Here is a 115,343-nt window from a genome sequence, read left to right as displayed (position 1 = left end):
ACCATTTGCTTACCAGAATCTAAAAACAAAAAAACCACTTACGATTAGTACACGTAAGTGGTTGTTTTATATGGTGGGCCCAGACAGACTTGAACTGTCGACCAACGGATTATGAGTCCGCTGCTCTAACCAACTGAGCTATAGGCCCTATAGGCTGAATTTGTTATATATCAACAAGTTCAGTCGCAGAGAATAGTAGCGGAGATTATTTTAAAATACAAGCCTTTTTCATACCGCTTGCACATTAACGCAACAATTCAAATCAGCAAATTTCTCTAATGGATGAAAATTGTTGAAATGAAATGATTACTTATCGTTTTTAAATATTACTTAAAACATATAACTAAAGGATTAATGATAAAAAACTTTTATTTATAGGAATTTTAACACTTCACATGATTGAAATATGAAAGTTTTAAAATTAATCAAATTGCTTAATCCTCTTAGATTCCGTATAAAATTCAATCAAAGACCATACAATAACGAGTGCAAAAATGACAGATGCAAATAGAACAGCAGTAATATACGTCATTTTTTCTAGTCTCCCAGGGGCAATTTGTTTGAATAAAACTCAAAGCTCAACTTTTGAACCTACGACAAAAGTCTAATAAGATTCACGCTTTCTGAACAGCCCCTAAAAGACCTTTTTAATATATTTTTTATATCAACTCATATTTGTTTTATATTTAATCAATTATATTTATTACATCTACGTCTAAGTAAGATTCGCTTTTGGCGACTTCTGCCTTTTCCATACCTCTGCATTTTATTTGCATATTAACTCCACTTTTCTATTGACTGCACACCAAAACAGGCAGAAATTAGCACTCACTATTTCATAGATATACTTTGACTTTCTCTTATGCTGAACAAATTTCTTGGTGAATCTGCATTTAAACTTGCCGGTTGGCAATACCATGTGGAACCGAATGTATTGGAAGACAAACAGGTCATCGTTGGCTTTGAACATACTTCAATGCTAGACGCTGTACTTTCACTGGCACTATTTCAGATTTATGACCTGAAGATTCATACGCTAATCAAAAAAGAGTTATTTAAAGGACCATTGAAACCACTTTTAAAAGCCATAGGGGGTATCCCTGTTGATCGTCAAGCGAATAAAGATATTGTGAGCTTGATGGTGGAGCATTTCCAGCAGCATGAAAAATTTAATCTGGTCATTGCGCCAGAAGCAACCCGTGCCAAAAGTGCTGAAGTACGCAAACCGATCCGCACAGGTTTCTGGCATATTGCCAAAGCAGCCAATGTTCCCATTGTCTTGATGTATGCCAACTCAAAAACCAAACAAGGTGGTATTTTTGGAAAAATCTATCCGACTGAACTGTCTCATGATCTAGCTTTAATCAAGCAGCTTTATAAAGACCAGGTAGGGCTGGAGATTATTATTCCAGAATAAATACTGAGGCAGAGCTCATAAGCAACGACTTTCCCCCCTTACTGGGTTTGCCTCTCTATTTATATTATTTTCTGCCTTGTTTTTCGTTTCTGTTGCTATAGTTTTCCTTTTTAAGGATTTTTTCGACATTATGCTGAAATCTCAAATCTAGCCTCTATTTTCAAAAAAATACCTTATGGTAGAATCTGCCCAATTCGATAGGCATACAGCCGATCTACAAGGAGCATATTTCGCATGGCGGGTCATTCCAAGTGGGCCAATATTAAGCATCGCAAAGCAAAACAAGATGCTAGTCGTGGTAAGTTGTTTACCAAATATATTCGTGAATTGACAACTGCTGCTAAACTCGGCGGTCCAGATGTCGGCAGCAACCCTCGTCTACGTGCTGTAGTGGAAAAGGCATTATCTGTGAATATGACACGTGATGTCATCAACCGTGCAATTCAGCGCGGTGCAGGCGGTGAAGATAATGACGATCTAAAAGAAGTCACTTATGAAGGTTATGGCGTAGGCGGCGTTGCCGTGATTGTAGAGACCATGACTGATAACCTGAACCGTACCGTTCCGGATGTCCGCCACTGTTTTTCTAAAACAGACGGTAATCTCGGTACAAATGGCTCGGTTGCGTTCCTGTTCACCAAACGTGGTGAAATTTCTTTTGAAGATGTGTCTTTAGAAGACCAGATTATGGAAGTTGCACTTGAAGCAGGTGCAGATGACATTGAAGTGGATGAAGATCAGATTCTGGTCATCACCACGCCAGAAGCCTTTGGTACGGTACAGGATGCTTTATCCGCTGCTGGCTTAAAGTCTGACAATGCAGAAGTGGTGATGAGTCCTTCAACCAAGGCTGAAATCACGGACATTGAACAAGCGAAAAAAATCATGAAAATGATTGATATGCTTGAAGATCTGGATGATGTTCAAAACGTGTATACCAACGTAGAATTCTCTGATGAAGTATTAGCGCAGCTAGATACTTAATAGGCTTTAGAATAAAAAACGCACCTTCAGGTGCGTTTTTTATTGAAACTTGTTAGAAATAATTGGATATTTTAAACTTTGTTTAATAGCCCACTACAATTAAAGACATTGTATTCCTTGATCACAAAACTGGAATGCAGAGCCACCACATGCTCGATCTTGCCAATTTTATTTAACAAGATTTCACTGTAGTTTTCCATATCACGCGCAACCACTTCTACAATAAAATCGGCTGATTGTCCCGTCACGAGAAAAGCATGAATGACCTCAGGAATATCTTCCAACTCTTCCAGAAATTTGGCAAAAGTATCACTATCATGTTTGCTTAAAGAAACTTGCAACAGCACATGCAGGCTAAAGCCAAGCTTTTGATAATTAATCTCCCGCTTCAAACCACTCATAATATTCTGATCAATCAGATGCTTGATACGGCGGTGTACGGAACTAACTGACAGATTTACTCGCTCCGACAGCTCATTCAGGTTAATGTCTTCATGGGTTAAAATTTCCAGAATATGTTTATCGAAACGATCCAGCTCCATATTTATACTCTTATCTATCTCTTTAGAAATGCAGGATTAACTTTAAAAAATCCTACACAACATTTCGGTAATTTTCACAAGATTTGCTTATTTTGAAAATATTTTTGGAATAACCAGTAGCTTTCAAGATTTTTTATATCTTACGATTTGAATCTTAAAACTTTGCTGTCATTTAATATACACAGAATATAACTCAGGCTATACTCCACGCCAGTCGACCCGCGCACAACGTTCAGTCCGGTAGATCCGGCAGATATATTGTCCAAGGGGTAAGTCTTCCAGATACTGCTGATATTCACGGTATTCTTCGGAGAGATTTTCAAAGTTTTCTTTTTCCCAAGGCGTACCGGGAATGGCCAATAAAGGGGCCAGCATCGAACACACGGCAATATCCGCCAGCCCCAAACGTGAACCCACAAAATATTGTCCACCCGCTTGCACCAGCAAGGCATTGAGCCGCTGTACCGCAACATCAATCTGCTGTCTAGACTCCGCCACTGTTTCTTCATTCAGCGCATAGCCTCTGGCCACCACCGCTTTTAAAAGAGGCCGGGAGTATTTTTCAAACTGACGTAAATAACCTTGCTCACCAATTAAAATATCCATGGATTCATCATCATATGCCAAAGCCTGAGCCAACATCCAGCGTCTGACATGCCGCCCTAGCTCCAAGGTCATTTCATTAATATTTAAACTTTGCTGGCGCCATGGGCCTTCTGGGTACAGCAGGCCATGTTCCGGATAGGCATCATCTAGATATAGTGTAATCTGGGTGGAATCGGCAATCCACCGGTCCTGATCACGCAGAATTGGCAGGCGGTTTTGTCCGGTTTTCAGTCGGGCAAATGCCCGATGTACCCCGGGAATCAGGTTCTGTGCAACATAGTCCAGCTCTTTATGGTCCAACATCCAGCGCGCTTTTTCACAAAAGTGAGATAAAGGAAACTGGTATAGAGTTCGCATGCATGCTCCGTATATATGCCAAGATGAGGACTATTTTCGTCTAATGGTTATTCCAGCTACTTTAGACATTCGCCTGTTTAAAAACAATGTGATTTTTATTTAAAATTAACATCATGAGGGTCAAGCCGCTCTTGTTAGGCCAGCATCTGCTTATTTTCCTCTGGTTTTTTCGATTTATCCAGACTCTATCAAAAATGGTCCGATTGCAATAAAGCTAATACACATCACCTGACTTTGGTGCGGCTTTCATGTAAAATCACAGGCAATTTTTATATAACGCTTTGTGAGTTATTTCATGGGTTTTAATTGTGGTATTGTAGGCCTGCCGAACGTTGGTAAATCTACGCTTTTCAATGCATTAACTAAAGCTGCTATTGCTGCAGAGAACTTCCCATTCTGTACCATTGAGCCCAATACAGGTATCGTGCCTGTACCGGACATGCGTTTAGACAAGCTTGCTGAAATTGTAAAACCACAACGCGTTATTCCAACCACGATGGAATTTGTGGACATCGCAGGTCTGGTGGCAGGCGCATCGAAAGGTGAAGGTCTGGGTAACCAGTTCTTGGCCAATATCCGTGAAACGGATGCAATTGCACATGTAGTTCGCTGTTTCGAAGATGAAAATGTCATTCATGTGAATGGTAAAATTGATCCTTTAGATGATATTGCGACCATTAATACCGAACTGGCCCTAGCTGACCTTGAAACAGTGACCAAAGCTGTCACCCGTCTGGCCAAGTCTGCAAAAGGCGGCGATAAAGAAGCCGTTGCGACCAAAACCGTACTTGAAAAAATCCTGCCTTTGCTAGATGAAGGCAAGCCTGCCCGTGCTGCCGATCTGGATGATGATGAACGTAAACTGGTTCGTGGTTTTGGTTTATTGACATTAAAACCTACCATGTATATTGCCAACGTGGCTGAGGATGGTTTTGAAAACAACCCGCACCTGGATGCAGTACGTGAACTGGCAAGTACGGAAAATGCAATTGTAGTGCCTTTGTGCAACCAGATTGAAGCTGAAATATCACTGCTTGAAGATGAAGACCGCAATGAGTTCCTTGAAGCACTTGGTATGGAAGAACCTGGATTAAACGTGGTTATTCGCGCAGGTTATGCTTTGCTTGGCTTGCAGACTTATTTCACGGCAGGCGTACAGGAAGTTCGTGCCTGGACTGTAAAAGTAGGTGCAACTGCTCCTCAGGCCGCAGGAGTGATCCATACAGACTTTGAAAAAGGTTTCATCCGTGCTGAATGTATTGCTTATGATGATTTCGTACAGTACAACGGCGAAGCAGGTGCCAAAGAAGCAGGTAAATGGCGTTTGGAAGGTAAAACCTATATCGTTCAGGATGGTGATGTTCTACATTTCCGTTTTAACGTGTAATTGATTTTTAAGCTTAAGTTTTTCATTGTTTTTAATTAAAACCCCTTTCGAGGGGTTTTTTTATGGTGTGAAGAAAATATCTTGCACAGCAGGTTAGCATCTGAACAAAGACTTAACGCACCGCAACACTAGTGATAATAATTCTCATTGTACTTTATCAACTTCAGGCGTATTTTATTTCTTAGTCCAATCCGCAACCTGGTGACACTGAGGAACAATAAAATGAGCTATGTACTTCCGCCACTGCCCTATGCTTATGATGTACTTGAACCTCATCTTGATGCCAAAACTATAGAGATCCATCACAACAAGCATCATCAGACTTATATCAATAATATTAACGCGGGTATTGCAGGTACAGAATGGGAAGATTTGTCTGTTGAAACACTGGTAACAAAATTCAATCAAGTACCAGAACCTTTAAAAAACAATGTCATTAATAATGCGGGCGGTCATGCCAACCACTCTTTTTTTTGGAGCATCATGAGTCCTGAAGGCGGTGGTCATCCCCAAGGGGAAGTTGCACAAGCTATTGATACAGAACTAGGCGGTTTTGAAGCTTTTAAAAAGGCTTTGACCAAAGCTGCACTGACACGTTTCAGCAGTGGCTGGGCATGGCTAAGTGTGGCACCGGATAAAACAATCATTATTGAAAGCAGTGCCAATCAGGATTCTCCACTGATGCATGGCAATATCCCTATTCTTGGACTGGATGTCTGGGAACATGCTTATTACTTGAAATACCAAAACCGCCGCCCTGAATATATTGCTGCTTTTATGAATGTCATAAACTGGAAAGAAGTGAATTGCCGCTATCTTGAAGCCCTAAACACGCCTTAATCTGGAAGGAAGATAAAGAATGACTACTCGCCGCACCCGAATCAAACGGATTATTGGCAGCTCTCTGCTGCTTTGCGGCGTGTGGGTAATTTTGTTTGAATATCTTCCCGGATCATTGTTTTAAAAACCAAACGATCTGTCGCTTAAATGATATATCTCCAGCACAGTTAACAACACTACAATAGCAGCATATTGAATAATCAAGCTAAGGATAAATATCATGAAGGCTTTTTTACATCCGAGTGAAAACCGTGGTCATGTGAAAATGGATTGGCTGGAGTCTAAACACAGCTTCTCCTTTGGTAACTGGTATAATCCGAAATATATGGGCGTTAGTGTATTACGTGTTATCAATGATGACCTGATTAATGCTCATCAGGGTTTTGGTCAGCATCCACATGACAATATGGAAATTCTGACCTGTGTTTTAAAAGGTACCATTACCCACAAAGACAGTATGGGCAATCATGGCGGAATTTCTGCTGGTGAGTGGCAGCTGATGAGTGCCGGCACAGGTGTACGTCATAGTGAGATGAACCAGGGTGGTGAGCAGGTGCATTTATTGCAGATCTGGATTGTGCCTAATGAACGGAATGCCGAACCCAGCTATCAACAAATTAAATGTGATCCGCACGAGCAGCCCAACCAATGGCATTTGATTTGTGGACCAAATGACAATGCGCCTATGCATATCCGCCAGAATACTGAAGTCAAAACTGCAGTGATTCACAAAGGGCAAAGTCTGGAGATTGAAGCAACACAGCAGGTGAATTATGTACATGTGATTTCCGGTTCAGTCCAGATTGCAGAACATACTGTAGCGGCTGGTGGTGCAATTGCTTTCATTGAAGCAAGTCAGATTAAAGCGCTGGAGGATGCTCAAGTGATCTGGTTTGATTTACCAGAAGCCAACCACTAGCCCCTACTCAGCTCAAAGCATATGGTGAGTGATTCAGGTGATCAGTCACCATTTTTAAAAATGGTAAGCAGGTTTAAGATTTAAACTGCCTATATGGCAGTGAACCACGAGTTTTGCGAACAATAAACAAGTAGCAATTTCTAAGCTGCCTATATGGCAGTGAACTATCGCCAGATTGGTGAAAACCTGTGGGCAACTTTCTAAGCTGCCTATATGGCAGTGAACTAATCACTGTATTGATACTTTCCTTTCCGACTTTTCTAAGCTGCCTATATGGCAGTGAACACTCCTAAAGAGGCTGCTTTTGATTTTATCAATTTCTAAGCTGCCTATATGGCAGTGAACTCAAATCGAATGCGCAATTTATTTCCGTATCGTTTCTAAGCTGCCTATATGGCAGTGAACATTCGTCAACAGATAAAACACTAATTTTCACTTTTCTAAGCTGCCTATATGGCAGTGAACGCTTCTGAAAGAGCAGACTCGCCCGAATAAAATTTCTAAGCTGCCTATATGGCAGTGAACCGAGCCTAAAAGCATTTGAAGCAATGCTGACTTTTCTAAGCTGCCTATATGGCAGTGAACTTTGGATAGGTGTTTGCAGCAATGCCATACTTGTTTCTAAGCTGCCTATATGGCAGTGAACTAGCGCGTCAAAATGCTTTTGCTATGATGAATTTTCTAAGCTGCCTATATGGCAGTGAACTTTTTCCAAGTCTGGATCAATGCCGATAATCATTTCTAAGCTGCCTATATGGCAGTGAACGTTACATCTTGTCCAATGAACTCAGGGGCGTTTTTCTAAGCTGCCTATATGGCAGTGAACATTCAAGCGCAGATAAAACACTGACGATTAGCTTTCTAAGCTGCCTATATGGCAGTGAACAGCTATCTATCCCGCCTGAGTTGCAGCCAGAGTTTTCTAAGCTGCCTATATGGCAGTGAACCGTTCCTTTTGCCTGGTACACATGCTTAACCTTTTCTAAGCTGCCTATATGGCAGTGAACAACGATCAGGAACAGACGGGCGTTTAGATACATTTCTAAGCTGCCTATATGGCAGTGAACCGAACATCTTTAAAGTAAGGTTGGCTTGAGTATTTCTAAGCTGCCTATATGGCAGTGAACTCACTCATGAAAGAGAAAGTCACAAGACTTGATTTCTAAGCTGCCTATATGGCAGTGAACAGGCTCAGTCTATTTTGGCTGACATTGCCAATTTTCTAAGCTGCCTATATGGCAGTGAACGTATGACGGCTCTAAATTGTCAGTTCCAGCTCATTTCTAAGCTGCCTATATGGCAGTGAACATGAGAATAATAAAGTCGTATCTCATGATGATTTTCTAAGCTGCCTATATGGCAGTGAACAATGTTCATACCATTCGCATCAGCAGTTACAATTTCTAAGCTGCCTATATGGCAGTGAACAACGGTGTTTCTAGCCCCACCAATCCTTTACATTTCTAAGCTGCCTATATGGCAGTGAACTGGAACTGTCCAGTCGAACTCATAACCAAGCATTTCTAAGCTGCCTATATGGCAGTGAACTTTTGTCGGAAGCGATTTGGATACCGTATGACTTTCTAAGCTGCCTATATGGCAGTGAACAGAGTTGTTTTTAACTCCGTAAAAATCTCGCATTTCTAAGCTGCCTATATGGCAGTGAACGTTTGGTTATTGAGTGCGAGTCTACTGTGCATTTTCTAAGCTGCCTATATGGCAGTGAACGGGGTGTCTGTCACTTTGGAGAATGGTCAGCCTTTCTAAGCTGCCTATATGGCAGTGAACTATCTAAACGACCATCTGTGCTGACACGTTTTTTTCTAAGCTGCCTATATGGCAGTGAACATGGGCCTGCAACTGCATAGTCCTCTTCATTCTTTCTAAGCTGCCTATATGGCAGTGAACTCGGTTCCATAAAAATCAGCCATCTGCTCAGTTTTCTAAGCTGCCTATATGGCAGTGAACAAGTATCAACACTTTTCATATCAGCCCTCTCATTTCTAAGCTGCCTATATGGCAGTGAACTTGGGTTTTGTAGAAATAGCCGTTTTTGTCTTTTTTCTAAGCTGCCTATATGGCAGTGAACGTCAATCAGCATGGCGTTCGCTTCTTTTGTGATTTCTAAGCTGCCTATATGGCAGTGAACTTGAATAGCCTTTGGTATTTTCATAATGTCGTTTTCTAAGCTGCCTATATGGCAGTGAACAACTACCATTTTCCTTTATTGCAAATGACAAATTTCTAAGCTGCCTATATGGCAGTGAACTCGGGTGCTTTGTTATTGACTTTGCCATTGTTTTTCTAAGCTGCCTATATGGCAGTGAACCGAAACGCTATGAATGCAATCTTTGCCGAACTTTTCTAAGCTGCCTATATGGCAGTGAACCAGGTTCAGCTATTGTCAATTCTGCAACAACATTTCTAAGCTGCCTATATGGCAGTGAACAAGCGCTGGGACTATTAAGCGATTTGAAGGCCTTTCTAAGCTGCCTATATGGCAGTGAACAGGCTGCCCTGATTGATTAAAGTTTTTGAGTTTTTCTAAGCTGCCTATATGGCAGTGAACACTGTGTCAGTTTTGGCAGTTTGATTGTTCCATTTCTAAGCTGCCTATATGGCAGTGAACACTGTGTCAGTTTTGGCAGTTTGATTGTTCCATTTCTAAGCTGCCTATATGGCAGTGAACGAAATGCAGTGACCCACTATTTACGCGAAGCATTTCTAAGCTGCCTATATGGCAGTGAACAGCAAGACAGACACGGTAAACACTCAGACAATTTTCTAAGCTGCCTATATGGCAGTGAACTTTGTGGGGATTGACTCGTATTACTACCACGATTTCTAAGCTGCCTATATGGCAGTGAACATATCGACTTCAAAATCTGGCTTGGTCTGATCTTTCTAAGCTGCCTATATGGCAGTGAACACGACGTCTATTTCACCGAGTCTCGCCTGATTTTTCTAAGCTGCCTATATGGCAGTGAACAGCCAAGCTGATATTATCCGCGCCACTGGTGCTTTCTAAGCTGCCTATATGGCAGTGAACACACCAGTGATGCCGCTGTTGATTTGGCAAGCTTTCTAAGCTGCCTATATGGCAGTGAACATGTTAATGTTGATGGAAATAGACATGTTCTCTTTCTAAGCTGCCTATATGGCAGTGAACAGAGCGAGCTATCCGAGTTAGACGATCAGTAGTTTCTAAGCTGCCTATATGGCAGTGAACCCCCAACAGTTAATGGTGTTACTGTTACGGTTTTTCTAAGCTGCCTATATGGCAGTGAACCTGACCCTGCTGTGCCTGCTGGCGCTAGGGATTTTCTAAGCTGCCTATATGGCAGTGAACGAAGTCATCAACAAGATTTACGCGCTGCATGATTTTCTAAGCTGCCTATATGGCAGTGAACCGCAATCCGAGCCAAAGAGACCGCATTCAAGATTTCTAAGCTGCCTATATGGCAGTGAACGATTAAATCCTGCCGACCATTAATGTACTGATTTTCTAAGCTGCCTATATGGCAGTGAACTGTATATTGGAGAATGTTTTAACTGTTCAGTTTTTCTAAGCTGCCTATATGGCAGTGAACTTGCTAAATTGGGAAATGATTGATCTTGATTGTTTCTAAGCTGCCTATATGGCAGTGAACGATAAGAACATGAAGGATTTTGATGTTCAAAATTTCTAAGCTGCCTATATGGCAGTGAACTGATGATTCTTATATTGATGAATATCAGAATGTTTTCTAAGCTGCCTATATGGCAGTGAACGTGGTCAAGATAGCTTTATGCCTGGTGGTGGTTTTCTAAGCTGCCTATATGGCAGTGAACACACTGGTCAACCTGTCATTCGACTTGAAGAGTTTCTAAGCTGCCTATATGGCAGTGAACCCAAAGCCACAGCAGAGATAGACCTAACAACTTTTCTAAGCTGCCTATATGGCAGTGAACTTACTGTTCCGACATACAAAACTGTTTCTGATTTTCTAAGCTGCCTATATGGCAGTGAACAATGATGGCACGTTTTATGTAAAGTCAATCAATTTCTAAGCTGCCTATATGGCAGTGAACATGACGAAACCCTGTGGAAAAAAATGTGGTCCTTTCTAAGCTGCCTATATGGCAGTGAACTGTATATTGGAGAATGTTTTAACTGTTCAGTTTTTCTAAGCTGCCTATATGGCAGTGAACTTGCTAAATTGGGAAATGATTGATCTTGATTGTTTCTAAGCTGCCTATATGGCAGTGAACGATAAGAACATGAAGGATTTTGATGTTCAAAATTTCTAAGCTGCCTATATGGCAGTGAACTGATGATTCTTATATTGATGAATATCAGAATGTTTTCTAAGCTGCCTATATGGCAGTGAACGTGGTCAAGATAGCTTTATGCCTGGTGGTGGTTTTCTAAGCTGCCTATATGGCAGTGAACACACTGGTCAACCTGTCATTCGACTTGAAGAGTTTCTAAGCTGCCTATATGGCAGTGAACCCAAAGCCACAGCAGAGATAGACCTAACAACTTTTCTAAGCTGCCTATATGGCAGTGAACTTACTGTTCCGACATACAAAACTGTTTCTGATTTTCTAAGCTGCCTATATGGCAGTGAACAATGATGGCACGTTTTATGTAAAGTCAATCAATTTCTAAGCTGCCTATATGGCAGTGAACATGACGAAACCCTGTGGAAAAAAATGTGGTCCTTTCTAAGCTGCCTATATGGCAGTGAACTTAATCATGTGTACCAGGCAAAAGGAACGGCTTTTCTAAGCTGCCTATATGGCAGTGAACGGCAATGGTTTATGGTGTTGGCATTAATGATGTTTCTAAGCTGCCTATATGGCAGTGAACGGGAACGGATTGCTAGCAAACTTGGCGAACAATTTCTAAGCTGCCTATATGGCAGTGAACGCATCATCACCAGTTAAGTCCCGCAAAGCATCTTTCTAAGCTGCCTATATGGCAGTGAACTGGGTTTGTTCAACCGTGCATGGGCGCGCTCATTTCTAAGCTGCCTATATGGCAGTGAACAGGCAACTCGCGTATTCGGTGCAGCAGGTCATTTTCTAAGCTGCCTATATGGCAGTGAACTCATGTTCATCTCCATTTTAGCTTGTTTGCTTTTTCTAAGCTGCCTATATGGCAGTGAACTTGCCTGGTACACATGCTTAACCTGGGCCATATTTCTAAGCTGCCTATATGGCAGTGAACTGTGATTCTAACTTTGACTGCTGAGCGGTTAATTTCTAAGCTGCCTATATGGCAGTGAACTTCTTGTGGAAATGCTACGAATTATATTTTTTTTTCTAAGCTGCCTATATGGCAGTGAACGAGTTGATTCTCTCGAAACTTTTTCTATTAGGTTTCTAAGCTGCCTATATGGCAGTGAACAATTCAGAACCAAGCCATTATAATTGGGCTGATTTCTAAGCTGCCTATATGGCAGTGAACCGACCATACTTCTATTGACGTTGATATTGGGTTTTCTAAGCTGCCTATATGGCAGTGAACTTCATATAGGCCTGCTAAATCAATACCAAATTTTTCTAAGCTGCCTATATGGCAGTGAACTCACTGAGGATCTGAAGAGGATCTATGGCCCATTTCTAAGCTGCCTATATGGCAGTGAACAAAAGGAACGGCTGGCTAACGCCACTATACAATTTCTAAGCTGCCTATATGGCAGTGAACATCTGTAATAACCCCATCAGACGTTACTTTATTTTCTAAGCTGCCTATATGGCAGTGAACAAAGAATGAGTTTAAGCGTTGCTCCTATTACTTTTCTAAGCTGCCTATATGGCAGTGAACGAAGAGGTCACAAAATTCATGGATGTGGTGCATTTCTAAGCTGCCTATATGGCAGTGAACGAGGATGCTGTGTTCAACAATTTGAACATTTCTTTCTAAGCTGCCTATATGGCAGTGAACTCAGATTTGTTGATTTGCATACAAGCCATAAATTTCTAAGCTGCCTATATGGCAGTGAACTTGATGAAAATGGACAACCTCAAAAAAATGTATTTCTAAGCTGCCTATATGGCAGTGAACAATTTATAGGCTTTTTGATAGTTTAGCTGTAGTTTCTAAGCTGCCTATATGGCAGTGAACAATAAAACAACTCAACAACCTCTTGGCACTATTTTCTAAGCTGCCTATATGGCAGTGAACCCAAATAACCAATCCTCAACTACCAATGTTGATTTCTAAGCTGCCTATATGGCAGTGAACTATTTCGCTATATGGTGAATCATGTAAGAGTTTTTCTAAGCTGCCTATATGGCAGTGAACTTGTTAATCTCCGAAATTATCTTTTTGTAAAATTTCTAAGCTGCCTATATGGCAGTGAACATTGGCTTGTATTGTCCCATGCTGATGAAAAATTTCTAAGCTGCCTATATGGCAGTGAACTGCTCAAAGCCATCTTTTTTTGCTTCTTCTAATTTCTAAGCTGCCTATATGGCAGTGAACGAAAAGTATCCGCAATTCTTTCCGACAGGGAATTTCTAAGCTGCCTATATGGCAGTGAACCGGATGTTGATGTGATGGTGAGTATCACCAAGTTTCTAAGCTGCCTATATGGCAGTGAACAATATCAGCAATCGTGTCATCGATCTGCTCAATTTCTAAGCTGCCTATATGGCAGTGAACTTATAGGAAATCTAGGAGTTATTTTATTAGGGTTTCTAAGCTGCCTATATGGCAGTGAACGCCTGCCTGCGTATAACAGTGCATTCTTGACATTTCTAAGCTGCCTATATGGCAGTGAACGTTCCATTATTAATGATATTAACCACTTTGGTTTTCTAAGCTGCCTATATGGCAGTGAACGAAATGTATGCAAGCAACTCCGACTATGCGTCTTTCTAAGCTGCCTATATGGCAGTGAACCGACACGATTGTTTTTTGTATTTTCTGATTAATTTCTAAGCTGCCTATATGGCAGTGAACGCCATCACTGTCACAGCTCGACTGGGATGTTTTTTCTAAGCTGCCTATATGGCAGTGAACGTGTACAACTCTAGGCTCACAACGAATATATTTTTCTAAGCTGCCTATATGGCAGTGAACCGTATCGAGTTAGAGTTGGCGGCTATAATATTTTTCTAAGCTGCCTATATGGCAGTGAACCAATAGAATACAAAGTCCACTTTTTTTCGCTTTTTCTAAGCTGCCTATATGGCAGTGAACAACCTAAGTGGTTTAAGGATCTTGAACTTAAATTTCTAAGCTGCCTATATGGCAGTGAACCGCTAAAAATATCCTCATGAATTTCTCCATTTTTTCTAAGCTGCCTATATGGCAGTGAACCAGGATACAGGATATATGCCACGTTCGCGCGTTTTCTAAGCTGCCTATATGGCAGTGAACCCAGCAGTGGGCGCGGCGGCAGCAGCTTTGCAGTTTCTAAGCTGCCTATATGGCAGTGAACTCCGATGTGACATTACCGCGTGTGATTTCAAATTTCTAAGCTGCCTATATGGCAGTGAACCATCCAGAGTGCGAATACCTGCAATCGCTTTTTTTCTAAGCTGCCTATATGGCAGTGAACCTAGTCAAAACTTAAACGCACCGCGCCGGAGATTTCTAAGCTGCCTATATGGCAGTGAACGATATAGCTCAATGCAATCAATCTTTGCAATGTTTCTAAGCTGCCTATATGGCAGTGAACCGGCATACTCTAAGGCTTATGACGCTGTGGTTTTTCTAAGCTGCCTATATGGCAGTGAACCACAAAAATACCAACGTGCGAATCCTTGCGATTTTCTAAGCTGCCTATATGGCAGTGAACTGATTCTATCCCTATTCAGATGGATACAAGTTTTTCTAAGCTGCCTATATGGCAGTGAACTAGCTTCTACTGTTGGTAGATTTACTCCTACGTTTCTAAGCTGCCTATATGGCAGTGAACTTGCTGTTCTTCATACTTAGCTACAAGTTCAGTTTCTAAGCTGCCTATATGGCAGTGAACATGGGCCAACAAGGCTGTGGCTTGGAATATTTTTTCTAAGCTGCCTATATGGCAGTGAACTCTAAAAGGGGCTATCTATGAGCAAGATTTTATTTCTAAGCTGCCTATATGGCAGTGAACGTGCCGCTAAATCAAAACCAGTTTAATGCTTTTTTCTAAGCTGCCTATATGGCAGTGAACGAGATATTGAAAGCCTTCTTCCTAGAGGGACATTTCTAAGCTGCCTATATGGCAGTGAACACAATATTATCGCTGACATGGCGAAGCATACATTTCTAAGCTGCCTATATGGCAGTGAACGTTCGATGACCCAAATGGTCAAAGATGCGAAATTTCTAAGCTGCCTATATGGCAGTGAACCTAAAGAGTATCTATTAAACATTGGTGTACAATTTCTAAGCTGCCTATATGGCAGTGAACACTCCCTGCGTCCTTGTTCACTAGAATGCATATTTCTAAGCTGCCTATATGGCAGTGAACGATGGCAGATCTCTATACCATTACAACGGTGCATTTCTAAGCTGCCTATATGGCAGTGAACAGCATCTTCAACCGTACCACTGAACATCTGGCTTTTCTAAGCTGCCTATATGGCAGTGAACATGGTACGACAACATCGTTTCAGCTTTATAAATTTCTAAGCTGCCTATATGGCAGTGAACAGTAATTTTACAGCAAAAAATAAAGTTATAACAGTAAGTTAAACCTTTAAATCCACAAAAGACCCAAGTTTCAACCTACCGCTATAACTTATTGATTTTATTAAACTGTTAAAGAGTGAAAAAATATTGGGTTAAAATTCGGGTACAGATGACACCGAACTTAAACCATAAGTACTAAAAACCTGAGTTTCAGATTTTTCAGCAGGTCGCTTTTCAATAAATAATTTAAAACGCTTCTTATCCTGTTCATTAGAAGTGCTTAGGCTGAGCATTTGAATATAAGGTAAATCCGTAGTTGTGATAAATTTTTGATAATGTGCTAAAGCATTTTCATAACTATAACGTCCCTTATTTGCCTCATGACGTGCCAAGCGTTCAGCATTGGTTTTAACCTGTTTACGACTATATATTGCATAGCCCCTCACTTTAGTTTCAGGTACTTCGCGAATCGAAGTAATATGCAAATAATCAGTTAAACGGTCTAGCCATTTCTTTATATCTAACCTTTCCAAATCAGCTTCTGATTGAGCAAAAACACGTAATTTATCACCTAAATGAGCTTTAGCTTTTTGACTTCCAATCTTTTCTTCAAAAACATACTTTGGAAAAGCCACTCCTATATTGACCTTATTATCAATATTTTTATTTCCAGCCAGAGCAATATGCAGCTGTGTAAATAGCTTTGACCAAATAAAATAAGGAGAAATCTCAGCCTGATCAATCAGTGTGATTTCCTGAAAATATTTCATGATCAATCCTTTCCACTTTGCCCAAATACACCACCACGCACTAAAACTGCCATGACATAGTGTTCTTGGTCAGTATTTTCCAAAGTTTCACCCAACGCATATTTATCAAATAGCGTGAAGAAATCTTTTTTATCTTTTGGAGTACGATAAGCTTTACCTAAATTTGTCACTGCACCATAAGGCTCAATTGCAATAGCAGTTTTCTTCTCATCAAAGTCAGGATACCAAGTATCAATGGTTCGCAAAGCGTTCCCGACTTTTTGAGAATGCATGGCAGCAACATCATTGACATGGTAAAGAATTTTACTTTTTGTACCCTTCCCTTTATCCAAGACTAGCTCTTCACTTGGATAAACCTCCTGTGCTTTTCCAACCAGAGCGTAAGCTTCTATTTTGATTAATAAATACGGCAATTCACCTTTAAGTGCTTGCGCAATTTGATCAGCAAGTACTTGTACTTTTGCATCGACATGTTCAAAATCATGCAATGAGTACTCAAGCGCATTAAAAGTGATTGCATCCTGATTATTCACCTGGACCACTACTTCGACTTTTTCAGCGCCAACACGGTTACGCCATAAAAAACGTGCATTGGCAATATTTAAAGCATAGCGCTTTGCAAGTTCAGTAAAGCCATATTTTTCAATATAGTTTTTGGCAACTGTCTGATAAGAATTTAAAAAAGTTTCGTTATTACATGCCGATGGATTTTCAATTCCACCTAAAACCTTCAAAGTAAAAGCAACTTTCAACGTATCCTGATTTTCACCCAATGCACATGCATCTACGGTTTGTAAGTTTGCTTTTTCAACTTCTGCATTTAATTTCATTGGGTCACCTGCCACTGCAGGTTTTAAACGATTTGAAATTGTACCGCGTACAGATTTTTCAATTAGTTTTAAAGCTGTTTGTTCTGTACGATTTTCCCAAGTTGTTCCATAAAAATATCCATCAGATGGAACAAGTTTCTTTTCAAATGCCAGTACACTCGCTACTGCTTTTTCATTTTTAGCCATGAGTTTGATCCCCTTTTTAATACCCAGTTAGTTTGTTGTAAAGTTTTGGCAAAGATATAAATTATTTTCAAGATCAACATGATATTGCCATAATAGTTGATCAATACTTTCGATACGGTAAGGCATTTTAAATTCCCCAAGCGTGATGACACTTTCAGCAAAACGATGTGGTGTATTGGCATCTCGTTGATTTTTTGCTTGCCCCAATTCAGAAATACCCTGAAAACCGACTGCAATGGGTACGAGCCAGCCCTGTGCTTTTCGCTTTGAAGTCCAAGTCACTTTGTCATGATCATCGATAGTTGAACTATGGGTCACTTTTAGATAATCCAATACTGCATCTAAGGCATCTTTCCCTTCATTCATGCTTTCAATGACAAGATCACGGCGTTCAATCAGCACATGTCCAAGCATTAATTTATTCAGAATTAGACGCAGTTCTTTATCTATAGAAGCTTCATCATCAAAATTTAGAATTTCACATTTTTTGACAGCCAGAACATCTCCACTTGCAAACTTCATACTGATCACAAGCTGATTGACCAAATTCAAAAACTCATCTTTTTCATCAGGATCAATATTTTCACATTCAATCAAAAGAGAGACTTCCAAATGACAGCGTGCTTCTTCAATAAATGCAGGACGGCTACCATCTTTATCTAAAGGATTTGCAGTACCAATAATCGAATGAACAAAGTCCCCATGCCCTTTATAAGTTTGTAAATTAAATTCATGACAGGTAATTGCGAGTTTAGTTAACTCAACATCATGATTTTTTACTTTTAATTTACGCTGAAGCGCATGAACTGCTCCCAACCATGCCGTCATCGCAGGAAATCCGATGGTATAAGGACTACTCATTGCATTGGCATTATGAATTTTAAGATGCGGAATCAACAAAAATTGGCGCATTAGAAAAACTCCTGCACTTTATTTAATGCTTTTTCAACACGTTGCTTTACCTCTACCAGCTCACCTGTACCTAATTTATAGGCATCATTAATGACTTTTTCATAACTGCGTAAAATCCAGCGCGCAATTTCTTCACCTACCTTTTTTCGCCACTCACCCTCTTCCTGACGCTGTTCTGCATAGATGTTATCTAGCCAGATACGCTGTAATTTCGGTAAGCTTGTGTAGTAATCCTGATTTGACCAGCCCGCATCATAAGATTCACGTATCTTGAATGCCTGTAAAAGAACTTGATCAATGGCGTACTGAATAATGTTTCTAATTGCGGTACGAATATCGATATTATTCAAATCAAGCTGCATGAATTGATGCAATTGAATAAAGCCTTCCTGAAAATTTCTCCGATATAAGCACTGTGCAAAAAAATCAGTTTTAGGTAATCTCACAGTTCTTTTTTCCAACATAGGCGGATAACTTGGCAGTAAATAAGCTCTTCCCGCATTTTGACTATTTAATACACTCACGTTTTGCGGTTGCGTACCACCATATGCCGTCACCGTAAGCTCATAAATATCGGCATAACCTTGTTCATCATGCTCATTCTTTTTCCTATTTTCTTTTGCATTTTTTGTAGCATCAGAAAAGCGCGCTGCATCAATCGCTTGCTTCAGTTTCGTAATCAAACCTGATGGTGTTAATACTGATAGCAGATGATAGTCGGCATCTTCTATTGGAAAATAAACTTGCTTAATCAAATGGTCGGTTTTATTGGAATGATCACCATTTTTAATGACTAAAAAAGCTTGTCGTAAGGTCTCGAAGTCCAAAGAAGCTTGTTCAAGCTTCTTCCTGAGTTGCGTATCTTTCTGCTCAAAACCATCTAAAACCGTATGCTGTTCAGTTAAATCAAGTGATAAGAATTTAAATACATCCATTGCAGCAGCATTGCCGAATACATCCAATGGGTAATCCACATTCCCGCTACGCCAATAGCCATCTGCTTTGTATTTCGCCTGAGCAATGACACTTGAAGTCTTCGCACTTGGATGGCTGAATTTACTTGGATGGCTGACCATAGAAAGTTGCGCCACTCGTTTGGCAGCATCAGGCAACCATTCCTGCAAACTGAATTTATCATGTGCCTGTTGCTGTAATTCAGCGATTACTGCTTCATTCTCCGCTTTCTTTACACGGTCTTTTAACCAGAGCTCTTTGCGCTCATTTAAAAAGGCATCAATATTTGCCGTCATACTTCCCCCTCTCGCATTTTATATCCCCTTTTATTGATCCAAAACAACCAGACCGAACTGTTCCGAATATATGAGGTTTTTATTTTCATCATATTCAGGCAACATAATTTCCCCATAACGCTTTGATAATACTTCTATCTTTGTATCAATATCGTCATTTTCTGAAAGATGATCAAGAGCCAAACGACGTAGAATGTCGTAATAATGACGGTCTAACCAAAGACGTTGTTTTTCAGGTGCACTTAACTCAATAAAGTTAATGTTATAAAATCCGCTGCGATCAATATATTCACCAAAGTCATCTTTTTCACAAAATATAAGCTTGCCATTTTGCCAAGTCGCAAATAATTGAATATTCGGAGAACTTTGTCTGAATGGATTAAAACGCTGCGGTAAAGCCGTCAAAAACCAATGTTGTGTTAACCAGGCATTCAAAGGCTTTGCACCCTTTTTACTATATGCAGTCAGTGCATCTGCCATGACGGCATGTTCTAAATCTGCAAGCTTCAAAGCCGGCTGTAAAGGTGAAGGAACCTGAATTCTCGGAATTGCATTGATGCCGTTGTCAAAAATATTTGGATCAAGTAGTTGTTTTAAATCTTTAGTTTCTAAGCGGAAATTACCCTTATCAGAATTAACCTCAAAACCGGGTTTTTCAAACGCAATTTTGGCATTTTTTAAACCCCTTAAATTATATTGCAGCAAAGCGATGTTTGGTTTTTCAATATCTTGAGTACATTTACGATGCCTTAAAACACGACCTGCCAATTGAATAATTGAGCGATAAGATGATGGCTCTACAATCGCCCAATCAAAATCATGGTCACGTCCCACCTCTTCTACAGGTGTTGCAATTAAAATAAAAAGGACATGCTCATCATTTGTATTATCAAGATGTTTTCGGATGACTTCATTGGAAAATGCTTTGGGTTGCTCACCTGATTTCTCTTTACGCTTTAACACCTCATCCAAATGATGCTCCTGCTCACTACGCAATAACAACACTTGACGACTATGATAGGCCATCACTCTTGGTGAAATACTTTCAGACCACTCTGCATTTAATAAATAACGAGTCAGTGCCACACAGGGTGGAATATTGGCAACACGAATCACCCCAAAGGAAACTTTTTTACCCGTTTTTTGATCAATACTATGATGCTGCTGATGCAACTGCTCTGCATGCTGCTTAACCCGCTCAAAATACTGATTTTGTAAGCTTTCATCCAAACGATCTACTGGTTTCTCTGCAACTAAGTCAGCACATTCGATAATATAAGCCTTATGTTTAATGACTTGTTTTGCCAATGCATCGGCTCTAATTTTGACAAATTTACTGTGCGCTTGCTGATACTCAGCAATAGTTTCCGTCTGCCCCTTTATTTCGATAGATTGAATCTGAGTTTTAAACTCATCTACCCACATCGAAATGACATGATTATGTTTGGATTTTTTAAATGCGGTATAAAGTGTCCAACCCTGTTGATAAGCATTGAAGAAACCTTCAGCCAAAGCTGGTGGAATGGTCGCAGAAGAAATCATCACTTTTCTGCCAAGCATACCTGCCAAATGCACCAAGCGCGCAATAGCAATCAAGTCTTGACCATTAAAATCATCCACTTCATCTATGACTAAATCTGAGGATGAAAGTCTTAGGCTTGGTAAAATATATTTCCCACCACGTTTGGTTTCAGTCGCAGACATGATGTGATCAATGGTGCATGCCAAAACAGGTTTATAAAGAAATGCCTTATTACGTTCCGCCTGATTTTGTGGAAAAAGAGCATCCATAAAGTCAGCCTGTGGCATAGCGGAATAATCTAATTCATTGTCCAATAATTCTTCCAAGGATTCTGAACCAATTTCCTCTATATCCACTTCATTATTCTGCTGTTGAGCAGTATTTTTATGATGCAATTCTTGTACCGCTTTGGAGCCAATCAATACCGCTAACTCATCATTCCCTAAACCAATATCATTTCGGTAGGAATCACCTGTTTGCAAAGTTAAAGTTCTCAGCCCCAAGGCTAAAATATAACGTAATGACTGTGCATCTCTGGACAAAGCCTGCATGATTTTTGCATTGGCAATGGTTTTACCTTTACCTGTACTCGCCATATTGACAATAAACCAGCCTTGTTCAGCAGCCTTTTCATTTTTTTGAATAAAATTTTGAATCCCCTTTACAGCCTGATCTTGCCATTCAAATCCCTCTGGACTTTTCTTTTTCAGTTTTTGAATATCATAAGCAGGCTCCATCTCATCCGCCAAACGGCTTAAAGACTGCGCCACACGCATTGCTGTATCACTGACGTGAACCAAATGTTCATCTAAATATTGTTTGGCTTGCTTGGTTTTAGGGTCAGTATTGGCAATTAAAGTTAAATCGGTTTTCCAGTCTTTATCAGCCTTGCAGGATGAATAATAGTGATCCCCCAACATGAGGCATAGTCGAGCATGATGCAAAATAACGCGCCAACTGCCATCTGCAAAAATCTGCGGAAGATGTTCAGATTGCTGCTGTAAACGTGCTGACCATTTTTTTATTGCTTTTGTCCATTTGACTGACTTAGTCAATAATCCCTGCTCAAACTCAAAACACAGTTTTAAACGCTGTTGATATTCCTGCTCTTCAAACTTGTTTTGATAACCCCAATCAACTTTAATGCTTTTCAATAAACTCGATAAGGTGTCTTTATTTACACCTGCATAGTCTTTACGGCGTTCTTCTTCTTTTAAATCAGGCAGACGATGATGCGAAACAATTAACCAGGCAAGCAATTGCGCCAATGGAGGAAGTTGATCCAAAGCCTTAGTCTGGTCAAGATTTTTACTGATGGTTTGCTTTAAAGTATTTTCATCCCAGTTTTGTTCTATTAGTAAATTTAACCACGCATCATCTGTTTCAATATTTCCAGACGATTGCACCAAAGCATTCAGCAATAAACAGGAAATCCATTCATGCCGAATCGGATCACCTTTAAATCGGTTATTTTTATTCAATAATTTTTGTTGAAATAAAATGGTTGCTTTACCCCAGTCATGCAATAAAGCAGAAACTGCTACCAATGCCTTGATCAACGGTAAATAGTGCCAATCATTTTCCCATTTATTTTGATCTAATTTTTTTCTGGTACTATTCACAGGGACGATCCCCTCTGAATTAAACTTATTCCGATTACCTACGATCCACAACAGCTCACTTCTACGTCGCCCACGTATCCAATGACAACTCACCGCAGTGCTTTTGGTTACTGTTTTACGCAGCAACTTTTTTACCGCAATCAAACCATCTTCTGTAATGACCGTTTGCCAAGTGTTATCTCCAATTCGGTCGGCAAAAGCGTCCAATACACGGCGTGTACGTGGAATGGCTTTCTTTTCACATTGACTAATAAAAGTGACGATCATAAAAATCCCTTATAATTATGAGTATATTGAACCATCCTAGAATGATTCAATATGAACTTTATTTAAGCTGCCTATATGGCAGTAGACACGTTATTACATAGTTTCTAAGCTGCTATATGAGCAGTATTAATATCTTGTATAGCTAAGATATTGAGAGATATTGTATTTTGTGTAAACGTATGTCCTCCACTATAAATCACAATAACTATCAGAAAGCCCAAAATATTTTCCCTCTTCATATTCACTCCATTGATATTGGAGAATTGAATATAATTCAATCAAAAATAAAAGTAAACACCCTATGAAATAAAGTAATTTAATTCCTATTAAATTGACTTTTTTGCTTCACCTGATCAAACATCCAATCTAAGCAGCGATGCTCTGTAAATTTCTGCAATAACTGCTGTCTAAACTCTTGCTCAGTCATCTTCTCTTTGGCACAGATAAAGGCATAAGGCAGAACGACTGCATCCTTAACCAAATCCGCCACATCAAACACCAAAGCACCACGGCGGGTTTTTCCATGCATTACGGCAAAACCATGCGGAATACCTAAAACCCAAAGTGTTGTTGCTGCGAGTCCATAGGCCAGATAGTTGCCATGATTGAGAAAATCATTGGCTAAATCTCCCTGTTCCGGATTGCGGCTAAAATCTTTTAAGCCTGTGCGGGTTGCCGCAATTTTATAAAGCTGCTTGGTCATAGCCGCTTCGGTTAACAAGAGGTCGCCGACTTTATTTAAATGCGGTATTTTCTTCTCAAAACCTGTCAGTGCCTGCTGAATATCCAGATCATCCAGATAAAAACCTTCGGCTTTTAAGTCACGGTCTTTGTCCCAAACTTTTCTGATAAATTCAATTCGAGCCTGCTGAAACTGCTTGGCAACTTCTAAACGTTTTGCATCATCAAACCAGAATTGCATCCAGCCTTGCATATACTCCGTGGGACGATATTCACTTTGCGGTGTCATCCATTCAATTTCACAACCCATAAATAAAGGTGTGCCGCCTCCGCCACAAAACCCAACCAGAACACCTGCGCTGGCCAGCATACGCATCGCGGCCTGGGTAATTGATGTTCCCGTTCCCAGCATAATGACCGTAGTATTGGCGATCGGAATATTCCAGTACTGGTTTTCATTTTTGGCTTCTGTCAAATACAGGACCCGACCATCTTTTTGCATGACCCGGGCATGCTCCAGGTAGTACACATTCGCGCGTTTGGAATGCAAGATGGCTTTAAGATCTGAAGGATTAAGTTGTTGCATTTTCTATTATTCTTGGTATCAAGTTAAGATCAATATAATGAGATTTATCAACAAATTCGAGCCTGATTTCAAGTTAGGCGACATTTTATGTCTCTTATTCATCTCTATAGAAATACAGTTTTAGGCCGTCTCTTGGAATGACTAGCTGTGTTATTCAGAAAGATTGAGCTTAATTTCATGCGAATCGCTCTATCCCCATCCTCTGCTGGATGAACTCTGTTGATTAAGTTATTGGTCTTCTGCTTTATTTTTATATTAGAGTTGTTTCACAAATCATTCTTTAATTAACGTAAAGGAAATTCCCTTTCCTTGTACGAATGGGTCAGGGAGAGGCTCTTATAACCCCCCCTCATCTTCTTGCGGAATATGCTCTTCATTCTAAAGAGAGAGGGAGCTTTTAATCTCTGTTTAAACATGTAATTAGCATTATTATTTTTCGATTGAAGAAAGAGATCTACTGATCAGACATTTATATAGAATCAGAACGCCTCAGTATGCCCCAACACCTCATATAGACTGGTGCTTCAAAACACCTCACTCTGCCATCATGACCATTAAAAAAGTGATCCTTTTTTGATAGATATCATCAACCTTTGAATAAATGTTTTTAAAATTAGCTGGCTTTTTCCTTTTGATATGTCACTTCATAATCATTTAAATCTAAATGTTTTAACCGCTGCTTCAATGTTTTCAATGACCATGGCCAAGCCGCAAAATTACGCCCATTGGCGTCCAGATAATAACTCTTACAACCACCTGCATTAAAAACTGTTGTTTTTAAATGTTTTTGTACCAGCTCATTATGTTTTCTGATCACCTCTGGCTTAATGTTCAGTTGACTAATTCCCTGTTGCCTAATTTTAAGCAGACCATCCACAATATAATCCAGTTGTGCTTCTGCCAAACCAATAAATGAATCATAAACCAATACATTCGGCCCCAAGATCAAAAAAGCATTCGGTACATTTTCAATGCTGGTGCCTAAATAAGCTTCTGGTGAATTATGCTTCCACAAATCATGCAAACATTCACCCTTCTCATTGCTAATCCGCTTACCAATCGGTGGATGAGAAACCTCAAAACCTGTTCCCCAAATAATGACATTAACTTCATGGCGTTCACCATTTGCAGATACCACGTGATTGCCTTCTACTTTCACCAAGCCATGTGGAATCAACCGGGTATTTGCCTGCTGTAAAGCTGGATAATAATTATTGGCAAATAACAAACGTTTACAGCCAATAGTAAAGTTTGGAGTTACATTTTTGCGTAGTTCGGCATCTTCAATCTGAAAACGCAGTATCAGTTTGGCCAGTTCACCTACCGGTTTTAATACCGCTGGGTTACGTAGTCCAAAATTAATTGCATTCAGTGACTGGGCCACTGTTTTCCGCCACGCTGTCTGAATGAAAGGAAATTTGGCAATCATTCCCTTGCTGAAGTCACCCAGCTCCATATCCGGTTTTGGAACCACCCACGGAGCTGTGCGCTGGAAAACATACAGTGCTTTGGCTTTGGGCTGAATCTGGGGCACAAACTGAATGGCCGATGCACCCGTGCCAATTACTGCAATACGCTTATCTGTCAAATCATATTCATGATTCCATTGCGCTGAATGGAACATCTCACCTTGAAAAGTGTCAAGGCCTTCAAGCTGTGGAGTTTGAGCTTCGGTAATAGGACCTGTGGCAAAAACCACGGTTCTGGACAGGTATTGGCCTTTATTGGTCTTGATCACCCACAGATGACACTGTTTATCCCATGCCGCATTTAACAGTTCAGTTCCAAATTCAATCTTGGCGCGGATCTTAAACTTTTCACTGACCTCTTCCAGATAATTCAGGATTTCAGGTTGACGTGCAAACAGATGACTCCAGTTTGCACTGGGCGAAAATGAATAAGAATATAAAGCCGAGGGCACATCACAGCCACAACCTGGATAAGTGTTTTCACGCCAGGTTCCACCGACCCGGGTCGCCTTTTCAATCATCTTGTAATTGTGATAACCCGCCTGATCAAGGCGAATGGCGGTGGCAATGCCTGAAATACCTGCACCCACAATAAATGTATCGTAAATGTGTGGGGTTAATGCTTTTCTTTTAGCGGTGTCTAATTTTTCTGCTTGAGCTGTCATTTTAAATGTCCCTTAACTCTGATATTGACTTGGCTGTCTTGCCAAGCTTTTTATCCTGATCTCCGCACTGACTTTAGGCGTGAACTATTTATATGTCAGACACGCTACTATGTTTATTGCTTTAACTTTCAAGTGAAGAGATTTCTTATTCCGCCTCATAGCCCAGATCGCGGAAGGTATTTCCTGTCTCCTACGAAAAAGGCTGGAGATTTTTATATTTCACTTTATTAACCGGTACAAATTACCCAAAAATTTCGCATATAAATTTGGAGCTATCCGTTTCATCAACCAGAATAATTTGGCATCAAGCTGAGGAATAGTATAAAGCTGGCCTTGATCCAGACGATCCAAAGTCAGTTCCGCGACTTTATTGCTAGTGGTCAATGCCAGATTAGTCAGGGCATAATCCATAATTCCTTTATGCGGGAGCTTGCCATTTTTAATAATATTGGTCGGCACCAGCGTCGGACAGACGACATTGACTTGGATATTAAACTTTCTCAGCTCGGCAGCCAGTGTTTCCGATAAAGCTCGTACACCGGCTTTAGTGACGTTATAGGCGGTCATCTCCGGAGCAGCGGTATAGGAGGCCGCTGAAGCGACATTAATAATGGCCCCATGTCCTAACTTTTTAAACTTGGGCACAAAATAATGACAACCATGCACCACGCCCCACAAATTTACATCAGTGACCCATTTCCAGTCGTCCAGCGTCACTTCATCAAACTTGCCACCCAAGCCGACCCCTGCATTATTAATCAGCAAGGTGGTGGGGTGCTGCATTAATTGCTCGGCCTGATGCGCCAGCTGCTCGACTTGTCTGGCATTACCCACATCACATTTCACGGCAAACGCTTGGGCACCCGAGGCTGTAATCAGCGCAACAGTTTCTTCAGCAGCCTCCAGATTAATATCAGCACACACCACCCTACCGCCCCGTTTGGCCAGCTCAAGGGCGAAATTACGGCCAATTCCGCTTCCAGCACCTGTCACCACAGCAAAGGCATTCTGGCTGGGCTTGGTTTTTTTTCTAAATAATTTCATTTTTATTATCCAGCAAATATAGTCTTGAGCAGAATTAGCTTAGGCAGAAGCTGCAGGTACAGGCGGTACAAATTCTTTCAAAAAATAAGGTGTCAACAATCCGGTTTCAGGATGCAATAATCGCTCTTTGTAATAGGCCAGATAGGCTGTCGTATCATGGTCATTGGGATGAAAGCTCGGACGCAGATATTCCAGAATATGCACAAAGCTGCTACCAAACACGCCACGCTCACTGCCAAATAACAAGGCTGTGCTTTCTAGCACATCTTTCATATAACGCAGATTTATCAAATTGCTGGGTTTACGCACAAATGGCATGAGATAACCGCCAAGCGACACCCCGCCCAGAATGGTTAAGCTTGCCAGTAAAAAACCGGTAATTCGTAGCCAGTAATTACCTGATAATTCCAGAAACACATCATAAGCAATATCTTTATGTTCGGATTCTTCCAGCATATGCCACATCCACATGGCACGCTGTCTTTCATCTTGTGAACCCAGCAGATATGCCTCGTGCTGCATCATAAACTCGGCTAGAACCGCCGTATAATGTTCAATGCCGGCCATTAAGGAAAGCTGTAAAGAATGGGGCAGTTTGTAAATGCCATAATCAAACACTTTTGCAGCGATAGAGCGCAGCAACTCGACAGGATAGCCATTTTCTTTTAAAACTTCATCATTAAACTGATTATGAATTTTGGAATGAATGGCCTCTTGTCCAATCAGGGAGGTGAGCCTCTGTTTCAACACCGGATCATCAATAAAATCCCGATGATGACGTGCAGTTGCAATCACCACATCTTCACCAAAAGTCAAAAAAATTGACAAGGCATGAAAATAAGAAGAGGCTAATTCTTTATTGAGGAAAAACCGCTTATCTAGCTCTGCCGGGTTAAATTTAAAATCAAAGTGACGAATCGGAATGGGGGATTTATCGACAATATTTTGAACAATTCCCTGATATTTCGTACTTAATTTTTCTGTAAAAACGTTTCTAATAATTTGAGTGACCATAGTTTAATCCCTATAGAGAGAATAAAAAAATCCAAAACCAGCACCTGAGTTGAAGCGTAAAATTGTTTATAAGGTTGTTTCTGCAATTTTACTGAATACCATCCTTCAAACCTCAAGCCAGATCGTGCCGCATCCTTCCTGAAAAAGTTTAAAGGGGTGCCTGAATTCCTAACAGCATAGTGCACTGATAAAATATGACCAGAACCAAACTGCCCATATCACTATGAACTTTTTTGCCAATTCTGTGGATTAACATCTGCCTTACAGATGTGGCTTAGAAACCAGCCTCTGGATTTATTTTCCATGGCACAGCAAGTGCATATTGGATGGCAATGCAGACTCTAATTCAGAGGATGGATTTACTTACTTCCAGGAATAAAATTAAAAAGTTATTTTCAAACAAATCCTTGATTGAAAATATTAAAAAATAAATAGCTCTGCCCTGATGTACCAGTGACAGTTAAAACGATGGGGTCAATACCTCAGCATACCTAAGAATGGTGCTACAAAATATTAGCTCGGAGATTAAAGGATTCTGAAAGACGGTTAGCTCAAGTCGAAACCTTAACAAAAATTTAGATGGTAAAATATAAATTCACCTTGATCTTCGCCTAAAACAAAAAATGGATATTAAAACAATATCCATTTTTTTAATGCCTGACTTAACTGATCAAGGCTTTTCACCTTGAGCCAATCGTTGCTCAATCTCATTTAGCACAGCAGGCAAGTCTGCAATACTGTCAATGACATAATGCGCTCCTGAAGCATGCATTTTTGCATAAGCTTTTTCTTTTAGACTGACCTGTTCAGACTCAGGCAGTGCCTTCCATTCTTCATAGCTCAGACCAACCTCATTGCCACTCACGGCCAAGCCTACTGTCCAGCACCCTCCATTTAAGCCCTCATGAATACCCACTACGGTATCATCCACTTTCACCACTGTTTTAATATCCAGAACATCCAGTTCAATCAAGTTTTTCCATAACATTTCTGGATACGGACGACCATGTTTCACGTCACTCGCAGTAATAATGCAATCAGGCACATAACCTTGTTGCGCTGCATCTTTTACCAACTCAGCAATCATCATACTGGCATAACCGGTATTGCTGCCGATTTTTGCCCCACGTGCGCGAATATCTGCAAATGTTTCCAGTGCGCCCGGAATCAGCTGTGAACATTGCGGAATGGCTTTTAACTGATAAGGAATAAAGTCCTGATATAAACGGTCAATATCGGCAATGGTTACTTCTGCCCCATGTGCCTGCTTCCATGCAGCTGCCACACGCGGCATGGCTAACACAGCTGCAATATGATCGCGTTTCTCCAAACCCATCGGCGCACGTGCTTCTTCAATGGTGATTGCAACCTGATTATCTGCAAACAATGCCATGAAAGCTAAAATTGGGGCACGTGAACCAAAATCGACTGTGGTTCCAGCCCAGTCGAAAATAACCGCTTGCAAGGTATTAGATGAAATTGTCATGAGTCTTTCCTTAAAAAATTAAATATAAATCAATAAAAATAAGCTAAATTATTTCTGGCAGTAGACTGAAATTGCAGCCAGTAAACGTTGAATGTCTTCCAGATAAACTTCGCCAATATTGCCAATCCGGAAACAGTTCAAATCGGTGACTTTGCCGGGATAGATGACAAAACCTGCCTGTTTTAAATTCTCATAGAGCTCCTGAAAGCTAAAGTCGGCCGTATTTGGATACATAAATGTAGTAATGATCGGCGATTGTGGAATATCAGTATCAAGTACCAGTTTAAAACCAAGTTTTTGCATGCCATCCGCAAGACATTTTTGATTATTCACATAACGCTGATAACGGGCTTCAACCCCGCCTTCCTGCTCCAGTTCCAGCAAAGCCTGATAAAATGCACGTACCACATGTGTAGGTGAAGTAAAACGCCATTTACCATCATGCTGTTCCATGGTGTTCCATTGATCGTAAAGATCCAGACTTACTGAACGCGCCTGACCTTTGCAGGCTTGTAATTGTTCACGTTTTGCCAGAATAAAACCAAAACCGGGCACCCCCTGAATACATTTATTGGCACTTGAAATTAAAAAGTCGATTTCAAGCTTTGCAATGTCCATCGGCACCCCTCCAAATGAACTCATCGCATCCACGATCCAGACTTTGCCGGCAGCTTTCACAAGACGGCCAATCTCTTCAATAGGATTGAGCAAGCCCGTCGTAGTCTCACAATGCACACAAGACACATGAGTAATACTTGAATCGCTTAATGCCTTTTCAATATCACTTAAATCGGGAATTTGAGTCTCCGGATAAGCCAGCTCAACCACTTCGATATTTAAGCAACGTGCCATCTGCACCATGCGGGCACCATAGGCCCCATTATTAATAATTAAAATTTTGCCATTTTTAGGCAGGGCTGAACCTAATACAGTTTCTACAGAAAAACTGCCACTTCCCTGCATCAGCACGGCGCTGTAAAGTTCTGTTTCTGAGGTCGCCAAAGCCACTAAACGCTGGCGAATATCTTGCACCAGACCATTATATTCTTTGTCCCAGGTACACCAGTCACGCTGCATTACCCGGCGCACGGCTGGAGAAGTCGACAATGGTCCAGGGGTAAGCAGTAAATATTTGTTTTCTAGTTCAACATGCGCGTTCATTCATCAATTCCTTACTGAGACTTTCACTTTAATTACAATCAATATAGCGCAATCTGGTTTAAACCAGATTACAGAATATGGTTTTTTAATACTTCTTGCATAAAACCTGCACCTGTAGTCATCCCCTTGCCTGCAATAGCACTTATCAAGTAAATATTCGGTTCCGCTTCGGTTACACAGGCCAGCTCTTGAGGATGTGTGAGGTAATAACCATTCCAGCGAGACTCAATGGCTGGAAGTTTCAAACCTATTTTTTCTTTACAATATTTAAGAATAAATTGATTGATTTCTTCACGTTGATTAAATTGAGGTGTATCTTGAATGGCATGATATTCATGACTGTCGCCTAAAATAATCTGTCCAAATTCATTTTGTTTGATCAAAATATGAATTCCGTAGTCTTTGACCAGACCTTGCTGTGATTCTTCTTTTAATGCTTGATGACTGGGGCAAATTTCAAAAGCAGGATAACGGGAGATAGATAAGCCCGAATAAATCGATGCTTTCAGATCATGCGCCAAAGGCTGAGTCAGGGCCATTTGTAAAGCACAGCGCTGCAGACCCAAGTGCTGCAAGAGTTCTGGATATAGAATTTGTGTCGTTTCACCATGACAGATCAAGACTTTTTCTGCGCGATAATGCTGTCCTGAAGCCAGCTGGATTTCAGCATATCCACGGTGATAACGGGTGCGTACTACACAGGCATTACAATAGATTTCAATACCCAGTTGCTTGGCATATTGCAATAAACGATGTCCTGCCAGATGTGGTTCGACCGAATAATCTTCCTGAAATATTAAGGCACCGCTGATGTTGGCGCTGTGGTCCAGGTAACCATAACGTTCAAACACTTGTGTGCGGCTCAATAGTTCGACCGGAATCTGGTAATCCGGTGCAGCTTGAGCAAACTCATTCAGCACTTGCCATTCCAAAGCGGTATTGGCCAGATATAAACCATCGCGCTGCTGAAATGAAATATCATGCTGCGCTTGAATGCGCTGATAAAACTTGCGGGTTTCGAGCGCGTATTGGCGCCATTTTGCATCTGGACGGCTTAAGGTTGACGTGCCGACCATGCCAAAGTTCCGCCGGGTTGCGCCCACGGGTTGGGCATCTTTTTCAAAAAGCTGGACTTTCAGCCCCTGTTCAGCCGCCTGAATGGCCGCTGACAGTCCTAAAATACCGGCGCCGACAATAATTAAATCTGTTTTTGCTGTGTTCATCGAAGGTTTCCATGCCTTTTCAAGTTTTTCAGGATGCAAAATCCTAAGCCTTGTTAAAAAGCGTTCAAAAAATGAGTATTCATTAAGGTTTAAAACAAATTAAAAGGATAAAAAATAGAACTCTTTTCTCACCTAATGCTGATGCTCGCGCCAGCGCTGACTCGACTTCATCATTTTCCGGGTCAACAGCCAGTGCAACAGCTTGACTACACAGGACGTCACTAAAATCAAAATGCTCATGGCAACCGCTGCCACGGTATCCCCGGCATCATCCATATTCAGCACGGCCACCGAAGCCAAATTGGTATCCGGTGAGTAAAGGAAAATGGCCGCTGAAACCGTCGTCATGGCATTGACAAAGATATAGACCGACACATCACACAACGCAGGAAAGGTTAAAGGCAAATAGACTTTGTAAAACATTTTCCAATTTGAGGCTCCCAGACTTTGCGCAGCATGATCCAGTTGGGTCGGAATCTGTTTAATAGCATTGCTCAAGGTTAAATGCGGCACGGTGTAGTAATGGATAATGGTCGAAATCACTAATAAGGTTAATGAACCATATAGCACCGACATGGGATTTTCAGGCTGATTAAAAAACAGGATATAGGCTATTCCGAGTACCAGCCCGGGTACGGCCAATGGTAATAAAACCAGCATCTGCACATAATTTTTAATCACAGGATGGGCTTTAAAACGCTCGGTAAATAAAGCAATGATGAAAATCAGTACCGTACCGGCCAGCGTGCTCCAAAGTGCCAGCTGAATAGAGTTGAAATAACTGGACCAGCCACCGCCATCCACGTAGTCGAAGCGGTAATGGTTCAGCGTCAGCGAAAGATCGTAGGGCCAATAGCGGATAAAAGAAGCCAAGATTGCAGTGATCACAATTAATAAAATACTGCCTGCAATCACGCTGCAAAATATGATCAGCAGCTTTTCCAGACGTGGATTGTTCTTGATACGATAAGGCTGGATCTGGAAGCTCTGAAAGCGGGCCTGACGACGGCTTTGATAGCGGTCAAAAATAAAGGCCATCACAGCAGGACAAAGCAGCAGAATAGAAATTACTGCCCCCATATTCATATTTTGCTGGCCAATAATTTGCTTATAAACATCCAAAGCCATCATATTGAACGAGCCACCAATTACCTTGGGAATACCAAAATCGGTAATCACATAAGTAAATGCCACCAGACAGGCACTGACCAGTCCGTAACGGATGGCAGGTAAAGTGACCGCCCAATGCGTCTGCCAACTGTTTTTACCTAAAACGTGAGAAGCTTCAATTAAACGCTGGTCAATATTGCGAAAGGAGGCCATCATCAGCATAACCATGGCAGGAAACAGCCAGAAACAGTAACTGATAAGAATACCCAAAGGCCCATAAATTTGCATATCTCCCAGCAGACCTTTGAACACCCCCTGCTGTCCGAACAGATAGACCAGAGCCAATGAAGGTAAGAGCGAGGGAGCTAAAATCGGCAAAAATGCCACGGTTTTAAAAAATGCCTTGCCTCGCATATGTGTGTTGGTCAAGGCAAATGCATAAATACTGGCCAAACTCACGGTCACCAGCATCGCGGTACAGGCAATCCAGACGGAGTTGAAGATAGAGGACAACAGAGCTGGATTGGAAAAATAGGCTATAAAATTTTGCAGGCCGACAAACTTCTGATTTTCATCCAAAAATGCGCTTTGCAATAATAATAACAGCGGTACAATGAGGCTTAGGGTCAGTACTATTGCAGCAACGAACAGCACTGCACTAGAACGTAATGAATACAATGAAGGTTTGGATTTTTTACTGTTTAAAATGGCTTCTGCGGTCGACTGATTTAACATCTGGCTATTCCTTGCAAGTCAAACACATGTAAAGCCTGAGTCGGGATTTGTAGCCACATGTCATCTGCTAAGTTCATGAGTTGCTGATTTTCAATATCAATTTGCAATTGGACTGGCGCAGCCTGTGGGTCATTTTGTTTCAATTCACAAAACAGGCGACGCTTCGCGCCAAGAAACTCCATATTTAAAATACGGACAGCTAAACTAAATTGTCCTTTACGCTCTTCTGGTTTTAAAGCCAATTCAATATTTTCTGGTCTAAATGCAATCTCGAGTTGCTCGCCTGCCCTAAAATTGATGCTTGGATGATCCAACTCATATTGCCCGGCAATCTTTAAACTATGGGTTGAAATTGCTGTGGCCTGAATAAAGTTCATGGTGCCGATAAATTGCGCGACAAAACGGGTTTGTGGCTTATAGTAAATATTGTGCGGAGTATCCAGCTGTTCAATCAGGCCTTTATTCATCACCGCAACACGATCGGAAATACTTAAAGCTTCTTCCTGATCATGAGTGACCATAATTGCAGGTAAATTCAGTTGCTGTTGAATGGCACGGATTTTCTGGCGCAGATTTAAACGCACCAAGGCATCCAAGGCAGACAACGGTTCATCCAGCAACAAAATATCGGGTTTCGGGGCAATGGCCCGTGCTAGTGCAACACGCTGCTGCTGCCCACCCGACAATTGGTTTGGATATTTATCAGTAATCTCCGGCAGTTCAATCAGCTGTAATAACTCAGTAATGCGTGTTTGGATTTGTGCCGCTGTCCATTGTTTTTTATGCAGGCCAAAAGCAATGTTTTCTGCAACAGTCAAGTTTGGAAACAAAGCATAGTTTTGAAACACAATCCCGCATTTGCGTCTGGCGGTATTCAGGTGAGTAATATCAACATGCTGTTTAGTAATCCGGCCATAATCGGGCTGTTCCAGACCTGCAATAATACGCAGCAATGTGGTTTTTCCGCAGCCTGAGGGGCCTAAAAAGCTGACAAACTCCCCCGCTTTTAAATCTAAATTGATATGTTCCAATACTTTTGTGTGGGCAAAAGATTTTTGAATATCTACAGCTTCGAGTACCACTTTCGCATTGGCAGTTGGATAGTTTTTTAAAGTTGACAGTAAATGTCCCGCTGACAACTTTTCCCCTGTTGGAGGCAGAGAGTTTTGTAAATAAGTTGGAATTTGCATACTGTACCTAATTCTAATTTCATTTATTTAAATGACATTTCTTCAATTTCAGTAGAAGCACTATTGTCTTTTTCCTATCTCACCCGGAATCCTGATGCAGGAATTGCCGGGAAGAATCGCTACCGGAGAAATGGATAATTCATCTAATTTCTAATTTACTTCTCGAACTGTGCTGACCATTTTTTTAAAATTGTGTCGCGCTGCGCTGCCGCCCAGTAAAAGTCATTTTTCACCAGTTTTTCTGGCAGATCTTTGGGGAAATCGGTATTGCTACTTTGGACATGTTGATGGGCAACCATGGAAAAATTTTGCGCATACGCCTGATTCGCGGCCTGACTGACAGTCCAATCAATAAATTTCTGTGCGCTGCTCAATTTCTTGGTGCCTTTTACAATTGCAGAGGCTTCCATGTCCCAACCCAAACCTTCTTTGGGATAAATCACCTCTAACGGCGCACCACGGGATTTGAGTTTAAAGCCCGGATAACCAAATGAAATGCCAATTACGGTTTCACCTTGTGCCGCCATTTTGCAAGGCTTGGAACCAGAGTGAACATATTGAGAAATATTTTTGTCCAATGCCTGCATATAAGACCAGGCTTGCTTTTCACCAAAAATCTGCATCCATGCCGTGACATCCAAATAACCTGTACCACTCGAAGCCGGGTTTGGCATCACGATCATATTCTTATAAATCGGTTTACTGAGATCTTGCCAGGTTTGCGGCATCGGGAGATTTTTCTTCTTTAACTCGACTCGATTAACACATACCGCCGATTCCCAGGCCGTCATGCCTGTCCAGGTCGGAATTTCTTTTTGACTATAAAACTCAGGCTTTAACTGTTCAACATTTTGCGGCCGATAAGGCTGTAGCATCTGCTGTTTTTCCATCACCAATAAACTGGTCAAGGCCAGGCCCATCACTACATCTGCTTGCGGATTTTTTTGTTCTGCCAGCAGTTTTGCAGTAATGACACCGGTAGAATCACGGACCCATTTTACTTTTAATTCAGGATGCGCTTTGCGTAGTTCCCATTGATAACGTTTGAGCTGATCGGCTTCTACGGCGGTATAAACCGTAATTTGTTCAGCATCTGGTGAAACTGAACTGGTGGTACATCCTGATATCAAATAAGCCGTACCAAGGCTCAGGACACATAAACCAATCTTTTTTTTACACTGTTTTAAATACTGACTCATCTGCCATTCCTAGTGAATGCGGCTTCTTGATAATCAGTATTTCAGCAAATATTTATGACAGTTTAATTAATCTGGTTTAAACCAGATTGGTTTTTTGTTTTAATTAAGGCCAGGTTATCAATGAAGCTAGATCATTGTTGAAATAAGTTCGCTTTTCAACCCGCTCTAAGTTGAAGCTTCAAAATGTAAATCCAGTACATCATGGAGCCAATATTCCTGATCGACATCAGTAATGATGCCGTTTTGATCACGATTGGTTCGACAAATATATAATCCCATGCTTCCTACATTGACATGTAGGGCCTTAGCCTGTTGTTCAGCAAAAGCAGTTGGATAAAGATGGATATGTGCTCGCGTAAGCTGTCGCTGATATTTTTCAGCCATTAGCACAGTGATTGAATTTTCCAAGTTCTGTGCTAAAAACTCTGGAAAGAGTGTTGCGTTTACTCGGATATGTTCAACCACAGCAGGACGGCCATTAATTGTGCGTCGACGCCAAATTGAATAGATTTGATCTCCAACATTCAGATTTAAATGTTTTGCATCCCATTGAGTTGCCGATACCAGCTCTGCTGAAATAAGCTCTGTGGCGGGAATACTTCCTTGCTCTTGTACATATTGATTAAAACTTTTGATAGATTGCGGCCGATAGGCAATGCGGGGGGCACGCACAAACCAGCCGCGACGGTCTAAACGATAAATTAAACCATCCATTTCAAGCGCTAAAAGTGCTTCTCTGACCGCAACACGTGTTGTTGAAAACTGCTCCGATAATAAGCGCTCAGAGGCTAATTTTGTATTACTGCTTAATTGGCCCGACTCAATTTCATGGGCAATTGCATCTCTTATCGCTATATATTTAGGAATACGCTGGGAAGTTGTAGCCAAATCAGACATAAAGGTAAATTTTAAAAAAACTTAAACTACTATACTAAATTTTTAATTTCAAAGTGATGAAAATCAATAATAACTCGTATTCTGCTTAGGCCACTCATTCCATTAATTAAAGAGTTGACTTTGATTTAGCATGCATAAAAAAACAGGCTTCTGAATAGAAAATTCTCTTTTATATAGATGGTTATACTTATTAAAATTGCTATTGAGCAGGTCGTATTCTCAAATGCAAATTGCGGTGTTTTAAAAATTCCCCATACTTATAGAGGCCTTCGAATTTCTAAAAGTCATCAATTATGCAAAAAAACATAGGAAATCAAACAAGCTGGCTGAAGGGATAAACTACCCGGTAAGCTCTTAATAAGTATCAGCCACTTTTTCAGGCTCATTTCTTTTCCACAATTCAGGTAAATAAAGAGATTGAGATGATGACCTTTATTTCAGACCTCCAAGACAGCCTTCAAATATCCAGGTTCCACAGTCATTTTTTAGCTTTCACACGAGCAATACAAATCATCATATTTTATCGTGATGCTTTTTCATCCCTATCAGGCTAGTAGTCAAAGTGTTCAGCTTGCAAAATGTAGTTTCACAAGTATCACAGATTGGTGCTGTCATTGATACGTGTCATTAGCTTCATTATTACCGTAATGAATATATGCATTGGGCACAGTTTGCCTCAAGCTCACCTAAATAAGCAGCCGCCAATCTTCCATTTATGTATCCAACAAAGTATGCAACTAAAAACACGCCCAAAAAAAGACCCTTGATGATCAAGGGTCTTTTTAGATGTTTGGCGGAAGCGGTGAGATTCGAACTCACGGAGGACTCACACCCTCGTCGGTTTTCAAGACCGGTGCATTAAACCGCTCTGCCACGCTTCCATGGCCGCCATCATACGAATCTTTCAGCCAGCTGACAAGTGAAAAGTGCAATGAATGCAATCAACTGCATATAGTTTCATCAACTCTTACAATTTAGCTGCCAATTCAGCACCCTCACGGATTGCACGCTTAGCATCCAGCTCAGCCGCAAGCTTGGCCCCACCAATAATATGATAATTGGCCAGCGTATGTTGACCTTCGGCTGGCATTAATGCTTTGACCGATTCCTGACCTGCACAGACCACTACACTATCTACACGCAGTAACTGGTCATGACCATCAACTTCAATCCATAAGCCTTCATCCGTAACTGCTTTATACTGCACTCCCCGCAGCATGCGTACACCGTGTTTCTTTAATTGTGCACGGTGTACCCAGCCGGAAGTTTTCCCCAGACCTGCGCCAAGAGCAGTGGTTTTACGTTGTAGCAAATAAATTTCCCGGACTGGCGGTTCTACTTTAGCAGGCTGCATTCCGCCTTCGCTGATATAGTTTGGATTCGGATCAACTCCCCATTCACGCTTCCAGTCTTCCAGCGGTTGTGGCTGAGGCTGATGCGGGGGTTTTAACAAAAATTCTGAAACATCAAAGCCGATCCCACCTGCCCCAATCACTGCAACCCGATCACCTACCGGTGCACCCCGTAGAACTTCTGCATAAGACAGCACTTGTGGCGCCTCACTACCCGGAATTTTCAACTCACGCGGAATCACCCCTGTGGCAATAATGACTTCATCAAAGCCTTCGCGTTCCAGCTGTTCTTGATTGACCCGGGTATTCAGACGAACATCCACCCCATTTTTTTCCAGCTGCACCTTGAAATAGCGAATCGTTTCATGGAACTCTTCTTTGCCCGGTATGACTTTGGCCAGGTTAAACTGCCCGCCCACTTCATCACTTGCTTCAAATAAAGTCACCTCATGGCCGCGACTGGCAGCAACGCTCGCTGCCGACATGCCGGCCACACCTCCACCAACGACGGCGATACTTTTCGGCTTTTTGGTTTTTACATATACCAGTTCAGTTTCGTAGGCGGCGCGCGGATTGACCAGACAGGTTGCCCGTTTATTTTTAAAAGTATGATCCAGACAGGCCTGGTTGCAGGCAATGCACGTGTTGATTTCATCGACCCGATTGGTTGCCGTTTTATTGACCCAGAAAGCATCTGCCAATAATGGTCGTGCCATTTGAATCATATCAGCCTGACCAGAGGCCAAAATCGCTTCTGCTGTATCCGGCATGTTAATCCGGTTCGATGCAATTACCGGGACGGTGACATGCTTTTTAACTTCTGCGGTGTAATCTATAAAAGCGGCACGAGGCACAGAAGTTACAATGGTGGGAATACGTGCCTCATGCCAGCCAATCCCGGTATTTAGCAAGGTAATACCGGTTTTTTCCAGGGCCTGAGCCACCGTAATCACCTCCTGCATGGTGTTACCGTCATGCACCAGGTCCAGCAAGGACAAGCGGAAGCAGATAATAAATTTCTCACCCACTTCTGCACGGATAGCTTTAACAATTTCTAATGCAAAACGCATCCGGTTTTCAATTGACCCGCCCCAGCGGTCAGTACGCTGGTTCACATGCCGGCTAAGAAACTGGTTTAGTAAATAGCCTTCAGAGCCCATAATTTCGACCCCGTCATAGCCTGCTTTTTTGGCCAGACTGGCAGTTTTGGCATAGTCCTGAATAGTTTCCAGAATCTGTTTTTCAGACATCTGGCGAGGTTTAAAAGGTGAAATCGGTGACTTGATCGGGCTGGCTGAAACCACAAAAGGCTGATAGCCATAACGGCCCGCATGCAGAATCTGTAAAAGAATTTTGGCGCCATGTTTATGGACAGCATGCGTGACCAGACGGTGTGGAGCAATATCTCCCAGCGTATTCATAGTTCCGCCGGCAGGCAGTAACCAGCCCTGACGGTTAGGTGAAATCCCGCCAGTAATTAATAGCCCCACGCCACCTTTGGCGCGCTCACCAAAATAGGCAGCCAGTTTCGGATAATTATAAAAACGGTCTTCCAGCCCTGTATGCATTGAACCCATTACTACCCGATTTTTAATCGTCGTAAACCCCAAATGTAATGGTTTTAAAATATTTGCATAACGCGTATTGGTCATAAGATCTTCCTGTTTTTATTTAGCCCAAGCCTATTCCTCTTACTTTAACTGATTTCACACGGCTTTTTATGACTATCAGGTCTGCTTTCTCAGGCATAAATCCCAATCTGTGTCGTCATGCTGCAGCTGGTTTTTTCAATTACTGTTGCCATTGCCGTGCGCTTGCTTTCCACAAGGCAATCACGCCTAAAACTGTACCGACTGGAAAACTGAGCAGCATCAGAATGGCCATGATTCTGGACAGTGTCCGACCACCGCGATTGCCCTGTTTGACCTTAAGCGATGCCTGAATATTCAAGTAAATCATCAACGCCAGCAATAACAGGATAAATCCTAAGCTCATAACTGAAATTGTCGACTGCTGATATTCCAGATAGCCGAATACAATCGTAGTAAACACCAGCAGACCGGCATAAATACCATGGATCAAGGCCAAGGTTTCATTTTTGGGTTTAGGACTCAGGTTGGGTAAAGGGGGAATACGTGTCGTCATTTTGGGTGCCTCAGCGAATCACTTTTTATCTATTGATGATGAATATAACGAATATTGCTGATATTCAGCAGTATTTTCAAAAAAACAAGCGTATTTGAAGTGATTTCAGACTATTGATTTCAAATTTTAAACCGAGTTTTCCTTTTCTAAAGCACACCTAAATAAAATAATGATACAATTGATACAATATATGTTTTTTTCAGGCCACCACTTCTGGCGTGCCTATTTCATATCATTAGGATGAACAATGTCTGATAATGCAACTATCTTGCAGAATGTCCCAGTAGGTAAAAAAGTTGGTATTGCCTTTTCTGGTGGTCTAGATACTTCTGCAGCTCTTTTGTGGATGAAACAAAAAGGCGCTGAGCCTTATGCTTACACAGCAAACCTGGGTCAGCCTGATGAAGACGATTACGATGCAATTCCCCAAAAAGCTGAAGCTTATGGCGCTGTAAAAGCACGTTTGATCGACTGCCGTCTACAACTTGCATTAGAAGGTATTGCAGCCATTCAATGTGGTGCATTCCATATTTCTACAGGTGGCGTTCCTTATTTTAATACCACGCCACTTGGCCGTGCAGTAACAGGTACGATGCTTGTAACTGCTATGAAAGAAGATGATGTCAACATCTGGGGTGATGGTTCAACCTATAAAGGAAACGACATCGAACGTTTCTACCGCTATGGTCTGTTGACCAACCCGGCACTCAAGATCTACAAGCCTTGGTTAGACCAGACGTTTATTGACGAACTAGGTGGCCGTGCAGAAATGTCACAGTTCCTGATCGACAATGGCTTTGACTACAAAATGTCAAAAGAAAAAGCTTACTCAACTGACTCAAATATGTTGGGTGCAACTCACGAAGCCAAAGATCTTGAATACCTGGATGCTGGTATTAAAATCGTTGAGCCAATCATGGGGGTAGCTTTCTGGAAAGAAGATGTTGAGGTTACGCCTGAAGAAGTATCGATTACTTTTGAAGAAGGCTTCCCGGTTGCCATCAACGGTCAACGTATCGAAGATCCGGTGGAGTTCATTCTTGAAGCGAACCGTATCGGTGGCCGTCATGGTCTAGGTATGTCAGACCAGATCGAAAACCGTATCATCGAAGCGAAATCTCGTGGTATCTACGAAGCTCCGGGTATGGCGCTGCTTCACATCGCTTATGAACGTCTGGTAACAGGTATCCATAACGAAGATACGATTGAACAATATCGTATCAACGGTTTACGTTTAGGCCGTCTACTTTACCAAGGTCGCTGGTTCGATTCTCAAGCCTTAATGCTGCGTGAAACTGCACAGCGTTGGGTCGCAAAAGCAGTCACAGGTACTGTAACGCTTGAGCTACGCCGTGGTAATGACTACACCATTATGAACACTGAATCTCCAAACCTGACTTATGAAGCTGAGCGTTTGACCATGGAGAAAGCTGATTCAATGTTCTCTCCTATGGATCGTATCGGTCAATTGACCATGCGTAACCTGGACATCACTGACACTCGTGCAAAATTAGGCATCTATACAGATTCTGGTTTGTTATCTGTCGGTACAGGTTCTGCTGTTCCTCAACTTAAAGACAAAAACTAAGTCCTTGGGATGAACTCCTTTAAGTTGTAAAACTGCTTTTAATGAGCAATGCCAGTCAGTTAAACATTGACTGGCATTTTTTATGCTTTATCAGCGGCCTAGAAAGACAATAAATAATTTTTAAAGCAGCTCAGCATTTAAAATCGGCCCTGATCAGTTTCCTGATTTTTTAAAGCAACTCTCAGCTATTGGACAAATTTAATTCTAATATTTTGCTGCAAGCTTGCCTTCTTTGCTTTTGAAAGCGCAGAGAGGATTAAATATATACAGTCAGCAAGAAAAGCTTTTCATTTGTCTCTCGCATTGCTGGCTTAAACATCTGCCCTTTTCACCCTCATACATTACGAAAAATATTCAACTTAAAACAATGACTTATCTTTAGAAACACGATTGAGTAGCGTTTATTTCAAGAATTCACCATACCTGCATTTACTGAGCGAATCGACTGATAATAAATCTGGTTACGTCCCAACTGCTTGGCCCGATACAGTGCCTGATCGGCAATCTGCAATAAACTGTCCTTATCAAGATTTTCTTCACTACGATAGACCGTGATGCCTAAGCTGATCGTAATCTGATCAGAGATATGAGATTTTTCATGAGGAATTCGCAGTCGATCAATCGCTTTAAAAATATTGGAAGCCACTGCATAGGCCCCGTGTGCATCAGTTTCCGGCAGCAGCACCACAAACTCTTCACCGCCATAACGCGCGACAAAGTCCATATGCCGAATCGCATTTTTAATGGTTAAGGCAATACTGGAAATGACATCATCACCCTTTTGATGTCCATAATAATCATTATAATTTTTAAAAAAATCCACGTCGATAAACAGGATGGCTAAGGCACTTTCATTACACTGTGCCTGCCTGAAAAAGACATCCAGGGTTTCATCCAGAGTCCGACGATTAGAAATTTTAGTCAGCTCGTCCTGCTGACTTAGATGCAACAGCTCGGTGGTGTGAATACGCTGGATTTTTTCACTGATTTTGGCACGCCTACTGTATAAAAAGATCATTCTTTCGCGTGCAAAAATCATATGACTAATTACATAACCCAGCAAACAACTTCCCACCAAAATCCGGCCAAATACCAGCGGATTAAACACCACCGCCATGCTGAGCAGCAGCAGGATCGTAGTGAGCGCTGCCATTAAGCCGGTGATCAGCATCTGCACAGGTTTAATCCCGGTCAGGATATAGCCCAGAATATAAATGATCGTCATGATCGCCATTGACTGATGTTGTAAGCTCTCGGCCTGCATAGACATGTTGATATAAGAAATAGACACCAGCAACCAGAACACCAATATCATTGAGGCTTGCGAAAAAAAGCGTTTCAGTTTAGGGAGCGACGCGGCCAGATAGAAGAGTACCAGAGAGATTGCACCATTTAGCAAGCCTAACAGGCAGAGTATGAAATCATGCAAAAAATACTGGGGATCAGCAATCCAGTAATCGGTGGGAATCATGATCAGCAAAAAAATGAAATAGCTCAACACGCCTCCCCAGACGTATTTTTCCACATGCTTGCGTGCACGTTCCAAATGTTTGCTGCAAAACTCCTGCTCCAGACTTTTCGGAAATATTGAGCCGATACGCTGACTTTGGCTTGCAATAAGCTGTTCTATTTTTTCTTTGTCGTTCTGCAATTTTGCAAGATTGTACTTGTAGTCCATTGCCAAGTATTTATGTAATTTTTTTATTAATTACAAAATAACATACTTTTATAAATTAATTTATAGCGCTCATTTATTTTATATCCCTTTCTCGTTACCATTTTTGCTATAGATGGATTATCATTTGTTTTATTTCTCCGATTGAATTCACCTTGGATACGATTACGATTCTCCAGCCAGACGACTGGCATGCTCATCTGCGTGATGGTTTAGCACTACAACGCACCGTTCCTGATTTGGCCAAACAGTTTTCCCGTGCGATCTGTATGCCGAATCTTGTTCCACCGGTTAAAACGGTGGAAGAAGCCCTCAGCTACCGTGAGCGCATTATGGCGCACGTACCGGAAGGCTGTGATTTTGATCCCCGTATGGTGCTGTATTTCACTGACAATACTTTGCCAAGCGAAGTCCAAAAGATTAAAAACTCTGCCCATGTCAATGCCATCAAGCTCTACCCTGCTGGTGCAACCACCAACTCGGATAGCGGCGTGAGTGACATCAGCAAAGTCTATGCCGTCATTGAACAACTGGAAGAGCACCAGGTGCCATTACTTCTACATGGTGAAGTCACCCAGCATCATGTGGATATTTTTGACCGTGAAAAACGTTTTCTGGACGAGGTTCTGGCACCTTTGCTAAGACAGTTTCCGAAACTGAAACTGGTCCTTGAGCATATCACCACCAGTGAAGCGGCGAACTTTGTACTGGAACAGGATCGCAATGTAGCGGCCACCATTACTCCACAGCATCTGTTGTTTAACCGCAATGATATGCTGGTCGGGGGGGTGAAACCGCACTTCTACTGTTTGCCAATTTTAAAACGTCAAACGCATCAGCAGACTCTGCTGGAAGTGGCCACTAGTGGTAACCCTAAATTCTTCCTGGGTACGGACAGCGCGCCACATTCCAAGAATGCCAAAGAAAATGCTTGTGGCTGTGCGGGTTGCTATAGCGCACCGACGGCAATCGAGCTGTATGCCCAAGCCTTTGATCAGGTCGGGAAGATTGAACGTCTGGAAGGCTTTGCCAGCCACTTTGGAGCAGATTTCTATGGTCTGCCACGCAATACCAATACGATTACACTGGTCAAAGAAGACCAGGTGATTCCTGAAAGTCTAGACTACTTGGATGGTGAACAGATTATTCCGCTTTATGCCGGGAAGACCATCCAATGGAGAAAAATGTGACAATTGAAACTCTTCCAGTCATTGGTCAGCGTTTCCGTGGATTTTTACCTGTTGTTGTCGATGTTGAAACAGCAGGTTTTAATGCACAGACTGATGCCCTGTTAGAAATCGCAGCCATTCCGATTGTATATAATGAAGATGGCGAGTTTATGCCAGGTGAAGCTTTTCATGCCCATATCAATCCTTTTGAGGGCGCCAACCTAGATCGCCGCTCTCTAGAGTTTATTGGAATTGATCCCTCCAATCCCATGCGGATCGCCATGGCTGAAGATGAAAAAACTGCCTTAAAGCGTATTTTCAAATCAGTCAATGAGGTACGTCGTCAGCAAAACTGCACCCATGCAGTTTTGGTCGGACACAATGCGCATTTCGACTTAGGCTTTGTACAGGCCGCGATTGCCCGTACCGGAACCAAAAACCAGAACCCATTTCACAGTTTTTCTGTCTTTGATACTGTGACCTTAAGCGCGGTGATGTTCGGTCAGACCGTACTGGCAAAATCCTGTATTCAGGCTGGAATTGAGTTTGATGGCAAAGAAGCCCATTCTGCATTATACGATACGCAAAAGACGGCTGAACTGTTTTGCTATATTTTAAACAAACTCGCACCTCACCTGCTTGACACTTGGGTGGCGGATCAATAAGATACCGCCATCTTCTAAACGTCCCTATCGTCTAGAGGCCTAGGACATCGCCCTTTCACGGCGGTAACCGGGGTTCGAATCCCCGTAGGGACGCCATCTTCTGTTTTCAAAATCATGGTTGCACTTTATCTGAGAAGCCCAGCTGTACTCGTACCTGCTTAACTGCCTTTTTGAGTCTGCTTCAGCTATAATTCATCCAGTTCCCTATTTTATATTGTCGTCATGTTAAAAAAGATCTTACTGGTTCTGATGATTCTGGCTCCTTCGGCTTTGTACCTGTACATGGTCTCCGGTGATGATACTGCAACAACCCAGTCAGAGCCGGCTCCTTCTTCCGCTAAACCGACAGAACAACCGCGCTACTCAACTCCAGACCACTAAAATGAGTGGTCTTTTCACCTATTTCTTAAATAAAAGCAATTAATTTATAAAAAATTCCAATTTATGTGAAATTTCATTCAATTAAAACTAGAATAGTCTTTTTCAAGTACATTTCCCAATTCATTTATGCAACCTGCTTCTCCTCCTTCACAGCAGTCCCCTGTTGATGAGGGACATACCCCTTCTTTAAAACGTGCCATGGGCACCCGTCATCTGATTATGCTTTCCCTTGGGGGAGCCATTGGCACCGGCCTGTTCATGGGCTCAGGTGAAGTCATCTCTCAGGCAGGTCCTTTAGGGGCAGTGCTGGCTTATATTGTCGGGGGCCTGATTGCTTATATGGTGATGCTGTGCCTGGGTGAGCTGGCTGTACATTTGCCAGTATCCGGTTCATTCGGTGCTTTTGCTACAAATTATATTGGTCCAGGTACAGGCTATATGGTGTCCTGGATGTACTGGCTCGGCTGGTCTGCAACTCTCGGGACTGAATTTACCGCTGCTGCCATTCTTATGCAGGAATGGTTCCCTCAGACGTCTATCTGGTTATGGACACTGATCTTTGCTGCTGGCGTGCTGATCTCCAACCTCAGCTCAACCCGTACTTTTGCAGAGTCTGAATTCTGGCTGTCGCTGGTGAAAGTGGCCACCGTCCTGATCTTCATTATTCTGGGCTTTGGCTGTATCTTTGGTTTTATTCCTTTTCAAGGCTATGAATCTGCCCCCCTCTTCGGCAATCTGACCGAACATGGCTGGCTACCCAATGGCTTGATTCCACTGTTTACCACCCTGCTCATCGTGAACTTCGCCTTTAACGGCACAGAAATGATCGGGATTGCCGCCGGTGAAACAGAAAATCCTGAGAAAAATGTGCCAAAAGCCATTCATGCAGCGGTCTGGCGCCTGATTATTTTCTTTGTCGGCACCATTATCGTCATCAGTTCTTTACTGACCTATACTGACGCTGGTTTACAGGTGGGCGGAGATGGGGGCTTGAGTAGCAGTCCTTTCGTCTCGGTATTTACCCAGATGGGGATTCCATATGCTGAGGACTTTATCCGCTTTGTGATCATTACCGCACTGTTATCTACAGCCAACTCTGGCCTGTATGCCGCTTCGCGCATGATGTGGGCGCTGTCTTCACAAAATCAGCTGCCGCGGGTATTTGCCAAGGTCAGCAAATCCGGCGTGCCTTATATTGCGGTTTGGGTGACCATGATTGGCGGCTTACCTGGCTTATTGTCTGAACAGTTCGAAGCCGATGTCATCTTTAAAAACCTGCTCGGTGTAGCGGCCTTTACCATGGTAATTGTATGGATGAGTATCTGCTGGAGCCAGTTTAATTTCCGTCGTCAGTGGCTCAAACAGGGCCGCAGTGTATCGGAGCTTAAATTCCGTACCCCGTGGTTCCCGCTGGTACCGATTCTCGGCTTTATTGCCTGTACTGCGACCGGCCTGAGTATGGCTGCAGATCCTGAAATGCTGTCGGGCTTTATCGGCTGTCTGTTATTTATGGCTGCCTGCTATGCCAGCTATTACTGGCTATATCATCCAAAATCTTAGGTTCTACACTAAAAAATTCTTAGCATTGCTGCAATAAGCCCAATTTTTATTGGGTTTATGCGAGGGCCTGTTGACCCCTCATTGATGTTTGCGACCACGCAATCCATTTATGAAATATCAACAGACCCTCTATTTAGAGTTAAAAATCACCTGAACTCTCCTATTCCAATAAAATCGTCTTCTGTTTTGCTTAATGTTTAAACTATTAAATAAGTTTTCATAAAAAGCCTTTTGACAAATTTAAGCTGAGTCCTTAATATACGCATCACCTCGCAACGTCCCTATCGTCTAGAGGCCTAGGACATCGCCCTTTCACGGCGGTAACCGGGGTTCGAATCCCCGTAGGGACGCCATCTATTGATCACATCTGATCAAGCCTTAGACACAATCCATATTAATACATTGCAGATTTGTAGTTTTTCACTACAATAACCCGCTTTACTTCTCTGGTTTTTTTGACTCCTATGCATTCATCTCCGAATGATGCTACGCATCAGGGCAATTCTGCGCCTTTAAAACGCGCTATGAGTACTCGACATCTGGTCATGATTTCGCTTGGCGGCGCCATTGGAACAGGCCTGTTTTTAGGTTCGGGTGAAGTCATTGCACAAACGGGGCCAATAGGTGCCATTCTTGCTTATTTCCTCGGCGGAATCATCGCTTATATGGTGATGCTCTGTCTGGGTGAGCTTGCAGTTCATATGCCTGAATCGGGTTCTTTTGGCGCCTATGCCAAACGCTATATTGGACCAGGAACAGGCTATACCATTACCTGGCTCTACTGGCTGACCTGGTCGGTGACCCTGGGAACTGAATTTACCGCCGCCGCCTTGCTGATGCAGGAATGGCTGCCGGACAGTTCCATGTGGATGTGGACGCTGGTCTTTGGCGCGCTGGTCTTCACGCTGAATATGATTTCGACCCGCTGGTTTGCCGAATCCGAATTCTGGCTGGCGCTGGTAAAAGTCGTCACCGTCATTGCCTTTATCCTGCTCGGTTTATTGGCCATTTTCGGGGTTCTGGATTATCAAGGCCAAGAAACAGCACCGCTGTTCAGTAACCTGACCGCCCAAGGCTGGTTCCCTGAGGGACTGTTCCCGATTTTCACCACCATGCTGATTGTGAACTTTGCTTTCTCGGGCACCGAACTGATTGGTGTCGCAGCAGGTGAAACCAAAGACCCGGCCAAGAACGTGCCAAAAGCCATCAATACCGCAATTTTCCGCCTGCTGATTTTCTTTGTGGGTACGATTGTGGTGGTGACCTCACTTCTGCCCCATCAGGAAGCAGGACTGGCCGTTGAAGGCGTGAGTAACAGTCCGTTTGTAACCGTATTCCAGCATATCGGTATTCCCTATGCAGAAGATATTATTCGCTTTGTTATTATCACCGCCCTATTGTCGGCAGCCAACTCCGGCCTGTTTGCCGCTTCGCGCATGATGTGGTCACTGTCCTATAGCAAACAGTTGCCCGCTGTATTTTCACGCGTGAATGCCAAAGGAATTCCTTATATCGCAGTCATTGTGACGATGATTGGCGCAATGCCGGGCCTATTGTCAGAGCAGTTTGCACCAGAAACTATTTTTACCAACTTGCTGGGTATCGCAGCATTTACCATGGTCGTGGTCTGGATGAGTATCTGCTTGAGCCAGTTCAACTTCCGCCGCCAATGGTATAAGGATGGTCATAGTATCAAAGAACTAGGCTTTGCAGCCCCCCTGTTCCCGACTGTACCGATTTTAGGCTTCCTGTTCTGCCTGATCACCTGTATCAGTATGGTCTTTGATCCGAGCATGCGCATCAGTTTCTTTGGCTGCCTGCTGTTTATTGCAGTGTGTTATGCCAGCTACTATACCTTCTATCACAAAAAAGTGTAGGGCTTAAAGCCAACAAAAGAGCAGCTTTCGCTGCTCTTTTTTTATCTATACTGTAAATAGATATGGAGCCACCCGAATGAGGCACCGATGAAAATTATTTATATTCATGGAATAAACAAACAGCAGTTTACGTCTGCCTCATTACGTCAACATTGGCTGCATATTTTTAAAAAAGGTCTTCGGAAAAACCATCAACTGGCCTGCTTTTCTCATTTAAAACGCCATATCCGCATCGCTTTTTATGGCGACTTACTGTTAAAGCATCATCTGCACAATGTTCTCAATGCCAGCACTCTTATGCCTCAGGACTGGCCACACTTCCCGTTTCATCATCCCATCAACATTCCGCCAGAGCACTCCCTCCCTCCGCATAAAGTTGAGACTTGTGAAATTCCAGAGTTAAATGTAGAAGATGCTGTGGGTTTTAACCAGAAATTAAAATTTATTACTACTTTAAGTAAAAATACAGCCTTACGTGATTTTGTTGTATTGCTAAATTATTTTCCCGGCTTACATGGCACTCTGATCAAGAAATTTCTGATTGAAATCTATCTTTATCTGGCCAATCCTGATTTTATGCAGCAAGTTCACCAGCGTATTGCCCAGCAACTTTATGGTCAGCAGCCCTGTATTGTAATTGCCCATTCGCTGGGCAGTGTCATTGCCTATAATTATCTGGTTCATCATCCAGAACTGAATGTCCAGCGCTTTATTACGCTCGGATCGCCGTTGGCTTTTAGGGTAATACAGACTCATCTGCCTCAGCCCGTGGTCCGGCCCGCTGCCATTTGTGGTGACTGGATCAACTTTTATTCACATGATGATTTTTTGACAACGTTTCCCCTGACAGAAGCCCCTTTTTTATTTAAACCTGCCATTATCAATCATGAAATATGCACCTCCCCCGAACATCCGCATGATATTGATGGTTATATCCAGCATCCAGACGTGGTAGCAGCCATCCTGCACATGCTTAAAAAATCATCTTAAATTCTGTATTTTTCAAGCATTTTCTCCATATTGTTTTAAAATTATGCGCTCAGCAGAAAAAACAGGAAAAATTCTGGAAAAGCGTTTGACACCTCCTAATTTTCACCCTACTATACGCCCACCTCTGAAACGTCCCTATCGTCTAGAGGCCTAGGACATCGCCCTTTCACGGCGGTAACCGGGGTTCGAATCCCCGTAGGGACGCCAATTTTCAGAAGTATTATTTTATTAAGTCCCTATCGTCTAGAGGCCTAGGACATCGCCCTTTCACGGCGGCAACCGGGGTTCGAATCCCCGTAGGGACGCCATACTTTAAATCAAAAGGTATGGATTAAAATATTACTTCTCATTTGTCCCTATCGTCTAGAGGCCTAGGACATCGCCCTTTCACGGCGGTAACCGGGGTTCGAATCCCCGTAGGGACGCCATATTCGAGAACACTTTTTTTTAAAAGAAAGATCTCACAAAAAAGCCCAAGCATGATGACTTGGGCTTTTTTATTACCTACACATTCAATTCTATTTTTTTATCTTTTGATCAATTTCATGGGATCGCAATTTTCTTTTTTGATAAACAATTCATTCAAAAATTTCATTCTTTTACATTTATCTTCATCTCGTTATCGATTCATTTTCATTTACAGCAATCACACTATAAATATGAACAAAAAATCAACACCGAGCATATCAGCATGCCGTTAAGGTAGAAAGCATACTATATCTGCAAGGATCAGATTATGTTCGTCAGTACAAAGTCAAGTTCGTCTGAATCATCTATTAAAAACCATAACCATCAATTTAAAAATTTTAAAGATTGGGTCAACTTCTTTCAGGATCAACAGATTTCAACGGCGGTCAAGACCGAACAGGCGGAGCACTATTTAAGCGATTTAATCCAGCAAGTTGATGTGGTGGGAATGAAATGGCTGGATCAGCCAGCTTATGTAGAACAGCATTTTCTGGAACAGCACCATCAAACTTGTGCGCTTTTCCAGTCATATCTAGAACGGCGCAAACAGCAGCAAGGACGGGAATATTTTCCCACTGTGGCCCATGCCTTTGAGTTTTTAGCCAAAGTGGCTCCGGTGAAACTGGTAGATGGTTCGTGGTTGTATTCGAGTGTACAAAACTGGAATCGTCTGGAAAATAAAGACCTGATTTACATCTATCTGGAAGAACTCGGCATGGGGCATACTCGCGCCAATCATGTCACCATGTATCAGGAGCTGCTCAACCATTATGAGTTAAACAGTTATGCCGAGCAGCTGGATGTCAGCTATTATGAACAGGCGGCAGTACAACTGGCGCTGGCCTATGCTCCTCCAGAATATCTGCCCTTAGTGATTGGATTTAATCTTGGCTATGAACAGTTGCCCTTACATCTCTTGATCACCAATTACGAGCTGGCTGAACTGGCTATCGACCCGCATTACTTCAATGTGCATATCACCATTGATAATGCGCACAATGGTCATGCCCACAAATCGTTACAAGCCTATTTAGATCACTATGCTCTCGCGGAAGATCCTGCACAGTATCTGGATCTGATCAAAAAAGGTTATGTACTGAATGATATTGGTAAAAGTTCTACCGAGATCATCACGCAACTAAATCCTGAACAACTGGCCTTGAAAGTATTCCAAAATAAGGCTCTGATCGGACAATATATCCATAACCAGAAGTGCCAGTTTAGCGGCAAAAATATCAATGAATGGCTATCTGACCCGGCGCAGATTGCCGACTTCCTGAAAGTCATGCTTGAAAAAGGTTGGATTGTAAAAGATGCAGCAGTAGAACAGAGCCGTTTCTGGAAAATCATTGATGATCCGGACGGCAAAATGTTTGGCGTATTTAATGCCACTGAAAAGCAGATTATTAAAGACTGGATTCAGGGAGCGACATTGGCTGCCCGCCTGTCTACAGGTAGCAAATCTCAGCTAAATCATCAGACGGAATCAGTATTAAACCGTATCGATCAGCAACAGATTCATCAGCTGAAAAACCGTTTGAATCGCTGTGCCGCTGCCGAGCAGAAGATTGATTTATTGATTCCTTATGTGGCGCCACATATGCACCATCAGGAAGTCGGTTTATGGGCTACACGTCAGCTTTGCCAGCTACTCTTCCCCTTCCAGACTCAGGCCATGACCTATTGCTAAACAAGTCACTGATAAAAACAGGGCATTTAAAATGCCCTGTTTTTTTGCTTCAATTTATAGCTATCAAGCTGATTTACGTGAATTGATCTGACCTTTAATCACGGCTTTTACATTACCTTTTAAATAATTCAGAAAAACTTTTAGAGGTGATAGTTTTGGATTCGGCTGATTGCCTTTGGCAATTTCCTTAAACTGTGCGGCATACCAGATAATTTCCATAATGGCCATTTTATCAACCATTGGAATACCGGTTTTAATTTTCTCCACGGCATATCGCACATCCTCCCCGGCAACCAGACGATCGCCCAGATCGGGCTCAACCGCAAATGGGCGGGCAATACCCACAAATTCGCATGCACCACTTTCCAAGGCGGCATTCATACCCGCTGCAGTACGGAAGCCACCCGTCACCATTAGATGGCAATTTACTTCCTGACGAATCTTCTCGGCAAAGTCGAGGAAATAGGCCTCTCGTGCCACGGTTGAAGCTTTACGTTTTTCCGCTTTTACTCCTGCCATGGCCGGTGCTTCATAAGTCCCGCCAGATACCTCGATCATATCAATACCTGCGGCATCCATGGCTTTAAAGACATAGATCACATCTTCTTCACTAATACCACCACGTTGGAAATCCGCGGAGTTCAGCTTGACCGAGATGATGAAGTTTTCCGAGGTTGCGGCACGAACCGCCTGATAAGTCTCAAGCAGAAAACGGCTGCGGTTTTCAATACTGCCACCCCACTGGTCCTGACGCTTATTCGTCAGCGGCGATAAAAACTGGCTGATCAGATAACCATGGGCACCATGTAATTGCACGCCTTCAAACCCGGCCTTTTCACAGATGGCTGCTGAAGTTGCAAAGCGCTGAATAATATCTAGAATCTCATCTTCACCTAGTTCACGCGGTGTCCCAAAACTTACCGCCAGCGCCGGGCTAAAAGGCACAGCCGAAGGCGCAACCGTTTCTTTATTTAATCCTTTAGGACACTGACGTCCCGGATGAGACAACTGAACCAGCTGCACCATACCATGACGTTTGCCCACTTCAGCCCACGCCTGGAGCTGCGCCAGATCACGTTCGGTTTCCACCACGACCACGCCAGGTTCATTTTTGGCACGAAAATCCACCATGACGTTGCCGGTAATCGCGCAGCCCAAACCGCCTTTGGCCCAAGCTTCATAAAGTTTTAAATGGGCCTGATTCGGCTGACCTGCATCATTGGCCAGCGCTTCACTCATCGCGCCTTTAATAATGCGATTTTTAAACTGGGTATTACGAATCTGGATAGAATCAGCCAATTTTGTCATGTATATTCCTAAGGTATTTATCTTATTTTGTATGTGTTATAACCCAAGTCAGAAAATTTGACAATTCAACTTGTCAAATTGACACAAATTTTATTTAAGATGACTGATCACAAATTTATTTGCTCTATGTTTAAGACGATGCATCTTTTTTAGCTGGAATGAAGTGAGAAGTTTAAGTTTTAGGATCAAAAGCATCCCGTATGGCTTCTCCCGTATAAATGAGCAGGGACAGCACAATTGCCAAGGTCAGAAAGCCAGACCAGGCCAGCCAAGGCGCATTTAAATTATTTTTTCCTTGTAGTAACAGCTCACCCAGAGAAGCTGTTTCAGGTGGCAAGCCATACCCCAAAAAATCCAAAGCAGTCAGGGCGCTAATATTAGCGGTCAGCATAAAAGGAAGCTGCGACAGGCTGGAACCGATGACATTGGGCAAGATATGCCGGAACATGATCCGGCCATGGCCTGCGCCCATACTTCTGGCAGCCCAGACATACTCCAGATTTCTCGCTCGCAAAAATTCAGCCCGCACCATCGACACCAGCGTGGTCCAGCCAAAGAACAGCATGATCAAAAACAGCCAGTAAATATTCGGACTGAACAGACTGACCAGAATCATCACCATAAACAGCATTGGCAGACTGCCCCAGACTTCGAGAATCCGTTGCCCAATCAGGTCTACCCAGCCGGCATAATAGCCCTGGATTGCGCCGACCAGAATACCGAGGGCTGCAGACAGCAAAGTCAATGCAAAACCAAATAGCAGGGAAATACGCAAGCCATACAGAATCCGGGCCAACACATCTCGCCCCTGATCATCTGTCCCTAACCAGTTCTGCTGACTGGGGGGTGCAGGAAGCGGCACATCCAGCGCCAGATTGGGTGTGTCATAGGAAAACCGGATAACCGGCCAAAGCGCCCAACCATTGGCATGGATCAGCTGCTGCACAGCCGGGTCCTGATATTCAGCCTCAGTTTCAAAAACACCACCAAAGGTGGTTTCAGGATAGGCCTTCAGTACGGGCAGATAATAAGCATCCTGATATTTGACCAGCAGGGGTTTATCATTGGCAATCAGTTCCGCGCCCAACGAAAGCAGCAGAATCATTAAAAATGCAATGAAACAGGCAAAACCGGTCCGGTTATTTTTAAAGCGTTGCAGGCTGGCACGCAGCATCGGTGACATTATTTCAATCCTCGCGATTCAAAATGAATCCGTGGATCAATTACCCGGTACAGCACATCACTGAGTAAACGCAGAAGCAGACCCAGCAAGCTAAAAATAAAGAGCGTTCCAAAAATTACCGGATAATCCCGCTGCATAATCGCCTCAAATCCCAGCAGCCCCAAACCATCCAGATTGAAGATGATTTCGATAAACAGGTTACCGACAAATAGAATGCCGAGCAGTGCCTCAGGTAAACCGGCAACCAGAACCAGCACAGCATTCCGCAATACATGCCGATACAGCACTGCCCGTTCCTGTAGGCCTTTGGCTTGCGCTGCCAGTACATAATGTTTGCCCAGCTCCTCGACAAAGGAAAATTTCACCAGATAGGTCAGTCGGGAAAAACCGCCCAGTACAATAGCCAGCAAGGGCAGCGCCATATGCCAAAAATAATCCCGGATTTTCCCCCAAAAAGATAATTCAGCAAAATTTTCCGAGCTTAGGCCTTGCAAAGGAAACCATTGCAGATAAGAGCCACCTGCAAACAATACAATCAGCAAAATCGCAAAAATAAAGGCTGGAATGGCATAACCGACCGCCAACAGCAAGGAGGTAGTCTGGTCAAACAGGCTGCCATGCTTTTTAGCTTTCTGGATGCCCAGAGGAATCGAGACCAGATAGATCAGCACCGTACTCCACAGGCCTAAAGACAATGAGACAGGAAGTTTTTCCCAGATGAGGTCTGTTACAGCCTGCCCTTTAAAAAAACTGTGTCCCAAGTCAAACTGGGCATAGCTTTTCAGCAGTTCCCAGAAACGCAGATAGAGCGGCTGGTCAAATCCATATTGAATTTTAATCTGCTCCAGCATTTCAGGCGTCAGACCTTGCTGCCCCTGATATTTCAAGCCATTCGCCCCCAGAGGGTTAACGTGCTGCGCCTGATAAATCGCCTGTTCTACAGGACCACCCGGTGCAAGCTGAATCACCACAAAATTGATCAGTAAAATGACGAATAATGTTGGAATCATGAGTAGCAGACGTTTGAGTATATAAGTACTCATGGTACTCCTCGGGACTAGAAACTTAGCGATATTTTAAATAGGGTGCTATTTGTTTGGCCTTGCCAGCATCAACCCACCAGTAATCAATGCCGGCAGAAAGCTTCGGCTTGATCTTGGGTTGTTGATACATATTCCAGTAAGCGTACCAGTATTCACGGCTACCATATGTCGGAATGTGATAATAACCCGCCCGCAGCAAACGATCCAAGGCCCGGGTACGGTCTATCAGCTGCTCGCGGCTTTGCGCCTGAATGACCTGATCAATTACCCGGTCAATCCCCGGATTGCGAATCCCGGCATAATTATAGTTGCCGGGCTGGCCTGCAGCCTCGCTACCCCACAACTGCTTTTGTTCCTGTCCCGGCGTCAGCGATTGCGGCATGGTATCCACAATCATATCGAACTGATAATTTCTTAGCTGCTCATAATACTGTGCAGTTTCCACCATCCGGATTCGAGCCTGAATCCCCAGACGTTTTAAATGCCTGAGATAAGGCATCAGATAACGCTGCTGCTCGGCCTGATGTAATAAAAACTCGATTTTTACAGTTTTACCCTGGGCATTTAGCAACTGTCCCTGCTGATAATAATAACCGGCTTTTAACAGGATTTTCCGGGCCTGAAGCAGGTTTTTGCGGTTAAATCCGGAGGCATCCGAGGGTGGATACTGCCAGTTTTGCAATACTGCTTGACGCTGTACCGGATGCAATTTAGACAGTTCAGGCTGTAAAATTTTCAGCTCCTGAGCACTGGGTTTTCCACCAGATGCGAGTTCACTATTGCTAAAAAAACTATTTAAACGCTGATACTCTCCATGAAACATGGCTTTGTTCAGCCATTCAAAATCATAGGCCAGACTCAGCGCCTGACGGAAGTAAATATCAGCAAAAGGCTGACGCCGAGTATTCAACACCAGGCTTTGTGTGGGAATCGGATTATGGTGGTGTAGGCGATAGGTCTTGACCCGGCCTTGCCGTACCGCAGGAAAGCGGTAATCTTTCACCCAGCGGCTGACCTGAGTTTCCTCATGGAGGGTGAACTGGCCTGATTTAAAAGCTTCAAATTTAATTTCCGGACTGCGGTAATATCGATATTGAATCCGGTCAAAATTATAACGCCCACGATTGACCGGCAAATCCCGGCCCCAATAATGCGGATTGCGCTTATAGGAAATACGTCGTCCCGCTTCAATCCGTTCAATCACATAAGGCCCTGAACCCAGAATCGGTTTCAGGCTGATCTCCTTAAAATTACGCTGCTGCCATTCCTGTTGTGCATAAATCGGCATTTGTGACACGCCTATGGCCATTTCCGGATTGTGGCGCGACTTAAAACTGATTTTGACTTTTAAGGGAGATAGCACTTCAATGCGTTGAATATCCGCCAGATACATCTGCAAGCCAAAATTGGATTGGGTCTGATACAGCTCAAAGCTGTATTTAACATCCTTTGCCGTGACGGGCTGACCATTACTGAATCTGGCCTTCGGATTTAAATGGAAAATAATATAGGCGGTCTGCTCTGGATCGAAACTGACTTTCTCCGCCAGCAAGGGATAATATACGCCAGGCTCATCCAGCGACTTCGACAGTAAACTGTCAAAAATATAGTTAATCCCTTCAGTGACATTCCCCTTGCCATTCATGCTGTTCAGATTATCAAAACTGCCATCCGCAGCCCGGATCAGCACCCCACCTTTGGGTGCTTTAGGGTTGGCATAAGGCATAGATTCAGCGTGAGCATATTGAGGACTGCCATGCAGGGCAATATACGGGGTGGTGATGACTGCTGCCCCACTGCTACTGATGAGCCAAGGGGCAGTCACTACCATCCAGATATGACTGGGATTAAACAATCTCACGAGACAAAAATCAGTTTGGAACCTTAATTACCTCGCCAATCCGCAATTGCGTATTCGGTTTGATTTCATTCATTTCTGCCAGTTCGTCTGTTGCCAGACCATGACGCGCAGCCAGACCAATCAAGGTATCTCCACGCTGGATCTTATATTCAGTCACCAATTTTGGAATCTGAATGGTCTGACCGACACGCAGCCCTGCACGCGGACCGAGATTGTTCAGGCCTGCCAGATCACTCACGCTTATGCCCAAACGCTTGGCAATCGCATTCAGAGACTCGCCGGATTTCACGGTATAAGATTCCGTTGCTTTAGACGCTGAAGATTTATTTGTCACCTTCGCTTCTTCGACTTTTTTATCGGCCGGAAACTGACCTTCAATTTTTAAACGCTGGCCGATACGCAGGCTGCTATTGCTCTTCAGACCATTTAAATCCGCCAGATACTTCTGCTGCAAATGATACTGACGCGCAATCGAAGTGAGGGTTTCACCCGATTTCACCACATGCGTATCAGACTTGATATTCTTCGTACTGCTCTCAACCTGCGTTTCCTGCACAGGTTCAGCTTCGCCGCTCAGTTTTAAGCGCTGACCGACACGTAGATTGGCCGTACGGGAAATATTATTCAAGTCCGCAATCTGGTCCATCGACAGATTGTATTTCGCCGTGATACCGGTCAAGGTGTCCCCTGCTTGCACCGTATAAGTTTCCGGCACTCGACTAGCGGCTGGAATTTTGATGGTCTGACCGATACGCAAGCCGCTATTGGCAGACAGACTGTTCAAGGCCGCCAGTTCCGATACGCTGAGCTTGCTTTGACTGGCAATGCTATACAGGGTTTCACCGCGCTTGACCTGATAGTTTTCTGTCGGTGTCTGCTCTACTTTGACATTTTCAAACTTCTGCTCGACTTTTTTGCCCGATGTAGTCAACTCTGCCACTTCATTTAATGGCACATTGATCTTTTGTCCCACCAATAAGCTGCTGCCCGCTGTTAACCCCAGGGTCAATGCTGCCAGTTCACCATTCGACAAGGCATAACGATCCGCGATCAGTTTCAAATATTCACCACGTTTTACCGTATAAGACTTGGTCTGAATTTTGACTGTTTCTGCTTTTTTGTTGTCCTCAGCTTTGGCTTTTGTGGCAGTTTGTTTTAAAGCCAGCTTCTGGCCGACAAACAAACCACTACTTGGTGCCAGATCATTAAAATCGGCCAATTGTTGTAGGCTTAAACCGAACTGGCTGGCGACACTGGTTAAGGAGTCATTAGCCTGAACCACATAGCTGTCCGGTTTTTCTTTGGCCTTCGGCGCTGCTTGTACCGGCTTGGCATCATAGAGATAAATCGTGGTTCCTACATATAGCGTTGCACTCGGATCAATCTGGTTCCACTTGGCAACATCACGCCAGCTCACCCCATTTTTGGCTGCAATCAGCGCCAAAGTATCACCCGCAACAACGGTATAAGTACTGCGTTTGCCTTTCGGTGGCACCACGACCACTTCAGAGTCAGTCTTGACATAGTTCTTGCCCTGATTCAGCTGGGCTTCAACTGAACTGGCTTGGGTATTTTCCGCCACCTGTTTAGGATAGGAAAAACCTTTGGTCAGCTCCTTGCCCTGCTGCTCTGCCACAGACAGACTGGTCTGAATGGCAGTGAGCTTAATTTTGCCATCATAAGGATCAACAATTTCTGTGCCCGCAGGTGCCAAGGCTTTTAGCTCCTCAACCACCTCATCACGCTCAGCGGTTGTCGCTACAGGCTGTAAAACATCTTCTACCGTTTGTGCCGCACTCTCTGCAGCTAGCATACTTTGAATTTTCTCACGTTCTGCCGCAGAAATTGGAGGCTCCACCTGAACCGGCTTAACCGGAGTATCGGGTCTTACCGCCACCGGAATACGTGGTGCACTCGGAATCGGCAAGTCACTTTGTGCCGCGAAGTCCGCCAAGGCGGTCGATCCTTTTGGTGTGGATACTTTTTTAGTATTAAGTGCCAGCGAATTGCCAGAGTTCGTGGCGACTTGAGTTGCTGTAGAGCTTGCCGTTTTACTCACCACTCCCGCAGTTGCCGATACTGTACCGGACTTGCTGGTGGTTGCAGCAGAAGGTGTGCGGGTCGTAAGCACCGTGGTGGTCGAAGTTTTAGCAGCAGAGCTTGGAGCACTCGCCAATAAACCGCCAGAGCCAGAGAGTTTTTTCAGTTTCTCATCAATCGATGGACTCAGGTCAGCCGGGATCAGAATACGGCGCGGGCTTTGTGGATCAATCCGTTCCCCCCGATGTCCCGGGTTTAACTGATAAAGTTCTGCACGGCTTAAACCGGTAATCGCTGCAATCTCATTCAGACTGGATGCACCCACATTCACTTCACGGAAGTGAGGACGGTTGGCAATGGGCGGTAAACTCACGCCATACTGATTAGGATTTTTTACAATCTGTGCCACTGCCAGAAAGCGCGGCACATAGTTCATCGTTTCCTGCGGCAGTTTTAAAGACCAATAGTCAGTCGGCAAACCGGCTGCCTTGTTACGGTTAATCGCCTGTTGAATACGTCCTGGACCCGCATTATAAGATGCCAGAGCCAGCTCCCAGGAACCAAACTGGTTATACAGGCTCCCCAAAAACTCATAAGCTGCACGGGTGGATTCTACAACGTCACGACGGCCATCATACATCGGGGTCTGTTTTAAACCATAAATACGGCCGGTACTTGGAATAAACTGCCACAAGCCTGCTGCTGCCGCACTACTGGTCGCTGCCGGGTCATAGGAACTTTCAATAATCGGTAATAACGCCAGTTCAGTCGGCATACCACGACGCTCTGCCTCTTTCACCGTATGATATAAATAACGCGAAGCACGCGCACTCAAGCGGTCCAGATAAGGCTGACGGGAAATAAACCAGCCACGCTGGGCATCAATACGCGGGTTCCAGACAGTTAAATCCATCTTGAAGCCCACAGTCATGCGCTTCCAGATATCACCGTGTTTTAGAACCTGCAAACGATCTCCTTCCACTGCCCGCATATCGGTAGCAGAAAGCAGATCTTCAAGTCCATCCAGACCGTTGGCATCCAGATATTGCGAACTGACTTTTTTACTGGAACCTGTTTGGGTCGCACTTTGTGTAGATGAACAGCCGGTCAGTCCCAAGGAAGCAAGCGCCGTTCCAAGTACAGAAAGTTTTAACAAGATGGGGAAATCAGGCTGCCACAAAGTTGCGGTTGGTTTATACATAAAGAAATCCAAACAATCCGTATAATTTATTTTTTAAGATATGCCATTGTAGTTAAGCATGTCGGAGACACAAGGCAATAATTTACCCTGATTTCACGTTAAATGTTACAAGAAATTAAAAAAACCGCTACGGGTAGCTTAATCCGCTGCATTTGCGTTATACAATATCGGCTCATCATGTTCTTTTCTGATCGGATTTATATATGTCACACACAATTACCCTCTATGTTGATGGCGCTTGCCGTGGCAATCCTGGTTTAGGCGGCTGGGGGGCGTATATTGTTAGCGGACAGCAGGAACATAAAATTTGTGGTGGCGAAGACCATACCACCAATAACCGTATGGAACTGACTGCCGCCATCAAAGGAATTAAGTTCTGCCCCAAAGATGCAAAACTGGTGATCTATACCGACTCCAATTATGTCAAACAAGGCATTACCGAATGGATTCACGGCTGGAAAAAGAAAAACTGGAAAGATGTCAAAAACCCGGACCTCTGGCAAGAACTGGATGCAAGCTGCCAGGGACGTGAAATTGAATGGCACTGGATCAAAGGCCATGCCGGTCATGCGGGCAATGAAATGGCCGACCAGCTGGCCAATCAGGGCGCTGATGAAACCCTGAAAAAATCCAAACTGTCCGCTTCATCTGCTTCCACCACGGAAGATAAAAAAAAATCTGAACCCGACTGGCTGCTAGACGATCCTTTTGGTCTGGACCTGATGACGGATGAAGAAGAACCGGAAGAGCCGATTGAGGTTGAAGAAACTGAAACTGATATGGCAGTCCCAGAACCAAGCTCTCATTCTCAGGCCATGAATGAAGCCCAGCCGGTTCAGATGCATCCACATATTGTCATTACACCTGCAACAGTAGAGTTACATGGCCCACGCCAATTAATCCTGGATACGGAAACTACCGGTTTTTACTATCAGGATGGTGACCGGATTATTGAGATTGGTGCAATCGAGATGATTAACCGCAAACTCACTGGCAGCTCGATTCATATTTATACCAACCCTCAAAAACCGGTCGGCGATTCGGTCAATGTCCACGGCATTACTGATGAATTCCTGCAAGACAAGCCATTATTTGAAGAGATTTCTCAGGTCCTGTTTGACTATCTGCAAGGAGCCGAGATTATTGCACATAACGCGACCTTTGATATGAACTTCCTAGATATGGAGTTCAAGCGTGCAGGGCATGTTGCGTTGTCCGAAGTATGTGAAGTTACCGATACTCTGGCTATGGCCAAATCCAAGCATCCTGGACAGAAAAACTCCCTTGATGCACTGGTACGCCGTTATGAAATTCCACAACGCGACCGTACCTTCCATGGCGCCTTGCTGGATGCGGAAATTCTGTCCGATGTCTATCTGGCGATGACCGGTGGACAGGTTTCTTTTGATATGGATGCCCTCTCTCAGACAGAAGAACAAGGGAACCGTTCTGGCAGCGCCCGGATCGAGATGGAGCTGCCGGTGATTCTTCCATCAGATGAAGAACTTGCAGAACATGAGAAGTGGGTCAAACAATTTCAGGAAAAGCATGGAACTCCTTGCCTTTTTGCCAAATAAAATCTAGATTTCGAGCAGTAATTTCGCTTTAAAAATACAGTTCTTCAGTTATAGTAATTACAAACAGTTCCGTCCAATAAAACGGGACGCATATATAGATAATACTTCAGGAAAGGTGCAGATCCATGTCTTACCAAACCTCTATACATTTTGATCCAACAGCATTACTGATAATAAAAAATGAGGTTGATAACTCGATCAAGTTAGTCGAATCAGCAGTAAGCACCTTGGTAGAAGATCAGGCCTTACCTTTTGGTATTGATGATGCATTAAATCAGTTTGAACAGTGTGCGCAGGTTCTGGCTCTGATTGATATGCAAAGTCTGGCAAAAATTGCTCAATATTCAGCAGAACTTATGCGCAAGATTATAGAAAATCCGGCCCAGGTAAATACTCAGGACGTGATCGCGTTGAGTGAAGGCACCACCATGCTGAAACGCTATATCGAATTTATCTGTCTGCGTGAAGTGAAGATTCCACAGTTCCTGCTGGATACCCTGAACCGTCTGGAAATTGCGCTGGGCAAACCGCTAACTACCGAAGGTCAGCATATTGAACCTCTACTGGATCTGATTACCCCGGACTTCCAGTTACCGCAAGCGCCAGGTCTGGAAAAATCCAACTATGTACAACGCCTGTACAAGCTGTCTCTAAACAAGCTGCTAAAACAGGAAGAAAGCGAGATGGATTTGCAGGCAATCAAGCTGGTCGGTACCTATCTGGCAGGTCTGGCCGTCAATCATCCGAGTAAGCAATACTGGCATCTGGTCCATGTAGCGTTTAACAATATTGAGCACTTGCTGATTAATGAACCGCGTTTGCGCACCCTGATCAGCATCGAACGCAATATGGCGCAGTACTTTAATACACCGCAAAGCTTTAAGGCCTCCATGAGCGATCTGGCCAATGTAATTAGCCTTTGCATCAGTCAGGAAGATCCTATCTCACAACATATCCGTAACCAGCTCAACATTGGCGATGAGCTGCTCACTGATACGCAATTGCAGGTATTCAGCCGTCATCTTTATGGACCTGACTTTGAAACCATGCAGACGATCAGTGAACTGGTGACCACAGAAATGGCGCAAATTCGTAATGAGATCGAATACAACTATCAGAACATGAGTCCTGAAAAAACGCAGGAACTTCAGCTTCAGTTGAATAATCTGGCCAATATTTTCAAGGTACTGAACCTGAATGAAGCCTACAATGACCTGACCCAGCAAGCCGCGTCATTGAGTCAGGCGGATATTCTCAAAGATGAAAACTTTGCCCAGCAACTGATGAATGTCATTCTGTCAGCCATGAACTCGATTGGAGTGCTGGAACGTCATCATACTTCGAGCCGTCTACAGCTGCGGGTGAATAATATGAATGTTTCACTCGACCGTCTGGATGAAGCTCATACCGCCCTATTGAATGAAACCCAGGCAATCATCGAACTGTCTAGCCAGACTCTGAGCAATTATCTGCAAGAGCAGGATCTGGCCGCACTCGAAGCTGTACCAGCACAGTTGATTGAAATTGGCGGGGCGATGATGTTCCTGAATGCTGAACAGGTCCGTACAGCCTTTGTGACCACAGCGGCCTTTATCAAGAAGCGCTTTGAACTGTCAACGGCTCTCAGTCCAGAGGAAGTGCATCACGCACTGGATGCACTGGCAAGCGCGGATATGATGATTAATAACTTAAAGAATAAACAGCCTGTATTACAGTCCATGTTTAAGATAGCATTAGACAGTAGTGAAAAACTGAAAAGCGTTGCCTAATGTCTAAATTATCACTGGCTTATATTTTCCAGCAGCAACAGTTGCTGGTCGATCAACACTTTCAACTTCCGCGAGTTGAAGCACTCGCAGGTGACTTGCTACTGAACACGGATGCTCAGGTAATTGCCCGTGACCTGCTTCCGCAAGAGCCGATCCCTGACGGCCTGCAACTGGTGCCCATCCGTCAGCTGTTACAATTCTGGAATGCCCAGCAATTTGAACAGGCCAGCCGCGCCGTGCAATTACTGGAGTGGCGCCGTAACCACAAATTCTGCAGTCACTGCGGCACAGCGACTGAAGCTCATACCACAGAACATGCCATGGTCTGTCCTACTTGTCATTATCGTCAATACCCCCGGGTTCAGCCTTGTGTCATTACGGTTATTACCCGAGGTGAGAATGAAATACTGCTGGCCAAAAATGCACGCAACAAGAACAGTCAGATGTATGGCCTGATTGCTGGCTTTGTAGAGGTCGGAGAAACCCTTGAAGAAGCAGTCCGTCGTGAAACTTTTGAAGAAGTAGGCTTGGAACTGACGAACATCCAGTATCTGGCCAGCCAACCCTGGCCTTTCCCCAGCAACCTGATGATTGCCTTTAAAGCAGAATATGCGGGAGGTGAGTTACAGTTGCAGGAAGAGGAAATCAGTGATGCGCAATTTTTCAAATTTGACCAGCTGCCAGAGATTCCATTTAAAGGCAGTATTGCCCACGCCATGATCATGCATGTGACCCAAGGTCTCCCGGTGGCTGATGACACCCGGGCCTGGCTCTAAAAGATTTAATCAAAAAGCCCGGTTTAAACCGGGCTTTTTATTGCTAAGCGTTTGAATTACACAGATAGCTCTTTATCTAAAAGCATCCTCAAGCGCCCACATTACACGCGGCTTGGTTTCAAAGAAGCGGCTAAACAAACTGGACAATGAACCAATCAGGGTAATATGTCCAAGCTTTGGAATTGTCACCAATTCACAATGATTACCATGATCTTTCAGGACCTGATCCAAGTCCTGACTATTGAAATGGCCAACAATAGTGTCTCTTTCCGCCATAAACAGATAATGCCTGGTCGAGCTGTTTTCTACAAAATAATAAGGCATCACCTGCTGATAGGGAATCGACTGATCAAAGGCATCGGCACAGATCGGGTCATTTTTATAATCGAAATGGTAAGGCCCGGCTAGTCCAATAATAGCTCGGATATTCTCGCGCTGAATCATTGCCTTTTGTGGATGATATAAAGCCGACATTACATTAAATGCCCCGGCAGAATGCCCCATCAAGACCAGATTTTCTGTAGAAATGTTTAACTGCGTTTCTGCCTGCTGTAAATGATTAAGCAATAAATGCAGGTCATTAATATACATCGGGAAAATATGTTCAGGCGCCAGATGATAATTCATAACGACGACATCATAGCCTTCTTTGGCAAAAGCTTCGCCAATGAAGCGATAATCCTTTTTGTCCCCATGCAGCCATGCACCGCCATGTACAAATACAATCAGTGGCCGATGAGATAAAGGCTGATGACTGCGGAACAAGTCAAAGCGCTGCCGAGCTTTCAGTCCATAAGCCAGCTGGTGTTCAAAACTATAACCCTGTCGGGGGGTTAAACGATTCAACGCATAACTGCCAACATCATATACTCGCAAATCTTTATAGCGTTGCTGGACTTCAAGTAACTGATTTGACAGTTGCGTTCTTAAATGCTCAACCTTATGGAGCATCGGTTGGCTCAATCGCATCTGGATCAATGGCAACTGGTGTCTGTTCCAGGCCAGGTTGCGCATAGGAAGCCGGTGCCGCAAAATCCTGCCCGTTTAGCGTTGAACTCTGTTCGATATTATCAATCAAAGTGACAATTTTTGTGACATTGCCTACCTGTTGCAGCACCTGATTCAGGTCATTAATTTCCGCATTGTTTAAGCGCCCCATCACATACAATACGCCATCTTCGGTATGGATATGCAGCTTACTGTCTGACACCACCGGTGCTTTCATAATCAGGCCACGGGTATTGGCGGTCACTGCCGTATCCTGCATGATGGTGTTATAGCTGATCTGATTACCTACTGTAATAAAGTTATGGACGGCTTTCACATCGCTCATCGACTTGACATTATCTTCTGCCAGCTGCTTAAGATGCGCATCTGGCACCTGCCCCGTCAACAGCACATTGCCATGGAAACTTTCAATATTGACCCGCGCCTGTTTAAAACGCGAATCCAGTTTATAAAGATTAATTTTTGCAGTACGCACAATAGAAGAATCAATAAACACCTGTCCCAACGTTCGTACACCACTTTCGGTACCTACAGGAGCCGTACCTGTACCACTGGAAATAAAGCTGGCACAACCCGATAAACTTGCGACACACAGCATTGTTATTGCAATACGCTTAACCACTCAGCAAGACTCCTTCAATTTTTTACAGTCTTTATCTTAATTTAATCGTCTGTTCTTAAGTTCAGATAAATTCCACTATAGGGGACTTTAGCCTGTTCCTGCAGTAAATATAAGCATATCTGGACTTATTTTGTTCAAAGATTAATAAACTCTTGATCAAAAGTAAAAGCATTTTCAATCCATTGCAAATCATACGGGTATAGTGAAAAGTCATGCTGTATGGTTTTTGCAAAATACTGATTAAAATCAAAACAAATTACATCGAAACGATAATCATGATGAATAAATTGTGGAGATTGCTGAATAAAACATAAGGCTGTCTGTAAGATTTTTCTTTGCTTTGTGTAAGAAATAGATTCAATCGCTGGGGCATAACGGGTTCTGGCCCGAGCCTTTACCTCTACAAAAACCAGCTCTAGCCCACGCTGCATCACCAGATCCAGTTCACCATAACGACTATGATAGTTCTGGGCCAATAACTGAAAACCCTGCTCCTCCATCAGGTGGGCCGCCTGCTGTTCGGCCCATAGCCCCAACTGTTTTTGTCTGCTCATCCTTCACAATACCTTCAAGCCATGGGCAGTTTGCTGAAAACAGGAGGGTGTACGCTGTACACCCTGCTCGGATAGCTGAATCAGACCGGTGCGGCCATAAAACTCAATCTGTTTCAGTTTTTTATTGGCAAGATAATATTGGGCAATTTGCCAAGCATCGCCCCCAAAGGCAATCAGCCGCTGATAGGACATATCTACCGGATTCTGATGATAGGCCTGATGAACGTCGGGCCAGTGACCAAAATAAAGTACGGGCACATCACAAAACTTGATGCCCCGTGGCGGTGAATACTGCTCATTAATTGCATGGGCGACCGTATAGATACGTTTATGTCCCAAGCCCTGTAAAGTAGCCAGCCAGTCTGCATTACCAAGTAATAATATGCCTTGTTTATGTTTCAAGAAAAAGGGCGGTTTCTCAACCAGATGTAATTGTAAATTGCTCTGGCTCAGCAGTGACATCAGTACAAGCTCATGTTCCGTTTCATGTCCTGGCTGGCGTAGCACCAGAAGCTGCTGGATACCGTCTTGAGAGATTTGCTGTTTTAAGGCAGCTGCATCATCTCTTTTCGACAGACTGAATTGCCAGACCTTGGCGGTCTTTGACGTCGCTTCATTTAAGCTTAAGGTGCGAATTCCGGGCCTGCTTTGAATCAATTGCTCAACATCCTGACGGGCCAGTGGGCCAATCACCAGCTGGGTCTTTTTATTGACATGCTGTTTCAATAGTTGGGGGATTTTCTTCTGGTCAGAATTAACCCATCTTAGCGGGACTTTCTGCCCGGAAACCTGATAGGCACTTAGAAAACCCTGTTTGATACTGGATGCAGCTCGCGCCAAAGGGCCAGATTCAGGTAGAATGATCAGCACTTCCGCCTGTACACTGCTACAGCAGAGCAGCAGGCTTAAGCACAATATTTTATTTTTAATCTTCCATTTTTTATTATTCATTTTATTCCACATGGAGAAACCTATGAGTGCTCAGTTATTTGTTGTTGCGACTCCAATCGGGCACTTAGATGATATTAGTTATCGTGCAATTCAAGTTTTAAAATCGGTGAGTCTTATTGCCGCTGAGGATACACGAACTTCTGCACAATTACTTAAACATTTTAATATTCAAACACCGCTGACGGCCTGCCATGAACACAACGAAAGCAACAAGATTGAACAGCTGATTGCACGGCTGCTCATGGGTGAAGATATGGCACTGATCAGTGATGCCGGTACTCCCCTGATCAGTGACCCAGGCTTCAAGTTTGTCCGTGCAGCACAAGAGCACAATATCCGGGTGGTTCCGGTACCGGGTGCCTGTGCAGCAATTGCCGCCCTAAGTGCTGCAGGTCTGCCTAGTGACCGTTTTAGCTTTGAAGGCTTTTTGCCTTCAAAACAAAGCCAGCGTCTGTTAACTCTGGAAAAACTCAAAGATGAAAGCCAGACCCTGATTTTTTACGAAGCGCCGCATCGGATTCTGGAATGTGTCAAAGATTTGGCTCAGGTTTTTGGTGCAGAGCGCCCTGTCGGCTTTGCCCGTGAAATTACAAAGACTTTTGAAACCATCAAAAAAATGACCTTGGCTGAACTGGTGGAATTTATTGCTCAGGATCATAATCAGCAAAAAGGTGAAATTGTGCTGGTGGTCGGTGGTGCAACGGTAGAAAAAGATCTGGATCAGGAAAAACTGGACAAACTTTTACTGCGCTTATTACAGGATCTCTCGGTCAAAGCCGCCTCCCAACTGGCTGCTGATCTCACTGGCATCAAGAAAAAAATCGCCTATCAGCGTGCATTGGAACTGACCGCTGCAAATGGCTAATGCATTCTTCAAAAAAAACACCACAAGCAAGGTGGTGTTTTTTTTGGGCTTAAACCTGGCAGCTATTATTCTCTGGCAACGGATTCATCCGCTGGAACTTCAGTAATACGACCACCTTTGGCCAGGAAAGCCGCTATTTCATCTTCCAGAGCCTGACGCTGCTTTTGTTTGGCAGTAATCGTCAGAGTTTCCGCTTCGACCACATCACTATCATTTACAGCTTCATCGCTGCTGACTGCACCTTTTTCAGCTGCCTGTGCTTCTTCATCGTCGACAACAGGATCTTCTACATCATCATAATCATTTATATCTGTCATTTTAGTCTCCCCACAAATGACTGCTGGTTTTGGGCATTTCAAGCTCGGTTTGAAATTACCTGAAATTTAGCAATCTCTGTGGGTTTCGCCTAGTACTTCCTATTAAAAAATCGTATTTTTTTTAAACAAAATAGTTACTCTTTATGAGTGTTTGTTTAAAAAATTTACATTCACGATCTAGGCGGAGTAACGGGTAGCTTTCAGCAAACTCAAACCATTGGCCTGAGCCATAAACGCATCTTTTAACAGGGGCAGCTGTTCCACCTGTTTCAGAGCAAAATTACGTGCCCACACCACCGGAAAGAGCTGGGCGGTTTCCATCCAGCCAATTAAAGACATGCTATGCATCATCGCATCATTTTGTCCCTTACGGCGATGTTCGTAACGCTTCAAGGTCTGCTCATGTGCCCAAACGCCACGTGCTCTATCATGCAACAACACATCACATAGCACTGCTGCATCCAGACAGCCAATATTTACCCCTTGTCCCGCCAGCGGATGAATCACATGCGCCGCATCCCCAATTAGCGCCAATCCATCCTGTACATACTGCTGTGCAGCACGCGCCTTGAGTGGGAATTTGGCACGCGGTGTCGCTTCCAGCACTTCACCCAGCATATAATAACTTTCACGCGTCAGAAGCTGCTTAAACTCGGCATCTGATAGTGCAGCATATTCATCGGCATAATCGTCCAGCAATGTCCAGACAATCGATTGCCAGTGCCCCTGTTCCTCAGCTTTCAGGCTGGCCATCGGCAAATAGGCCAATGGGCCGGTTTCGAGGAAAATCTGGCGGGCCACATGCTGATGTGGCTGAGCCGTTTTAATCGCACAGCTAATCCCCGCCTGTTTATAATCCAGTACATCCAGATCGATAAAGGCCTGTTCCCGCACAAAGGAATTCGCGCCATCTGCACCGATCACCAATTTGGTTTTTAGCTGAGTCCCATCCGCCAGATGAATCAACCAAACGCCAACACCACGTTCGATCCGGCTAACTTTGACCTGCGTGCGATAGTCCTGCACATCCTGCAGTATCTTTTGCTGAATGGCCAGATTCAGAATGCTTGGTTCCACCATCGAGCCTAAAGCCTGCTCTACCGATGGTGTTTTTTCTGCAGGATGACCAAAATTAATTTCGCCATAACCATTTTTATTCCAGACCTGCATGCCGGTATAAGGCTGCTGCCGTGCCAGATTTTCCCAGACACCCACCGTTTTTAATAGGTGAATGGTTGCCTGACTTAGAGCCAGAACACGCGGATTGGCCACACTTAAAGTTTTGGCTTCATCCAGGATAGGTGCAACATCAAGCACAGTGGCCTGTATACCGCCTTGGGCCAGCAATAGCGCAGTGAGCCCACCTACCAATCCACCACCAATAATGACAACGTCTAATATTTCGTTAGTTTGATTTAAGCTCATGCTTTTAACCCCATGGCATAATTTGCAACGAGTGGCTTGATGCCTGGAATAGTATCAAAAGCAATGAGTCCGGTATTACGGACCAGCTTTAAAAATGGATTCTGGTTACTAAAGCCACGCACCACAGAGTCACAGAACTTAATCACACGCTGCTGATCATTCAGACGGGATTTTTCATAATCCTGCAACACCGCTGCATTGCCCAAGTCTGCCCCTTGTGCCTGCTGTTCTTTGAGATAGCGCAGCAGTACATAGGCATCGCGCATACACAGGTTAAAACCCTGCCCGGCAACCGGATGGATGGTATGTGCCGCATTTCCCATTAACACCACACGGCCAATGGCCTGCTTTTCTGCCAGAACTTGAGATAAGGGAAAGCTAAAACGTTTACCGGTTTTCTGGAATTTACCTGCCCGGTCACCATAGGTTTGCTGCAAGGCATTCAGGAAGTGCTGATCATTTTCCTCACCCAGCCATTCTCCTTCTGTACCCTTTTTTACAGGCCAGACCACAGAGCGGCGATATTCGCCCGGTAGTGGCAATAAGGCCAATGGCCCTAAATGGCTAAAACGCTCAAAACCCACCTGATGATGCGGTTTAGAAGTTTGTACAGTCGTTACAATCGCAACCTGATCATAATCATGTTCGGATGCACCGACCCCGAGAGCTTTACGGCAGAAAGAATCCCGTCCGTCTGCTGCAATGAGCAGTTTGGATTGCAAGCTCAGTACAGATTCACCGCGCTGCGCTTCAATATAAGCAAAGTCGGCATCTTGGGTCAGTGATGTAACCTGAACACCATCAATCAGTTCAATCAGTGGATTTTTTTTAACTTCAGCAAGGAGTACCCGGCCGAGCCAGGCATTTTCAATCACCTGACCAAAGCTTTCTACTTTTTCCTGTTCTGCAACCAACCGTGCCTTACCAAAGCTGCCCTGTTCGGTAATATTGACTTCAAGAATTGGAGTGGCATGTTCCTGTAAAGCATCCCAAAGTCCCAACTCCTGATAAATCTGCACACTACGGCGCGACAAGGCACTGTTACGGGCATCAAAACCGGAGTGATAGGGAGCAAGACTTACATCATCATAATCCGGATATTTGATCGCTTCCAAGAGTTTGACTGCAATATTGGTTTTCGCCAACATCAGTGCGAGGCTTAAGCCGACCATACCACCACCGACAATGATGACTTCTTGTTGCATGCTCTAATCCTTTCAATATCGTATCTACATAACAGATACTTATAATCATGATAGATTTTATATTAGCTCAAAAATTTCCTTTTTTATAATAAATTAGGTTTTGCCTACCCAGTACTTCTTGAAGGTGCTGGCTTCCTTGATGAAGGGACAGCATGCAGGGGGGTTCTGAGAGTGAATTCATGGCAAGCTTTAAAATGTGGAAACTTTAAAATAATGCTTAAAAACCAGTTTTGCATCTGTCCTTTGGTTGATCGAGTTTTGCTTATGCAAAACATATAGCACCTAGTTTTGATAAAGAACTAGATCTCGTAGCGACCCCCACTACCCTGCAAATCATGAACGATATTCTCCACCCATTAAAACAAGAGCAAATTCTAGAAATTATCTATTCCAGCTTGAGTAAAGTCAGGAGAAAGCATGGTAATTCTTATTCCTCTTCAAAAAACTTTATTCAATTTTGTAATCTCCGGCGTACATCAGTTGCGGTCCTTTACTGCTATCCAGCATATAGAAGACCTTCTATGATGAACTCATCAGGAATAGGACGTTCCCTATAAGAATAACAAGAGATAAGCACAAGGACAGTCTGGTACGACAGGAGTTATACCGAACAAATCCAGAAGAAAAACCCCGGCAGGATGCCGGGGTTTTTCTTCTCTTATTTTTCATGCTGTTAATTTCTTTTAGTTTTTCTTTGGCTGAAAGTGTTTAAAAACAGCGCTTAAAATGATGAAATATCATCTTTATATCCACGGAAAGAATGAGAGAGATTTTTTAATCCATCATAAAAACGGAACCTGAGCTCCGTTTTCACTTATTAAGATTTAATAGCTTCAAGTTCCATCTCACTCAGATATCAATGATCTCTTTCTGCCATTCAGCGCATTAACGGATTAACGCACTACTCTCGAGTGAGTATCCGGATGGTGATGTATGGTTCTGCCTAATTTCGTTCCTGTATAAATTAAATATAAGGCTGACAAACCCACCAGAACATAAATAATTCGAGACAGGGTGCTCATTTCACCAAAGATTGCAGCAACTAAATCGAAATTAAATGCACCCACCAAACCCCAGTTGATTCCACCAATAATTGCCAAAGCATAAGCAATCCAGTCGATCGTATTTAGTCTCATTTGTTGTCTCCTACTCTTGTTTAAATTTACTCAGGGATCAGAGAAATTATGAAAACTAAGCTCTATTTAATATGTTGTATTGATGCTAAAAAGGCCGAAGCTGTGTTGAAGTACTGTCATCTTATAAAGTTTATTTTTTAACCGGGTTGGTTTTGTTTTGCTTATACAAGATAAACGTAAGTTGAAATTTTTCTTATTCTCAGTGAGGCTTTAAATGAGTGAGTAAAGTAGGGATCTCTTTTAACAAAATAAAATTAAAAGAACCTTTCTCTCTAAAAAATTATTTTACCAGTGACCATGTCGCTTATTTTTTTAGAGGATTTGACATATTTTTCATGGCTGGGCTGAAGGTTTGTCACGCCAGATAGCCAAGACACAGCTTAGGTTTTGCCCAGTTATCCACCAAAACAAGCGTTCTATACTGACATCTGCTCTGATAACGATTGGCAGTAATGTCGGGCAAGATATCGATACTGCCCCCTGCTCGACCATTTCAGCCATGCCTTCAAATGTAGGTATCCCGCTTCTTAAATTCAGCTCATGTCCTGGTGTTGGGGGCCTGCATGTTTATATGATCTTGTCATCCACGTCCTGAATAAAAAGCCAATATGACTCCTACACAGGAGCTTTGAATGAAACCTCAGCGTGCTGATATTAAAAGAGACTAAGGTGGAAGGATTACAACCAGATGGTCATCAATCACTGGTCCAGCGTCTTAAAGCTCCGAATTCAGGCCAGTATTTGGGCTTCTCTACAATATTTTCAGCATTCTTGTCAGATAAAATAGGGACTGAAATAAAACAGCCAGTCATCTGACTGGCTGTTTTAAATAGATTTATACAGTGCGTGCTTTAGCCATCAGTGCTTCAATTTCTTCCACTGTTTTCACTACTTTGCAGGTTAAGTTCAGCGGACCATGTTTAGTCACTACAATATCGTCTTCAATACGAATACCGATACCCCGCCATTTCGGGTCAACTGTTTCATCATCAGGTGCGATGTAAAGACCTGGCTCAATGGTCACGACCATTCCCTCTTCATAGTTACGCCAGTCACCCTCTAGCTTATAGCTACCCACATCATGAACATCCATGCCCAACCAGTGTCCGGTACCATGCATATAGAACTGGCGATAGGCTTCTTTTTCAATAATATCGTCAATATCACCTTGCATAATGCCAAGATCAAGCAGCCCTTGAACTAGAATACGTACTGCGACATGATGTGGCTGTTTATAAGAATTACCGATCTGAACCGCGTTAATTGCGGCAATTTGCGCATCAAGTACAATATTATAAAGCGCTTTTTGTTCAGGGCTAAATGTGCCACTTACCGGGAAAGTACGGGTAATATCCGAGGCATAAAATTCATATTCACACGCCGCATCGATCAGGACCAAATCACCCGCTTTTAGCGGTTTGTCATTTTCTACATAATGCAGGATACAGGCATTGTCGCCTCCACCCACAATACTGTTATAAGAAGGCACACAACCATTCTTACCAAAAATATAATTCAGCTCGGCTTCCAGAGCATATTCCATCATGCCCGGATGCACCATTTTCATGGCTTGAGTATGAGCTTGGGCTGAAATATCAGATGCAATCTGCATCAGTTCAATTTCTTTTTGATCTTTATGCAGGCGCATTTCATCCACAATGCGATCCAGCTGAATGACCTGCGCTGGTGCCGAAGTCCCGCGGCGGCTTTCACCATTGGCAGCTGCGATCCATCTGGCCACACGCGCATCAAAGTCTGCATTGTGCCCAATCCGGTAAAAAAGCTTATCCTTGTTCTGCAGCTTAAGTAAGATTTCTTCATCTAGCAGATCAATTGCATAGGCTTCATCTGCTTTATACTCTTCAATAGCGCCATCAATACCAGCCCGATAACCATTCCAGATTTCCATTTCACGGTTCCGCTCACGGCAGAACAGGCTATAGGTATAACCTTCCTCTGCGGTATCAAAGGTTTCAATGACTGCAACTGCTTCAGGTTCGGCAAAACCGGTTAAATAGAAAAAACTGCTGTCTGCTCGGTATTTATAATCTGCATCGCGGTTACGCATGGCCACCGGGCTGGTGGCAATAATGGCAATACTACGCAGACCTATTTCACCCGCGAGGATGTCACGACGTTCCTGAAAATCGGCTTGAGTCAGTTTCTTCATGAGACCTTACTTCTTGTTCATTTATATGAGGATTAAAATATGGATTAAGCGTCTGCCCTGAAAGCAGCGCAGTTCTGTTTGCTGTCAGTAACGAAAAATACCAGCAAAACATCTGCCTGTTTTCAAGACAAGTTATAAGCTGGTGGAATTAACTCGGGCGTTGAGGCGAGAAAATCTCGACCACAGATTGTGCTTCTGTAGTCGTCGCTTTGGGTTGAACTTTTTGAGTAAATTTCTGCAACAGTGGGGTTTCTTCCACAGCAACTTTCTTGCGCCCTAAGGACAGGCTGACCGGAATTAAACGCACAAACTCGTAGAGTTCCTGGTAGCTTTCTTCACCTTCGGCATCATTATCAGAATCTTCGAATTCAACTGCTGCCACATCCTGCAAATGTTCAATCAGTTCCATTTCATCATTACGGATATGTCCTGAAGCCAGTCCAAAGCCCAGCACTACCCCGGCACACCAGTCAGCCAGTGCCTGAACGCGCTCAGCCAGACTGTGCTCATCATCGGGCAATAAAGGCAGATAATCCAGTTCATCTTCTGACAGGGCATGAAACACATCTTCAGCTTCGCCGGTTAATAACTCTAATGCTTCAGGGTTCAGCTCGGGGACATCCAGCGTTTCCAAAATCTGCAACCACTCTACATTGGTCGGTGCCTGAGTCACGCAAACAATGCCAGTCAACAGACCATGTAACTCACTTGGACTAGAAATTTCTTCAATTGAAGAAAAATTGCGGTACCATTCCGTCCAACCTGAAATATCGTCTTGCATTCGTTTATCCAATCTCTATACTGCTTATATATTACCTTTGTTTGCAACACTGTGCGACCTCGATATGTTAGAAGAATTACAGCGTCTACAAGGGCATATTGGCGTTTTAAAAACGCGACTTGCCCATCTTGAACATGAGAATACCAGTTTGCGCGAGGAGCAAGAGACTTCTAATGCGCGATATCAAAATCAAATCGAACAGAAAAATAGCGTTATTACACAAAAACAACAAGAAATTGAAGGTCTAACCCAAAAGCTCTCTGAAACACGTGGACAGTTCCAGCAGTTAAATCAGGATGCCACTGCGCTGGCGGATCGTTATAGCCGTCTGGAGAAAAGCTGTACCGATCTGAAAAACCGTTTTCAGGAAATTCTGGCAGAGCGCAATGAATTACGTGCAGTAAAAGAAAAGTTATTACTTGATCAGCGTCATGCCCAACAGGAAATTCAGCGCCTGAATCAGGAAGCTGAGCGTCTGACCCAGAAAAATGAAAGTGCAAAGGCGAAAGTGGAAGTCATTATTCAGCGTCTGGCCATTTTGGGAACTGCACAAGACCAGAATGCACAGGAAATCCAGCAACTGGCCCATCCGACTGAAGTGACCGAGGAAGCATCATCATGAGTGAGCAAATCGCTATCGACTTAAGAGTACTGGGACATAGCTTCCGTCTGGCCTCCACCGCGGATAAACGTGAGGATCTGGAGCGAGCCGCCCAGTTACTCAATGAAAAATATGATGAGTTTCGTCGCAAAGCGCCCCGCATGGAGCCGAGCAAGCTGATTATTATGGTGGCACTGGAATTGATGCAGGAAGTTCTGACCATGAACAAGTCCTTGCAGCAATATGCGCATTGCGAACGTTTGTTACAAACTATTTTAGAAGAAGTAGAAGAACTCTCTGAATAAATTAAGTTTTTGTTTAAAGTTCAAGCATTCAATCCGCATGTTTACAGTTGAGGAACAGCATAGAGTTGCCTCATCCCTATTATAGTTTATACTGAGTCTTAACTCTGAGATGTTCGCCAGCCGGTCAAATTCCCCTGAGCCGATATTTAAATCTTAGGATTGAGTTCTGCATATTTAGAGTGTATGCCCATCCGGTATGGGAAACCTAGCAAGTATGCGTCTCGTCCACCTTGAACTTTAGGGTTCAAGGGTAATGACATGCAGCGGCATCTTCGGAGTGCTTGACTATTTTTCATACATTTCATTTTTTTATCTTTTTAAATTTCAATTACATTTTTAATTTTTTTGTATTGATCGGATCTGCCTCAAAAACTCTGTTTTCATGCCCGACTTAAAACTATCAATAGATTCATTTCATTCTCAAGGCTTTAGTTGTTTAAAGCTTTCTTAAAATACTATCCATATGTCTATAATATATAGGGCTTCTTTATCTTCGGTATAGCGAAGCTTTGCTGCCCTTCTCAAGCTGATCGCGAATTTTAAAGACCCTATGCTTATGACGACGATGAATCTATTTGAACTTCGAAAACAGCTCCGTAAACAACGCCGTCAACTTTCTTCCTTCCGGCAAAAACAGGCACAGCAGCGCGTTCTCAATATACTCCGCACCTTACCCGAATTTCATACCAGCAAGTCTGTCGGGATTTATTTACATGCCTTTGGGGAAATTCATACCCAAGCGCTGATTGAATACTGCTTTAAAATGGCTAAACAGGTCTATCTGCCAGTTATTTGTAATATGAACCAGCAATTGGTCTGGGTCGAGATCAGTAAGTATCAATATCGCAATAAGCGCTTTGCCCATCATCGTCTGGGAATGCGTGAACCGGTCGCAACACGTGGTCTGCATGTTTCAAAACTGGAGCTACTGATCATGCCACTTCTGGCCTGCGATACCGTAGGAACTCGTATTGGAATGGGCGGCGGATATTATGACCGTACTTTGGCATCTGCTCCTCGTCATCCTTTTCGGCTCGGTCTGGCGCATGATTTCCAGCTGATTCATCAGCCTTTGCAACGTGAAGCATGGGATCAGCCGCTTGATGCCTTAATCACGCCCTCCCTTTTACGACGCTTTAAACGTTAAATAATGTATTTCCAATGAGTTAAAGGCTTTAAAATCACATAATTAGTCATTTTTCATACAATTTAATCCTGTTTACCCTTGTAATTTTTAAATTACCCATCACTATTAAAAACATGGCAACACCGTTGTCACTCATTAGGAGTGCCCATGTCTGAAATTATTATGAATCAAGAAACCTTAGAGCCTCAGGTTCCAAGTGTATTACCACTTTTGGCGCTACGTGACGTGGTAGTTTATCCACATATGCAAATTGCGCTATTTGTCGGTCGTGAAAAATCGATCAATGCAGTTGATGTGGCTCGTAACAGTGACAATCTAGTATTTGTAGTTGCGCAAAAAGATTCGCTTACAGAAGAAATTGATCACGACAACTTATATCAATACGGTACTGTCGCGAAGATTGTGCAAGTTGTGAATCACGAAAATGATGAAAACTGTATTAAAGTCCTGATTGAAGGCCTGTATCGTGCCAAGCTCAAAACCATCATTGATGAAAATGAGTATTTGACTGCAGAGCATGAACTGAGTCCAATGAGCGTCACTGTAGATGAAGATACTCAAGCGCTTCGTCTGCAGGAACTGCGTGCGCTCTTTGCTCAATATGCCGAAGCTAAACTGCGCAATGCCCGCGAGCTGATCGCGGCTGCCAATAAAATCGAAGATTTGCTCCAGCTGCTATTTTTTGTTGCGACACGTGTACCCTTAAATATCGAAGTAAAACAGAAATTTCTGGAACACGATGAATTCGAAGCACACTTAACCGAGCTGATGACTTATTTATTGCAGCAATCTGAAGAACAGCAGATTGAGCAAACCCTGCATGACTCGGTTAAACGCCAAATGGAAAAGAACCAGCGCGAATATTTCCTGAATGAAAAAATGAAGGTCATTCAGCGCGAGCTTTCCGATATGAATGGCGGTGCAGAAGATGATGTTGCGGAAATTGAAAAGCGTCTGGCCGAAGCTGACCTGCCTGAACATGTCCGTAAAAAAGCCGAAGCTGAGTTCCGCAAACTCAAAGCCATGCAGCCGGCATCCAGTGAAGCGGCTGTGGTGCGTAACTACCTGGAAGTCATTCTCGATACACCGTGGAACAAAGCCAGCAAAGTCAGCATTAACCTGAACAAAGCGCAGGAAATTCTGGATGCCGATCACTATGGTCTGGATGATGTCAAAGACCGTATTGTGGAATATCTGGCAGTTCAATCCCGTGTGAAAAAACTGCGTGGCCCGATTCTGTGTCTGGTTGGTCCTCCTGGGGTCGGTAAAACTTCACTGGGTGAATCGATTGCCAAAGCAACCGGTCGTGAGTTTGTGCGTATGGCCTTAGGTGGTGTACGTGATGAAGCTGAGATTCGCGGTCACCGCCGTACTTATATCGGTGCGATGCCAGGTAAAATCGTACAATCACTAACCAAAGTTGGGGTTAAAAACCCGTTATTCCTGCTCGACGAGATCGACAAGATGGCTCAGGATTACCGTGGTGATCCAGCATCTGCGATGCTTGAAGTACTTGATCCATCACAAAACAACAAGTTCAATGATCACTATCTTGATCTAGATCTGGACCTGTCTGAAGTGATGTTTATCTGTACCGCGAACAGCATGAATATTCCTGAGGCCCTCTTGGACCGTATGGAAGTGATTCGTCTTCCGGGTTATACCGAAGAAGAGAAAGTTAACATCGCAGACCGTTACCTGGTGCCTAAAGCCATTAAAAACAATGGTCTACGTGCCAAAGAACTTACCGTGCATGAAGAAGCAATTCGTGACATTGTACGCTGCTATACGCGTGAAGCCGGTGTGCGTAACCTTGAGCGTGAAGTGTCGAAAATTGCACGTAAAGTGGTGAAAGAAGCCGTCAGCAAGAAAGCTAAAAACCTTCAGATTGAAGTAAATGCTGCCAATCTTCCTGACTACCTGGGTCCGCATAAATTTGACTATGGTATGGCAGAAGAAGAAGCTCAAGTCGGCCGTGTCAATGGTTTGGCCTGGACTTCAGTCGGTGGTGAATTGCTCACCATTGAAGTTGCAGCAGTCAAAGGTAAAGGGAAGTTTATTACCACAGGTTCTCTTGGCGATGTGATGAAAGAGTCGATTACTGCGGCCATGACTGTGGTTCGTACCCGTGCCGATGAGCTGGGTATCGAAGCTTCACGCTTTGAGGAAACTGATGTACACGTGCATTTACCGGAAGGTGCCACCCCTAAAGATGGCCCATCTGCTGGCTTGGCATTAACCACGGCGCTGGTCTCTGCGTTTACTGGGATTCCGATCCGTCCAGACATTGCTATGACTGGTGAAACCAGCCTGAGTGGCCGTGCAATGCGTATCGGCGGCCTGAAAGAAAAGCTGCTTGCGGCACATCGTGGAGGTATCAAACTGGTATTCATTCCACAGGCAAATATACGCGATCTTGCGGAAATTCCTGAGAATGTTAAAGAAGGCCTGGAAATTAAAGCGGTGAAATCGATTGATGAAATTTTACCACTGGCTTTGATGGATATGCCGAAAGCACTGGTTAAAGCTCCCCTTGTAAAAGCCAATGAAGAAGCCAAAGCAGCGCGTCATTAAGATTGCTATGCTATAAAAAATTACCCTGCTCTGGCAGGGTAATTTTTTATCTGGGTATATGGTTAAAATTAAAAACTGCCTAAAATTTCAAAGCCAAATCCACCACACTATTGACGACATCTGCCATTTTATTCAAATCCAGCTTATCGACCGTATCCAGTGGCGTATTATAATAAGGGTTGCGATAATGCGCTGTATCGGTAATCAAAAGCGTAGAATAATTAAATTTGGCATAATTCAAATAACCCGAAAAGTCGATATTTTGCAAAAAGGCCGGGCTAATAAATCGTTCACACTCTAAACGGGAAAGACGCTGCATCGACTCACAATAGTGAGTGACCATTCCGGCTGAAGCCAGATGACCAATCGCCGCAATAAAGTTCCCTTCGCTTGGATAGATCCATTTTAAACCAGCCGGATAGGTTTGTACCTGGTTATCGTTAAAATAGCCGATTGAATCCAGAATGATGACTCCTCTAATTTTCTGTTTCTGAGTTTTTAACGATTTTGCATGAATGTAACTACCCATATATTCAGACTTAAAATAAGGGGGTTCCTCTAGGGTATAAAAGGCAAACTCGACATTGTGTTCTAGTTTGGTCTTTTGTAAAGCCAGCAACCGTGCAGCTTCCAGTGCTCCTGCAACACCAGAGGCATTATTGTCCGCGCCAGCCTGCTCACCTTGTGCATCATAATGCGCTCCCAGCACCAAGGTCTTTTCCGCTTTGGCATCCAGACGGCAAATGACATTACGATAGCTCAGATGATTGACAACATAAGTTTGAAACTGGCAAGGGATACCAAATAGTCGCATCTGCTGCTTGATCCAGGCTGAAACCCGATTGAGTTCTTCGACATTCTTAAAATTCCGAAATTCATCAATATTAACAATCTGGTTAATAAACAGTTTTAGGTGCCCTGCTTGAGCACTTTTGGCAATATTGGCTTGACTTGCTGTAGAACACAGCAATCCCCAACTCAACAGAAGAACCGTAATACATCCTTTTAAAATAACGCTGGGCCGCATTCTTATTATTCCATGGCTTTATTATCAAGCGGAGACTTGAACTCGGTTTATTAAAGCAACATCACTCCCAGTATTTCAATTGCAATTTGTTTCACCGCTCAACTTCATGTTAGGAGATCGTTATAATGGCGTATCCAATGATTGATTCTCTATTATGAAAATTCGTATCCTGACCATTGGTCAGAAAATGCCGGCTTGGGTATTAACTGGCTTTACAGATTATTTTAAGCGCATTCAGCCCTTTGTCCAGACGCAGGTGATTGAATTACCTATGGCCAAACGTGGGAAAAATGATTCTGAAGCCGATATTTTGAAATACCGCAATATTGAAGGTGACAGCATCTTGAGTGCGTTGAAACCAAATGAAGTGCTGATTGCGCTGGAAGTGGGGGGTCGTGAATTGAGTACCGAAAAGCTGGCTAAAACCATGAAAAGCTGGATGCTGGAAGGTCAGGATATTGCGTTAGCCATTGGTGGACCGGACGGACATTCAGAAGCTGTGCGTAAGGCAGCCGTCTGGCACTGGTCGCTCTCTAAACTCACCTTACCGCATCCGCTGGTACGTGTAATGCTGATCGAACAGCTGTATCGTGCCATGAGCATCAACCATAATCATCCTTATCATCGCGCTGGCTAAGCGCAGTTGTTCTGTATTTGCAACGTTTTGTTGAATAATCACGCCTGCTCCTGATGCTCTTTTTTGGGCATTATTGAAACATCTGACTGATATGGTTTGAATTATGAACTTACAAACCCTGCCCGGCTTATTTATTTCTCATGGCTCTCCAATGCTGGCACTTAACCCGGAGCAGGTAGGCCCGGCCTTACAGCGTCTGGCGTTGAATTTACCGCGTCCGCAAGCCATTGTGGTGATGTCTGCACACTGGGAAAGTGAGGTACTGGAAGTGAATACCGGTATTCGTCCAGAAACCTGGCATGACTTTCGCGGCTTTCCGCCGGAGCTGTACCAGCTCCGCTATCCAGCACCGGGTAATCCTGAACTGGCAGAACAGATTCTGAATATGTTTGCCAATGCCGGATTCTCGGCACATGCCAACAGTGTCCGTCCACGTGATCATGGTGTCTGGATGCCGCTATTGCATATGTATCCCGAAGCAGATATTCCAGTGGTGGAAATCTCTCTGCCGATGTCAATGAGTGCCGAGGAGATTTATGGGATCGGTCAGACCTTGGCTGTGTTACGTGAGCAGCAGGTGCTACTGATCGGTTCTGGCAGTATTACCCATAATCTGGCTGAATTATCCTGGCAAGGAAATACTGACGAAGTTCCAGAATGGGCATCGACTTTCCGCAATTATGTGGTGAACAAACTGACCCATAGTGACTTTAATACAGTACTTGACTGGCAATCGCTCCCTCATATCAAGCGCAACCATCCAAGCTTGGAGCACTTTACCCCATTGTTCTTTGCCATGGGTACCGGGCACCGCTTCAGCATTGTGCATAGTAGCTTTAGCATGGGTTCCTTAGGCATGGATATTTACCGTTTCGATTAAAATTTAAAGCAACTTTCATCAATTAACAAAAAAATATCAATGGATACACTTTGAAACCAAAAAAAACTGAATGTATCCATTTTTTTTAAAAGCTGATCATATATGATGTATCTTGTTATTTTAAATCAAGAACTTGAATCTAATGAAACTAAAACTTCTAGCACTTGCACTCTTCCCACTTGCACTGACTGCTTGCCAATCATCTGAGATTCAAAAAGTAGGAGATTTGGCTGTGTCTGTACTACAACAACAAAATGCAGATCAGACTTTGGCAAATTACCATTGGAGTGCTAACACAGCAGATGCCCCAAAACCTCTGGTTTTAAAGTTTGACAAAGCAGGCCGTTTAGGAATTTCTACCAGCTGTAACGGTATGGGAACCAGTTGGAAAGTTGAAAATAACCAGATCGTGACGGGCAACCTGGCGGCTACTCAAATGGCCTGTGAGCCTAAAGCCATGGCACAAGAAAAAGTTGCAGCAGATTTATTTGAAAACCGTAAAGTCCCATTCGTTTTAAACTTGAATGATCCACAAGCTCCAACACTGACTATTGTCTCTGTGAAAGGCGAAAAAATTGTCTTCACTGGTAAGCAAACCGCTGAATCAAAATATCAAAGTGAAGGTGAAACCATTTTTCTTGAAATTTCACCAGAAACCAAAGCATGCACAGGTGTAACAGCACAAACTTGTCTCCAGGTTCGTGAAATCAAATATGCTGACAATGGCGTAAAAACCCAAGTCAATAAAGACTGGACATTATTCTATAACTCTATCGAAGGTTTTACACATAACCCTAAAGAGCGCCAGATCGTGCGTATCAAACGTTATGAAGTTAAAAATCCAGCAGCGGATCATTCCAAATATGCGTATGTTCAAGACATGATTATTGAACGTGAAACAGTTAAGGGTTCACTTTAATTTTTAAGTCGATATAAAATGTATGGAAAACCGATGTTAAGGCATCGGTTTTTTCAGTTTTTACTCCCCTTCACTCAGGGATCATCATTTTCTATAATTTTTAAATATGGAATATTGATCATGCAGATAAAAAGAAATATGTAAGCCATCAAAGCATTCAGCTTATTTTCTATATTTTTATTGCTATCAACTTGCCGAAATACAACCATAGAGAAAACCACTCCGACAACACCCTTTAAATCCTCAGTCACGTTTTTATGTCATGAAATATTAGAATAAACAGGTGGATATCATGCCACCCAACACTAACCTAAAGTCACTTCAAAAATGGTCATCAGTATATTGTTTACGGTATCTCTTATATTTCTGATATAAAAATTATAATGCTGAACTTTAGCAAAATTCGCATCGAAGTCAATTTAGAAGATCAAACTCCAACACTGTGATTAAGCTTCCATCCTGATCGAATGATATTTTAGAGTAACTGCCCTCGCTTAGGTCTGGACTGTTTTTTGTAAAGACAATAAAAAAACCGAGGCAAAATCCTCGGTTTTTATTTAGCTATATTCAAATTTAGAATACACCCTGTGCAAGCATCGCATCCGCTACTTTAACGAAGCCGGCAATATTTGCACCATTTACATAGTTCACAGTGCCATCTTCTTGCATACCGAATTTCACACAGTTACGATGAATTTCTTTCATGATTGCATGCAAGCGCTCATCGACTTCTTCAAATGTCCAACCTAAACGTAAAGCGTTTTGAGACATTTCCAAACCAGAAGTAGCTACACCACCTGCATTTGAAGCTTTACCTGGCGCATAAAGAATTTTCGCTTCAACGAACTTCTCAACTGCTTCCAGCGTAGAAGGCATATTTGCACCTTCCGCCACACAGATCACACCATTTGCTAGCAGAGCTTCAGCATCAGACTCATCCAGCTCATTTTGTGTAGCACATGGAAGCGCAATATCACACTTGATGGACCAAGGGCGCTTACCTTCCAGATACTCAAAACCATGCTTGGACGCAAATTCGGAAATACGGCCACGTTTTACGTTTTTCAGTTCCATCACTTCAGCCAACAAGGCATCCGTAAAACCGTCTTTAATGTATACCGTACCCCCTGAGTCAGAGAGTGAAACAACTTTAGCACCCAAATACATCGCTTTTTCAGCTGCGTACTGTGCAACGTTACCTGAACCTGAAATGGTCACTACTTTATCTTTGAAGCTTTCGCTACAGCTCTTAAGCATTTCCTCAGCGAAATACACAGCTCCGTAGCCTGTTGCTTCTGGACGAGCCAGTGAGCCACCGAAAGTCAGACCCTTACCGGTGAATACACATGAAGTGTCATTGCTGAGCTTCTTCATCATACCCGCCATATAGCCCACTTCACGGCCGCCTACACCAATATCGCCCGCAGGAATATCGGTGTCCGACCCTAAATGACGGTATAACTCAATCATCAGAGACTGGCAGAAACGCATGATTTCGCCTTCTGACTTGCCCTTAGGATCAAAGTCGGAACCACCTTTACCACCGCCCATAGGCAATGTAGTCAGGGCATTTTTAAATGTTTGTTCAAAGCCCAAGAATTTCAGGATAGACAGGTTCACCGATGGGTGAAAACGCATGCCACCTTTAAATGGACCAATCGCTGAGTTATATTGCACGCGAAAAGCACGGTTGACATGGGTTTGACCTTGGTCATCCACCCAGGCAACACGGAACTGGATCACGCGCTCTGGTTCAACTAGACGTTCAAGCAAACCGTGGGCTGCGTATTGTGGATTTTTCTCGATAAATGGCCACAAGCTGGTCATCACTTCTTCAATCGCTTGAAGAAACTCTGGTTGATGTGCATCACGTGATTTTACGTAATCTAGGAACTCATTAAGTGTGTTGTATTTCAACGCTTAATCCTCAGCAGAAAATGGATCAAAATTGGTCAAATTTACAATCAATGTTAAATTTTGGCGCAAAATATTAAATATCTTTTGTAACTAATCTACAATACTTTTTTGAAAAAATCTTTAAAATTAATTTGATAACAAATATTTATACACATTATAAAAATTTTTCCTCTGTTAGAAAATGCTAATTGAGTCCATCCGAAATTCTGCCTTTATGTCTAAAAAACAAGGCACTAAATGCTAAAAAATCCTGCCCATCATGTGACTTTAAATTTATGTTAAAATTGAAAAAACGACATATTTTGTTTCACTTATACTAAAGCTCAAGCAAGAGCAGCTCTGGTTATTCATGACTTCGCAAATTTCTCTCATCCAGTCCATTGATGCTTTACTGCCCCAAACCCAATGTGGTTTATGTGGTCATCGTGATGGTTGCTTACCTTATGCCCAATCTATTGTTGAGGGTGAAAATGCAAATAAATGTGTACCAGGAGGACAGCCGGTTGCGGATGCTCTGGCCACATTATTAAATCGCACTAAACTTCCGGCCGAAAAAAGTGTCTGGCCGATCCAGGCCGATGGCCGGCCACAGCGGATGAAAGCGGTTATTCGTGAAGATGAATGCATTGGTTGTACCAAATGTATTAGTGCATGTCCGGTAGATGCAATTATTGGTTCAGGCAAACTCATGCATACAGTTTTGACTGAGCTTTGCACCGGCTGTGAATTATGTATTCCTCCTTGCCCGGTCGATTGTATTGATCTGGTCGAGGATCAGCAGCCTTTAGCTACAGATGCACAGCGTATCACTGAGCAGAATGACCTGCGTCAACGTTACTATGCACATATCCAGCGTGAAGAGAAACGCCGAATGAACCGCAAGGGTCCAGTGGTACGGGCTGAAATCAATACTGCCCTATTTGCACAATTTTCTGCCCAGGTTGAGCAGGTTCCGGCTATTGAAGTCATCCAGAAACCGGCAGATGAGGTGGTCATCTCAGATGCGCAAACGACGATTGAACTTGCCAAACTCCGCACGCAAATCAAGAAGCTGGAAAAACAGCTTTCTGTACGTGAAAATGAACAGAAACGTATACAGCTTGAGGAATTACAGCAGAAATTACAGGGATTACAAGGATAAAATATGAGTACCGCAAGCCATAAGCCTGTAAAAAACATGACTAAGAAACAGGTTCAAATCTTTTTTGAGCGCTTAAGAGCGCAGCGTCCAGATCCCAAAACTGAACTGAATTATTCTAGCCCATTTGAACTGTTGGTGGCCGTAACCCTGTCTGCCCAAGCAACCGATGTCAGCGTGAATAAAGCCACCGACAAGCTGTTTCCAGTGGCCAATACTCCCGAAGCAATTTATGCCTTGGGCGTAGACGGCTTAAAGGAGTATATCAAAACCATTGGTTTATATAATTCAAAAGCGGTTAACGTCATTAAAGCCTGTGAAATACTCATCACGAAACATAATAGCGTGGTGCCGGACAATCGTGCTGATCTGGAAGCTCTGCCCGGCGTAGGCCGAAAAACCGCCAATGTGGTGTTAAATACGGCTTTTGGTCAGCCGACCATGGCTGTAGATACCCATATTTTCCGGGTAGGTAATCGTACAGGTCTGGCCGTGGGTAAGAATGTACTGGAAGTAGAACACCGCCTAGTGAAAGTCATTCCCAAGGAGTTTATTGTCGATGCCCATCACTGGCTAATTCTGCATGGCCGCTACTGTTGTATCGCACGCAAGCCTAAATGTTCTGAATGTGTGGTCGCCGATGTCTGCAACTGGCCGGACCGTTTTGAATTTGGCGCAGGCCAAGCCATTCCAGTAAAAAGTATTGATTAATCTTTTCAGTTAAGTTCTGAGGAAATGAAAAGCTCTTATAAATTGCTTGTCTTTGGTTAACGCCGAGAGTAGAGAGTCATCATGCTGAATAGTTTGAAGTGGGGTTTGTGAATAGAGTTCATCTCAGAACAATCAGCCTGAATAGTGGTGTCGAGCTGGGTAATAAGGAATTTTATACATACCAGGCTTTCCCCGCCAAGTCAGCAGAAGTGAGTTGGCAACTAAGGAAAAAATCGAGCGCCTAGCGTAAAAAATATAATTCTTGCATCCTTTACTCCTCAGCTGACTTTTTGTTTCCGGTATTTATTTCTTGTCTTGCTCAGCTTGTTCTTGCTTGGCCCGATCAAGTTCAGCTTGTAATTTTGGATGCAGCTGACGCATAGGTACTTTACCCATATTTTCTGTGCGCTCTTCTTTCTGAACTTTTCTTAGCATTTTAAAGCTCAATACAAACAGGCCTACCAGGACAACCAAACAAAGTCCTATTCCAAGCAATATCGCAATTTCCACAGTGGTCAGCCCTTTTCAATCAACCATAAAAAAGAGCCCTAATATGACTTAGAGCCCTTTTAAAGTCAAAATTATCGAAAATCGATTATTTTGTTTGGTCCAGAACCGCGAAAAGATCAGCCTGAACATCTTCGATTGGACGTAAACCGTTTAGCTTGTCATAAGTCGGCGCATTTTCACCAGATGCTGCACGGCTCTGATAGAAGCTCACCAACTGCTCAGTTTCAGTGTGGTATGAACCCAGGCGCTTACGAATTGTCGCTTCCTGATCATCAGGACGTTGAACCAGATCTTCACCCGTTTCATCGTCTTTACCTTCCACCTTAGGTGGATTGTAAATAATATGATAAACACGACCAGAACCCGGATGCTGGCGACGGCCAGACAGACGTTTTACGATTTCTTCATCCGGTACATCAATTTCAATCACATGATCAATATCGATGCCTTCTTTTTCCAGCGCTTCAGCCTGTGGAATAGTACGTGGGAAACCGTCAAAGATACAGCCATTTACACAGTCAGGCTGTGCAATACGTTCTTTGACCAGTCCAATAATTAATTCATCAGAAACCAAACCGCCATTATCCATGACGTTTTTAGCTTGTAGACCTAATTCAGTTCCTTCACGAATCGCAGCACGGAGCATATCACCGGTTGAAATTTGTGGGATATTGTAGCGCTTACAGATCAACTGAGCTTGTGTACCTTTACCTGCTCCAGGTGGTCCGAGTAAAATAATGCGCATATATAAACATCCTCATTTAAACAATATGTATGACGCCACGACCACAATCTTCTGATTGTGTCCCCCGGCATCTCATTATAAGAAAGCCACAAACAAATGGATTAAACCCGCAATAAAACCGGTGACACCACCCAATACAATCAGGATCCATTCGTCTTCCTGAAATGCAGGACGTAACAGATTCTGAAACTCCTTCGGTGTCAGCTCGCGTATGCGGTCTCTAAACATTTGATAGATCTTCTGTGCACGGCTCGCATTAAATGCAGGGTCGCATACAGGCACCATCGTAATTTCAATCGAGCGATCGATCAAGTCTGTCTTGAGTTTTGCATACTCTTTGGGTCCTAAAGACAACTGTAAAGAGGTCCGAACCAACGGTGTTTCCATAATTTCGTTAATATGGCGTTTGACAATACGGCGAGTCTTATCTTTTCGACTGCCATACATCATTTCAGTCATGATTGATTTTAGCGTAATCAGATCTTCTGTGACTACACTTGCAAAAACATCAGAGACTTCTTCCTGACGTTTCATAAAGGCACCTTGTATGTTATAGGTGCTAATTCGTGGAATTACCGGCTTGATCCAAGGGAAGCTGCGATCGGCAGTCCGGGCGAAGAATTGCGGATACTTGATATAGTGCGGCTCCACTGGATTAAATACCATCCAGATGGCAATCCAGTTGGTCAGAAAGCCCCAGATTGCTGCCCAGAACGGTACAGTCCAGTGCCAAGGCACCACAAACCACACTATCATCTGGAACAGACCAAAGAGCATTCCGATCAGGGCGCTAATATGCCAGATAAAGTTAATTTCTTTTTGCCCGACTTTAAGGAACATGCGTACCATTAAACGCCGGTCACCTTCCATTTGGCTGACCACCATCTCCCGCATATTGACCAGTGACTCGACGTTCATGGTCAGCTCGGTCACAAGTTCTTTTAAGGTACTTGGCAGCTGCTTATGGGCCTGGGCATAAATACGGCGTTTAATAGAATAAGGTAAATTTTCCCAAAGTACCGCATTACGGTCGATCATCACTTCATCAATCAGGTGCTCAAGCTCAAAACTCACCTGTTCACCAATAATACGAGCCATATCATCTGGATCCATGGCATTTAAAAACTCATGCAACGAGCCCAGTTTAGATAAAGTATTATCTGTGATAATTCCCGAAATACGTCCAGCTTTACGCGGTACGATCCCCTGCCATCCCACAGGTAGAGGGCCTATATGAAAACCCCAGAAGTTGATTGGATAAAACACCATTTTCAGTGCCATCCATACGTGTGCCCACGTTACAAATGCAGTGACCGGGATAATGCTGAGCACGGCCCAGAAATCCGGGCGATTCAAAAAGACTTGCCATAACTCGTTGACGTACTCAAGCATGCATAACTTCCATATTTAATTTTTTGTTCACAGTATACACGTATTAATAAAGTCAAATATTTTCTCTATAAACCGATACTTAAAGTATAGGAAAATTGTAGCCGCGGTTCAGTTTCAGCCACCACCCGGCCGTTTCGGTCTTCTAGTTTCTCACCTGCCCCTATCCCGATACTAAAGCTGCTGATCCGCTCTGAGTTCAGCAAGACGTAGGCCAGATCAACGCCTGCACCCAAGCGAGCTTTATCTTGGCGGTCTACCTGTTTAGTATCAATATGTCCTGCATAAGCTCCAATATAATAACCATTTTTATCTTTACCTGTGAGGTGGGCCGGGTAACGAAAGCCAACTTGTGCTCCCACAGTCTTGTCATCGTTGATAAAGACACCACCTTTCACATAAGCAATCCCATAAGGATTCACCCATTCAGTATTTAAATGGAGCATTTTCTGGGTCAACCCTGCTCCGATATTCCAAGTTTTGGGTTGCTGATCATTTAACTGGGCCTGCCTGTGATTGTCCTGGGCATAGGCAGAACCCGCAACTGCCCATAAAGCACACATTAACAAAGGGTAAACTTGGTTCATTCCTTCACCATCATCCTTAATTATATTTTTTGGTAGAGCTCTATTTTTATTTAATTTCGACTTTAGCAGAATTATCCAGACTGTTATAGGCAGCAGCTTATAATTTTCATGTCTACAAAGTCAAAACGTCGTCGCCATCTCATTTTGCAGCTGTTTTTTCGTTATCAAATTAAGAACAGTTGCGTTAGAATACTCCACTTTGATTCTTTTCTCTCAGGTCTTAAGTCGATCGCGTTATGAAGCAGCACTTTCCTTTAAAAAATGCACAACAAGAAAAGCGCATCTATCGCAATCGGGTCATGATTTCGTTTGGAATCGTCATTTTCTTTATGCTGCTGCTGGTATGCCGCTATGCTTACCTGCAAATTTTTAATTTTGAAACTTTTTCCACGGCTTCTGACCAGAACCGGATTCGCCTGCAACCTTTAGCGCCCGCACGGGGATATATCTATGACCGTAACGGGGTGCTTTTAGCCGATAATTATCCAGTTTTTACAGCAACGTTAAGCCGTGCAGATGTCAAGGATATTGACCAGACTATTGAGCAACTCAAGCCAATTTTAGACCTGAGCGAAGAAGATATCCAAGGTTTTCAGAGCCGGATTAAAACCGCTCGTCGTACCGAACGGGTCTCGATTAAACTGAACCTGAATGAAAGTGATATTGCACGTTTTAGTGAAGTGAAATATCAGTTCCCAGGTGTCAACATTGAGACCCAGATGACCCGCTATTATCCGCATGGTGAGCTGTTTGCTCATGTCATCGGTTATGTAGGCCGTATTAATGACAAAGAACTCAAGTCGATCGATAAAGACCTGTATGCCGGCACCAACCTGATCGGGAAGATTGGGGTAGAAAAATCCTACGAGGAATTACTGCACGGAGTTCCGGGCAATGAATCGGTTGAAGCCGATGCCTTTGGTAATGTATTGCGTCATCTCGGCCGTAAAGACCCAGTCCGTGGCAATGACCTGTTCCTGTCTTTGGACTATGGCCTGCAAGTTGTTGCCTCAGAGCAGCTGGCTGGACGCCGTGGTGCCATTGTGGCCATGAATCCGAAAACTGGAGAAATTCTGGCCCTGGTCTCTAGCCCCAGCTTTAACCCGAACCTGTTTGTAACCGGAATTAGCCACAAGAACTATAGTGCATTAAGAGATAACCTCGACCAGCCGCTTTATAACCGTGCTGTACAAGGGGTATATCCGCCGGGTTCCACCATTAAACCCATGTTTGGACTGGGCGGGATTCATTATGGTTATGTGGACTGGGATACCACCATTTCTGATCCGGGTTATTTTAGCCTGCCTGGCGATAGTCACCGTTTCCGTGATCATAAAAAGACCGGGCATGGTGCAGTCGATATGCATAAGGCACAGAACGTTTCCTGTGATACCTATTTTTATGTGCTGTCCTATCGCATGGGTATTGAAAAAATGGATACCTGGATGCGCCAGTTCGGTTTTGGTGAAAAAACCGGTGTAGATCTGCCCAGTGAAAGTTCAGGACTTTATCCTAACCCAGATTGGAAAATGCGTACCCGAAATGCTAAATGGCTACGTGGTGAAACCATTTCAGTCAGTATTGGTCAGGGCGCCTTTACTGCAACCCCTTTACAGCTCGCGATGGCGACAGCTATTACTGCCAACCATGGCAATAAAGTCGTTCCACACGTCCTGCGAGAAAGCCGTGGCGCCAAATCCTTCCAGGTACATAATGGCACGCATGGCAAAATTAAATTTAATGGAAGCGATGAAGACTGGATTAAAATGCGTGATGCCATGGTTGACGTCATCCAGACCGGGACCGGCCGTGGGATTCGTGGGGGCTTACAGTATTCAATTGCAGGTAAAACCGGAACGGCACAGGTTAAAAGTATTGCTCAAGGAAAGCGCTATAACGAAGCCTTACTGAATGAACGTCAGCTTGACCACGGTTTATTCGTCGGTTTTGCGCCAGCAGAAAGTCCTGAAATTGCCATTGCAGTGATTCTGGAAAACGGCCGCGGTGGTAGTGCGGCTACAGCACTTGCCCGTCCGATCTTCGACTATTGGCTGCTCCACAAGGACAAAAATCCAGTACGTCCACACAACCATCAGTTAAGTGGTGGCCTGATGACTGCGGGGATCAAACCTGGTGAATTGCCAAGTGGTGAAAGTCTGCTCAGTCCAAATTCAGCCGGCACAACGAATACATCTAACAACGCGGCAGCTTCTCCCTCAGGCAATGCTTCAGCTCCCGCAAACCCTGCACCTGCTTCTATAGAGCGAGATTAGCCATGAAAAATCAGCTGCGTATTATTGGAGGTGACTGGAAACGCCGGCAACTGGCTTTTGCCAGCATTGAAGGGCTTCGTCCTACGCCAGACCGCGTTCGTGAGACTCTATTCAACTGGCTCATGTGGGATATTCAGAATGCTGTTGTCCTGGACCTGTGCACAGGCTCGGGAGCATTATCCTTTGAAGCGCTGTCACGCGGTGCTGCTCAAGTGATCATGATTGAACCTGACCCTACTCAGGCGCAGTTTTTAACCAATAATCTTGAGCTGTTAAAAGTCACCAAGTCACGTGCCCAGTTAAAAATTGCTACGGCGCAGCAAGCGTTGACAAATATAAAGCAGCAATTTGACCTGGTCTTTCTGGACCCCCCTTATGGCCTAGACTTATGGGAAGAGTTGGCTCAGCAAGCAGATCCGCTGATTAAGTCTGAAGCTTATATTTATGTCGAAGCAGACAAGGACTTACATCAGCTGAAGCTTCCGGCTTCATGGCATTTAATTAAAACGACCAAAGCAGGTATGATCCGGGCGGGATTGTATCAGAAAAATGTAAATGCATAGTGATCGAAAAAAATCATAAAAAAGGATTCCAGTATGGAATCCTTTTTAAGTAATTACATCGTCAAGTTAAAAACTAAGCCATAACCTGCTTAACGGTCACGACGCCAGTCACGGTTGTCCCGATCATGTTTCCAGTCCCGATGATCTTTATGTTTCCAGTCGCGGTCACCATGTTTTCGGTCATAGTGGCGGTCACCATGATTCCGATCATATTGTCCATGACGGTCTTTATTGTAACGATAATCACCATCATCATAAGGGTCAACGACACAACCGGTGACAGAGATTGCAAATATAGACAGTAATATGATTCTTTTCATATTCATCCCCTCTTACTTCATTATTTAGTATCGAATGATTTAATGGAGAATAAACGTGATGATTGTTGTACTGTTGTAGCCTTTATTCGCTACTTATGCGTACAGAGATTCAGGCGAATCTGACCGCAGCCTTCAGGTATCAATCCAGTGAAATATAGACTTGGATTTTGCAGGAATCTGTTAAAACTATTTACCTCTATATAAGCACTTCATTTTACGACCTTGCTGGTTTTTATTGTAGGCGCCATGATCGCAGCTTTCGTTCAAGGCCTGACCGGTTTTGCCTTGGCTTTAATTGCCCTGTCACTCTGAATCTGGGTTTTGCAGCCCAACCAGCAGCCCCTTAGAGGTATGCCCCGCTGTCTGGAGTCATCTCATTTCTCTGAGTCAGGAACAACACCAGTCAGTTTTACCCGGATAGCTTGATCTGCCTTATTTATTGGCGGGATGAATCGGAATCTCACTCGATATTTGTTTATTGCACATCATTCAAGCCAATACTTTTAACTTGGTGCTGGGAATATTTTTGCTTCTCTGGTCACCGATAATGCTACTGAATCCCCCACTAGCCGCGCTTGAATGCCCAGGAAAACTCATTGACAGCGTGATCGGCTTTATAGATGGCATTTTAGGAGAGTTAAGTGTATTTTTCGGCTCATTCAACCTAAATAATGATTAGACAACGGCACAGAGCAGCACAACCTAATATCCTGCGTCATTTTAATTTTTCTATTCAGCTGTTTAGCCTCGGGGCTTATTGGCAGTCATTTCTCTTCTCTGGCAATTCTCATGTTTTTTGTCCTTCCTGCCATTTTGGGGGCCAGGTTGCTTTATCACATTTTTGAACTGGTCTTTAAGCGGATTATTTTAGAGCGGTTGTTCAGTGCCGGCAGGTTTTCTGCGCATGAACCAGCTGATGTAAATCAGACGATCCAGATTATTTTCTAAAACTTGGACAGTATTCCTAGAACTGTTATGGTAGGTTCATGTTCAGTAACTTCAGATAAAATTCATGCAAATTCGTGATCAGATTGTTCTTGTGACTGGCGGTGCCCGCGGTCTTGGTCTAGCTATTTCTCATGCCCTGCTTTCCGAAGGTGCGCGCGTGGTGGTGAATTATCATAATAGCCAGCAAGCAGCTGAACAGTTGGCCCAACAGTATCCTGAGCAAGTTTTTATCTATCAGGCCGATGTAACACAAGCTGATCAGGTTAATGCCATGTTTGCGGCTGCTAAAAACCATTTTAATGAAGCGATTCATGCCGTGGTCAATAATGCTCTGATCCAGTTTAAATTTAATGGCGATGCGCGTCCTAAAGTAGAGCAACTGACCTGGGACATGATGCAACGCCAGCTGAGCGGAGCAGTACAGGCCGCTTTAAATACGACTCAAGCTGCCCTACAGGATATGCAACAAAACCGCTTTGGCCGTATTGTCAATATCGGGACGAATCTGGTGCAGAACCCGGTGGTGCCTTATCATGACTATACCGCTGCAAAAGCTGCCCTGCTGGCATTTACCCGCACCACCGCTCAAGATCTGGGACAGTATGGTATACATGTCAATATGCTCTCAGGTGGATTATTACAAAAGACCGATGCCAGCAAAGCCACACCGGATGCTGTGTTTGACTTGATCGCGGCTTCTACACCGATGGGCCATGTGGTATCACCCGAAGAATTTGCTGCGGCTATTCTTATGTTCCTGTCTCCGTATGCACGCGCAGTCACCGGACAAAACCTGATTGTAGATGGCGGTTTGGTAAAAGGCTAAGGTCTGTACAACGAAAGCACTTAAAGCCAGCCCTTGGCTTTAAGTTAAGATTTCAATTTTCTAGTTTTTAACCAGTTATTTAAATTTAGAGAGGTTAAATCAGATTTTTAATTTACACTATTCACTTTCTTACCAAACCTACCTATTTTTATTATGAAAACTATCACAGCATTGCTCGGTAGCATCTTACTGGCAGGTTGTATGTCTAGTGATCTTAAAAAATCAGAACAGATGCTCGATAACTTTCGCTGCACCAAGATTGAAACCTCACAAATGTCAAACAATGCAGTGACGGACTATTATCAGCACTCACTCTACAGCACCAAAGCCAAAGCTGAATCCTATATTCAGCAATATCAGCAAGGTCAAAAGCTATTTGATATTCCCTTAACCGAAGTGGTTCAGCAGCAATATGATCTGTATAAAGATGCCTGCCAGAATCTCGGAGGCATCTTGGCTACCCAGCATCACCCCTGAACTCAGCTTGTATCCGGTTAAGCTGCATAACGCTGGTCGATGCTGAATTTTTCAGGAAATTTCGGTTGAATGTTGATATAAAAGGCCATAATTTCAGCCATATCCTGTTCATAATTTCCAGTTGGGTAGATAATTTTCCCTACACCTGCCTCTTTTTTCTCATAATCCATATAGGCCAAAGCAATAGGCACACCGGCATTGATTGCTACATGATAAAAACCGGTTTTCCATTGCTCCTGACGGGAACGCGTACCTTCCGGAGTAATCAGCATTACCAGTTTAGGATGTTCTTTAAATAAGTCACTCATGACCTGAACCATACTTGGACGTGGCTCACCTGGCTGTTTAGGACAGCGATTAATGCCAATACCCCCCATCGCCCGTACAAACGGTCCAAATGGAAGTTTCATATAGCTATCTTTAATCGTCAGGCGCACATTCACCCTCAATGCTTTTAAAGCCAGACGCGCATAAAGTGCATCCCAGTTGCTGGTATGGGGTGCTGCGATCATCACGCATTGATCTAGGTCTTCCGGCCATTGATTATCAGTTTTCCACCCCATTAAATTCAGAGTTTTTTCAGCCCATTTTTCAAACACGATAGGTCACAATCATTCGCAAAAATTCGGCACAGTCTAACAACAAAGTAAAATATAGATAGAGTGAAATGTACACAAAATAGACAATTAATTTATATTTGTATTTTAAATTTAAACAAGAGATTTTTCTTTTTGCTAATCAATTACTTTTTTAATTGGACTGATATCAAACTCTATAACCGTTTATCTATATTTGCGATAACGCATATTTTTATGCCACCCCTCTCCCAATTTTCAGATAAAGACATTACAGGTTTCCGGGAAATTAACCGCACGCATAACAGCGCTAGTTTATTCGCTATTTTAGAAGATGGATGTACAAACAGGGTGAAGCTGATAGTTCTGATGATCTCGGTCATTCCGGCATAGACATCAGACAGTTAGCTTGGAATACGACCACTATTCAGTTTACAGCCCATCTTTCACCAGATACTCATGGTGGATTGGAACTTTCACATCCGGTAAATAGTTAGGCAATACCTTAAATCTGGATGATAGACGTTTAATTTTGACTGAATTTGGAATAAATAAGACGAATTATTTAACCCGCGTCCAACAATCTCCTGATCTGGCAGAAACCTGAAATCTGAAAATTTCCAGTTATTGACTTTCTATAACAATACTTATTATTTCATGCTGGATATAACCGATTACATGCTGATGAAATTATTATACTTGCTGATATTTCCAAGATTCTTCAAGTTATATTTGCTCAACTTCACTTGCTTCACCTACGGAATCAAACTTTAACAAGATCTCTCTTTTATATTTTCCCTGTCCTTTTAAGGTATTTAAAGTGCAATAAAAAAACCAGGTGAACCTCAATGAAAAAAATTCTATTTTCCGCCCTGCTGACTGTAACGGTTGCAAGCTTAACCGCCTGTTCAAAACAGGAAGAACGTGACATGACCAATACCGAGCAGGCCGATTCAGTTCTCAATTCTTCTACCTCTTCAGAACCTGCAAGCGCTCAAAGCACATCCAGTACTGGCCTGACCGCCAGTGATCGTGCAGAAACTGCCCTAGATTGGTCAGGTGAATATGAAGGTGTTTTCCCCTGCGCAGACTGTGAAGGCATCAAGGTCGAACTCGAACTCCATCCTGATAAAACCTATGAATTAAAGGAAGAATATCTCGGTAAAGGTAAAAACAATGAAACTGAACTTAAAGGCAGTTTCAGTTTTGACTCACAACAGCCTTCAATTATTATTCTGGATGCCAAGGCTGAAAACCGGAAATTTTTTGTAGGTGAAAATTTTCTTGAAGCGCGTAATCTTGAAAATGGTCAAAAAATCGAGAGCAAGCTGAATTATAAACTGCTTAAAAAAGCATCCTGATAATGCATCAGCTAAAAAAATCCCCGCATAAGCGGGGATTTTTTAGATCGAATGACCAGATGATGAATTACATCATGCCGCCCATGCCACCCATACCGCCCATATCTGGCATAGCTGGTTTTTCTTCTGGAATTTCTGTGATCATACACTCAGTGGTCAGCATCAAGCCAGCTACAGAAGCAGCATGCTCAAGCGCTGAACGAGTCACTTTTGCAGGATCAAGGATACCCATTTCCAGCATATCGCCATATTCGCCAGTTGCAGCGTTGTAACCAAAGTTACCTTCACCGTTCTTCACTGCATTGATTACAACAGATGGTTCATCGCCTGCGTTTGCAACGATTTGACGAAGAGGTGATTCAATCGCACGACGAAGGATATTAATACCTACGTTCTGGTCATCGTTTATGCCAGTCACACCGTCAAGTGCTTTTGCTGCACGTACTAGTGCAACACCACCACCAGCAACAACACCTTCTTCAACTGCTGCACGAGTTGCATGCAGCGCATCATCTACACGGTCTTTCTTCTCTTTCATTTCTACTTCAGTTGCAGCACCGATCTTGATAACTGCTACACCGCCTGCCAGTTTAGCAACGCGTTCCTGAAGTTTTTCCTTGTCGTATTCAGAAGTGGATTCTTCGATTTGCGCACGGATTTGCTGTACACGGTCAGCAATTTGAGCTGCATCACCAGCACCATCCACAATGACCGTATTTTCTTTAGACACTGTGACTTTGTGTGCAGTACCAAGGTGTTCAAGCGCTGTTTGATCTAACTGCATACCGATTTCTTCAGAAATTACAGTACCGCCAGTTAAAATCGCGATGTCTTGCAGCATTGCTTTACGACGGTCGCCAAAACCAGGCGCTTTAACCGCACATACTTTAATGATGCCACGCATGTTGTTAACAACAAGTGTTGCAAGTGCTTCACCTTCAACATCTTCAGCAATGATCAGAAGCGGTTTACCTGTTTTTGCAACAGCCTCTAATACAGTGATGAGTTCACGGATGTTGCTGATTTTTTTATCAACCAACAAAATGAACGGGTTTTCCAGTTCAGCTGTTAAAGTATCTTGCTTGTTTGCAAAGTATGGAGAGATATAACCGCGGTCAAACTGCATACCTTCTACAACATCAAGCGAATCTTCAAAGCCTGAACCTTCTTCAACAGTGATCACGCCTTCTTTGCCCACTTTTTCCATTGCTTGCGCAATCAGTTTACCTACAGTGGTGTCAGAGTTTGCAGAGATCGAACCAACCTGCTCAATGGCTTTAGAATCAGATGCTGGCTTGGCAGTTGTTTTGATATTTTCAACCACAGTTCTTACTGCAAGGTCGATACCGCGTTTCAAGTCCATTGGGTTCATACCCGCAGTTACAGACTTGATCCCTTCGTTCAGGATAGCTTGAGCCAATACGGTTGCAGTTGTTGTACCGTCACCTGCGATGTCATTGGTTTTTGAAGAAACTTCGCGAACCAGCTGCGCACCCATATTTTCAAATTTGTCTTTTAGGGTGATTTCTTTTGCAACAGAAACACCATCTTTAGTGATGTGCGGTGCGCCAAAAGAACGGTCGATTACAACGTTACGGCCTTTAGGACCTAAAGTTACTTTTACCGCATCTGCAAGCGTATTGACACCAGCAATCATTTTGCTGCGAGCTGAATCACCAAATTTTACGTCTTTAGCTGACATAGTTGACTCCGAATATTTTTAATAGCTTTACAAAATCTGATATGGAATGTGTAAGACTGTATTTAGCGAAATTAAGCTTCTAGCACCGCTAAAATATCAGACTCTTTCATAATTAATAGTTCTTCACCATCCACTTTTACCGTTGTGCCGGCATAAGTACCGAACAATACTTTGTCGCCAACTTTTACATCTAATGCGCGTACGCCATTGTCAGTGATCTGACCATTACCTACTGCAATAATTTCCCCTTGTGCCGGTTTTTCTGCAGCAGAACCTGGAAGTAAAATACCGCCAGCTGTTTTAGTTTCTTCTTCAACACGACGAATAACAACGCGGTCATGTAATGGACGAATGTTGCTCATATTTAACTCCATCAGACTAAGTCTTTTTTGATTACTGATAATGACTTCGTTATTCCCTGGGTCACTATCAAAACTTTTAGATGTCACTTTTATGGAGATGGAATAAAACGCTTCAAGGGTAAAAATAAAAAAAATTTCGTTTTTTTTGATATTTTTTGATCAATTACACTATTTCGTCTATTTATTCAGCGCATCGGGGTGCAATACAAAGTTTTTAGTTTGTTCATCAAATAAATATTGAGAAATTTTTCCTGCTGCATCAATCAGATTAAAACTGTTTGGTTGGCTTTTATGGAGCCGATGCGAGGTAGAAGTTCCAGCGTGTACATCATAAACGGGATGATCTACCCCAAGCCTAAACATGCAGTTTAGGTCATAGCTGGCTGGCTGATGTAGATGACCATGCAAGACCGCGAACAGGCCATGTCTGGCCCAAGCCTCCAAGGCAATCTTGGCCATGAGTGGGCTATCTTTAAAACCGCGCTTATTGTGAAAAGGCACATAAAAAGGTTGATGGCTCACAATAATTTTGATCTTAGAGGAAGGTGCCTGTGCCAACTTCTGATCAATGCGCTGAATCTGTTCAAGCGATAAATACCCTTTGGTATGATAGCGACGCCGGATTGAATTCACTCCGATCAGATAAAAATTTTCCGTTTCGAGGGTGGGCTCCAGTTCACGGAAAAAAAACTGATAACGGGTAAAAGGACTAAAGAGGCGATTCCATAAATGATAAAGCGGAATATCATGATTGCCGGGAATGACCAGATAAGGTGTACTGAGCTGATCCAGAAATCGTTTGCAGGCATAAAATTGTGCAAACCTGGCGCGCTGGGTCAAATCTCCGCTTACCACGACCGCCTCCAGAGGATGAGCCTGACAGAACTGACGGATCGCCTCCAGACACTCAGGTCTTTCTGTTCCAAAATGCAAATCAGAGAGATGTAGAATCATAAGGCACCATAACGCTTAGGCTATTTTTAAGGACAGCAATATTGAGAGGCGGTGTCATTTCTACAGTTTCTCCATCTATGGCCACCATCAGCTTGTGACGCCCTGCTTTAATACAGACATGATCTGCTGCAAAACTGTAGACGTCCGAAGCCTGATCAATCTTGCCTCTAATTAGCTGATAAACCAGTCTGAATAAAGTCAGCTTATCGCTTTTGGCCACCACCACCCCAGCGACTTTACCCTGCTCTGCTGCCTGAGCAATCCGCATTTTCATTTCTTCCAGCTGCAAAGGGTTATTTCCAAAAAAGATCAGCGGCGTTTTTACCGGATATTTTTTCTGGTCAATCCAGATTTCCAGCTTGAGTTCCTTATGATTACGAATCAACACATCCAGTGCTGAGGTATAAGCATGCAAAGGCAAACGCCCAAAAAGACGATTATAATCTTCTCTTTTTTTGATAAATAAAGGATATAAGCCCAGACTGGCATTATTCAGGTAAATGTCCTGATTAATTTGTGCCACATGAATCCGCTTAGCTTGACCTGTGACAATCACCTGCGCAGCTTCAAGCAGCTCTAAAGGAATATGTAATCTTCGGGCAACATAATTAAACGTGCCCATTGGCAAAATCCCAACAGGAATGGGGGTATTAAGCAAATACTTGGCGACTGCATTTAAAGTACCATCACCGCCAGCCGCGACCACAATGCCTTTGTCAGATGCCTGAGAATGTCGTTCCAGCACCTGCTGCATAATCAGTTTAAATTGTTCTGGAGTATTAATTTCAAAAGCCTGAGTGTCATAGCCATGCGATGCAAAAATATTAGTCAGCTCTGTATACAGCTCTTGCTGATCTGTAATACGAAAGCCTGAATTATGATTATAAATAATCGATAAAGGTTTAGATTGCTTAGACATTTTTCGCTTAAATATACTGACACCTTTAGGCATTTTGTCGAATTCATAGACAATTAAAAGGTGCTTTATGTAAAATTCAAATCACAGTCATTCATTTAATCAATAAATAAGTTAGAACAAATATTTAATTTAAGTCATTGATAAATAACACAATCAATTAAATAAATACCACACATAAAAAAACAAAATAACAATTAAAATCAAAGATATCCTTCTTATGTGGTTGTTTTACATCAACTTAATCAATGAGCAGCATTGTATTCCAAAAAAATCTAGCGCGCCTTTAGTCTTATTTTTTTTATGATTTTATGCTTTAATACAGCCACTTTTTTTTCATATTTCATCTGAGCAGTTGCTGTATTGTTCAGATTGTACTTTGTACAACATTTTGTACACATTTGAGATAGGCCTCACCATGACCCAAGTGAACGCACCAGAATTCGTTCGTCACCCTAAGCTTATTGCTTGGGTGGAAGAAATTGCTAATTTAACAAAACCAGCAAAAATTGAATGGTGTGACGGTAGCGCAGAAGAATATCAACGTTATATCGACTTGATGATCGCTAACGGCACAATGCAAGCGCTGAACCAAGAAACACATCCGGGTTCTTATCTTGCAAATTCTGATCCTTCTGACGTTGCGCGTGTTGAAGGTCGTACATATATCTGTTCAGAAAACAAAGAAGATGCTGGTGCAACCAACAACTGGGAAGCGCCTGCAGAAATGCGTGCTCGTCTGAACGGTTTATTTGATGGTTCAATGAAAGGCCGTACTTTGTATGTGGTTCCTTTCTCTATGGGTCCTTTAGGTTCTCATATTGCCCATATCGGTATCGAATTAACAGATTCTCCATACGTTGCAGTTAGCATGTCTAAAATGGCGCGCATGGGTAAAGCTGTTTATGACGTACTCGGTACTGACGGTGAATTCGTTCCTTGCGTACACACTGTAGGTGCTCCGCTGGAAGAAGGTCAAAAAGATGTTGCATGGCCTTGCAACCCTGAAAAATATATCGTTCATTATCCAGAAACTCGTGAAATCTGGTCTTACGGCTCTGGTTATGGCGGTAACGCATTGCTGGGTAAAAAATGTCTTGCTTTACGTATCGCCTCTTATATGGGACGTGAACAAGGCTGGTTAGCTGAACATATGCTGATCCTTGGGGTAACGAATCCACAAGGTGAAAAGCACTATATCGCAGCTGCATTCCCTTCTGCTTGTGGTAAAACCAACTTTGCGATGCTGATTCCACCAGCAGGCTATGAAGGCTGGAAGATTGAAACAGTAGGTGACGATATTGCCTGGATCAAACCAGGTGAAGATGGTCGTTTATACGCAATCAACCCTGAAGCTGGTTTCTTCGGTGTAGCACCTGGTACAAATACCAAGACCAACCCGAACTGTATGGCTACGCTTCACAAAGACGTGATCTACACCAACGTTGCTGTAACTGACAACGGTAAAGTTTGGTGGGAAGGTTTGACCAAAGAAGCACCTGCAAATCTGACTAACTGGAAAGGTCAACCACATACCGGTGAAGAGAAAGCAGCGCATCCGAATGCTCGTTTCACAGTTTCAGCTGGTCAATGCCCATCTATCGATGCTGATTGGGAAAATCCGGCAGGTGTTCCTATTTCTGCATTCATCTTCGGTGGTCGCCGTGCAGACACAGTGCCTTTAATCTCAGAAGCTTTTGACTGGGTTGATGGCGTGTATAAAGCTGCAACTATGGGTTCTGAAACGACTGCTGCTGCAGTTGGTCAGCAAGGTATTGTGCGCCGTGACCCATTCGCAATGCTTCCATTTGCCGGCTACAACATGGCTGACTACTTCACGCACTGGTTAGAAATGGGCGAGAAAGTAGGTGCTAAAGCTAAAGCTGCAGGTAACAAACTTCCTGGCATCTACAATGTGAACTGGTTCCGCCGTGATGCTGAAGGCAATTTTGTATGGCCTGGTTTTGGTCAAAACATGCGTGTGCTTGAGTGGATCATTGACCGTTGTGAAGGCCGCGCTGATGCAGTTGAAACTCCAATCGGCCGTGTTCCAACTTACGAACAGTTGAACTGGACTGGTGTAGACTTCACCAAAGAACAGTTTGATCTTGTGACTGCTCAAGATAAAGATCAATGGATCAAAGAGCTTGAAAGCCACACTGAACTATTCGACAAACTGGGTGAACGTTTACCAGAAGCGTTGAAAAAACGTCAAGCTGAGCTTTTAGAAGCAGTTAAATCAGCTTAATTATAAGTTAAAGTGAAAAAAAGACCGCTCATGCGGTCTTTTTTTGTCTATTTGACGACTTGATTAGGTCAATGAACAAAAAATATAACAAGGGATTTTTTAAAAGCACTTATTCCAATAACCTGCTTACCTGGGCTATCCAGCTTCACTCTGGCTAACTCTACTATGTTCTAGCAACCCGTTGTGTACGTCTGTGCCCTTTTTTATTTTATGGCCAATTTCATTTGATCTTTTAATCATTAACTTTAGAAGATACTGATCTAAACGCGATATTTCATCCCCTTTAAATTGAAAACCAAGTTTGCTTCTACGCCATAAAATATCCTGACTGGTTCTGGCCCACTCCCGATCTACCAAATAATCGACTTCTTTGGCAAACAGGCCGTGACCAAAGTCTTCACCCAGCTCCTTCAAACTGGAAATATGCCCTAAAAACTGCCAGACTCGTGAACCATAAGCGTGAGCCCAGCGTGAGGCCAAGGGCAAAGGGATATTTTCCACACGCTGCATAATTTGCTGAATTAAAAGTTCCACCGAAACCAGATTTTCAGCTCCAGGCAATAACGCTTTTTCAGTCCAAGGTTTTTTTATTTCAGGAAAGGTTACTGCCAAGTGCGCTATGGCTGCCTCCGCCAGCTTTCTATAAGTAGTGAGCTTCCCGCCAAATACTGAAAGCAAAGGCGCTTCATGGGGCTGCGGATGTGACAGGGCCAAAGTATAATCCCGGGTAATGGCCGATGGATTATCTGACTCGTCATCACATAAAGAGCGCACACCGGAATAAGTCGATAAAATATCTTCTGGACCTAACTGCTGCTTAAAGTGATCATTATAAACATCCAGCAAATAATTCATTTCCGGCTGAGTAATTTCAACCTGATCTAAATCGCCTTGATACTCATGATCCGTGGTTCCGATTAGCGTGTATTGCTCAAGATAAGGAATGACAAAAACAATGCGATGATCTTTATTTTGTAAAATAAAAGCCTTATCGCCCTCATAAACTCTAGGCACAATAATATGACTGCCTTGAATCAGACGCAGCCCATAAGGTGACTTCTGTTTTAAGCTTTTTTCAATAAACTGGATTACCCAAGGTCCGGCAGCATTAACCAAAGCTTTCGCCTGTACCTGATAACTCCCTTGCGAATCTTCCAGATGAATTTTCCATAATTCATTTTCACGCTCAGCAGCTGTACAACGTGTTTGGGTGGCAATATAGGCTCCCAGCTCATGTGCCTGAATGGCATTTAAAATCACCAGACGGGCATCATCTACTGCACAATCCGAATATTCAAAACCCTGGGTTATGTCTTCCTTTAAAGGACTGCTAACAGCATCAAACCTAATATGTCGAGAACCTGCTAGCTTTTCCCGTTTTCCCAGATGATCATAAAAAAACAAACCCGTCCGAATGAGCCATGCAGGACGCAAATGCGGTTGATGAGGCATAATAAAGCGAAGTGGACGAATAATATGCGGGGCTTTCGCCAACAGAATTTCCCGCTCAGCCAAAGCTTCGTGCACTAAACGAAATTCTTTATGCTCCAGATAGCGCAAACCACCATGAATAAGCTTGCTGCTGGCAGAAGAAGTGTGACTAGCTAAATCATCTTTTTCGCATAAAAAAACCGATAAGCCTCGGCCCGCAGCGTCAACCGCAATGCCAACACCATTGATACCGCCACCGACAATCACTACATCATAGACCGGATGATTCATCTTCATCATCACCTCCTTGGATCTGATCAAACAGCATATTTAGATTTATTCTTGTTCTAATAGTTGGTTTTGCATCTAGCAAATTAACATTATTGAAAGGGAAATAATACTGAGAAACTGTCCTTTATTCTTCACATGTTCTCAATACTTCATATTTCCACCTCACTTTTGAGTATCTCATTCGGTTTATTTTCTACTCAGTCTCGACTCTCAAAGGAAGTGCCGAAGTGTGACAGGGAATGATTTCAGAAACAGGAAAAATGAAATAGTAATTTATTTAAGACCTATCAAAATCAAAGATACTACAAGAACTTGGTGTTGTACTTTAAATGTTAATCAAAGTCATAAAAATAAGGGTTTAAGGCTACTTTTTTAATTCCACCTAATACCCACTATATCGATTGTATTAAAATCAAATATTTATCTTATAATTCAGCTGTAATTCATCCGCACTTTCCCCTCTAATCCCCCAGTTTTCTTTAGAGGTCTCAAATATAGTAATTTCAATATCATTTGAATCAATACCGCATAAATTGCTTATATTTTTGAACAAAGTCTTAATCAATGCTTTCTTAGTCTCTTTTGTTCTTCCATCAAACATAGAAATTTCAATAATTACATAAGATGTACTACGATCTGCTGGATAAATAAAATTTTTTGGTTCTAATGAAATAAAGCGTTGAAACTTTTTTTCTTCAGGATATTTTAATTCTTTGACTAAAGCTTGATGAATAGCTTTACTTAAATTATCCCGATGTAATTCTATTGTTTCACTTAAAGCATAAACTTTTATTTGCGACATTATTTTTCTCTATGTTAAAAAAATTAATCTTAGCTTAACCTTCTCTTTATTTAATACAGTATCCAACAAATATTGGATATAGTTTTAAGCTTTTATTCAGCCTCATAAAGACTGAACCTCTAGTTAAACTAATGTGCTTCAATAAATTGTAGTATTCCATTAAATAAAGCTTAATATCTACTCTCTCGTCCTGAATGAAATAGTAGCCAAGCTTGGATATCTATGCCGTTTTAAGACTTCGGAAGAGCCTCTCTGCCGGGGCATGCTCTCATGAGCAGTATACTGCCCAAGACCTTTGTAACTCATATTTATACTCTCGCCATACTGTTTAAGCGTATGCTCGAATATATAGTTTTTAGACTGATTAGGGGCTGTCATAAATTATCTTGAGAAAATCTGATCACTCCTTATTATTCTTTTATGACTCAACGCCATATATTAAGAGATAATCAGTGGAAGTAGATCAAAGTCTATTAGCTAAATGATCCGGTAGCATTGGAATAACTGCCAAAGATAACCGATTATTTGTTGAAACAGCTCTATACCGTGATTGCTTTATCTGGCTTCAACAATGGTCTGGCTTCATTGATGACCTACTTTAGCTTTGAACAATAATATTGGGAATTTTTCCAAAAAAAATATCCCGGGCAATATCACCTTGTTGCTCAATATTATATTGCTCAAAAAGCTTGCCTTCGATCAATTTATATTTATATGGATTATATAGCTTAAAACTAAGATAATAAGCACTTTGTAAAATAAAGCCTCTTAGCACTACATTCTTATGTTTTTGATATTGAAGTATATGGGCAAGTTCATGGATAAATACACCTTGCATAGCAATTGAACATTCAGAATAATCTTTGACGAACAACTCTTGATTTACAAATATCCTGCCATTTGGAGCCATCAATATGCTTTTAGGCTGCCAAGGTAAATAACGTATATTAAAAATCTTCACATCATTATAATTAATAAGATTATGGAATACTTTTTTCGCAATATTTACTTCGCCCTCAGTTAGACCTCTATATTGAAATTCCTTTATATTTAGCCAATTATAAAAAAAATAAATTGAGTACTGAACAATACTTTTAAATAACCTTATAAATGCATTTTTCATAAAAGCATCGTGACCCATGTTTAACCAATTTTCATTGGCAGCACACCGAAACTCATTGAATGGCAATCATTGAGCTACCCCCTAGCATCTTAGTATAACTCGAATCCCACCTAAACCAAGATTGCATTATTTGAATGCTTAGCTTGATGGCATAATCAGTAAGCACATAAACAAGATGTATAACATCCAACTCAGTCTCCATCAATAGCTCTCACTTTACTGCTGATGAAATTATATTTCTCTTTTAATAAGCTGAATAAATTTTCTATTTTGTTAGACTGCTTTAAGTGATATTCATCTGACATAGGGAGTTGAATAGATTCTATTTTCTTCCGCTGATAGATAATTAAATCAACACTTTGTATTTTTTTATCTGTTCTTTAATTTCTGAATCATAGCGCCACAATTAGCATAGAGCTTTGCTTTTAATCCCCCTATCCACTGTTCACCTATTTTCATGGCTGCTGTATACGTATTCATAAAACCGTACTTACAATATCTCCTCATTGATTCATGATTAGATACAGCTTGCAGCCAAACAACCACCCCATTGAACTTTCTTGAGGTTTCAATCGTCCCTATGCTTCGATTGTTGAAAAAAGTCATCAATAACACAGAATGAATGCTTAAAATCGAACATTGTGACTGAAAGCATAGGTTGTGGGATACCTCCGCAAGAGTTTTCTGCCATCTTTTTCAAGTCAATTTCTTATCCCTGATTCAGATTAATTAAGAGCAGTTTAAATAAAAGTCTGCACAACCACCATTGCTCCCAGCGGTCTACTATTAAGGTGCAAAAAAACAACAATTCAAATGATTTTTTATAATAACGTTGCATATCGGCAGCAATTCTCTTAAAACAGCGCTAGCTTCTCAACCAAATTGCGATAAAATACCTCAAGTATGATATTTTTAGTTCGCAAATCAAAATGTAACGATTATGCGAGATAATGACGTTTTTATTTTGGCCATTTGGCTTTTGCTAGTATCGAACTGCACTCAGCTGGATAATTAGAATTATAAAAATCAGTAATTTAGTGTATTAACCTATAGGAATAGGATTTAATTGGAATGAAAAGTTTTAAAATTGCCATTGCTCAATTCTCTCCACATGTTGGCAATCTAGATGCAAATACGCAAGCCATCATTGATCAGGCCAATCAGGCTAAAAAAGATAAAGCTGATCTGATTATTTTCCCTGAACTCGCTACTCTGGGCTATCCGGCAGAAGATTTATTAATTCGCCCAAGTCTGGCCAAACGTACTCAACAGGCTTTTGAAAAACTTAGCGAAGTCAAAGATATTGTGATGGTCTTTGGTTTTGTTAATCAGTCTGAAGAGGGTCAGCGCTATAATGCTGCGGCCGTCATGAAAGATGGTGAAGTATTAGGAATTTACAACAAACAGACCTTACCCAACTATAGTGTATTTGATGAAAAGCGTTACTTTGAACAAGGTCATCAGCATCTGGTATTTGAATATCTTGAACATAAATTTGGCGTATTGATTTGTGAAGATATCTGGTCCTTATCTACTGTACAGCAACTGGCACAGTTAAATATTGATACTGCCCTGGTACTGAATGCGTCTCCCTACGAAGTAGGCAAGCCACAGCACCGCATTGACACGATGACTGCACTGGTAAAACAGCTGAATATCAATCTGGTGTACTGTAACCAGGTGGGTGGGCAGGATGATCTGATTTTTGACGGAACCAGTTTCATACTGAATAAATCAGGTGATGTGGCTTTGCAGGCACCAAGCTTTGAAGCTGGGTTATACATTGCAGACTTCGACGCTGAACAGTTAAAGTTCAGCAAAGGGGCCATTACCCCGACTTTAGACACCATGGCTGAGATTTATCAAAGTCTGGTGATGGCGACACGCGATTATGTTCAGCGTTCAGGTTTTCCTGGAGTGATTTTAGGCCTCTCCGGCGGGATTGATTCTGCCCTGACTTTGGCAATTGCAGCAGATGCGATTGGCCCGGACAAGGTTCAAGCAGTAATGATGCCTTATACCTATACCGCCCAAATTAGTGTCGAAGATGCGGCGGAACAGGCGAAAAGTATGGGTGTGACCTTTGGGATTGCCGAAATCAATCCAGTGGTTAACAGTTTTATGCAAACCTTGTATCCATTTTTTGGCAATGCTCCGGCAGATACCACTGAAGAAAACCTGCAGGCCCGTACTCGCGGCACCTTGCTGATGGCTTTATCTAATAAGTTTGGCAATCTCGTACTGGCCACCGGCAACAAATCTGAACTGGCTGTAGGATATTGTACTTTATATGGTGATATGGTCGGCGGGTTTGCTGTTCTGAAAGATGTGTATAAGACCATTGTGTTTGAACTAGCAAAATACCGTAACAGCATTTCGGAAACACCGGTTATTCCTGAGCGCGTAATCACACGTCCACCTTCAGCCGAGCTGCGTCCAGATCAGGTTGATCAAGACTCCTTGCCGCCATATGAAATTCTGGATGCTATTCTATACTCATATATTGAAGAAGATTTGAGCCAGGATGATATTATTTCCAAAGGCTTTGATGCCGAAGTTGTGAAAAGAATCATTCGTTTGGTGGATGTGAATGAATATAAACGCCGTCAAGCCGCAATTGGCCCTCGTATCAGTTCACGCTCCTATGGTCGTGAACGCCGTTATCCAATCGTAAATGGCTGGAAAGCAGGTATTTAAAATACCATTGTTAGATACTTTAAATCGCTCTGGTCTTCGACTTGGGCGATTTTTTTATGATAAAAAATTGAATAAGCTAAATATAACAAAACAGAAGTTAGAAGTTAGAAGTTAGAAGTTAGAAGTTAGAAGTTAGAAGTTAGAAGTTAGAAGTTAGAAGTTAGAAGTTATTTTTTAAATAATGTTAAAAGTTAAGTGAAGTTTTTAATTATATTTTGAACTAGAAAAAAAAGAGACCAAGCTGAGAGCTTGGTCTTTAAAATGGTGGCTATGACGGGACTTGAACCTGTGACCCCCGCATTATGAGTGCGGTGCTCTAACCAACTGAGCTACATAGCCATAAACTGTGTGCGCATTATCGTTAGTTCTACAGCTACCGTCAAGCATTTTCACACACAAATGTTCAGTCTTTACGCAAATAAATACTGAACATTTAAACTTTAGCCAAAAAAGTTTTTATACTGTTTAATACATATAGCCATAACACCATTTAAGTCATAGAGGCTTTATTCAATGAATAAAATGAAAATCCTTATTCTCCTCCTCAGTCTGGCGAGTCTCCCTGCCTGCCAGATCATTTCGCCTATTTTTGTTGATTACAATGGAGTGAGACGTGACGTAGCGCAATGGATCAATCATCATCAACTCTTAAGCATGCAGCAAAAACGTGCCTTGGTACAATTGAGCAAAGCCCAACAAAAAATCAACCGCTTTGCCGAGTATGATCAGAGCAAACAATGGACCATCACTCAAGAAAATCAGATTGCTTTATATTGTGCCGGTCGTTCTGTAAGCGAACATAAAATCCAGCAGTTACAAGAGAAGATTCATGGAGATGAAACGGCCATGATTTTACAGCGTTACGAACAGCTTGCGCCCAAGATCAAACTTGATCTGAATGCCGTGCAATGTGAGTGAGAGTCGAGTAGCTTCTATTCACTTGCTCTTGAACGCCACAACCTTGATCCGGATCAAAAATAAGTGCTGGGGAAAATACATTTTTTTAAAAAATAAGCCTTTAGTCTATTAGACGTTATACCTATGTATTTACTTGGTTTTATTTTTATAAAATACAGGCTATGATCAAAGTATAAACAACAATTCGTACCCGTTTTAAGGCGTCACATTTTTATAAGACTTTATTTCTCACAAGGAGAATTCTCGTGTCATTTGAACATATTTTAGTACCAATCGACGGCTCAGAAATATCATATGCAGCAGTGGACAAGGCAGTAGAACTTGCCAAAGCCTTTAATAGTAAAGTTACGGTTGTACAAGTACTTGCTCTGGATCCTTATATCGCCGCTGAATATATTACAGCCGCACAAACCAATGATCTGATTGAACGTGCCCGTACTTCTATTCTTAAAACGCTGGAAGAAGCAAAAGCCAGATTCTCTAATGCAGGTTTGGACGTCGAAACTCAACTGCTCGAAGGCCAAGTGATTTATAGTGAAATCGCTAAGGCAGCTCAGTCTTTAAATGCTGACCTGATCGTGATTGGTTCACATGGCCGTACCGGCTTCAAGAAACTGTTCTTGGGCAGCGTAGCGCAAAGTGTGTTGGGTCAAGCAGATATTCCGGTGATGGTGGTGCGTAAATAAATTATTTTTCCTTCATTCCTCATTTTTCCGAAAGTGAGGAATTTTATTTTTAACTCCTGCCATCCCACTGATATTGTTTTAAATTCACTCTACCCTGATTCACACAAACCCCTTCCTGACCTAACCGAAGCTGCTGAATATTCTGACCTTCGATATCCAGTTTGTTTAAGCTTAATTTTCCCTGCGCATTAATGACACGATACCAAGGTAGATCTGTACCTTCATCCAACTGACTTAATACCTTACCGACCAGACGAGCATGTTTGGCTAAGCCTGCCAGTTTTGCAATCTGTCCATACGTCGCAACCCTGCCATACGGAATTTGACTGATTACTGCCAGAATCATCTCCGCCATTTCCCGGCTTGCCTGACTTTTCATGGTATTAGGTGACTCAACAACAATCTCATTTTAATAGCACTTCGCAAGTCTTCAAGAGTCAGACTATTCTTCTTGAGCGATGCCATGCTAGAAATTATCCGGATTTTCCAGACGTTTCACTTCCTGTGCTTTTTCAGGATGATGTACGCTGGTCACGCCATCAGCATCTTTTTGATCAATCAGCACTTCAGGCTGATAGATGGTAATGGTTTCATTGCCATATTCATCTTCCCCTACGATGTATTTGAACCCCTTACGGTTCAACTTATGGCACATTCGTTGATACCAGCCCTTAAAGCCTTGAGTCTCTTCATAGGGATTATAATAAAAAGCATTCATGACGGCAGGTAGACCCAAACCACAGACCACCCCTGAAAGTAATACGGCAATAAAAGTATAACCTACCAGAATACTGCTATAAGCTTCCAGCTGAGGAATATTGGCAACAGCAAGAATCAAGGCTAGGGAGATCCCGCCACGTACGCCACCCCAAGACAGAATGGTTAAACTGCCGTTATAGCTTTTCTTGCTTATTTTTGGAAATAAGGCAAAGGCCAGATGATTCGCAGCAAACCGGGTCAGATGCAGAATGATAAAGGCGACAATTCCACCCAGTACCAGACTAGCACTCAGGTCGAGAATAAAAAGTTCTAGTCCAATTAAAGTAAACAGGAAAGAATTGATAATGCCTTCAACGGTGTGCCAGAAGTGATTGACATCCTCGATTTCGGCATACGCCAGAATTTCCTTCCATTTATTTCCGACAATTAACCCCCCAATAACACAGGCAATTGGTGCCGACGCATGAGCCAGTAAAGCAACCAGATAGGAACCACAGGCCAATAAGGCTGTGGTCAAAATTAAAGACTCCATCTCATGCTTGCCACGCAACAAACGTAAAATGGCTGCACCAAAGATCAGACCAATTAGCACCGCCACGACAATTTCATAGAACAGAGTCTGTAATACGCCGACCAAGGTAAAGTTTTCGCCCTGTAAGACATTTAACAAGGTCATGAATAAGGCAATACACATTGCATCATTAAACAGGGATTCGCCTTCCAGTTTCACAATTAAATGATGCGGTGCCCGTACCGAACTCAATACACCTTTGATACCAATCGGGTCGGTTGCCCCTAAAGCCGCCCCCAGTAAAAGCAATACCAGTAAATCAACATGCTTGCCAATCAGAAACTGATAACCATATAAGAGCGTACCAAACAGGACTGCACAAAATACCAAGGCCAGACTAGCAAGAATTCCTATCGGCCGCCAATGGTTTTGCAGATCGGATACCTTAAACTTCAGTGCTGAAGAAGTTAAAATAAAACAGATTACCCCATTGATCAGAAAATCATAAAAATCAACATTTCGAACTGCCTGCTCAATATTTTCAATATTGATACTAAAAAATGGATTGCCGTGCAAAAGACTGGCGCCCCATTGCAAGATGAAGACAAAAATTGCCGATACAATCGGAACACCAATCGCCTGGGGGAAACCTAAAACACGCTTGTTGAACATGGTGGTGGCAATTGACAGCGCAAAAACCACTGTCAAAAGTTGT

88 protein-coding genes, 8 tRNA genes, 1 other RNA gene, 2 pseudogenes and 1 CRISPR repeat array (1 of these 100 only partly in view) are annotated in these 115,343 nt (G+C 42.9%); of the genes and pseudogenes, 42 read left to right on the top strand and 57 right to left on the bottom strand.

What is annotated here, in order from left to right; genetic code table 11:
• Nucleotides 1-71: 71 nt before the first annotated feature.
• Nucleotides 72-148 (bottom strand) — tRNA-Ile (locus tag NI461_RS03125).
• 714 nt (nt 149-862) lie between these two features.
• Between NI461_RS03125 and NI461_RS03120 the strand changes: the two genes are divergently transcribed.
• Nucleotides 863-1,417 carry a 1-acyl-sn-glycerol-3-phosphate acyltransferase gene (locus NI461_RS03120; protein WP_151204736.1) on the top strand — a complete coding sequence of 185 codons (555 nt, stop codon included), beginning with the start codon at nt 863-865 and terminating at the stop codon, nt 1,415-1,417.
• Nucleotides 1,418-1,651: 234 nt separating this feature from the next.
• Nucleotides 1,652-2,401 carry a YebC/PmpR family DNA-binding transcriptional regulator gene (locus tag NI461_RS03115; protein ID WP_151204737.1) on the top strand — a complete coding sequence of 250 codons (750 nt, stop codon included), beginning with the start codon at nt 1,652-1,654 and terminating at the stop codon, nt 2,399-2,401.
• Nucleotides 2,402-2,472: 71 nt separating this feature from the next.
• Here NI461_RS03115 and NI461_RS03110 read toward each other — a convergent pair whose 3' ends face one another.
• Nucleotides 2,473-2,943 (bottom strand): Lrp/AsnC family transcriptional regulator, encoded by a 471-nt coding sequence (locus NI461_RS03110; protein ID WP_151204738.1) that lies wholly within the window; start codon nt 2,941-2,943, stop codon nt 2,473-2,475.
• Between the two features lie 198 nt (nt 2,944-3,141).
• On the bottom strand, nt 3,142-3,906 hold the full coding sequence (locus NI461_RS03105; protein WP_151204739.1) for a glutathione S-transferase family protein: 765 nt from the start codon (nt 3,904-3,906) through the stop codon (nt 3,142-3,144).
• Nucleotides 3,907-4,201: 295 nt separating this feature from the next.
• Here NI461_RS03105 and ychF point away from each other — a divergent pair, with 295 nt between their 5' ends.
• The 3 genes from ychF to NI461_RS03090 all read left to right on the top strand — a co-directional run bounded on the left by ychF (nt 4,202) and on the right by NI461_RS03090 (nt 7,052).
• Complete coding sequence (gene ychF / locus NI461_RS03100) at nt 4,202-5,293, top strand: redox-regulated ATPase YchF (protein ID WP_151204740.1); 1,092 nt, start codon at nt 4,202-4,204, stop codon at nt 5,291-5,293.
• Between the two features lie 222 nt (nt 5,294-5,515).
• Entirely contained in the window at nt 5,516-6,133 is a 618-nt protein-coding gene (locus NI461_RS03095; RefSeq protein ID WP_253156545.1) for a superoxide dismutase, read from the top strand.
• Nucleotides 6,134-6,353: 220 nt separating this feature from the next.
• Complete coding sequence (locus tag NI461_RS03090; RefSeq protein ID WP_151204741.1) at nt 6,354-7,052, top strand: pirin-like bicupin family protein; 699 nt, start codon at nt 6,354-6,356, stop codon at nt 7,050-7,052.
• Nucleotides 7,053-7,129: 77 nt separating this feature from the next.
• Nucleotides 7,130-15,687: direct repeats of the CRISPR family, unit length 28 nt; unit sequence TTTCTAAGCTGCCTATATGGCAGTGAAC.
• Between the two features lie 131 nt (nt 15,688-15,818).
• Here the strand turns inward: NI461_RS03090 and cas6f are convergent.
• The 19 genes from cas6f to NI461_RS02995 form a co-directional block, all read right to left on the bottom strand.
• Nucleotides 15,819-16,436, bottom strand: coding sequence for a type I-F CRISPR-associated endoribonuclease Cas6/Csy4 (gene cas6f, locus NI461_RS03085; RefSeq protein ID WP_174660027.1), 618 nt, complete (start codon nt 16,434-16,436; stop codon nt 15,819-15,821).
• A gap of 2 nt (nt 16,437-16,438) precedes the next feature.
• Nucleotides 16,439-17,452, bottom strand: a complete 1,014-nt coding sequence (gene csy3, locus NI461_RS03080) for a type I-F CRISPR-associated protein Csy3 (protein WP_253156543.1) — start codon at nt 17,450-17,452, stop codon at nt 16,439-16,441.
• 27 nt (nt 17,453-17,479) lie between these two features.
• Entirely contained in the window at nt 17,480-18,364 is an 885-nt protein-coding gene (csy2, locus tag NI461_RS03075; RefSeq protein WP_253156541.1) for a type I-F CRISPR-associated protein Csy2, read from the bottom strand.
• The gene (csy1, locus tag NI461_RS03070; RefSeq protein WP_253156538.1) at nt 18,364-19,614 is read right to left on the bottom strand and encodes a type I-F CRISPR-associated protein Csy1; all 1,251 of its coding nucleotides are present in this window, start codon (nt 19,612-19,614) and stop codon (nt 18,364-18,366) included. The genes csy2 and csy1 overlap by 1 nt, the downstream gene beginning before the upstream one ends.
• A 30-nt stretch (nt 19,615-19,644) precedes the next feature.
• Nucleotides 19,645-23,025 (bottom strand): type I-F CRISPR-associated helicase Cas3f, encoded by a 3,381-nt coding sequence (cas3f, locus tag NI461_RS03065; RefSeq protein WP_253156536.1) that lies wholly within the window; start codon nt 23,023-23,025, stop codon nt 19,645-19,647.
• A 316-nt stretch (nt 23,026-23,341) separates the two neighbouring features.
• The gene (gene cas1f / locus NI461_RS03060) at nt 23,342-24,292 is read right to left on the bottom strand and encodes a type I-F CRISPR-associated endonuclease Cas1f (protein WP_253156534.1); all 951 of its coding nucleotides are present in this window, start codon (nt 24,290-24,292) and stop codon (nt 23,342-23,344) included.
• Nucleotides 24,293-24,905: 613 nt separating this feature from the next.
• A complete protein-coding gene (locus NI461_RS03055; protein ID WP_253156532.1) occupies nt 24,906-26,426 on the bottom strand; it encodes an NAD(P)/FAD-dependent oxidoreductase in 1,521 nt (506 codons plus the stop codon).
• Between the two features lie 219 nt (nt 26,427-26,645).
• Nucleotides 26,646-27,470 (bottom strand): SDR family NAD(P)-dependent oxidoreductase, encoded by an 825-nt coding sequence (locus NI461_RS03050; RefSeq protein ID WP_253156530.1) that lies wholly within the window; start codon nt 27,468-27,470, stop codon nt 26,646-26,648.
• Nucleotides 27,471-27,509: 39 nt separating this feature from the next.
• Entirely contained in the window at nt 27,510-28,484 is a 975-nt protein-coding gene (locus tag NI461_RS03045) for a metal-dependent hydrolase (protein WP_253156528.1), read from the bottom strand.
• A gap of 670 nt (nt 28,485-29,154) precedes the next feature.
• Complete coding sequence (phnX, locus tag NI461_RS03040) at nt 29,155-29,970, bottom strand: phosphonoacetaldehyde hydrolase (RefSeq protein WP_151204745.1); 816 nt, start codon at nt 29,968-29,970, stop codon at nt 29,155-29,157.
• Nucleotides 29,971-30,018: 48 nt separating this feature from the next.
• Nucleotides 30,019-31,131, bottom strand: coding sequence for a 2-aminoethylphosphonate--pyruvate transaminase (phnW, locus tag NI461_RS03035; RefSeq protein ID WP_253156526.1), 1,113 nt, complete (start codon nt 31,129-31,131; stop codon nt 30,019-30,021).
• A 68-nt stretch (nt 31,132-31,199) separates the two neighbouring features.
• A complete protein-coding gene (locus NI461_RS03030) occupies nt 31,200-32,354 on the bottom strand; it encodes a TIGR03364 family FAD-dependent oxidoreductase (RefSeq protein ID WP_253156516.1) in 1,155 nt (384 codons plus the stop codon).
• A gap of 132 nt (nt 32,355-32,486) precedes the next feature.
• Nucleotides 32,487-34,199, bottom strand: coding sequence for a putative 2-aminoethylphosphonate ABC transporter permease subunit (locus tag NI461_RS03025; protein WP_253156514.1), 1,713 nt, complete (start codon nt 34,197-34,199; stop codon nt 32,487-32,489).
• On the bottom strand, nt 34,193-35,389 hold the full coding sequence (locus NI461_RS03020; protein WP_253156512.1) for an ABC transporter ATP-binding protein: 1,197 nt from the start codon (nt 35,387-35,389) through the stop codon (nt 34,193-34,195). Before NI461_RS03020 ends, NI461_RS03025 begins: the two co-directional genes overlap by 7 nt.
• 155 nt (nt 35,390-35,544) lie before the next feature.
• Entirely contained in the window at nt 35,545-36,588 is a 1,044-nt protein-coding gene (locus NI461_RS03015; RefSeq protein ID WP_151204828.1) for a putative 2-aminoethylphosphonate ABC transporter substrate-binding protein, read from the bottom strand.
• A 165-nt stretch (nt 36,589-36,753) separates the two neighbouring features.
• Entirely contained in the window at nt 36,754-37,485 is a 732-nt protein-coding gene (locus tag NI461_RS03010; RefSeq protein WP_253156511.1) for a UTRA domain-containing protein, read from the bottom strand.
• Between the two features lie 791 nt (nt 37,486-38,276).
• Nucleotides 38,277-38,366 (bottom strand) — tRNA-Ser (locus NI461_RS03005).
• 86 nt (nt 38,367-38,452) lie between these two features.
• Nucleotides 38,453-40,489, bottom strand: coding sequence for an NADPH-dependent 2,4-dienoyl-CoA reductase (locus NI461_RS03000; RefSeq protein ID WP_253156509.1), 2,037 nt, complete (start codon nt 40,487-40,489; stop codon nt 38,453-38,455).
• A gap of 139 nt (nt 40,490-40,628) precedes the next feature.
• On the bottom strand, nt 40,629-40,982 hold the full coding sequence (locus tag NI461_RS02995) for a hypothetical protein (RefSeq protein WP_253156507.1): 354 nt from the start codon (nt 40,980-40,982) through the stop codon (nt 40,629-40,631).
• Between the two features lie 247 nt (nt 40,983-41,229).
• Between NI461_RS02995 and argG the strand changes: the two genes are divergently transcribed.
• Entirely contained in the window at nt 41,230-42,570 is a 1,341-nt protein-coding gene (gene argG / locus NI461_RS02990; RefSeq protein ID WP_151204831.1) for an argininosuccinate synthase, read from the top strand.
• Nucleotides 42,571-42,976: 406 nt separating this feature from the next.
• On the opposite strand, the gene NI461_RS02985 is transcribed toward argG, so the two are convergent.
• Nucleotides 42,977-44,248 carry a GGDEF domain-containing protein gene (locus NI461_RS02985; RefSeq protein ID WP_253152037.1) on the bottom strand — a complete coding sequence of 424 codons (1,272 nt, stop codon included), beginning with the start codon at nt 44,246-44,248 and terminating at the stop codon, nt 42,977-42,979.
• Nucleotides 44,249-44,400: 152 nt separating this feature from the next.
• On the opposite strand from NI461_RS02985, the gene pyrC reads away from it, so the two are divergent.
• From pyrC to NI461_RS02925, 12 genes are all read left to right on the top strand, one after another.
• The gene (gene pyrC, locus NI461_RS02980; RefSeq protein ID WP_253156505.1) at nt 44,401-45,435 is read left to right on the top strand and encodes a dihydroorotase; all 1,035 of its coding nucleotides are present in this window, start codon (nt 44,401-44,403) and stop codon (nt 45,433-45,435) included.
• Entirely contained in the window at nt 45,420-46,079 is a 660-nt protein-coding gene (gene rnt / locus NI461_RS02975) for a ribonuclease T (protein WP_253156503.1), read from the top strand. Before pyrC ends, rnt begins: the two co-directional genes overlap by 16 nt.
• 20 nt (nt 46,080-46,099) lie before the next feature.
• Nucleotides 46,100-46,175, top strand: a tRNA-Glu gene (locus NI461_RS02970).
• A 126-nt stretch (nt 46,176-46,301) separates the two neighbouring features.
• Entirely contained in the window at nt 46,302-46,460 is a 159-nt protein-coding gene (locus tag NI461_RS02965) for a hypothetical protein (RefSeq protein ID WP_253152036.1), read from the top strand.
• Nucleotides 46,461-46,586: 126 nt separating this feature from the next.
• Nucleotides 46,587-48,020 carry an amino acid permease gene (locus NI461_RS02960; RefSeq protein ID WP_253152035.1) on the top strand — a complete coding sequence of 478 codons (1,434 nt, stop codon included), beginning with the start codon at nt 46,587-46,589 and terminating at the stop codon, nt 48,018-48,020.
• Nucleotides 48,021-48,297: 277 nt separating this feature from the next.
• Nucleotides 48,298-48,373 (top strand) — tRNA-Glu (locus NI461_RS02955).
• Between the two features lie 111 nt (nt 48,374-48,484).
• Nucleotides 48,485-49,897, top strand: coding sequence for an amino acid permease (locus NI461_RS02950; protein ID WP_253156501.1), 1,413 nt, complete (start codon nt 48,485-48,487; stop codon nt 49,895-49,897).
• An 87-nt stretch (nt 49,898-49,984) separates the two neighbouring features.
• On the top strand, nt 49,985-50,887 hold the full coding sequence (locus NI461_RS02945) for a lysophospholipase (protein WP_253156499.1): 903 nt from the start codon (nt 49,985-49,987) through the stop codon (nt 50,885-50,887).
• A 131-nt stretch (nt 50,888-51,018) separates the two neighbouring features.
• Nucleotides 51,019-51,094: transfer RNA gene (locus tag NI461_RS02940), tRNA-Glu, on the top strand.
• A gap of 25 nt (nt 51,095-51,119) precedes the next feature.
• Nucleotides 51,120-51,195: transfer RNA gene (locus NI461_RS02935), tRNA-Glu, on the top strand.
• Nucleotides 51,196-51,239: 44 nt separating this feature from the next.
• A tRNA-Glu gene (locus tag NI461_RS02930) sits at nt 51,240-51,315 on the top strand.
• A 308-nt stretch (nt 51,316-51,623) separates the two neighbouring features.
• On the top strand, nt 51,624-53,045 hold the full coding sequence (locus NI461_RS02925; RefSeq protein WP_174660048.1) for an iron-containing redox enzyme family protein: 1,422 nt from the start codon (nt 51,624-51,626) through the stop codon (nt 53,043-53,045).
• Nucleotides 53,046-53,108: 63 nt separating this feature from the next.
• Here the strand turns inward: NI461_RS02925 and NI461_RS02920 are convergent, their stop codons facing one another.
• The 5 genes from NI461_RS02920 to NI461_RS02900 all read right to left on the bottom strand — a co-directional run bounded on the left by NI461_RS02920 (nt 53,109) and on the right by NI461_RS02900 (nt 61,681).
• Entirely contained in the window at nt 53,109-54,353 is a 1,245-nt protein-coding gene (locus tag NI461_RS02920) for an NADH:flavin oxidoreductase/NADH oxidase family protein (RefSeq protein WP_174660049.1), read from the bottom strand.
• Nucleotides 54,354-54,525: 172 nt separating this feature from the next.
• Complete coding sequence (locus NI461_RS02915; RefSeq protein WP_174660050.1) at nt 54,526-55,536, bottom strand: ABC transporter permease; 1,011 nt, start codon at nt 55,534-55,536, stop codon at nt 54,526-54,528.
• The gene (locus tag NI461_RS02910) at nt 55,536-56,579 is read right to left on the bottom strand and encodes an ABC transporter permease subunit (protein ID WP_174660051.1); all 1,044 of its coding nucleotides are present in this window, start codon (nt 56,577-56,579) and stop codon (nt 55,536-55,538) included. Before NI461_RS02910 ends, NI461_RS02915 begins: the two co-directional genes overlap by 1 nt.
• 22 nt (nt 56,580-56,601) lie before the next feature.
• Nucleotides 56,602-58,410: an extracellular solute-binding protein gene (locus NI461_RS02905; RefSeq protein WP_171478866.1), complete on the bottom strand. Its 1,809-nt coding sequence runs from the start codon at nt 58,408-58,410 to the stop codon at nt 56,602-56,604.
• A 40-nt stretch (nt 58,411-58,450) separates the two neighbouring features.
• Entirely contained in the window at nt 58,451-61,681 is a 3,231-nt protein-coding gene (locus NI461_RS02900) for a LysM peptidoglycan-binding domain-containing protein (protein WP_253156497.1), read from the bottom strand.
• A gap of 203 nt (nt 61,682-61,884) precedes the next feature.
• On the opposite strand from NI461_RS02900, the gene dnaQ reads away from it, so the two are divergent.
• The 3 genes from dnaQ to nudC all read left to right on the top strand — a co-directional run bounded on the left by dnaQ (nt 61,885) and on the right by nudC (nt 65,803).
• The gene (gene dnaQ / locus NI461_RS02895; RefSeq protein WP_174660053.1) at nt 61,885-63,258 is read left to right on the top strand and encodes a DNA polymerase III subunit epsilon; all 1,374 of its coding nucleotides are present in this window, start codon (nt 61,885-61,887) and stop codon (nt 63,256-63,258) included.
• Nucleotides 63,259-63,383: 125 nt separating this feature from the next.
• Nucleotides 63,384-65,027, top strand: coding sequence for a chemotaxis protein (locus NI461_RS02890; protein ID WP_174660054.1), 1,644 nt, complete (start codon nt 63,384-63,386; stop codon nt 65,025-65,027).
• Nucleotides 65,027-65,803 carry an NAD(+) diphosphatase gene (nudC, locus tag NI461_RS02885; RefSeq protein ID WP_174660055.1) on the top strand — a complete coding sequence of 259 codons (777 nt, stop codon included), beginning with the start codon at nt 65,027-65,029 and terminating at the stop codon, nt 65,801-65,803. The genes NI461_RS02890 and nudC overlap by 1 nt, the downstream gene beginning before the upstream one ends.
• A 72-nt stretch (nt 65,804-65,875) precedes the next feature.
• Here nudC and NI461_RS02880 read toward each other — a convergent pair whose 3' ends face one another.
• From NI461_RS02880 to NI461_RS02865, 4 genes are all read right to left on the bottom strand, one after another.
• On the bottom strand, nt 65,876-66,754 hold the full coding sequence (locus NI461_RS02880) for an alpha/beta hydrolase (protein ID WP_174660056.1): 879 nt from the start codon (nt 66,752-66,754) through the stop codon (nt 65,876-65,878).
• Nucleotides 66,744-67,433 (bottom strand): BON domain-containing protein, encoded by a 690-nt coding sequence (locus tag NI461_RS02875; RefSeq protein ID WP_151203319.1) that lies wholly within the window; start codon nt 67,431-67,433, stop codon nt 66,744-66,746. The genes NI461_RS02880 and NI461_RS02875 overlap by 11 nt, the downstream gene beginning before the upstream one ends.
• A gap of 134 nt (nt 67,434-67,567) precedes the next feature.
• A complete protein-coding gene (locus NI461_RS02870; RefSeq protein WP_151203318.1) occupies nt 67,568-67,987 on the bottom strand; it encodes a YraN family protein in 420 nt (139 codons plus the stop codon).
• A 3-nt stretch (nt 67,988-67,990) separates the two neighbouring features.
• Nucleotides 67,991-68,950 carry a penicillin-binding protein activator gene (locus tag NI461_RS02865; RefSeq protein ID WP_174660057.1) on the bottom strand — a complete coding sequence of 320 codons (960 nt, stop codon included), beginning with the start codon at nt 68,948-68,950 and terminating at the stop codon, nt 67,991-67,993.
• A 10-nt stretch (nt 68,951-68,960) separates the two neighbouring features.
• Here NI461_RS02865 and rsmI point away from each other — a divergent pair, with 10 nt between their 5' ends.
• Nucleotides 68,961-69,803, top strand: a complete 843-nt coding sequence (rsmI, locus tag NI461_RS02860; protein WP_151205993.1) for a 16S rRNA (cytidine(1402)-2'-O)-methyltransferase — start codon at nt 68,961-68,963, stop codon at nt 69,801-69,803.
• A gap of 65 nt (nt 69,804-69,868) precedes the next feature.
• Here the strand turns inward: rsmI and NI461_RS02855 are convergent, their stop codons facing one another.
• From NI461_RS02855 to NI461_RS02830, 6 genes are all read right to left on the bottom strand, one after another.
• Nucleotides 69,869-70,120: a hypothetical protein gene (locus NI461_RS02855; protein ID WP_151203315.1), complete on the bottom strand. Its 252-nt coding sequence runs from the start codon at nt 70,118-70,120 to the stop codon at nt 69,869-69,871.
• Between the two features lie 177 nt (nt 70,121-70,297).
• The gene (locus NI461_RS02850) at nt 70,298-71,545 is read right to left on the bottom strand and encodes an FAD-dependent monooxygenase (RefSeq protein WP_253156495.1); all 1,248 of its coding nucleotides are present in this window, start codon (nt 71,543-71,545) and stop codon (nt 70,298-70,300) included.
• Nucleotides 71,542-72,750, bottom strand: a complete 1,209-nt coding sequence (ubiH, locus tag NI461_RS02845) for a 2-octaprenyl-6-methoxyphenyl hydroxylase (protein WP_151203313.1) — start codon at nt 72,748-72,750, stop codon at nt 71,542-71,544. Before ubiH ends, NI461_RS02850 begins: the two co-directional genes overlap by 4 nt.
• 893 nt (nt 72,751-73,643) lie before the next feature.
• A complete protein-coding gene (locus NI461_RS02840) occupies nt 73,644-73,886 on the bottom strand; it encodes a DUF378 domain-containing protein (RefSeq protein WP_174660058.1) in 243 nt (80 codons plus the stop codon).
• Between the two features lie 835 nt (nt 73,887-74,721).
• The gene (gene pepP / locus NI461_RS02835) at nt 74,722-76,056 is read right to left on the bottom strand and encodes a Xaa-Pro aminopeptidase (protein ID WP_174660059.1); all 1,335 of its coding nucleotides are present in this window, start codon (nt 76,054-76,056) and stop codon (nt 74,722-74,724) included.
• A gap of 148 nt (nt 76,057-76,204) precedes the next feature.
• Nucleotides 76,205-76,837, bottom strand: coding sequence for a UPF0149 family protein (locus tag NI461_RS02830; RefSeq protein ID WP_253156493.1), 633 nt, complete (start codon nt 76,835-76,837; stop codon nt 76,205-76,207).
• A 64-nt stretch (nt 76,838-76,901) separates the two neighbouring features.
• On the opposite strand from NI461_RS02830, the gene NI461_RS02825 reads away from it, so the two are divergent.
• The 5 genes from NI461_RS02825 to lon all read left to right on the top strand — a co-directional run bounded on the left by NI461_RS02825 (nt 76,902) and on the right by lon (nt 81,464).
• Nucleotides 76,902-77,459, top strand: a complete 558-nt coding sequence (locus NI461_RS02825; protein WP_151203309.1) for a hypothetical protein — start codon at nt 76,902-76,904, stop codon at nt 77,457-77,459.
• A complete protein-coding gene (locus tag NI461_RS02820) occupies nt 77,456-77,743 on the top strand; it encodes a cell division protein ZapA (protein ID WP_151203308.1) in 288 nt (95 codons plus the stop codon). The genes NI461_RS02825 and NI461_RS02820 overlap by 4 nt, the downstream gene beginning before the upstream one ends.
• 98 nt (nt 77,744-77,841) lie before the next feature.
• A non-coding RNA gene (ssrS, locus tag NI461_RS02815) (6S RNA) lies at nt 77,842-78,026 on the top strand.
• A 282-nt stretch (nt 78,027-78,308) separates the two neighbouring features.
• Nucleotides 78,309-78,890, top strand: coding sequence for a 5-formyltetrahydrofolate cyclo-ligase (locus NI461_RS02810; protein WP_253156551.1), 582 nt, complete (start codon nt 78,309-78,311; stop codon nt 78,888-78,890).
• A gap of 147 nt (nt 78,891-79,037) precedes the next feature.
• Entirely contained in the window at nt 79,038-81,464 is a 2,427-nt protein-coding gene (gene lon / locus NI461_RS02805; protein WP_174660061.1) for an endopeptidase La, read from the top strand.
• Nucleotides 81,465-81,543: 79 nt separating this feature from the next.
• On the opposite strand, the gene NI461_RS02800 is transcribed toward lon, so the two are convergent.
• On the bottom strand, nt 81,544-82,491 hold the full coding sequence (locus tag NI461_RS02800; protein ID WP_174660062.1) for a M28 family peptidase: 948 nt from the start codon (nt 82,489-82,491) through the stop codon (nt 81,544-81,546).
• Between the two features lie 154 nt (nt 82,492-82,645).
• Here NI461_RS02800 and rlmH point away from each other — a divergent pair, with 154 nt between their 5' ends.
• The 3 genes from rlmH (at nt 82,646) to NI461_RS02785 (ending at nt 84,927) form a co-directional block, all read left to right on the top strand.
• Nucleotides 82,646-83,128: a 23S rRNA (pseudouridine(1915)-N(3))-methyltransferase RlmH gene (rlmH, locus tag NI461_RS02795; protein WP_174660063.1), complete on the top strand. Its 483-nt coding sequence runs from the start codon at nt 82,646-82,648 to the stop codon at nt 83,126-83,128.
• A 103-nt stretch (nt 83,129-83,231) separates the two neighbouring features.
• Entirely contained in the window at nt 83,232-84,008 is a 777-nt protein-coding gene (locus NI461_RS02790; RefSeq protein WP_174660064.1) for a class III extradiol ring-cleavage dioxygenase, read from the top strand.
• Between the two features lie 142 nt (nt 84,009-84,150).
• Nucleotides 84,151-84,927 carry an META and DUF4377 domain-containing protein gene (locus NI461_RS02785; RefSeq protein WP_151203303.1) on the top strand — a complete coding sequence of 259 codons (777 nt, stop codon included), beginning with the start codon at nt 84,151-84,153 and terminating at the stop codon, nt 84,925-84,927.
• Between the two features lie 74 nt (nt 84,928-85,001).
• Here the strand turns inward: NI461_RS02785 and NI461_RS02780 are convergent, their stop codons facing one another.
• On the bottom strand, nt 85,002-85,178 hold the full coding sequence (locus tag NI461_RS02780) for a hypothetical protein (protein ID WP_174660065.1): 177 nt from the start codon (nt 85,176-85,178) through the stop codon (nt 85,002-85,004).
• Nucleotides 85,179-85,500: 322 nt separating this feature from the next.
• Complete coding sequence (gene gdhA, locus NI461_RS02775; RefSeq protein ID WP_174660066.1) at nt 85,501-86,844, bottom strand: NADP-specific glutamate dehydrogenase; 1,344 nt, start codon at nt 86,842-86,844, stop codon at nt 85,501-85,503.
• A 349-nt stretch (nt 86,845-87,193) separates the two neighbouring features.
• Here gdhA and NI461_RS02770 point away from each other — a divergent pair, with 349 nt between their 5' ends.
• Both NI461_RS02770 and nth read left to right on the top strand, forming a co-directional pair.
• The gene (locus NI461_RS02770; protein WP_253156490.1) at nt 87,194-87,985 is read left to right on the top strand and encodes an RnfABCDGE type electron transport complex subunit B; all 792 of its coding nucleotides are present in this window, start codon (nt 87,194-87,196) and stop codon (nt 87,983-87,985) included.
• A 3-nt stretch (nt 87,986-87,988) separates the two neighbouring features.
• The gene (nth, locus tag NI461_RS02765; RefSeq protein WP_253156488.1) at nt 87,989-88,693 is read left to right on the top strand and encodes an endonuclease III; all 705 of its coding nucleotides are present in this window, start codon (nt 87,989-87,991) and stop codon (nt 88,691-88,693) included.
• A 303-nt stretch (nt 88,694-88,996) separates the two neighbouring features.
• On the opposite strand, the gene NI461_RS02760 is transcribed toward nth, so the two are convergent.
• From NI461_RS02760 to NI461_RS02745, 4 genes are all read right to left on the bottom strand, one after another.
• The gene (locus NI461_RS02760; RefSeq protein ID WP_174660068.1) at nt 88,997-89,203 is read right to left on the bottom strand and encodes a hypothetical protein; all 207 of its coding nucleotides are present in this window, start codon (nt 89,201-89,203) and stop codon (nt 88,997-88,999) included.
• Nucleotides 89,204-89,288: 85 nt separating this feature from the next.
• Nucleotides 89,289-89,948 (bottom strand): adenylate kinase, encoded by a 660-nt coding sequence (gene adk, locus NI461_RS02755; RefSeq protein WP_151203298.1) that lies wholly within the window; start codon nt 89,946-89,948, stop codon nt 89,289-89,291.
• Nucleotides 89,949-90,023: 75 nt separating this feature from the next.
• On the bottom strand, nt 90,024-91,340 hold the full coding sequence (locus tag NI461_RS02750) for a hypothetical protein (protein WP_253153270.1): 1,317 nt from the start codon (nt 91,338-91,340) through the stop codon (nt 90,024-90,026).
• 65 nt (nt 91,341-91,405) lie between these two features.
• Nucleotides 91,406-91,924: a hypothetical protein gene (locus NI461_RS02745; RefSeq protein WP_151203296.1), complete on the bottom strand. Its 519-nt coding sequence runs from the start codon at nt 91,922-91,924 to the stop codon at nt 91,406-91,408.
• Between the two features lie 236 nt (nt 91,925-92,160).
• On the opposite strand from NI461_RS02745, the gene mrdA reads away from it, so the two are divergent.
• Nucleotides 92,161-94,197: a penicillin-binding protein 2 gene (mrdA, locus tag NI461_RS02740; RefSeq protein WP_253156486.1), complete on the top strand. Its 2,037-nt coding sequence runs from the start codon at nt 92,161-92,163 to the stop codon at nt 94,195-94,197.
• 2 nt (nt 94,198-94,199) lie between these two features.
• On the top strand, nt 94,200-94,760 hold the full coding sequence (gene rsmD, locus NI461_RS02735; RefSeq protein ID WP_253156484.1) for a 16S rRNA (guanine(966)-N(2))-methyltransferase RsmD: 561 nt from the start codon (nt 94,200-94,202) through the stop codon (nt 94,758-94,760).
• A gap of 89 nt (nt 94,761-94,849) precedes the next feature.
• On the opposite strand, the gene NI461_RS02730 is transcribed toward rsmD, so the two are convergent.
• Entirely contained in the window at nt 94,850-95,080 is a 231-nt protein-coding gene (locus tag NI461_RS02730) for a hypothetical protein (RefSeq protein WP_151205978.1), read from the bottom strand.
• Between the two features lie 246 nt (nt 95,081-95,326).
• Here NI461_RS02730 and NI461_RS02725 point away from each other — a divergent pair.
• The 3 genes and pseudogenes from NI461_RS02725 to NI461_RS02715 all read left to right on the top strand — a co-directional run bounded on the left by NI461_RS02725 (nt 95,327) and on the right by NI461_RS02715 (nt 97,331).
• A pseudogene (locus tag NI461_RS02725) lies at nt 95,327-96,028 on the top strand (sulfite exporter TauE/SafE family protein).
• Between the two features lie 64 nt (nt 96,029-96,092).
• A complete protein-coding gene (locus NI461_RS02720; RefSeq protein ID WP_253156474.1) occupies nt 96,093-96,854 on the top strand; it encodes a 3-oxoacyl-ACP reductase in 762 nt (253 codons plus the stop codon).
• 153 nt (nt 96,855-97,007) lie between these two features.
• Entirely contained in the window at nt 97,008-97,331 is a 324-nt protein-coding gene (locus NI461_RS02715; RefSeq protein WP_253156472.1) for a hypothetical protein, read from the top strand.
• Between the two features lie 17 nt (nt 97,332-97,348).
• Here NI461_RS02715 and NI461_RS02710 read toward each other — a convergent pair whose 3' ends face one another.
• Entirely contained in the window at nt 97,349-97,930 is a 582-nt protein-coding gene (locus NI461_RS02710; protein ID WP_253156470.1) for a 1-acyl-sn-glycerol-3-phosphate acyltransferase, read from the bottom strand.
• A gap of 824 nt (nt 97,931-98,754) precedes the next feature.
• Here NI461_RS02710 and NI461_RS02705 point away from each other — a divergent pair.
• Complete coding sequence (locus NI461_RS02705; protein ID WP_253156468.1) at nt 98,755-99,267, top strand: copper resistance protein NlpE; 513 nt, start codon at nt 98,755-98,757, stop codon at nt 99,265-99,267.
• A gap of 67 nt (nt 99,268-99,334) precedes the next feature.
• Here the strand turns inward: NI461_RS02705 and groL are convergent, their stop codons facing one another.
• From groL to NI461_RS02685, 4 genes are all read right to left on the bottom strand, one after another.
• Complete coding sequence (gene groL, locus NI461_RS02700) at nt 99,335-100,969, bottom strand: chaperonin GroEL (protein ID WP_151203288.1); 1,635 nt, start codon at nt 100,967-100,969, stop codon at nt 99,335-99,337.
• Between the two features lie 71 nt (nt 100,970-101,040).
• The gene (gene groES, locus NI461_RS02695; RefSeq protein ID WP_067729023.1) at nt 101,041-101,331 is read right to left on the bottom strand and encodes a co-chaperone GroES; all 291 of its coding nucleotides are present in this window, start codon (nt 101,329-101,331) and stop codon (nt 101,041-101,043) included.
• Between the two features lie 177 nt (nt 101,332-101,508).
• Nucleotides 101,509-102,285, bottom strand: coding sequence for a metallophosphoesterase family protein (locus NI461_RS02690; protein WP_253156466.1), 777 nt, complete (start codon nt 102,283-102,285; stop codon nt 101,509-101,511).
• A complete protein-coding gene (locus NI461_RS02685; RefSeq protein WP_253156465.1) occupies nt 102,266-103,204 on the bottom strand; it encodes a diacylglycerol kinase family protein in 939 nt (312 codons plus the stop codon). The genes NI461_RS02690 and NI461_RS02685 overlap by 20 nt, the downstream gene beginning before the upstream one ends.
• Nucleotides 103,205-103,619: 415 nt before the next feature.
• Between NI461_RS02685 and NI461_RS02680 the strand changes: the two genes are divergently transcribed.
• Nucleotides 103,620-105,449, top strand: a complete 1,830-nt coding sequence (locus NI461_RS02680; protein WP_253156464.1) for a phosphoenolpyruvate carboxykinase (GTP) — start codon at nt 103,620-103,622, stop codon at nt 105,447-105,449.
• A 228-nt stretch (nt 105,450-105,677) separates the two neighbouring features.
• Here the strand turns inward: NI461_RS02680 and glpD are convergent.
• The 3 genes and pseudogenes from glpD to NI461_RS02665 all read right to left on the bottom strand — a co-directional run.
• A pseudogene (glpD, locus tag NI461_RS02675) lies at nt 105,678-107,180 on the bottom strand (glycerol-3-phosphate dehydrogenase); the annotation flags it as partial.
• A gap of 403 nt (nt 107,181-107,583) precedes the next feature.
• The gene (locus NI461_RS02670; protein WP_253156463.1) at nt 107,584-107,973 is read right to left on the bottom strand and encodes a tautomerase family protein; all 390 of its coding nucleotides are present in this window, start codon (nt 107,971-107,973) and stop codon (nt 107,584-107,586) included.
• Between the two features lie 598 nt (nt 107,974-108,571).
• Nucleotides 108,572-109,096: a hypothetical protein gene (locus NI461_RS02665; protein ID WP_253156549.1), complete on the bottom strand. Its 525-nt coding sequence runs from the start codon at nt 109,094-109,096 to the stop codon at nt 108,572-108,574.
• A gap of 1,071 nt (nt 109,097-110,167) precedes the next feature.
• On the opposite strand from NI461_RS02665, the gene NI461_RS02660 reads away from it, so the two are divergent.
• The gene (locus tag NI461_RS02660; RefSeq protein ID WP_174660082.1) at nt 110,168-111,793 is read left to right on the top strand and encodes an NAD+ synthase; all 1,626 of its coding nucleotides are present in this window, start codon (nt 110,168-110,170) and stop codon (nt 111,791-111,793) included.
• A 262-nt stretch (nt 111,794-112,055) separates the two neighbouring features.
• On the opposite strand, the gene NI461_RS02655 is transcribed toward NI461_RS02660, so the two are convergent.
• Nucleotides 112,056-112,132, bottom strand: a tRNA-Met gene (locus NI461_RS02655).
• A 174-nt stretch (nt 112,133-112,306) separates the two neighbouring features.
• Here NI461_RS02655 and NI461_RS02650 point away from each other — a divergent pair.
• Nucleotides 112,307-112,711 (top strand): hypothetical protein, encoded by a 405-nt coding sequence (locus tag NI461_RS02650; protein WP_253156462.1) that lies wholly within the window; start codon nt 112,307-112,309, stop codon nt 112,709-112,711.
• A gap of 245 nt (nt 112,712-112,956) precedes the next feature.
• A complete protein-coding gene (locus tag NI461_RS02645) occupies nt 112,957-113,397 on the top strand; it encodes a universal stress protein (protein ID WP_253151170.1) in 441 nt (146 codons plus the stop codon).
• Nucleotides 113,398-113,446: 49 nt separating this feature from the next.
• On the opposite strand, the gene NI461_RS02640 is transcribed toward NI461_RS02645, so the two are convergent.
• Both NI461_RS02640 and NI461_RS02635 read right to left on the bottom strand, forming a co-directional pair.
• Nucleotides 113,447-113,776, bottom strand: a complete 330-nt coding sequence (locus NI461_RS02640; protein WP_290443922.1) for an MGMT family protein — start codon at nt 113,774-113,776, stop codon at nt 113,447-113,449.
• 87 nt (nt 113,777-113,863) lie between these two features.
• Nucleotides 113,864-115,343 carry the 3' portion of a cation:proton antiporter gene (locus tag NI461_RS02635; protein WP_253156461.1) on the bottom strand. 20 nt of this gene lie beyond the right edge of the window, so only the last 1,480 of its 1,500 coding nucleotides appear in the window; the start codon falls outside the window, past its right edge; it ends in the stop codon at nt 113,864-113,866.

The sequence above is a fragment of the Acinetobacter sp. S4400-12 genome (assembly GCF_024129495.1).
GTDB lineage: Bacteria > Pseudomonadota > Gammaproteobacteria > Pseudomonadales > Moraxellaceae > Acinetobacter > Acinetobacter lwoffii_C.
This window is presented reverse-complemented; position numbering and strand designations above follow the sequence as displayed.

Bases quoted from the DNA above. Each gene is read 5' to 3' on its own strand.
- nth (WP_253156488.1), top strand. From the start codon at position 87,989: ATGAGTACCGCAAGCCATAAGCCTGTAAAAAACATGACTAAGAAACAG.
- NI461_RS03020 (WP_253156512.1), bottom strand. From the start codon at position 35,389: ATGCAAATTCCAACTTATTTACAAAACTCTCTGCCTCCAACAGGGGAA.
- rsmD (WP_253156484.1), top strand. From the start codon at position 94,200: ATGAAAAATCAGCTGCGTATTATTGGAGGTGACTGGAAACGCCGGCAA.
- cas3f (WP_253156536.1), bottom strand. From the start codon at position 23,025: ATGATCGTCACTTTTATTAGTCAATGTGAAAAGAAAGCCATTCCACGT.
- adk (WP_151203298.1), bottom strand. From the start codon at position 89,948: ATGCGCATTATTTTACTCGGACCACCTGGAGCAGGTAAAGGTACACAA.
- NI461_RS02720 (WP_253156474.1), top strand. From the start codon at position 96,093: ATGCAAATTCGTGATCAGATTGTTCTTGTGACTGGCGGTGCCCGCGGT.
- nudC (WP_174660055.1), top strand. From the start codon at position 65,027: ATGTCTAAATTATCACTGGCTTATATTTTCCAGCAGCAACAGTTGCTG.
- NI461_RS02880 (WP_174660056.1), bottom strand. From the start codon at position 66,754: ATGCTCCATAAGGTTGAGCATTTAAGAACGCAACTGTCAAATCAGTTA.
- NI461_RS03115 (WP_151204737.1), top strand. From the start codon at position 1,652: ATGGCGGGTCATTCCAAGTGGGCCAATATTAAGCATCGCAAAGCAAAA.
- NI461_RS02910 (WP_174660051.1), bottom strand. From the start codon at position 56,579: ATGAGTACTTATATACTCAAACGTCTGCTACTCATGATTCCAACATTA.
- ubiH (WP_151203313.1), bottom strand. From the start codon at position 72,750: ATGCAACAAGAAGTCATCATTGTCGGTGGTGGTATGGTCGGCTTAAGC.
- NI461_RS02945 (WP_253156499.1), top strand. From the start codon at position 49,985: ATGAAAATTATTTATATTCATGGAATAAACAAACAGCAGTTTACGTCT.
- NI461_RS03050 (WP_253156530.1), bottom strand. From the start codon at position 27,470: ATGAAATTATTTAGAAAAAAAACCAAGCCCAGCCAGAATGCCTTTGCT.
- NI461_RS02890 (WP_174660054.1), top strand. From the start codon at position 63,384: ATGTCTTACCAAACCTCTATACATTTTGATCCAACAGCATTACTGATA.
- NI461_RS02830 (WP_253156493.1), bottom strand. From the start codon at position 76,837: ATGCAAGACGATATTTCAGGTTGGACGGAATGGTACCGCAATTTTTCT.
- NI461_RS03000 (WP_253156509.1), bottom strand. From the start codon at position 40,489: ATGACCAATACGCGTTATGCAAATATTTTAAAACCATTACATTTGGGG.
- NI461_RS02750 (WP_253153270.1), bottom strand. From the start codon at position 91,340: ATGCTTGAGTACGTCAACGAGTTATGGCAAGTCTTTTTGAATCGCCCG.
- NI461_RS02995 (WP_253156507.1), bottom strand. From the start codon at position 40,982: ATGACGACACGTATTCCCCCTTTACCCAACCTGAGTCCTAAACCCAAA.
- NI461_RS02920 (WP_174660049.1), bottom strand. From the start codon at position 54,353: ATGACAAAATTGGCTGATTCTATCCAGATTCGTAATACCCAGTTTAAA.
- NI461_RS02850 (WP_253156495.1), bottom strand. From the start codon at position 71,545: ATGAGCTTAAATCAAACTAACGAAATATTAGACGTTGTCATTATTGGT.
- csy1 (WP_253156538.1), bottom strand. From the start codon at position 19,614: ATGACGGCAAATATTGATGCCTTTTTAAATGAGCGCAAAGAGCTCTGG.
- NI461_RS03015 (WP_151204828.1), bottom strand. From the start codon at position 36,588: ATGAGTCAGTATTTAAAACAGTGTAAAAAAAAGATTGGTTTATGTGTC.
- NI461_RS02915 (WP_174660050.1), bottom strand. From the start codon at position 55,536: ATGTCACCGATGCTGCGTGCCAGCCTGCAACGCTTTAAAAATAACCGG.
- argG (WP_151204831.1), top strand. From the start codon at position 41,230: ATGTCTGATAATGCAACTATCTTGCAGAATGTCCCAGTAGGTAAAAAA.
- NI461_RS02900 (WP_253156497.1), bottom strand. From the start codon at position 61,681: ATGTATAAACCAACCGCAACTTTGTGGCAGCCTGATTTCCCCATCTTG.
- csy2 (WP_253156541.1), bottom strand. From the start codon at position 18,364: ATGCGCCAATTTTTGTTGATTCCGCATCTTAAAATTCATAATGCCAAT.
- NI461_RS03045 (WP_253156528.1), bottom strand. From the start codon at position 28,484: ATGGTCACTCAAATTATTAGAAACGTTTTTACAGAAAAATTAAGTACG.
- groL (WP_151203288.1), bottom strand. From the start codon at position 100,969: ATGTCAGCTAAAGACGTAAAATTTGGTGATTCAGCTCGCAGCAAAATG.
- NI461_RS02840 (WP_174660058.1), bottom strand. From the start codon at position 73,886: ATGAGACTAAATACGATCGACTGGATTGCTTATGCTTTGGCAATTATT.
- NI461_RS03090 (WP_151204741.1), top strand. From the start codon at position 6,354: ATGAAGGCTTTTTTACATCCGAGTGAAAACCGTGGTCATGTGAAAATG.
- NI461_RS02705 (WP_253156468.1), top strand. From the start codon at position 98,755: ATGAAAAAAATTCTATTTTCCGCCCTGCTGACTGTAACGGTTGCAAGC.
- NI461_RS02665 (WP_253156549.1), bottom strand. From the start codon at position 109,096: ATGAAAAATGCATTTATAAGGTTATTTAAAAGTATTGTTCAGTACTCA.
- NI461_RS02670 (WP_253156463.1), bottom strand. From the start codon at position 107,973: ATGTCGCAAATAAAAGTTTATGCTTTAAGTGAAACAATAGAATTACAT.
- NI461_RS02790 (WP_174660064.1), top strand. From the start codon at position 83,232: ATGAACTTACAAACCCTGCCCGGCTTATTTATTTCTCATGGCTCTCCA.
- csy3 (WP_253156543.1), bottom strand. From the start codon at position 17,452: ATGGCTAAAAATGAAAAAGCAGTAGCGAGTGTACTGGCATTTGAAAAG.
- NI461_RS02905 (WP_171478866.1), bottom strand. From the start codon at position 58,410: ATGGTAGTGACTGCCCCTTGGCTCATCAGTAGCAGTGGGGCAGCAGTC.
- NI461_RS03105 (WP_151204739.1), bottom strand. From the start codon at position 3,906: ATGCGAACTCTATACCAGTTTCCTTTATCTCACTTTTGTGAAAAAGCG.
- NI461_RS03030 (WP_253156516.1), bottom strand. From the start codon at position 32,354: ATGAACACAGCAAAAACAGATTTAATTATTGTCGGCGCCGGTATTTTA.
- NI461_RS02745 (WP_151203296.1), bottom strand. From the start codon at position 91,924: ATGAACCAAGTTTACCCTTTGTTAATGTGTGCTTTATGGGCAGTTGCG.
- phnW (WP_253156526.1), bottom strand. From the start codon at position 31,131: ATGAACGCGCATGTTGAACTAGAAAACAAATATTTACTGCTTACCCCT.
- NI461_RS02825 (WP_151203309.1), top strand. From the start codon at position 76,902: ATGTTAGAAGAATTACAGCGTCTACAAGGGCATATTGGCGTTTTAAAA.
- NI461_RS03010 (WP_253156511.1), bottom strand. From the start codon at position 37,485: ATGTCTGATTTGGCTACAACTTCCCAGCGTATTCCTAAATATATAGCG.
- NI461_RS02650 (WP_253156462.1), top strand. From the start codon at position 112,307: ATGAATAAAATGAAAATCCTTATTCTCCTCCTCAGTCTGGCGAGTCTC.
- NI461_RS02785 (WP_151203303.1), top strand. From the start codon at position 84,151: ATGAAACTAAAACTTCTAGCACTTGCACTCTTCCCACTTGCACTGACT.
- groES (WP_067729023.1), bottom strand. From the start codon at position 101,331: ATGAGCAACATTCGTCCATTACATGACCGCGTTGTTATTCGTCGTGTT.
- ychF (WP_151204740.1), top strand. From the start codon at position 4,202: ATGGGTTTTAATTGTGGTATTGTAGGCCTGCCGAACGTTGGTAAATCT.
- NI461_RS02660 (WP_174660082.1), top strand. From the start codon at position 110,168: ATGAAAAGTTTTAAAATTGCCATTGCTCAATTCTCTCCACATGTTGGC.
- NI461_RS02730 (WP_151205978.1), bottom strand. From the start codon at position 95,080: ATGAAAAGAATCATATTACTGTCTATATTTGCAATCTCTGTCACCGGT.
- NI461_RS03110 (WP_151204738.1), bottom strand. From the start codon at position 2,943: ATGGAGCTGGATCGTTTCGATAAACATATTCTGGAAATTTTAACCCAT.
- cas6f (WP_174660027.1), bottom strand. From the start codon at position 16,436: ATGAAATATTTTCAGGAAATCACACTGATTGATCAGGCTGAGATTTCT.
- NI461_RS02800 (WP_174660062.1), bottom strand. From the start codon at position 82,491: ATGCGGCCCAGCGTTATTTTAAAAGGATGTATTACGGTTCTTCTGTTG.
- NI461_RS02715 (WP_253156472.1), top strand. From the start codon at position 97,008: ATGAAAACTATCACAGCATTGCTCGGTAGCATCTTACTGGCAGGTTGT.
- NI461_RS02810 (WP_253156551.1), top strand. From the start codon at position 78,309: ATGAATCTATTTGAACTTCGAAAACAGCTCCGTAAACAACGCCGTCAA.
- pepP (WP_174660059.1), bottom strand. From the start codon at position 76,056: ATGAAGAAACTGACTCAAGCCGATTTTCAGGAACGTCGTGACATCCTC.
- NI461_RS03095 (WP_253156545.1), top strand. From the start codon at position 5,516: ATGAGCTATGTACTTCCGCCACTGCCCTATGCTTATGATGTACTTGAA.
- cas1f (WP_253156534.1), bottom strand. From the start codon at position 24,292: ATGCAACAACTTAATCCTTCAGATCTTAAAGCCATCTTGCATTCCAAA.
- rlmH (WP_174660063.1), top strand. From the start codon at position 82,646: ATGAAAATTCGTATCCTGACCATTGGTCAGAAAATGCCGGCTTGGGTA.
- NI461_RS02690 (WP_253156466.1), bottom strand. From the start codon at position 102,285: ATGATTCTACATCTCTCTGATTTGCATTTTGGAACAGAAAGACCTGAG.
- NI461_RS02925 (WP_174660048.1), top strand. From the start codon at position 51,624: ATGTTCGTCAGTACAAAGTCAAGTTCGTCTGAATCATCTATTAAAAAC.
- NI461_RS03120 (WP_151204736.1), top strand. From the start codon at position 863: ATGCTGAACAAATTTCTTGGTGAATCTGCATTTAAACTTGCCGGTTGG.
- lon (WP_174660061.1), top strand. From the start codon at position 79,038: ATGTCTGAAATTATTATGAATCAAGAAACCTTAGAGCCTCAGGTTCCA.
- NI461_RS02820 (WP_151203308.1), top strand. From the start codon at position 77,456: ATGAGTGAGCAAATCGCTATCGACTTAAGAGTACTGGGACATAGCTTC.
- NI461_RS02685 (WP_253156465.1), bottom strand. From the start codon at position 103,204: ATGTCTAAGCAATCTAAACCTTTATCGATTATTTATAATCATAATTCA.
- NI461_RS02950 (WP_253156501.1), top strand. From the start codon at position 48,485: ATGCATTCATCTCCGAATGATGCTACGCATCAGGGCAATTCTGCGCCT.
- rsmI (WP_151205993.1), top strand. From the start codon at position 68,961: ATGAGTGCTCAGTTATTTGTTGTTGCGACTCCAATCGGGCACTTAGAT.
- NI461_RS02770 (WP_253156490.1), top strand. From the start codon at position 87,194: ATGACTTCGCAAATTTCTCTCATCCAGTCCATTGATGCTTTACTGCCC.
- phnX (WP_151204745.1), bottom strand. From the start codon at position 29,970: ATGACAATTTCATCTAATACCTTGCAAGCGGTTATTTTCGACTGGGCT.
- NI461_RS03055 (WP_253156532.1), bottom strand. From the start codon at position 26,426: ATGACAGCTCAAGCAGAAAAATTAGACACCGCTAAAAGAAAAGCATTA.
- NI461_RS02865 (WP_174660057.1), bottom strand. From the start codon at position 68,950: ATGTGGAATAAAATGAATAATAAAAAATGGAAGATTAAAAATAAAATA.
- NI461_RS02680 (WP_253156464.1), top strand. From the start codon at position 103,620: ATGACCCAAGTGAACGCACCAGAATTCGTTCGTCACCCTAAGCTTATT.
- NI461_RS03025 (WP_253156514.1), bottom strand. From the start codon at position 34,199: ATGTTAAATCAGTCGACCGCAGAAGCCATTTTAAACAGTAAAAAATCC.
- NI461_RS02855 (WP_151203315.1), bottom strand. From the start codon at position 70,120: ATGACAGATATAAATGATTATGATGATGTAGAAGATCCTGTTGTCGAC.
- NI461_RS02985 (WP_253152037.1), bottom strand. From the start codon at position 44,248: ATGGACTACAAGTACAATCTTGCAAAATTGCAGAACGACAAAGAAAAA.
- NI461_RS02960 (WP_253152035.1), top strand. From the start codon at position 46,587: ATGCAACCTGCTTCTCCTCCTTCACAGCAGTCCCCTGTTGATGAGGGA.
- NI461_RS02965 (WP_253152036.1), top strand. From the start codon at position 46,302: ATGTTAAAAAAGATCTTACTGGTTCTGATGATTCTGGCTCCTTCGGCT.
- dnaQ (WP_174660053.1), top strand. From the start codon at position 61,885: ATGTCACACACAATTACCCTCTATGTTGATGGCGCTTGCCGTGGCAAT.
- NI461_RS02640 (WP_290443922.1), bottom strand. From the start codon at position 113,776: ATGAAAAGTCAGGCAAGCCGGGAAATGGCGGAGATGATTCTGGCAGTA.
- NI461_RS02870 (WP_151203318.1), bottom strand. From the start codon at position 67,987: ATGAGCAGACAAAAACAGTTGGGGCTATGGGCCGAACAGCAGGCGGCC.
- rnt (WP_253156503.1), top strand. From the start codon at position 45,420: ATGGAGAAAAATGTGACAATTGAAACTCTTCCAGTCATTGGTCAGCGT.
- mrdA (WP_253156486.1), top strand. From the start codon at position 92,161: ATGAAGCAGCACTTTCCTTTAAAAAATGCACAACAAGAAAAGCGCATC.